94 protein-coding genes and 1 riboswitch are annotated in these 96,510 nt (G+C 36.3%); of the genes, 66 read left to right on the forward strand and 28 right to left on the reverse strand.

Going from position 1 to position 96,510, the window contains the following annotated elements; genetic code table 11:
• The 8 genes from WQ54_RS11630 to spoVK all read left to right on the forward strand — a co-directional run.
• Positions 1-913 (forward strand): IS1182 family transposase (locus WQ54_RS11630; protein ID WP_046516617.1); only part of this gene is annotated, 913 nt, incomplete at its 5' end.
• Between the two features lie 289 nt (positions 914-1,202).
• Positions 1,203-1,325: a hypothetical protein gene (locus WQ54_RS35250; protein ID WP_269431564.1), complete on the forward strand. Its 123-nt coding sequence runs from the start codon at positions 1,203-1,205 to the stop codon at positions 1,323-1,325.
• A 551-nt stretch (positions 1,326-1,876) separates the two neighbouring features.
• A complete protein-coding gene (locus tag WQ54_RS11640; protein ID WP_046516623.1) occupies positions 1,877-2,779 on the forward strand; it encodes a sulfite exporter TauE/SafE family protein in 903 nt (300 codons plus the stop codon).
• 562 nt (positions 2,780-3,341) lie between these two features.
• Complete coding sequence (locus WQ54_RS11645; RefSeq protein ID WP_046516626.1) at positions 3,342-4,601, forward strand: DUF445 domain-containing protein; 1,260 nt, start codon at positions 3,342-3,344, stop codon at positions 4,599-4,601.
• A gap of 305 nt (positions 4,602-4,906) precedes the next feature.
• A complete protein-coding gene (locus tag WQ54_RS11650; protein WP_046516628.1) occupies positions 4,907-5,452 on the forward strand; it encodes a DUF3231 family protein in 546 nt (181 codons plus the stop codon).
• A 604-nt stretch (positions 5,453-6,056) separates the two neighbouring features.
• Positions 6,057-7,001 (forward strand): tRNA (adenosine(37)-N6)-dimethylallyltransferase MiaA, encoded by a 945-nt coding sequence (miaA, locus tag WQ54_RS11655; protein ID WP_269431565.1) that lies wholly within the window; start codon positions 6,057-6,059, stop codon positions 6,999-7,001.
• A 39-nt stretch (positions 7,002-7,040) separates the two neighbouring features.
• Positions 7,041-7,265 (forward strand): RNA chaperone Hfq, encoded by a 225-nt coding sequence (gene hfq, locus WQ54_RS11660; protein WP_046516630.1) that lies wholly within the window; start codon positions 7,041-7,043, stop codon positions 7,263-7,265.
• Between the two features lie 219 nt (positions 7,266-7,484).
• Positions 7,485-8,465, forward strand: coding sequence for a stage V sporulation protein K (spoVK, locus tag WQ54_RS11665; RefSeq protein ID WP_046516631.1), 981 nt, complete (start codon positions 7,485-7,487; stop codon positions 8,463-8,465).
• Positions 8,466-8,794: 329 nt separating this feature from the next.
• Here spoVK and WQ54_RS34255 read toward each other — a convergent pair whose 3' ends face one another.
• The gene (locus WQ54_RS34255; protein WP_197089583.1) at positions 8,795-9,130 is read right to left on the reverse strand and encodes a hypothetical protein; all 336 of its coding nucleotides are present in this window, start codon (positions 9,128-9,130) and stop codon (positions 8,795-8,797) included.
• A gap of 423 nt (positions 9,131-9,553) precedes the next feature.
• On the opposite strand from WQ54_RS34255, the gene WQ54_RS11675 reads away from it, so the two are divergent.
• Positions 9,554-9,892: a hypothetical protein gene (locus tag WQ54_RS11675; RefSeq protein ID WP_046516632.1), complete on the forward strand. Its 339-nt coding sequence runs from the start codon at positions 9,554-9,556 to the stop codon at positions 9,890-9,892.
• 92 nt (positions 9,893-9,984) lie between these two features.
• Here the strand turns inward: WQ54_RS11675 and WQ54_RS11680 are convergent, their stop codons facing one another.
• Entirely contained in the window at positions 9,985-10,614 is a 630-nt protein-coding gene (locus tag WQ54_RS11680) for a trimeric intracellular cation channel family protein (protein ID WP_046516635.1), read from the reverse strand.
• A 254-nt stretch (positions 10,615-10,868) separates the two neighbouring features.
• Here WQ54_RS11680 and hflX point away from each other — a divergent pair, with 254 nt between their 5' ends.
• The 4 genes from hflX (at position 10,869) to glnA (ending at position 15,314) form a co-directional block, all read left to right on the forward strand.
• Positions 10,869-12,152: a GTPase HflX gene (gene hflX / locus WQ54_RS11685; protein ID WP_269431566.1), complete on the forward strand. Its 1,284-nt coding sequence runs from the start codon at positions 10,869-10,871 to the stop codon at positions 12,150-12,152.
• The gene (locus tag WQ54_RS11690) at positions 12,145-13,419 is read left to right on the forward strand and encodes a methionine gamma-lyase family protein (protein WP_046516645.1); all 1,275 of its coding nucleotides are present in this window, start codon (positions 12,145-12,147) and stop codon (positions 13,417-13,419) included. The genes hflX and WQ54_RS11690 overlap by 8 nt, the downstream gene beginning before the upstream one ends.
• A 101-nt stretch (positions 13,420-13,520) precedes the next feature.
• The gene (locus tag WQ54_RS11695) at positions 13,521-13,925 is read left to right on the forward strand and encodes a MerR family transcriptional regulator (RefSeq protein WP_046516651.1); all 405 of its coding nucleotides are present in this window, start codon (positions 13,521-13,523) and stop codon (positions 13,923-13,925) included.
• A gap of 54 nt (positions 13,926-13,979) precedes the next feature.
• Positions 13,980-15,314 (forward strand): type I glutamate--ammonia ligase, encoded by a 1,335-nt coding sequence (gene glnA, locus WQ54_RS11700; RefSeq protein ID WP_046516654.1) that lies wholly within the window; start codon positions 13,980-13,982, stop codon positions 15,312-15,314.
• Between the two features lie 199 nt (positions 15,315-15,513).
• Here the strand turns inward: glnA and lexA are convergent, their stop codons facing one another.
• Positions 15,514-16,137 carry a transcriptional repressor LexA gene (gene lexA / locus WQ54_RS11705; protein ID WP_046516657.1) on the reverse strand — a complete coding sequence of 208 codons (624 nt, stop codon included), beginning with the start codon at positions 16,135-16,137 and terminating at the stop codon, positions 15,514-15,516.
• Between the two features lie 156 nt (positions 16,138-16,293).
• Between lexA and WQ54_RS11710 the strand changes: the two genes are divergently transcribed.
• From WQ54_RS11710 to WQ54_RS11730, 5 genes are all read left to right on the forward strand, one after another.
• Entirely contained in the window at positions 16,294-16,605 is a 312-nt protein-coding gene (locus WQ54_RS11710) for a LysM peptidoglycan-binding domain-containing protein (RefSeq protein ID WP_046516660.1), read from the forward strand.
• Between the two features lie 61 nt (positions 16,606-16,666).
• Positions 16,667-17,323 (forward strand): recombinase family protein, encoded by a 657-nt coding sequence (locus WQ54_RS11715; RefSeq protein WP_046516662.1) that lies wholly within the window; start codon positions 16,667-16,669, stop codon positions 17,321-17,323.
• 199 nt (positions 17,324-17,522) lie between these two features.
• A complete protein-coding gene (locus tag WQ54_RS11720) occupies positions 17,523-17,756 on the forward strand; it encodes a DUF896 domain-containing protein (protein WP_046516665.1) in 234 nt (77 codons plus the stop codon).
• Positions 17,757-18,005: 249 nt separating this feature from the next.
• Positions 18,006-18,452 carry a sporulation inhibitor of replication protein SirA gene (gene sirA / locus WQ54_RS11725; RefSeq protein ID WP_046516667.1) on the forward strand — a complete coding sequence of 149 codons (447 nt, stop codon included), beginning with the start codon at positions 18,006-18,008 and terminating at the stop codon, positions 18,450-18,452.
• A gap of 85 nt (positions 18,453-18,537) precedes the next feature.
• Positions 18,538-18,756: a YneF family protein gene (locus tag WQ54_RS11730; protein WP_046516671.1), complete on the forward strand. Its 219-nt coding sequence runs from the start codon at positions 18,538-18,540 to the stop codon at positions 18,754-18,756.
• A 1,151-nt stretch (positions 18,757-19,907) separates the two neighbouring features.
• On the opposite strand, the gene WQ54_RS11740 is transcribed toward WQ54_RS11730, so the two are convergent.
• Positions 19,908-20,087 (reverse strand): aspartyl-phosphate phosphatase Spo0E family protein, encoded by a 180-nt coding sequence (locus WQ54_RS11740; RefSeq protein WP_046516677.1) that lies wholly within the window; start codon positions 20,085-20,087, stop codon positions 19,908-19,910.
• 237 nt (positions 20,088-20,324) lie between these two features.
• Between WQ54_RS11740 and WQ54_RS11745 the strand changes: the two genes are divergently transcribed.
• The 3 genes from WQ54_RS11745 to WQ54_RS11755 all read left to right on the forward strand — a co-directional run bounded on the left by WQ54_RS11745 (position 20,325) and on the right by WQ54_RS11755 (position 22,301).
• The gene (locus WQ54_RS11745) at positions 20,325-21,032 is read left to right on the forward strand and encodes a cytochrome c biogenesis protein CcdA (RefSeq protein ID WP_046516680.1); all 708 of its coding nucleotides are present in this window, start codon (positions 20,325-20,327) and stop codon (positions 21,030-21,032) included.
• A 204-nt stretch (positions 21,033-21,236) separates the two neighbouring features.
• Positions 21,237-21,596 carry a response regulator gene (locus WQ54_RS11750; protein ID WP_046516681.1) on the forward strand — a complete coding sequence of 120 codons (360 nt, stop codon included), beginning with the start codon at positions 21,237-21,239 and terminating at the stop codon, positions 21,594-21,596.
• Positions 21,597-21,815: 219 nt separating this feature from the next.
• Entirely contained in the window at positions 21,816-22,301 is a 486-nt protein-coding gene (locus WQ54_RS11755; protein ID WP_046516684.1) for a CcdC family protein, read from the forward strand.
• Positions 22,302-22,491: 190 nt separating this feature from the next.
• Here WQ54_RS11755 and WQ54_RS11760 read toward each other — a convergent pair whose 3' ends face one another.
• From WQ54_RS11760 to WQ54_RS11765, 3 genes are all read right to left on the reverse strand, one after another.
• Complete coding sequence (locus WQ54_RS11760) at positions 22,492-22,917, reverse strand: DUF2621 domain-containing protein (RefSeq protein ID WP_046516688.1); 426 nt, start codon at positions 22,915-22,917, stop codon at positions 22,492-22,494.
• 107 nt (positions 22,918-23,024) lie between these two features.
• Positions 23,025-23,195, reverse strand: coding sequence for a hypothetical protein (locus WQ54_RS33555; protein WP_156177895.1), 171 nt, complete (start codon positions 23,193-23,195; stop codon positions 23,025-23,027).
• 66 nt (positions 23,196-23,261) lie between these two features.
• On the reverse strand, positions 23,262-23,468 hold the full coding sequence (locus WQ54_RS11765) for a hypothetical protein (RefSeq protein ID WP_046516691.1): 207 nt from the start codon (positions 23,466-23,468) through the stop codon (positions 23,262-23,264).
• A 614-nt stretch (positions 23,469-24,082) separates the two neighbouring features.
• Between WQ54_RS11765 and WQ54_RS11770 the strand changes: the two genes are divergently transcribed.
• Both WQ54_RS11770 and WQ54_RS11775 read left to right on the forward strand, forming a co-directional pair.
• Entirely contained in the window at positions 24,083-24,850 is a 768-nt protein-coding gene (locus tag WQ54_RS11770; protein WP_046516694.1) for a DUF3891 family protein, read from the forward strand.
• Between the two features lie 98 nt (positions 24,851-24,948).
• Positions 24,949-25,701, forward strand: coding sequence for a sugar phosphate isomerase/epimerase (locus WQ54_RS11775; RefSeq protein ID WP_046516696.1), 753 nt, complete (start codon positions 24,949-24,951; stop codon positions 25,699-25,701).
• A gap of 50 nt (positions 25,702-25,751) precedes the next feature.
• On the opposite strand, the gene WQ54_RS11780 is transcribed toward WQ54_RS11775, so the two are convergent.
• Entirely contained in the window at positions 25,752-26,621 is an 870-nt protein-coding gene (locus tag WQ54_RS11780; protein ID WP_046516699.1) for an AraC family transcriptional regulator, read from the reverse strand.
• Positions 26,622-26,938: 317 nt separating this feature from the next.
• Between WQ54_RS11780 and WQ54_RS11785 the strand changes: the two genes are divergently transcribed.
• From WQ54_RS11785 to WQ54_RS11795, 3 genes are all read left to right on the forward strand, one after another.
• On the forward strand, positions 26,939-28,015 hold the full coding sequence (locus tag WQ54_RS11785; protein ID WP_156177903.1) for a Gfo/Idh/MocA family protein: 1,077 nt from the start codon (positions 26,939-26,941) through the stop codon (positions 28,013-28,015).
• Positions 28,016-28,223: 208 nt separating this feature from the next.
• Positions 28,224-29,054 (forward strand): sugar phosphate isomerase/epimerase, encoded by an 831-nt coding sequence (locus WQ54_RS11790; RefSeq protein ID WP_046516705.1) that lies wholly within the window; start codon positions 28,224-28,226, stop codon positions 29,052-29,054.
• A 168-nt stretch (positions 29,055-29,222) separates the two neighbouring features.
• Positions 29,223-30,002, forward strand: coding sequence for an alpha/beta fold hydrolase (locus WQ54_RS11795; protein ID WP_046516708.1), 780 nt, complete (start codon positions 29,223-29,225; stop codon positions 30,000-30,002).
• 296 nt (positions 30,003-30,298) lie between these two features.
• Here the strand turns inward: WQ54_RS11795 and WQ54_RS11800 are convergent, their stop codons facing one another.
• Entirely contained in the window at positions 30,299-30,913 is a 615-nt protein-coding gene (locus tag WQ54_RS11800; RefSeq protein WP_046516710.1) for a DUF3298 and DUF4163 domain-containing protein, read from the reverse strand.
• Positions 30,914-31,252: 339 nt separating this feature from the next.
• Here WQ54_RS11800 and WQ54_RS11805 point away from each other — a divergent pair, with 339 nt between their 5' ends.
• On the forward strand, positions 31,253-32,296 hold the full coding sequence (locus WQ54_RS11805) for an NAD(P)-dependent alcohol dehydrogenase (RefSeq protein ID WP_084822006.1): 1,044 nt from the start codon (positions 31,253-31,255) through the stop codon (positions 32,294-32,296).
• A 271-nt stretch (positions 32,297-32,567) separates the two neighbouring features.
• Here the strand turns inward: WQ54_RS11805 and WQ54_RS34260 are convergent, their stop codons facing one another.
• Positions 32,568-32,708 carry a hypothetical protein gene (locus tag WQ54_RS34260; protein WP_197089584.1) on the reverse strand — a complete coding sequence of 47 codons (141 nt, stop codon included), beginning with the start codon at positions 32,706-32,708 and terminating at the stop codon, positions 32,568-32,570.
• Positions 32,709-32,895: 187 nt separating this feature from the next.
• On the opposite strand from WQ54_RS34260, the gene WQ54_RS11810 reads away from it, so the two are divergent.
• The 3 genes from WQ54_RS11810 (at position 32,896) to WQ54_RS11815 (ending at position 35,629) form a co-directional block, all read left to right on the forward strand.
• A complete protein-coding gene (locus WQ54_RS11810; RefSeq protein WP_046516713.1) occupies positions 32,896-34,101 on the forward strand; it encodes a glycoside hydrolase family 18 protein in 1,206 nt (401 codons plus the stop codon).
• A gap of 148 nt (positions 34,102-34,249) precedes the next feature.
• A complete protein-coding gene (locus WQ54_RS33560; RefSeq protein WP_156177897.1) occupies positions 34,250-34,420 on the forward strand; it encodes a hypothetical protein in 171 nt (56 codons plus the stop codon).
• A 177-nt stretch (positions 34,421-34,597) separates the two neighbouring features.
• Positions 34,598-35,629 (forward strand): phosphotransferase, encoded by a 1,032-nt coding sequence (locus WQ54_RS11815; protein ID WP_046516716.1) that lies wholly within the window; start codon positions 34,598-34,600, stop codon positions 35,627-35,629.
• Between the two features lie 40 nt (positions 35,630-35,669).
• Here WQ54_RS11815 and WQ54_RS35255 read toward each other — a convergent pair whose 3' ends face one another.
• Entirely contained in the window at positions 35,670-35,804 is a 135-nt protein-coding gene (locus WQ54_RS35255) for a hypothetical protein (protein ID WP_269431567.1), read from the reverse strand.
• A 179-nt stretch (positions 35,805-35,983) separates the two neighbouring features.
• A complete protein-coding gene (locus tag WQ54_RS33565) occupies positions 35,984-36,157 on the reverse strand; it encodes a hypothetical protein (protein WP_156177899.1) in 174 nt (57 codons plus the stop codon).
• 144 nt (positions 36,158-36,301) lie between these two features.
• Here WQ54_RS33565 and WQ54_RS11820 point away from each other — a divergent pair, with 144 nt between their 5' ends.
• From WQ54_RS11820 to WQ54_RS11830, 3 genes are all read left to right on the forward strand, one after another.
• A complete protein-coding gene (locus WQ54_RS11820) occupies positions 36,302-37,180 on the forward strand; it encodes an AraC family transcriptional regulator (protein ID WP_046516719.1) in 879 nt (292 codons plus the stop codon).
• Positions 37,181-37,328: 148 nt separating this feature from the next.
• Positions 37,329-38,606 (forward strand): glycoside hydrolase family 27 protein, encoded by a 1,278-nt coding sequence (locus WQ54_RS11825; RefSeq protein ID WP_046516722.1) that lies wholly within the window; start codon positions 37,329-37,331, stop codon positions 38,604-38,606.
• Between the two features lie 157 nt (positions 38,607-38,763).
• A complete protein-coding gene (locus WQ54_RS11830; protein WP_046516726.1) occupies positions 38,764-39,927 on the forward strand; it encodes a serine hydrolase in 1,164 nt (387 codons plus the stop codon).
• A gap of 79 nt (positions 39,928-40,006) precedes the next feature.
• On the opposite strand, the gene WQ54_RS11835 is transcribed toward WQ54_RS11830, so the two are convergent.
• Positions 40,007-40,783 (reverse strand): trans-aconitate 2-methyltransferase, encoded by a 777-nt coding sequence (locus tag WQ54_RS11835; RefSeq protein ID WP_046516730.1) that lies wholly within the window; start codon positions 40,781-40,783, stop codon positions 40,007-40,009.
• A 148-nt stretch (positions 40,784-40,931) separates the two neighbouring features.
• Between WQ54_RS11835 and WQ54_RS11840 the strand changes: the two genes are divergently transcribed.
• Positions 40,932-41,804, forward strand: coding sequence for a LysR family transcriptional regulator (locus WQ54_RS11840; RefSeq protein ID WP_046516733.1), 873 nt, complete (start codon positions 40,932-40,934; stop codon positions 41,802-41,804).
• A 67-nt stretch (positions 41,805-41,871) separates the two neighbouring features.
• On the opposite strand, the gene WQ54_RS32575 is transcribed toward WQ54_RS11840, so the two are convergent.
• On the reverse strand, positions 41,872-42,033 hold the full coding sequence (locus tag WQ54_RS32575) for an aspartyl-phosphate phosphatase Spo0E family protein (protein ID WP_084822004.1): 162 nt from the start codon (positions 42,031-42,033) through the stop codon (positions 41,872-41,874).
• Between the two features lie 325 nt (positions 42,034-42,358).
• Between WQ54_RS32575 and WQ54_RS11845 the strand changes: the two genes are divergently transcribed.
• The 10 genes from WQ54_RS11845 (at position 42,359) to WQ54_RS11885 (ending at position 54,997) form a co-directional block, all read left to right on the forward strand.
• Positions 42,359-43,354 carry a thiamine pyrophosphate-dependent dehydrogenase E1 component subunit alpha gene (locus tag WQ54_RS11845; protein ID WP_046516737.1) on the forward strand — a complete coding sequence of 332 codons (996 nt, stop codon included), beginning with the start codon at positions 42,359-42,361 and terminating at the stop codon, positions 43,352-43,354.
• Between the two features lie 129 nt (positions 43,355-43,483).
• Positions 43,484-44,518: an alpha-ketoacid dehydrogenase subunit beta gene (locus WQ54_RS11850; protein ID WP_046516740.1), complete on the forward strand. Its 1,035-nt coding sequence runs from the start codon at positions 43,484-43,486 to the stop codon at positions 44,516-44,518.
• A 21-nt stretch (positions 44,519-44,539) separates the two neighbouring features.
• Positions 44,540-45,769 (forward strand): dihydrolipoamide acetyltransferase family protein, encoded by a 1,230-nt coding sequence (locus tag WQ54_RS11855; RefSeq protein WP_046516742.1) that lies wholly within the window; start codon positions 44,540-44,542, stop codon positions 45,767-45,769.
• A gap of 15 nt (positions 45,770-45,784) precedes the next feature.
• Complete coding sequence (gene lpdA / locus WQ54_RS11860; RefSeq protein ID WP_046516745.1) at positions 45,785-47,164, forward strand: dihydrolipoyl dehydrogenase; 1,380 nt, start codon at positions 45,785-45,787, stop codon at positions 47,162-47,164.
• A gap of 182 nt (positions 47,165-47,346) precedes the next feature.
• Positions 47,347-48,396 (forward strand): 2,3-butanediol dehydrogenase, encoded by a 1,050-nt coding sequence (locus WQ54_RS11865; protein WP_046516748.1) that lies wholly within the window; start codon positions 47,347-47,349, stop codon positions 48,394-48,396.
• 308 nt (positions 48,397-48,704) lie between these two features.
• Positions 48,705-50,597, forward strand: a complete 1,893-nt coding sequence (locus WQ54_RS11870; RefSeq protein ID WP_046516749.1) for a sigma-54-dependent Fis family transcriptional regulator — start codon at positions 48,705-48,707, stop codon at positions 50,595-50,597.
• A 302-nt stretch (positions 50,598-50,899) separates the two neighbouring features.
• Positions 50,900-52,003, forward strand: a complete 1,104-nt coding sequence (locus tag WQ54_RS11875) for a glycoside hydrolase family 105 protein (protein ID WP_046516752.1) — start codon at positions 50,900-50,902, stop codon at positions 52,001-52,003.
• A gap of 213 nt (positions 52,004-52,216) precedes the next feature.
• Positions 52,217-52,363 carry a hypothetical protein gene (locus WQ54_RS33570; RefSeq protein ID WP_156177901.1) on the forward strand — a complete coding sequence of 49 codons (147 nt, stop codon included), beginning with the start codon at positions 52,217-52,219 and terminating at the stop codon, positions 52,361-52,363.
• A gap of 180 nt (positions 52,364-52,543) precedes the next feature.
• On the forward strand, positions 52,544-54,196 hold the full coding sequence (locus WQ54_RS11880) for a PTS transporter subunit IIBC (RefSeq protein WP_046516756.1): 1,653 nt from the start codon (positions 52,544-52,546) through the stop codon (positions 54,194-54,196).
• 3 nt (positions 54,197-54,199) lie between these two features.
• Complete coding sequence (locus WQ54_RS11885; RefSeq protein ID WP_046516758.1) at positions 54,200-54,997, forward strand: endonuclease/exonuclease/phosphatase family protein; 798 nt, start codon at positions 54,200-54,202, stop codon at positions 54,995-54,997.
• Positions 54,998-55,219: 222 nt separating this feature from the next.
• On the opposite strand, the gene WQ54_RS11890 is transcribed toward WQ54_RS11885, so the two are convergent.
• Both WQ54_RS11890 and WQ54_RS11895 read right to left on the reverse strand, forming a co-directional pair.
• On the reverse strand, positions 55,220-55,663 hold the full coding sequence (locus WQ54_RS11890; protein ID WP_046516760.1) for a hypothetical protein: 444 nt from the start codon (positions 55,661-55,663) through the stop codon (positions 55,220-55,222).
• A 12-nt stretch (positions 55,664-55,675) separates the two neighbouring features.
• Positions 55,676-56,026 (reverse strand): ASCH domain-containing protein, encoded by a 351-nt coding sequence (locus tag WQ54_RS11895; protein WP_046516762.1) that lies wholly within the window; start codon positions 56,024-56,026, stop codon positions 55,676-55,678.
• Positions 56,027-56,188: 162 nt separating this feature from the next.
• On the opposite strand from WQ54_RS11895, the gene WQ54_RS11900 reads away from it, so the two are divergent.
• Positions 56,189-56,563, forward strand: a complete 375-nt coding sequence (locus WQ54_RS11900) for a DUF454 family protein (RefSeq protein WP_046516763.1) — start codon at positions 56,189-56,191, stop codon at positions 56,561-56,563.
• A gap of 20 nt (positions 56,564-56,583) precedes the next feature.
• Here WQ54_RS11900 and WQ54_RS11905 read toward each other — a convergent pair whose 3' ends face one another.
• Positions 56,584-57,456, reverse strand: a complete 873-nt coding sequence (locus WQ54_RS11905; protein WP_046516765.1) for an AraC family transcriptional regulator — start codon at positions 57,454-57,456, stop codon at positions 56,584-56,586.
• A 309-nt stretch (positions 57,457-57,765) separates the two neighbouring features.
• Here WQ54_RS11905 and WQ54_RS11910 point away from each other — a divergent pair, with 309 nt between their 5' ends.
• The gene (locus tag WQ54_RS11910; protein ID WP_231597514.1) at positions 57,766-60,054 is read left to right on the forward strand and encodes a glycoside hydrolase family 127 protein; all 2,289 of its coding nucleotides are present in this window, start codon (positions 57,766-57,768) and stop codon (positions 60,052-60,054) included.
• A gap of 138 nt (positions 60,055-60,192) precedes the next feature.
• Here WQ54_RS11910 and ilvD read toward each other — a convergent pair whose 3' ends face one another.
• Positions 60,193-61,872 carry a dihydroxy-acid dehydratase gene (ilvD, locus tag WQ54_RS11915; protein ID WP_197089585.1) on the reverse strand — a complete coding sequence of 560 codons (1,680 nt, stop codon included), beginning with the start codon at positions 61,870-61,872 and terminating at the stop codon, positions 60,193-60,195.
• Between the two features lie 239 nt (positions 61,873-62,111).
• On the opposite strand from ilvD, the gene WQ54_RS34265 reads away from it, so the two are divergent.
• Positions 62,112-62,282 carry a hypothetical protein gene (locus tag WQ54_RS34265; protein WP_197089586.1) on the forward strand — a complete coding sequence of 57 codons (171 nt, stop codon included), beginning with the start codon at positions 62,112-62,114 and terminating at the stop codon, positions 62,280-62,282.
• Positions 62,283-62,331: 49 nt separating this feature from the next.
• Here the strand turns inward: WQ54_RS34265 and WQ54_RS11920 are convergent, their stop codons facing one another.
• The gene (locus WQ54_RS11920) at positions 62,332-62,736 is read right to left on the reverse strand and encodes a (deoxy)nucleoside triphosphate pyrophosphohydrolase (RefSeq protein ID WP_197089587.1); all 405 of its coding nucleotides are present in this window, start codon (positions 62,734-62,736) and stop codon (positions 62,332-62,334) included.
• A 321-nt stretch (positions 62,737-63,057) separates the two neighbouring features.
• Here WQ54_RS11920 and WQ54_RS11925 point away from each other — a divergent pair, with 321 nt between their 5' ends.
• Entirely contained in the window at positions 63,058-63,966 is a 909-nt protein-coding gene (locus WQ54_RS11925; RefSeq protein WP_052737762.1) for an endonuclease/exonuclease/phosphatase family protein, read from the forward strand.
• A 76-nt stretch (positions 63,967-64,042) separates the two neighbouring features.
• Here WQ54_RS11925 and WQ54_RS11930 read toward each other — a convergent pair whose 3' ends face one another.
• From WQ54_RS11930 to WQ54_RS11940, 3 genes are read right to left on the reverse strand one after another with little or no spacing between them, the layout of a single operon-like run.
• Positions 64,043-64,906 (reverse strand): transglutaminase family protein, encoded by an 864-nt coding sequence (locus WQ54_RS11930; protein WP_046516773.1) that lies wholly within the window; start codon positions 64,904-64,906, stop codon positions 64,043-64,045.
• On the reverse strand, positions 64,903-65,865 hold the full coding sequence (locus tag WQ54_RS11935) for an alpha-E domain-containing protein (RefSeq protein WP_046516776.1): 963 nt from the start codon (positions 65,863-65,865) through the stop codon (positions 64,903-64,905). The genes WQ54_RS11930 and WQ54_RS11935 overlap by 4 nt, the downstream gene beginning before the upstream one ends.
• A 39-nt stretch (positions 65,866-65,904) precedes the next feature.
• Positions 65,905-67,356: a circularly permuted type 2 ATP-grasp protein gene (locus tag WQ54_RS11940; RefSeq protein WP_046516838.1), complete on the reverse strand. Its 1,452-nt coding sequence runs from the start codon at positions 67,354-67,356 to the stop codon at positions 65,905-65,907.
• Between the two features lie 354 nt (positions 67,357-67,710).
• Between WQ54_RS11940 and WQ54_RS11945 the strand changes: the two genes are divergently transcribed.
• The 6 genes from WQ54_RS11945 to WQ54_RS11965 all read left to right on the forward strand — a co-directional run bounded on the left by WQ54_RS11945 (position 67,711) and on the right by WQ54_RS11965 (position 76,055).
• Positions 67,711-70,380 carry an ATP-binding protein gene (locus WQ54_RS11945; RefSeq protein ID WP_046516779.1) on the forward strand — a complete coding sequence of 890 codons (2,670 nt, stop codon included), beginning with the start codon at positions 67,711-67,713 and terminating at the stop codon, positions 70,378-70,380.
• Positions 70,381-70,405: 25 nt separating this feature from the next.
• On the forward strand, positions 70,406-71,245 hold the full coding sequence (locus WQ54_RS11950) for a protein-glutamate O-methyltransferase CheR (RefSeq protein ID WP_046516841.1): 840 nt from the start codon (positions 70,406-70,408) through the stop codon (positions 71,243-71,245).
• Positions 71,217-73,031 (forward strand): response regulator, encoded by a 1,815-nt coding sequence (locus WQ54_RS11955; RefSeq protein ID WP_046516781.1) that lies wholly within the window; start codon positions 71,217-71,219, stop codon positions 73,029-73,031. Before WQ54_RS11950 ends, WQ54_RS11955 begins: the two co-directional genes overlap by 29 nt.
• Positions 73,032-73,493: 462 nt before the next feature.
• Complete coding sequence (locus WQ54_RS35260) at positions 73,494-73,628, forward strand: hypothetical protein (protein ID WP_269431568.1); 135 nt, start codon at positions 73,494-73,496, stop codon at positions 73,626-73,628.
• 99 nt (positions 73,629-73,727) lie between these two features.
• Positions 73,728-74,264 carry a nitroreductase family protein gene (locus tag WQ54_RS11960; RefSeq protein ID WP_046516784.1) on the forward strand — a complete coding sequence of 179 codons (537 nt, stop codon included), beginning with the start codon at positions 73,728-73,730 and terminating at the stop codon, positions 74,262-74,264.
• A 231-nt stretch (positions 74,265-74,495) separates the two neighbouring features.
• A complete protein-coding gene (locus WQ54_RS11965; RefSeq protein ID WP_046516786.1) occupies positions 74,496-76,055 on the forward strand; it encodes a fatty acid--CoA ligase in 1,560 nt (519 codons plus the stop codon).
• 424 nt (positions 76,056-76,479) lie between these two features.
• Here the strand turns inward: WQ54_RS11965 and WQ54_RS11970 are convergent, their stop codons facing one another.
• Positions 76,480-77,406: an aldo/keto reductase family oxidoreductase gene (locus WQ54_RS11970; RefSeq protein ID WP_046516788.1), complete on the reverse strand. Its 927-nt coding sequence runs from the start codon at positions 77,404-77,406 to the stop codon at positions 76,480-76,482.
• A 298-nt stretch (positions 77,407-77,704) separates the two neighbouring features.
• On the opposite strand from WQ54_RS11970, the gene WQ54_RS11975 reads away from it, so the two are divergent.
• Entirely contained in the window at positions 77,705-78,448 is a 744-nt protein-coding gene (locus tag WQ54_RS11975) for an SDR family NAD(P)-dependent oxidoreductase (RefSeq protein WP_046516791.1), read from the forward strand.
• A 358-nt stretch (positions 78,449-78,806) separates the two neighbouring features.
• On the opposite strand, the gene WQ54_RS11980 is transcribed toward WQ54_RS11975, so the two are convergent.
• Positions 78,807-79,385 carry a DUF502 domain-containing protein gene (locus WQ54_RS11980; protein WP_046516792.1) on the reverse strand — a complete coding sequence of 193 codons (579 nt, stop codon included), beginning with the start codon at positions 79,383-79,385 and terminating at the stop codon, positions 78,807-78,809.
• A gap of 247 nt (positions 79,386-79,632) precedes the next feature.
• Between WQ54_RS11980 and WQ54_RS11985 the strand changes: the two genes are divergently transcribed.
• Positions 79,633-80,508, forward strand: a complete 876-nt coding sequence (locus WQ54_RS11985; RefSeq protein ID WP_231597517.1) for an aldo/keto reductase — start codon at positions 79,633-79,635, stop codon at positions 80,506-80,508.
• 269 nt (positions 80,509-80,777) lie between these two features.
• Positions 80,778-81,506: a TIGR02206 family membrane protein gene (locus WQ54_RS11990; RefSeq protein ID WP_046516796.1), complete on the forward strand. Its 729-nt coding sequence runs from the start codon at positions 80,778-80,780 to the stop codon at positions 81,504-81,506.
• A 62-nt stretch (positions 81,507-81,568) separates the two neighbouring features.
• Here WQ54_RS11990 and WQ54_RS11995 read toward each other — a convergent pair whose 3' ends face one another.
• The gene (locus WQ54_RS11995; RefSeq protein ID WP_046516799.1) at positions 81,569-82,429 is read right to left on the reverse strand and encodes a metallophosphoesterase; all 861 of its coding nucleotides are present in this window, start codon (positions 82,427-82,429) and stop codon (positions 81,569-81,571) included.
• A 182-nt stretch (positions 82,430-82,611) separates the two neighbouring features.
• Positions 82,612-83,097, reverse strand: coding sequence for a class I SAM-dependent methyltransferase (locus tag WQ54_RS12000; RefSeq protein ID WP_197089588.1), 486 nt, complete (start codon positions 83,095-83,097; stop codon positions 82,612-82,614).
• A 302-nt stretch (positions 83,098-83,399) separates the two neighbouring features.
• Here WQ54_RS12000 and WQ54_RS12005 point away from each other — a divergent pair, with 302 nt between their 5' ends.
• From WQ54_RS12005 to WQ54_RS12030, 6 genes are all read left to right on the forward strand, one after another.
• On the forward strand, positions 83,400-84,086 hold the full coding sequence (locus tag WQ54_RS12005; protein WP_046516804.1) for a hypothetical protein: 687 nt from the start codon (positions 83,400-83,402) through the stop codon (positions 84,084-84,086).
• Positions 84,087-84,344: 258 nt separating this feature from the next.
• Complete coding sequence (locus tag WQ54_RS12010; protein WP_046516806.1) at positions 84,345-84,773, forward strand: VOC family protein; 429 nt, start codon at positions 84,345-84,347, stop codon at positions 84,771-84,773.
• 298 nt (positions 84,774-85,071) lie between these two features.
• Positions 85,072-86,049 carry an ATP-binding cassette domain-containing protein gene (locus WQ54_RS12015; protein ID WP_046516809.1) on the forward strand — a complete coding sequence of 326 codons (978 nt, stop codon included), beginning with the start codon at positions 85,072-85,074 and terminating at the stop codon, positions 86,047-86,049.
• The gene (locus WQ54_RS12020) at positions 86,046-86,849 is read left to right on the forward strand and encodes an ABC transporter permease (protein ID WP_046516810.1); all 804 of its coding nucleotides are present in this window, start codon (positions 86,046-86,048) and stop codon (positions 86,847-86,849) included. The genes WQ54_RS12015 and WQ54_RS12020 overlap by 4 nt, the downstream gene beginning before the upstream one ends.
• Before the next feature lie 6 nt (positions 86,850-86,855).
• A complete protein-coding gene (locus WQ54_RS12025; protein ID WP_197089589.1) occupies positions 86,856-87,638 on the forward strand; it encodes an ABC transporter permease in 783 nt (260 codons plus the stop codon).
• A gap of 370 nt (positions 87,639-88,008) precedes the next feature.
• Positions 88,009-89,313 (forward strand): DEAD/DEAH box helicase, encoded by a 1,305-nt coding sequence (locus tag WQ54_RS12030; protein ID WP_046516813.1) that lies wholly within the window; start codon positions 88,009-88,011, stop codon positions 89,311-89,313.
• A 32-nt stretch (positions 89,314-89,345) separates the two neighbouring features.
• Here WQ54_RS12030 and WQ54_RS35265 read toward each other — a convergent pair whose 3' ends face one another.
• Both WQ54_RS35265 and WQ54_RS12035 read right to left on the reverse strand, forming a co-directional pair.
• Positions 89,346-89,471: a hypothetical protein gene (locus WQ54_RS35265; protein ID WP_269431569.1), complete on the reverse strand. Its 126-nt coding sequence runs from the start codon at positions 89,469-89,471 to the stop codon at positions 89,346-89,348.
• Between the two features lie 170 nt (positions 89,472-89,641).
• A complete protein-coding gene (locus WQ54_RS12035; RefSeq protein ID WP_046516816.1) occupies positions 89,642-90,028 on the reverse strand; it encodes a hypothetical protein in 387 nt (128 codons plus the stop codon).
• 293 nt (positions 90,029-90,321) lie between these two features.
• Positions 90,322-90,510, forward strand: a riboswitch (cobalamin riboswitch).
• A gap of 157 nt (positions 90,511-90,667) precedes the next feature.
• Here WQ54_RS12035 and metE point away from each other — a divergent pair.
• From metE to katA, 3 genes are all read left to right on the forward strand, one after another.
• Entirely contained in the window at positions 90,668-92,956 is a 2,289-nt protein-coding gene (metE, locus tag WQ54_RS12040) for a 5-methyltetrahydropteroyltriglutamate--homocysteine S-methyltransferase (protein WP_046516819.1), read from the forward strand.
• A 229-nt stretch (positions 92,957-93,185) separates the two neighbouring features.
• Complete coding sequence (locus WQ54_RS12045; RefSeq protein WP_046516822.1) at positions 93,186-94,604, forward strand: NAD-dependent succinate-semialdehyde dehydrogenase; 1,419 nt, start codon at positions 93,186-93,188, stop codon at positions 94,602-94,604.
• A gap of 237 nt (positions 94,605-94,841) precedes the next feature.
• The gene (katA, locus tag WQ54_RS12050) at positions 94,842-96,296 is read left to right on the forward strand and encodes a catalase KatA (RefSeq protein WP_046516825.1); all 1,455 of its coding nucleotides are present in this window, start codon (positions 94,842-94,844) and stop codon (positions 96,294-96,296) included.
• The last annotated feature ends 214 nt before the right edge of the window (positions 96,297-96,510 follow it).

The raw sequence follows: 96,510 nt of genomic DNA on the forward strand, positions 1-96,510 counted from the left end.
TACACATGTTAAAGCAAATGCAAACAAGAGGAAGTTTATAAAAGAAGCTGTCAAAGCAGAAACAAAAAGCTATCAAACTCAACTAGAAGAAGAGATAAACGAAGATCGAATTGCACATGGAAAAAAGCCTTTACCCCCTCAAACAAAGGCGGAGACGAAAGAAATTAAAGTAAGCACAACTGATCCTGAAAGTGGCTATTATGTTAAAAATGAACGAGAGAAACAATTTGCCTACTCCTTTCACACAGTTTGTGACAATAAGGGATTTATACTTGCCAATCAAGTGACAGGTGGAAATGTACACGATAGTCAGGTAATAAATCCTCTTGTAGATGAATTGATTGAAAAAGTAGGCAAGCCTAATGCTCTTGCTGGAGACGCAGGATATAAAACTCCACCCGTTGCGAAATATTTAATGGACAAAGAAATTAGACCTGTTATGCCTTACACAAGACCCCACACTAAAGATGAATTCATGAAAAAATATGAATATGTCTACGATGAATATTATGATTGCTATATTTGTCCGAAGGATCAAATACTTCCTTACCGCACAACGACCAGAGATGGTTACAGACAATACGCATCAAATCCAGCCATTTGTAAGGATTGCCCACTCCTTGATTCATGTACACACAGTAAGGATAAGAGGAAAATGATTCACCGACATATTTGGGAAGATAAAATTGATGAGGTTAATCATTTACGGCATACAGAAATGAATAAAAACATATACGCTAAGCGAAAAGAGACAATAGAACGTGTCTTTGCAGATGCTAAAGAAAAGCATGGCATGCGATGGACCACTTTAAGAGGAATTAAAAAAGTGGCCATGCAGGCGATGCTAACTTTTGCTGCCATGAATCTCAAGAAAATGGCAAACTGGGCATGGAAGTATCCATGCCCAGCCTAAGAAAATAAAGAGAAAATGCAAACCCCATTTCAAATCAAGGATTTGAAATGGGGTTTGTCTACGGTCTGACACCTTTTTGCTAAAAAGGTGTTTTTTTGTTGAATACCACTATGTTTATAGTCCAAAGTTGCTGTTAAACTATGATTTATCAATAAACTTAAAATGGCCTTATGGTATTATTTGGTAAAAGAGTCATAATAAACATAGTATTTTGAACCTTTTGGAAAAAAATAAAAACGATTATATTTAATAGGGGTTGAATTATAAGCAGAGGAGAGGAGACGGTTTTATGATTGTTTTGAAGAAACGTTTTCCTTACACAAAAAGCGGTTTAAATGTTGATTTTATCATTATTATCTCCAGCAACAACAAGCTTTGCACAAGGGGATATTGCACGACCGACATTACATAGTTTTACAGTATCAGCTAACTAAAGAGGCTACAGTTGGTGATAAAGTAAAGATTTCGGCAGATGTGAAAAATAATGTAAAAGGGATTAGAAATGTAAGTGTTTATTATAAAAATATAAACGAATCTCATGGTAAAGAAATTGCTCTCAACTATAACTCTATAACCAAAATATGAGGGTACCTTCAACGTAACTGATAAGCCATTTTGCATTACTTTTACATTTTTCAATATTTCATAAATGGGTGCTATCTGAAACAAGGATAAGCGCCCATTTTCTATTTTGTAAATTAAGAATTTCAAACAAATTTTAACATAACTATAGACATTTAAAAATTACTCATATATATTAAACTTATTAATCCTATTTAAATACTGTGAATTAAATTATTCAATTTAACACGGTAACCACTTGTATATTAGAAATTAAAAAGATCGGTTTACAAAGCATATAAATAGAAATAAAAATTAATCAGAAAAAGGGACTATTTCAAAATAAAATCATATTATAAAGATATGTTTTTTACGTTTGGATAGTACATGAAGGAGATAAATATGAGGAAGTTAATCATCTTTGCTATTGTTGGCTTTTTTGCTCAATTAATTGATGGGTCTCTGGGAATGGGTTATGGACTTACTTCAACATCACTATTAATGGCGTTTGGTGTAGCGCCAGCAGTGGCTTCTGCTTCTGTTCACATGTCCGAAATAGTTACAACTGCTGCATCAGGAGCTTCACATTATCGTTTTGGAAATGTAGATAAAAAAATGCTTATTAAGTTAATGATTCCAGGAGCATTAGGTGCATTTTTTGGCGCAGCGATCTTGAGTAGTATACCGGGCGATTTGATTAAACCGTATCTTTCTTTTTTCTTAATGTTAATGGGTATTTATGTGCTAACACGATTTTCGTTTAAACGGAAAAATTCAAATGAAATGGAAAAAGAATCAGAAGGTTCATCAACTTGGTATTTAGTCCCTTTAGGAGCAGTTGCGGGATTTTTCGATGCAGTTGGCGGCGGAGGTTGGGGACCAATAAATACGCCAACGCTTTTATCTATAAAAGGTGCAGTACCTAGAAAAGTAATTGGAACAGTGGGTGCAAGTGAATTTGCAGTTACAGCATCGGCTACTTTAGGCTTTTTACTATTTTTAGGTTGGGAACAATTAAATTGGATTTGGGTTTTAGCATTTATTATTGGCGGCGTCATTGCCGCTCCAATTGCTGCATTTCTAGTCCGTATCATCCCTTCTTATTTACTAGGTGTTGTAGTTGGCGGATTTATTATTCTTACGAATTTAAACACAGTTTTAAATGCTTTGGGTACTAGTTCTAAATTAACGCCTGTTATATATGGTATTTTGGCGTTTTGTTGGCTTTTTGCTATTGTATGGACAGTGCGAAATAATATCCAATTAGATAGAAGTAGTAAAACAAGTTTAGAAGGTGAGATTTAAAAAGTCGATTAAAGTGAATATTAGCAGCAGCCCAAACAGGATATGTTCCATAGATTTCTGTTGGGCTTTTTCTTGTCTACACTTTGAAAGGACTTAATTATGACTCTTTGTATATTTTGAGTGTTATTGAAAGCATCTCAGTGAAGTTCATAACTGAAAATTCCTTGTTGTACTGACACACTCTTTTCTAAACAACCTTTTTTATGAAGCATACTAACAACCACCCTTGCCTAAATCTATTCAGGAGAACCCGAATTTACTTAATAAAAAAGCATTAATACTAATGGGGCCTAAGTCGTTAGTAATTCCAACTAAATAAAAATCATTATTTGAAATTCTTCCTCAACTAACAAATTCTTTTCTTTTTTGTTTAACGAAGGAGGTTAATTGAAGAGTGTATGTTCAGGAAAACTGCTCAGATTGTTTAATAAAATAACTGTTTAAGATTAAGGGGGTAAAACCGATTTAAAAATAAATTAGCTTTTTATAAAGCTCTGGGATGAAATTTGCTAATAATTTGGTTATAGTAAATGTTGAAATCATTTAAGGATGAGGTAATAGGATGTCAACAAAAACAAAATCGTCAAAAAAAATTGCTAGATATTCACTAATTATTATGGGGTTAGGTTATATTGCAACCACACCTGTAGATGATTCACTATGGGGAGGTTTATTACATGGGGGTTTTGAAGCTGGGCTGGTTGGTGGTTTAGCGGATTGGTTTGCAGTTACTGCATTATTTCGCCATCCACTTGGGTTACCAATACCCCATACAGCTTTATTGCCCAATAATCGTAAAAGAATGTCAAATGCACTTGTTTCTGTATTAAAAAATGACTGGCTTTCTAAGGAGAGCATTCAAGAAAAAGTAAAACACATTCCCTTTACACAAAAGCTAATTGCTGCTATTGAAAATCAGATGCAAAATGATTCTTCCAGAAAAGGTCTTATTAATCTGATTAAGAAAACGATTGGTTACATAGAAGTTGAAAAGATTACACCATTCGTTAAAAAGCAATTAATATCTACACTTTCTAAAGTTGAAATGAGAATGTTTTTTCAATTAATAAGCTCAAAGCTGCTAAATGAAAATATGGATAAGAAAGTTTTAGATCATTTATTGAAAAAAGCAGATAATTGGTTAAAACAAGAACAAACCAGTCAGCGACTTGGGGCAATTTCAATGAATGTTATTAACAAGATCGAAGCAGAAGGAATGCTGCAATTTGCTCTAAATTCCATAAAAAGTTTACTTAGTGAGGAAAAACTGGGTAATATCGTGCAAAACCTATTACTAAGTGTTGTAAAAAGTCTGCAACATGAGGGAGAACCAAATCGTGAAGCTTTAGTATTATATATTCGGAAAGAGATTCAAGCTATAAATGATAATAAGCAGTTATTGGAGGGAGTTGACAAATGGAAAAATCAACTTCTTACGAAATGGGAGCCTGATCAAACAATAACGGATAGTCTGCAACAAATTAAACAAAATATATTGAATATCGTAGATGACGAAGATTTTTTTGAGACTTATCTTATTCCATTAAAGGATCGTTTACTAAACATTTTACAAGAAAATAACGATAACATTGATAAGTGGATACAGAAACAAATTTCAGTTTTCATTGAAAATAATCATTCGCAAATCGGCAAACTTGTACAAGAGAATTTAGATAAATTAGACACTGAAACACTGATTGATATGGTGGAAAATAATATCGGAAAAGATCTGCAATGGATCCGTGTTAATGGAGCGGTTTGTGGTTTTATTATCGGGATTTTCCTAACTGGTGTACAAGCTCTTTTTAACCTGGCATCATAGTATCCTTTAATACCAATTAGGGGTGCGTTCAATAATAAACTTGAGATGTTTTTCTCTTTTTAAGTTAAGATAATAATTTAAGCCTGTATAGAGTTCATTATTCTATACAGGTTTTTTATGGCTCGGTTATTTTCACGAGAAACTCAGCGGTGATCATAAAACAACTTAGACTAATTCCTTCTTACATTATGAAGCATATCGATATAAAACGTTGCCTAAGTGTCTCTTACTATCAAATTAAGAATAAAAAATCATATGCCACAAACAATATAAATAATTAAGGCTACAAAAACAGGAGGGATCACATGGTAAATGTATGGGAAACAGTTATGGATGCTATGAAATCCATGACAAATCAAGATAAAGATCAGCCTCTTCATGTCGGTGAAGTGATGTCATGCTGGATTTATTTAGCAGGCCTTGAATTAGCTAAAGTTTCTGTACAATCAGGGATTAATACCACGACGGATAAAGAACTAAAGGCAATACTTGAAGAAGATTTGAAACTAGGAACAAGCCAAAGGCAACGACTCCATGATTTTATGATAAAGGAAGGAATTCCATTACCTTCTGCTCCTGAAGATATGCCTATATCAGACTCTAACAGTATTCCTCTTGGTGTTAAATTAACGGATGATGTACTTGCAAACGAATTATCTTTAAAAATTGTCAGCTTAATCATGCGTGCAGCTGGTGCTGCTTCAGAATCAATCCGTACAGATGTAGGTTTATTGTTTATTCAGTTTCAAGCAGAAAAATTAGCTTTCGCAACTAGATTAAAACATTTAATGCGCAAACGAGGGTGGATTAAAATGCCTCCATTTTACGTCCAGCCTTCTAATAACCATTAAGCTAACAATGAAGCAAAAACAATCAAGGGCAAATTTTAGATTTTCACTTAAAAATCATAAACGCCAAACCCATAGGATTCAAGGGATTGGCGTTTTATTTTTTGTGATTTAAGCGGTATTTTCCTTATGATTGCTAACTAAAATCATTCATTTGAACCAATTTTGAAATGTTGAATACAATGGAAAAAACGAAAGGGAATCATTATGCTTATACTACTGATTTATATGATCATCGGTGTTTTTTATTCTGTTTATAAAATCAATGAGTTAAAGCGTTATGAGATCGTCCTGACAAGTTTGTTATGGCCATTGGATGTATTATTAAATTATATTAAGCTTGTAGATAAGATAAAAAGAAATAATAACAGAATATAAGCCCTCAAGGTGAGGGCTTATTAATTTAATGGAATATGTAAAAACGATAAAAGTATACCATAAATATATTATGTAAACAAAGAGAAATACATAAATAATCGTTAAATTTATTCTATTCATACATGCAAAATGTTTACATTTAGATTAAAAAGGGAAGAATATTCTGGTGTTCGTGATGTTCGCATGATAAGATGATGAACGTAGAATCTAGTCAGGTGTGAAAGAGTGATTGTTATTGGAAAAAAGGAAGCTCGTCGTCATCATTGGTCCAACAGCAGTTGGAAAAACAAAATTAAGCATTGATTTAGCTCATCGACTAAATGCAGAAATTATCAGCGGAGATTCAATGCAAATTTACAAGGGGATGGATATCGGTACAGCAAAAATAACAAAAGAAGAAATGAGTGGCATACGTCATCATTTACTTGATATTAAACATCCTGATGAAGATTATTCAGCAGCTGAATTTCAAGCAACTGTTCGACCTTTAATTGAAGAAATAGCAAATCAGGGGAAAACACCGATGATTGTGGGTGGAACAGGCTTATACATACAATCAGTTTTATTTGATTATCAATTTACAGAAACACCGTCAGATCCTGTTTTTAGGACAAAGCTTGAATTAGATCTTTTAGAAAAAGGAGAACATGCCATACATCAAATGCTTGAAAAAGTCGATCCTGAAGCAGCTAGTAAAATTCATCCAAACAATAGCAGAAGGGTAATAAGGGCTCTGGAAATTTACCATTGTACAAATAAAAAAATGTCTGATTTTATAGGGGGACAAAAACAGGAGCTCCTCTATAATACAGCTTTAATTGGGTTGACAATGGATCGTGAGGTATTGTATAACCGTATCAATCAAAGAGTTGAGCTTATGGTGAAACAAGGATTAGTTGAAGAGGTTAAGCGCCTTTATGAAAATGGAATCCGTGAAACCCAAGCGATTCAAGCAATCGGTTATAAAGAACTTTATGACTATTTTGATGGGAAAATATCGTATGATCAAGCAATTGATACGTTAAAGCAAAATTCAAGAAGATATGCAAAACGACAGTTGACATGGTTTCGAAATAAGATGGATGTCGAGTGGTTTGATATGACTCCACCTATTAATCATGATGAAATGGTAGATGAAATTTTTACATATATAGCAGGAAAGCATCAACTTTAATCGAATTAAAAAGGTATAGAGAAAAGAGGAGGACGAAACATGAAACAAACAATAAACATTCAAGACCAATTTCTTAACCAATTGCGCAAGGACAGTACATTTGTGACTGTGTTTTTACTTAATGGATTCCAATTAAGAGGCCTTGTTAAAGGCTTTGACAATTTTACGGTTCTTTTAGAAACAGAGGGGAAGCAACAGCTTATTTACAAGCATGCTATTTCAACTTTTTCTCCGCAAAAAAATATTCAGTTAGAACTTGAATAAAAACAAATAAAGAGAGCTGATCGATAAAGATCAGCTCTCTTTTATTTGTTTCAAGAAACACCTCCAACAAAATATATTCTTTAAAAAACTATACTCAACTGTGGTAAATCTCAACTAATTGAAATATAAATAAAGGAATGAATATTTCTTGGGAAAGCGCAGGAATCAACATTTTCTTCTGTTTTTCGTCAAATGTTATCGATTGTGAGGTGAACATCTTTGGAACAAGATCGAGCAGTCACTTATAAAACGAATGGACAGATTAATATCATCCTAAATAATCAAACAAATGAAAAAGCCGTTGACAAAGTCAGCTCATCTTCCTATGATTTGAAGATTCCAAAAGTTGAAAGTAAACATACGATTCTTAAAGAAATAGAGGACGAAATGGGTACTCTTGTTGGAATGAATGAAATGAAACGAATGATTAAGGAAATATATGCTTGGATTTTTATCAATAAAAAGCGCGAAGAACAAGGATTAAAAGCGGGAAAACAAGCTCTCCACATGATGTTTAAAGGAAATCCCGGCACAGGAAAAACAACTGTAGCTCGATTAATAGGAAAATTATTCTTTCAAATGAACGTTTTGTCGAAGGGGCACCTGATTGAGGCAGAAAGAGCAGATTTAGTAGGGGAATACATTGGTCATACTGCTCAAAAAACCCGTGATCTTATTAAAAAATCACTTGGAGGAATTCTGTTTATCGATGAAGCATACTCACTTGCCAGAGGCGGCGAGAAGGATTTTGGAAAAGAAGCAATTGATACGCTTGTTAAACATATGGAGGATAAACAGCATGATTTTGTCTTAATTCTAGCCGGCTATCCTAGGGAAATGGAAAATTTTTTATCTCTTAACCCTGGCTTGCTATCAAGATTTCCGATAGTTGTTGATTTTCCTGATTATTCTGTTGATGATTTAATGGAGATATCCTCAAGAATGCTAGCAGAAAAAGAATATCGATTTAATGAGGATGCAACAGTCAAATTAAAAGAGCATCTCATGAGTGTGAAAGCAATCACACATCCTGCAAAATTTAGTAATGGTCGGTATGTTCGAAATATTATTGAGAAGTCAATTCGTTCGCAAGCAATGCGTTTATTGCTTACAGACAAATATAAACGTGATGATCTGTTAACCATTAAAGGTCAGGATTTAGTCATAACAGATGAAAAGACAAACCTTTCCCAATCTTAAAAGGATGTAAAACCCTACTTCAAGATTTGGTAGGGAATTATGAAAAGAAGAGGGGAAAAACGACAATAAATATCCGCTGGATTGTTGTCTTCCACTGGTATTGCCGCACAATGTGCTGGTTTAAGCGGGATAATCGTCCCGTCCTGTGGCAAAGTCAGTACTTGTAATCCTGTACTTCGAAAAAACCCTATTTATAAAAGTCTCATTTCGTAAAAAAATGTGAAGAGGCTGTCTTAAGAAAGTGGGATATACCCAATTTATAAGACAGCCTCGTTCCGTTTTTGCCATTAAGTTGATGATAAAAGGCTTCTGCCTGCATTTCATCTTAATTATTTTTCATCAGGTGGAAATCTCCGGTATGGTTCTGTATCCACAAATGATTGATCAGATTGATCAGCTACTTGATTTTTCTTCTCTTGTTCTTGACAGCCGATTTCGTTTTCTGAAGGAGTTTTTGCAGAACTTGAAGATGGTGGTGTTTTTGCATTAAAGAAGCCTTTACCATTTTCTGGGTTTGAAATAATCCCCAATGCAGCTAATATTCCCAAAATCCCTGTTACATATGTTTCCCAGCGAGTTAAATCAATTTGATAGCCAAGATCCTTTAAGACCATATATAAAACAGATGCTATTGACACCCATAATCCGTAATTTTTCCATTTCATTGATCTTTCACACCTTTCAAAAAGGAATGATCATTTTTATCCCTTCTTTCCGGTACGATAACACCCACCTTTAAAAATCCAGAGAAGATAAGTGAAGGTAAACTGCCCGAAAAGATGCAATAAGATGCTAAGCAACAGGGGAGAAATCTCAAAAATTGAAGACTCACTTTATATTATTCTGTTAAATTAAAACCGTGAACATATTTCAACTGAAAAACCTTAAAATTGCTTGATTTTTAGATTCTGTAGTTAAAGATACAGCCTGGAATTATAGATCATATTGCATTAAGATGTTGAGTGATATACAAATAGCATGAAATCTGCTAACTTCGTTCGAAAAAAGCTATAGAAATTCGCGTTGGAAACGCTTTCAAAAATGCTGTGACGATGTTAAAATACGAGGTATAAGAAGGAGTGATCAGGATGAGTGATAACAAATTATTTTTAGAAGAGCTTAAATATCTTGTTGAAAATGAAGTGTCACTTAATGAATATGTAATTGATCAACTAGAAGAAAGATTTGAAAAAAATCCGTATTTAATCACACAGCTTTATCAAATTCTAGCAGATAACAAAAAAATCTTACCATTTTTTAATGATATAGAAGCAACAATTTATGATTATATTGTTAGTGAGGAAATGGCAAATGAAAAAACGTACTATGGAGCGACCAAGTACGTTGCAGATATGTTTGATACAACTCAAACGTATATTAAATGCAAGGTAAATCAATCCAGATACGCATTGCAAAAAATCAGTTAATGGCTAGGAAAGAAACACGGTGGAGAACATGCGTGTTTCTTTTTTATCCTATCTTAGACTGCTGTAAAACCTCCTCTGATGGGAGTATTGTTTTAGGCTTTAAAAGATTTGTCTTTAGCTGGAGGTTTCAAGCTCCGATTAGGCAAATGCCAATTAAACGTATAAGATAAAACTCTAAGTATAACGATAGCAACGAATAAGATATATAATTCAGCAGGATGTTCAATAATATCAAAACCTATGAGAATGCCAGCAATGATTGCCCAAAACGCATAAATTTCCGAGCGGAGTACCAGTGGTTTTCGCCCTGCCAGCAAGTCTCTGACAATTCCGCCGCCACTTCCCGTTAACACTGCCGCCACCACTACTGCACTTGTAGGATGACCCATGTTGTCAGCATAGAGTGCACCTTGGATAGCAAAGGCAGATAGCCCGATCGCATCTGTTAGGTTCCCCCAAATGTGCCAATGTTTTAATAAACGATGTGGGAAGAGAAAGACAATAGTCATGGCAAAAAGTGCGATTTGAAAAAGCGTACCTTGCTCCCATAATGCGGTCACTGGAACCCCGATTAATAAATTCCGAATTGCTCCGCCTCCAAATGCTGTAACGATCCCCAATATATAAATGCCTAAAATATCATATTCTTCTTCCATCGCAATAATAGCTCCACTAATTGCAAATGCAATTGTTCCAATTATACTTAAAACTTCCCAAGTCATTGCTTTATATCCCCCAAATCAAGCAAAATGCCATTCTTAACAGACAGAAAAATCCCCCTGACAGGTTTCTCACTTTATAGTCGAACTTGATTTTAAAGCTCAGATTTAGAAAGGTCAATGGTTTTCCCTGTAAATTATGGAGGATTAACGATATGGATCTAAGCTTTCTGTTTATAATATAGAAAGGATTAGAGAAATATCCAAATGTTTGATATGATTAGATTGCTAAAATGCAAAAAAAGGAATGGTTATTATTGAATAATACACTTGATCACTTGAAAGAAAAAGTTATTTTAGTTGGTTGTCAGCTTCAAGAAATGCATGATGATCATTTTCAATATTCCATGGAAGAGCTTGCTTCACTTACAAAAACAGCAAACGGTGAGGTACTTACTAGTATCATACAAAAAAGGGAGCGCCCACACCCGGCCACATACATAGGGAAAGGCAAGGTTGATGAGCTTTTAAATCTTGTCAAAGAGCTTGAACCAGATCTGGTTATTTTTAATGATGAGCTCTCGCCAAGTCAGCTTAGAAATTTATCATCTACGCTGGATGTTAGAATCATTGATCGAACACAGTTGATATTAGATATTTTTGCACAACGTGCAAAAACAAAAGAAGGTAAGCTTCAAGTTGAGTTGGCGCAGCTCCAATATTTATTGCCTAGACTTATGGGGCAAGGGATCGCCTTATCACGCCAAGGCGGTGGAATCGGAACAAGAGGACCAGGTGAGACACAGCTTGAAACAGATCGCCGTCATATTCGTAATCGTATTCATGAAATTAAACAGCAGCTTTCTACTGTTGTTCGGCATCGAAACAGATATCGAGAGCGTCGTAAAAAAAATCAAGCATTCCAAATTGCTCTTGTTGGCTATACAAATGCAGGAAAATCAACAATTTTCAATCGATTAACAACAGCTGAAAGTTTTGAAGAAAACTTATTATTCGCAACATTGGATCCCTTGACACGAAAGGTGTTGTTACCATCTAATTATCAAGCTCTGATAACAGATACAGTTGGATTTATTCAGGATCTTCCAACTACGCTGGTTGCTGCTTTTCGTTCCACGCTAGAGGAAGTAAGAGAAGCGAACTTAATTCTGCATGTAGTAGATAGTTCAAATGAAGATTATGCAAATCACGAACAGACGGTTTATAAGCTTTTAGAGCAGTTAGAAGTAACTGATATTCCTGTCTTAACAGTTTATAATAAAAAAGATGTCGCATTGGATTCGTTTGTCCCATCACCGAAAGAGGATTATATTCATATTACTGCATTTTCAGAGGAAGATTTACATAAATTGATGACACATGTCGAGAGATTTATTAAGGATAGCATGAACTTGTATAATGTTAGAATTCCTGCTAGTGAAGGCAGATTAATTTCACAATTAAAAACAGAGTCCTTAGTTAATAAGCTGAACTTTAATGAGCAAGACGAATTATACGAAATAGAAGGATATGTTCTTCCAACACATTCAATTAATGGACAGCTAGAGAAGTACAATGGAGAGGGTAAGAATAATGTTTAATTTTTTAAAACACGGAGCAGTGCTTGCACCGCTTGTAGAAAATGTAGAAAAAAAGATCAAGCATGTGCATGAAGATATTGAAAGAAGGAGTGAAGCAAATCAATTCAGAATCCTTCAAAGCTTTCAAAAGTACCGTGTCAGTGATTCTCATTTTATTCCTACTACCGGTTATGGTTATGATGATAGTGGCAGAGATACATTAGAAGACATTTATGCTGATGTTTTTGGCGGGGAAGCAGCGCTTGTTAGACCACAGATCATTTCCGGTACCCATGCGATTTCCATCGCTTTATTTGGGGTGCTAAGACCAGGGGACGAACTCATTTATATAACTGGTAAGCCATATGATACACTAGAAGAAATCGTCGGGATAAGAGGAAGTGGGGTTGGTTCATTAAAAGAGTTCGGAATTGGTTACCAAACCGTTGATCTGAGCAAGGAAGGCACTGTTGATTTTGAGGCTGTGAAACGTGCAATAACAGATAAAACGAAAATGATTGGTATTCAGCGTTCAAAGGGTTATGCCACTCGTCCATCTTTTACCGTTTCTGAAATAAAAGAAATGATAGATTTTGTTAAATCTTTTAATGAAGATATTGTTATTTTTGTTGATAATTGCTATGGTGAGTTTGTAGAAGAATCAGAGCCATGTCATGTTGGTGCCGATTTAATAGCTGGATCTTTAATAAAAAATCCAGGCGGAGGAATTGCAAAAACAGGTGGTTATATTGTTGGGAAAAAAGCATTAGTTGAAGCATGCTCATACAGGATGACATCTCCGGGAATTGGTGCAGAAGCAGGTGCTTCCTTATATAGTTTACAAGAAATGTACCAAGGTTTCTTTTTAGCACCGCATGTTGTGGGACAAGCCTTGAAAGGGGCAATTTTTACAGCTTCCTTCTTAGAACAACTAGGGATGAAGACGAATCCATCCTGGAATACTCCGCGAACAGATTTAATTCAGTCTGTCCAATTCGGTGATCCAAAGCTGATGGTTGCTTTTTGCCAAGCTATACAATATGCATCACCTATCAATTCACATGTTACCCCATATCCAAGCTATATGCCAGGTTATGAAGATGATGTGATTATGGCTGCCGGGACATTCATCCAAGGTGCAAGTATTGAATTGTCAGCCGATGGACCATTAAGAGAGCCATATGTTGCATATGTTCAAGGCGGGCTTACATATTCCCATGTGAAAATAGCGATTTGCTCGGCAGTTGATTCATTAATCGAACAAGAATTAATCACAGTAACTAAGTGATGATTTTAAAATGGCAGCTAATGTTAGAATTTCTTACAATTGTTTGACATATAATATGACATGGTATATACTTAGAATAGTAAACAAAAGGAGCGAATAACATGAGTGATAATATTCGACGCTCAATGCCCCTATTCCCTATTGGAATTGTTATGCAGCTGACAGATCTCTCTGCAAGACAAATTCGATACTATGAAGAGAATGAACTGATTTTTCCGGCGAGAACGGAAAGCAATCGACGACTCTTTTCGTTTAATGATGTAGATAAATTATTGGAGATACGTAACCTAATTGAACAAGGTGTCAATCTGGCTGGTATTAAACAAATATTTTCACGTAAAGAAAATACACCTGATGAAGTCCAGCAAGAGCAACCTAAAACGGTTGAGAAGCCTGACCTCAGTGACGCGGAATTACGCAAGCTGTTAAAATCAGAACTAATGCAAGCAGGCCGCTTCAATCGACCAACATTAAGACATGGTGACATGTCGAGATTTTTCCATTAATTATAAGTAACTTTTATTTATAATAAATATTGTCTGTAGGAGAGGAGATTTTCAATGTCTAAATATTCAAGAGAAGATATTATTAGTTTAGTAAAAGAAAACAATGTTAAGTACATCCGTTTACAATTCACCGATATTCTTGGAACAATTAAAAACGTTGAAATCCCAGTAAGTCAGCTTGATAAAGCATTAGACAACAAAATGATGTTTGACGGATCTTCAATTGAAGGGTTTGTACGTATTGAAGAATCCGATATGTATTTATATCCTGATCTAGATACCTTCGTCATTTTCCCTTGGACAGCGGAAAAAGGAAAGGTAGCCCGCTTTATTTGTGATATCTATAATCCGGATGGCACTCCATTTGCCGGTGATCCGCGTAATAACTTACGTCGTATCCTTGCTGAAATGGAAGAGCTCGGATTTACTGATTTCAACTTAGGGCCTGAACCAGAATTCTTCTTATTTAAATTAGATGAAAAAGGCGAACCAACTCTAGAATTAAACGATAATGGCGGTTACTTCGATTTAGCTCCAACTGATTTGGGTGAAAACTGCCGTCGTGATATCGTTCTTGAGCTTGAAGAAATGGGCTTTGAAATCGAAGCATCTCACCATGAGGTTGCACCAGGCCAGCATGAAATTGACTTCAAATATGCTGGAGCAATCAAAGCATGTGATGATATCCAAACATTTAAATTAGTTGTTAAAACCATCGCTCGTAAACATGGTTTACATGCTACATTCATGCCAAAACCATTATTTGGTGTTAACGGATCCGGTATGCACTGTAACTTGTCATTATTCCGTAACGGCGAGAATGCGTTTTTAGATACTAGTGCAGATCTTCAATTGAGTGAAACAGCTAGACAATTTATTGCAGGTGTTATTAAACATGCACCAGCGTTTACTGCGGTAACAAATCCAACTGTTAACTCATACAAACGTCTAGTGCCAGGCTATGAAGCACCTTGTTATGTTGCATGGTCTGCACAGAACAGAAGTCCTTTAATCCGTATTCCAGCATCTCGCGGCTTAAGTACTCGTGTTGAAGTACGCAGCGTTGACCCTGCAGCAAATCCTTACTTAGCAATGAGCGTTCTTTTAGCTGCTGGTCTTGACGGAATTAAAAATAAACTTGAAGCACCAAAACCAATTGATCGCAACATTTATGTGATGTCTAAAGAAGAGCGTGTTGAAAATGGAATCGTTGATTTACCAGCAACTCTTGCTCAAGCATTAGATTTATTAAAAGCAGACAGCACAATGAAGCATGCATTAGGTGAGCACTTATTTGAACATTTCATCGAAGCAAAAGAAATCGAGTGGGATATGTTCCGCACACAAGTTCACCCATGGGAAAGAGAACAATACATGTCAATGTATTAAAATGATAAAAAAACCCTTGACACTTTACGTTCAAGGGTTTTTTTTGTGATCATGCTAAGTTGTCGTTAAAAAGCTTCTCAAGGACAGTTTTTGAACAATAAATACGAAAATAGCTATAAAAAAGAATAAAAAAGACGTGCGACTAAATCACACGCCTTTTTATTCTTTTTCAGATGCAATAGACCTTGTTGTAAGCTTTTTAATGAATGGTACGGTAAACACCAATTACTTTACCTAGGATGGAAACATTTCGTAAAATGATCGGCTCCATAGTAGAGTTTTCGGGTTGTAAGCGAATGTAATCCCTCTCTTTAAAGAACCGTTTACAGGTTGCTTCATCTTCCTCGGTCATGGCGACAACGATATCGCCATTGTTGGCAGTCTGCTGCTGTCTAACGATTACCATATCACCATCAAGTATACCAGCCTCTATCATACTCTCTCCCATAATTTCAAGCATGAATACATGATCATCATCATTTATATACCGATCAGGGAGCGGGAAGTATTCTTCTACATTTTCAATAGCTGTTATCGGCAAACCTGCCGTTACCTTACCGATGACCGGAACATTTACAACCTTACTTTTAGGAATATGAAGTGTTTCTTCCTCTTCCAATATTTCAATAGCCCTAGGCTTTGTCGGATCACGGCGAATTAGGCCCTTTGATTCCAATCTAGCTAAGTGACCATGAACAGTAGAGCTTGAAGCAAGTCCGACTGCTTCACCTATTTCACGAACTGAAGGAGGGTAGCCCTTCTTTTGAACCTCATCTTTAATAAAACTTAATATATCCTGTTGTCTTTTTGATAGTTTCGTCATCCTTTGTGACACCTCGGATTCCTGTAATATATGTTTATTATAGCATCATTTACCTTTTTATACAAACATAAGTTCGAAAAAAATAGTTGACCGGAACAATTGTTCGTACTATACTGAAATTATTAATACGAACAAATATTCTTATGAGGTGAAAAAATGAAAAAAGAAACAATCTTTTATATCCTAGCTTTCTTCGTTGTATTCATAGCTGTTACCGGAGCAATATCATTTTCAGGTAGTAATAATCGACTTGAAAACTTTCATCAAGTTAAAATAGAAGAGGGAGACAGTTTATGGAGTTTAGCTGAACAATTCCACGAGAATGCCAATATTACAAAACAAGAATTTGTTGAATGGGTCCAGGATAAAAATAACATTCATTCTAGCACTATTAAGCCAGGAGATTTAGTGGTTGTACCATTGGATAAAGAAGAATTTTATCAAATGGAGCAGATCGCTAGCGAGTAGATAGTAGATTTGGCGATTTTAACTAGAGCGTAAATTAGATAGAACAGTAGGGTGATAGGTATTGAAAGCAATTATATACTGCAGAGTAAGCACTGATAAAGAAACTCAAGATACTTCTATCGAAAGACAGAAAGAAGAATTAGAACAACTTGCAGCATTACATAAAATTTCAGTAGTAAAAGTTATTGAGGAACGGCAGAGTGGTTATGACGTGGATCGGGACGGAATCATTGAAGCACTTGCATTAATTAAGGATAATCAGGCAAGTGTTCTCCTAGTTCAAGATGATACCCGTTTAGGCCGGGGGCATGCTAAAATAGCTCTATTACACGAATTAAGAAAATTAGGGGCAAAAGTATTTACTCTAAATGAGCAGGGTGAACCTGAATTATCCGAAACAGATTTAATGGTTTTAAATATCCTTTCAGCGGTAGAAGAATTTCAAAGAAAGCTCGTTAATTATAAAATTAAAAGAGGAATGAATCGGGCGATTGAAAACGGATATAGACCTCAGGATAACTTATCAAATTTAGATCAGGGCGGGGGAAGAGAAAAAATAGATGTTCCCATTGAAGAAATTATAAAACTGCGAAGTAAAAACCTTACTTTTCATGAAATCGCAGCAACTCTTAGAGGTATTGGTTTTCATGTAAGCAAAGCTACGGTTCATAGAAGATATAAAGAATATCTCGATGGTGTAAACAGCGATAAGGAATAAAAATTTAAAATGCATTTCCATTCAATTTGAGATGCCAAATGGTTGTCATTTTGGTCTCCTTTTAGTATGATGACATGTATATTAACATATGGACTTTTTTTATGAAGAAATAGCCAACTAAGCTAAAGCCATTTTTTAGTTATATTATATTTATAAGTTGGTTATTGATGATAAACAGACTAAAGGAGAAATGAATAATATGCTGCCAAAAGAAAAAATTGATCGTATAAATGAGTTATCAAAGAAGTCTAAATCAGAGGGATTAACGGAAAAAGAACAAAAGGAACAACAATCATTACGTCAAGAATACTTAACAGCTTTTCGTTCTTCAATGAAAAATACGTTAAAAGGTGTAACTGTTGTGGATCCTAATGGAAATGATGTAACTCCGCAAAAATTAAAAGATGAAAAGAAAAAGTTTAATTTACATTAAAAGGAATGGATCTGAAGATTTATTCCTTTTTTATATTTAAAGGAGTATAGTTACACGTTTAGTGCATGACATGAGTCTTGGAAAGATTAAAATAAATGACATAACGCGATAGAAGTAGATGATATGATTGGCTTTGATTTTATGATTCTTCGACAAAAATAGTGCCTTCTTTCTCCGTCTTAAGACAATTCTTGCTTGCAGGTTCTTTTATAATAATAGAAATGGGGATGCAAGAGGAGGAGTGAAAAGGTGAGACACTATTATATTTATTTAATAGAAGAGGAATTTGCAAGTCATTACTTTGGTCGTGAGTCAAAAATATATCACCTGTTTCAAGACTTTCACTGGACAACTGTCCGTTCAAATCATGTAGCAACACTGGAAAAACAGATTAATTATATTACAAAGCCTATTCCAACCTTATTTATACATCAGCTTCTAGGTACACATCTGGGTAATCGTGCGGATTATCAAAATGTTCGTCATATACATAAGATTGAACTTAAGGCCAATCGAGGGAACGCCACCTTAATCGTAAAAGACCGTTACCTAGAGCTTTCTTCTGACGGAAGTTATGAGGCTGAAACGATATTTTTCGAGGTGCTAAGAAAGTTTGACCCATGTTTTTTAGCGATGGATTTACAAGGTGAACGATATGGCTGGTTAAATCCGATAAAAGAAAGAAATTTTGGCTAAAAATGAAGAAATTATATTTCAAATGTTGTATAATATCGTAGGGTTTAGTACACTGTAAGATAGACAACATGAAGGAGGAAATATAATGGACTTATGGGTTGTTATTCTAGTAGGCATTCTAGCACTACTTGCTGGAGTTGCACTAGGATTTTTCATTGCGCGTAAATACATGATGACTTACCTAAAGAAAAATCCACCAATTAATGAACAAATGTTAAAAATGATGATGATGCAAATGGGTATGAAACCATCGCAAAAGAAAATCAATCAAATGATGAAAGCAATGCAAGGTCAAATGAAATAATAAATCCCATAAATAAAGGTTTATGAAAGTATATAGTAAAATAAAATGGATTAAAAGGGATGATACGGTGAATCTTTCCCGGTAATTTTCATTTTATTTTGTCTTATCTTTCTTAAACCTAACCTAAGACTACTTTTCCTGTAGAAAAATTCAGCAGGGAAGGTGGTCTTTTCTTGTTGTTAGAAGATGTGTTGCCATCACTGTGAAACTGTGAAACAAAGGTTTACCCCACAGAGTTTGAAAATAAGCGTCAAAAATGAAAACACTTCAAACATTATTTAGTTGAAAAAAGAGGAGTTACTGACCTTGAAAGTGTATCAGATCATGATTTAAAACCTTTTATTGGAATCAATCAACGATCAGGATTACAACCAAAAGGGCAGTGCGTATTGTCATACGGCATGGGGTTACTTAAAGTTTTATAAAGCAGCCCCGCACGATTATTATGCAAATGTTTGGATTGATAGCTATAATGGTACTGCTAAAAGAGGATATGCAAGTTGTGCCAATTCTGGTGGTAACGGATGGATTATGAAAGGTCAGACTACCTGTTATACTGCTCAAATGTGGAATAAAGATCCTTATAACGCTTTGGCAAAAGCAGGTATTTATAATTCAAGGTGGGGATCTTGTTCAATCTGCGAACACTGGTCGTTACTAAAATGTTATAAAAATAGTAAATAATATTCATTAACCACTGACTATTACCAGTGGTCTTTTTCTGTATCTTAAATTTGAATCAATCAAATGAAATATAAAAGATTGTTAAATAAGAATTAGATAGATTATACAATGAAAACTCCTTCCCATTAAGAGGTTTTTGATTTCTTCATTGTTTTTTGTAACTTGATTAAGCCTAACCACTTTTTCTGCTGAAAAAGTGGTTTTTTGTTCAATAAAAATTGCCGAACTTACAAATGAATTTGTTTAAGTGCCTGGACAAGAAAAACGGAGATATATGAAAGGAAATGTCACTCATACTATTAATTATTATTTAAGTGCTATTAAATGACAAAGAGGGTTATCAAACTAAAGTTGAGGAATGGCATTAAAGATAAAATCAATTTAGATAAAAACGGTGCACGCTACACCAGCGTGCTTTTATCTTAGTTGAAAGGTTTTATTTAGTATTTATAGTTTACAGTTGATACTCATGAATAATAAACTCTGTTTTTTTGTGCTTGGTCGTCTTTTATATACTGAGTCAACAATATATCAAGCTCTTGACTATATTGAATAGAAATCGTTGAGTTTATCCCGTTTTTTAGGACAATATCAATTAGTTCGGCTCGTTTCTTTTCAATTAACTTTAGCATTTCTTGTTTAGACACGAGAACTGTCCTTTCTAATCATGTTTGTTATTAACAAATTTTACCCTGTTTTTGAAATAAATTCAAAGGAAGATACTAGAAACAGCATTGAATCTATTATAAAGGCATCCTGTGTTGAAAGAAAAGAAGAAAATGTAATTTGTTATTGAAATGACATAAAACTGTCACATGATTATAGATATAAAGAAAGGGCATCTTTGCTAGAATAAAGTAGACATTCTCTTTAGGAGGAGTAAGATGACGGATGTAAACATTTTTTTGGCATTTGGCGCAGGTTTCTTATCTTTTATCTCGCCATGCTGTTTGCCGCTTTATCCTGCATTTTTATCTTATATTACAGGGGTTTCTGTTGGTGAATTAAAAACGGAAAATGCTTTATTACAAAAACGAAGTTTGTTTCATACGATTTGCTTTCTAATCGGATTTTCATCCATTTTTATTGCCTTAGGTTTTGGTACTTCTTTTATTGGTGAGTTTTTTCAAAATTACCAAGATCTTATTCGTCAAATAGGAGCAATCTTAATTGTGGGCTTCGGACTGATGATTTTAGGGGTTTTTACACCCGAGTTTTTGATGAAAGAACATAGATTCGAATTTAAGAATCGTCCTGCTGGTTATTTTGGTTCGGTCCTTATTGGGTTAGCATTTGCAGCAGGGTGGACACCTTGTACAGGACCGATCTTGTCAGCTGTTATTTGGATGGCTGCTACAAATCCTGGTTCAGCCATGCTCTATATGATTTCCTATATTTTAGGATTTGCAGTTCCATTTATTGTCTTATCGTTCTTCATAGGAAAACTTGGTTGGATCAAAAAGCATAATGTAAAAATTATGAAAATAGGCGGCTTTCTTATGATAGTAATGGGGATATTACTCTTCTTTGATTTAATGACTTCTATTATTATTTTCTTAACTGGGATTTTTGGCGGCTTTACAGGATTTTAATTTTTTCAGTCTTTTAAGAACAATCATTTTGAGTCAATTTTACTATGCTTAAAGGAACTTTTTGATATAATGATAATAAGAGTGATTACAATTGCTTATGATGAGAAAGAAACGCACTTTTACCACTTCTAAATGCAATCGCCTTCACTTTAGAAGTTTGACTATTATCAGGCTTCCTTTATCATTTATGGGGAGGAACTAGGCATGGCTAGAATTTTAATTGTTGATGATGCCAAGTTTATGAGAATAACGTTAACAAATATCTTAATAAAGGCAAACCATACAATTGTCGCTGAAGCAGAAAATGGAATAGAAGCGATTGAACTTTTTGTTAAAGAAAAGCCAGATTTAGTAACGATGGATATCACAATGCCAGAAAAAAATGGACTTGACGCGCTAAAAGAGATAAAGCAAGACTATCCCGATGCAAAAATTATTATGTGCTCGGCAATGGGCCAGCAAAAAATGATAGTAGATGCAATTGAGGCGGGGGCAAAGGATTTTATTGTAAAGCCCTTTGAAGAAAGCCGTGTAATTGAAGCAGTTAATCGTGTTTTAAGTTAAGTGGACATTTGGGGGCTGTCTCAACAGGGTCTGATCCTACTAATGAACAAAAATATATAGAACTGAGGTGGTTCAATATATTTTGTTTTACGGATCTGGCCATTTGGTCTGAGACAGTCCTTTTCACTATCTAAGAGTAAATAGAAAGATTATGTAGGTAATTATGGAAATATCGTTTATACTAAGACTAGTTAGTTGTTGAGTAAAGGATTGATTTGTTTGATTACAATTATTTCTTCCTTTGTTGCAATTGGGATGGCTTTGTTGGTTTTATTTGTTCGAATGAAATCTGCTAAGAAGCCTGCAACCGCAAAGAAGATTATTTTGCCGCCAATATTTATGAGTACGGGAGCACTCATGTTTATCCATCCGATGTTTCGAGTAACTGTTGCTGAAATTTTTGAAGCTCTATTAGTAGGAATGGTTTTTTCAATCCTATTGATCAAGACTTCAAATTTTGAAATAAGGGAAAATAATATCTACCTAAAACGCTCTAAGGCGTTCGCATTTATTCTAATCGGATTGTTACTTATTCGTATAATCATGAAATCATATTTAAGTAGTACGATTGACTTAGGAGAGTTAAGCGGAATGTTTTGGATTCTTGCATTTGGAATGATTGTTCCATGGAGAATCGCAATGTATATTTCTTATAAACGAGTTAAGGAACAGCTTGATTCATCGACAAATATACCGACAACTTAATTTTTTGTCTTGCGGTTTCCCAGCTTCTTTGTTACGTAGGAGGCTCGTGCCTTTCGCTAAAAAATACTTAATATCAAAGCAAAAACAAAGGATACATAGAAAAGAGGCTGTCTCAATAGATCCCTTTCGAACAAAGGGAACCAATTGAGACAGCCTCTTTTTCATTCAAATAAACAAAACAACTCATATCTTAAAAGAGTGCTTTGTATGCTGTGTAATCGATCTGCTTCTCTTTTAATCGCTTAATGAGAAATTTATGATCGCGTTTTGGAGTTGCCATGATATATCCTCTGATCACTAAATCTAACGTAATTTTTGAGGCATTTTCGTTTAAGGCAAGCTCTCCAATTTTGCCGGCGATTTTTTGACGGGCCACATCTCGAAAGAGCTCTGGAACAGGTTCTACCAGTTCCTCCAGCAATATTTTTTCATTCTGAGTCCATAAATGTTTTGTTTTGGCTAGATAGTAATCCTGCCAATCTAAGTCTGACTTGCCATCTTCTTTTGGCAGTCGTTTGAGAAATTTTCGGAACATAAAAAATCCGCCGATTGCTAACATTGAGACTAAAAAAACGGTCCAAAACAGGATAAACCATAAAAACCAGCCTTCTAGCAATTCTATCACCTCTTATGAAAAAACTTGTCCCATATTAACAGGCAGCTAGCCTAACTCTTTCGAACAATTGGTTCGGAAGAAAGGACTAAACTGCCTTGTTTTTCACTTTATCCCCATTCTAAACTGAGTAAAACCTCAAAAGATCCGACGATTGATGGGATGTTAACCACAGGATGTGGTGCGATAAGTCTCAGCACAGCATCACCATGAGTGAAGGATAGCGGACTAACTTTGCTGCGTCCTGTGGCAAGCGGGCACTTGTACAACCAGTCCTTCAAAGAAACAACTCCACTGATGGAAGTCCTCTTTATTGTTATTATACACATGGATGGTAAAGGTGAAAACTATTCTTGATGACCATAGGCATGATGTTCTTTTGCTAAGAGGAGCAATGCTTTCTTGACTGCTTCAACCTTTTTTCGATCATAGGATGAAGTCATTAATTCATTTAATTCAGCTTGAACATGAAACATTGAATGTTTATAGAAAATATCAAGTCGAATTGTCCCAACATCAGTGGGTAAATAAACAAATTCACAGGTACGTACCATCGTCGGCTCCTCCTAGAAATCCGCAATTATGTATAAATCCATCAAATTTTTGCCAAAAAAGGGTATCTACATCAATAATAGCAGATAGCAAGCATATTTTCACTCTATATAAATAAAAAAGTGCCTGATTTAAAAATCAGACACCAGTTCCTTCCGATCCGTACATGGTTAAGTGTCCCGCAACAAGCGAATGTTTCGGAAGGAACATTATTACTTTATCATGGTGGTTTATGCTAAGTAAAGCTCCAAATATTTGTAAAACAAACATATACCGATTATCGAGCAGCAAAACTCCTTTTCCCTAAAAACAGTGACGGTAAGTGAGGAGGTAAACTGCCAGTAAAGAATCGGCTATGCTAATGATGTCCCAGAGCAATGCTAATCCCTGCCTATACTCTTCCTTCATCAAACCCACACTTTACACCAATAGGGAAATATGTATTTAGCGAATAGTTAGTAAGCGTTCATATAAAGTATGTATTTCTTTACAACTATCATGCAAAAAAACTCAATACTTTCTTAGATTAAGAAAAGGATTTTTATGATAGCAGGGAGAATAAATTATTCAATGGTATTAATGCTAAAAAGCGAAAGTAAATCGTGAGGGGATTTTAATGATTGTTTATGAGGACAAAACTTCCTTTTTCATGACGGAACAACATGAGCATGCATTATTAGCTGAATGTTTTGCTCAAAACTGGAAAGATGAATATTTTTTCGGTGATGAAAATAAAGAGGCGGTTTTATTTGCTATAGCTCAACATGATCGTTCATGGCTTGATGTAGATGTGTCGCCTGTTTGGAACGATAAAGTAAATAAACCCTATACCTTTATTGATTTTCCCCATTCCATCAAGTTATCTTTTTATGAAAAGGGAATCGATGAAATTGAGGAAAAAAACGCTTATTCAGCACTCCTAAGCAGTATTCACTATACACGATTTTTTGATGGAATGAACTTAGATAAACGTATGACTTCCTTTCTCAACAAGGAAGTCGATAGACAAAAGCGCTTATTAGCTGCTTTACACCTTAAAGAAAATGATAAAAACGTTTCGTTTCATTATCATTTGCTAAAATTTTGTGATCACCTCTCGTTATTTGTCTGTATGCAGGAAGCGGGAACAGTTGAGGAAAAGGTTCATAGTTGGTTTAAAAAAGGTATTGTTCAGCCATTTTCATTTTTTAAAGAAGATATGTTTAATGTAAAATGGAAAAACGAGGTTGAAATCAGTCTTCAGCCATTTCCTTTTAGAAGGGAATTTGAGGTTTCGATTCCAATGCGGGAGGTCTCGAAAGTGCTTTTGAAAAAAAACGGGATTCTCGAAGCGTTTCATCAAACGCCTGCACATGAAAGAAGGGTAACAATTACTTCAAAGTAGAAATGAAATTCAAAAAATAAAACGTTTTCAATTGATTATCATGATTTTTTTGGTATGATAATATCGAATACTATCTTATGGGGAAAGGAAGTACATAGATGAATAATAGAATAGCAGTTCAATTGTATACCTTGCATGGAGAATGTGAGAAAGATTTTTACGGTACATTAGAAAAAGTAGCTGAATTAGGTTTTAACGGAGTAGAATTGGCAGGTTATTGGGGGAAGGAAGCAAAAGATTTAAAGGCTACTCTTGATCGCCTTGGACTTAAAGCAGTTAGCAGCCATGTATCTTTAGAAAGAATGGAAGAAAATCTCGAAGCAGAAATTGAATATTTAAAAGTTCTTGACTGCTCTAATATTGTATGCCCTTACTTAGTGGAAGATAGACGCAATGATTATGCAGGGTTGGTTAAGCGGTTAAATGAAATTGGAGAAAGAAGTCAAAAAGAGGGAATTTCTTTAAGTTATCATAATCATGACTTTGAGCTTGAAAAAGATAATGGGAAATCACATCTTGAGCGCCTTTTTGAAGAAACGAATCCTGAGTATGTGAAGGCAGAATTGGATGTTTATTGGTTAACGTTAGCAGGTGAAAATCCGCTTGAATGGATGGAAAAATATTCTGATCGCATGCCGTTAATTCATTTGAAAGACATGACGACAGATAGCGAGAGAACCTTTGCTGAATTAGGAACCGGCGGGGTGGATATTGAAGGTGTTTTAAGAAAAAGCAAGGAAACGCAAATTCAATGGTTTGTCGTGGAACAAGATCGTTCTAAACGAACTCCATTAGAAAGCATTGAGATAAGTTTACAATATTTAAAAGAAACGTTACCTAAAATCGGTTAAGTAAAAAACGCAAAGGGTCAGCACGAACATGCAGTCTGACCCTGCTTTATTTATAGTTTGGATTGACCATTATTGAGTTTTCGGAAGATTGAAGGGGAGATCTTTTTTTGTTCTTTAAATACACGTGAAAACGTTTGGAACGATTGATATCCTACCTCCAAGGCAATTTCTGTTACCGGAATCGTGGTCGAAGTTAATAAGCTGCATGCATGGCGAATCCGAATTTCATGTAAAAAATGAACGAAATTAAGACCTACATGTTCCTTAAATAGTTCACTTAAGTAAGGGACGCTAACATGGAAATGTTTTGCCAATTTTGATAACGTAATATCTTCTTGATAATGAATGTGGATATATTGAATGATGTCCCAAATGATGCCTTTTTTTGCTGATGAGGAACTCGGAACGGACTGGAATTGCTTCCCTTTTCTGTTCCTTTCAAATAAAACAAGTACTTCTGCCAATTTTGCTTTAATGACTATTTCTTTATATGGTTTCGTACCGTTATATTCTGCCAACATCTCTTCTAAAATCTGCTTTATTTTATAAAAATACTCATCTTCAAGATTAAGATAAGGGTTGGATTCACATTCTCCTGTTTCAGATAATAATCCTTGCAGACCAATATCATGGATAAGTCCTAAATCAAATATACAATTAAATAATAATAAGGGCTTGTCTTTTTCGGCCACGATTTCATGAATTTGATAAGGCAGTATAAACGTAAATGTCCCTGCTTCCATTTCATGCTTCTTTCCATTTATCACCTCATGGCCTAGACCCTCAATCACTAACGAAAATTCAAGGTAATCATGGCGGTGGGAGGGGAAGGCTGATTTTATCTCATTAATGGATAGGTGAAACGGAAATGTTGAGTCCATATTGGGATATGTAGATAAATACATAGGGAAAATTGTCATAAAAGCCATTTCCTCCTTTAACAGAAAACTATGCTAAAGCTAATGTTAATAATTTTAATTTTCATTCCATGTGATAGGAGCGCAAGATGTGAGGCTCCTGCGTGAACAACCTGACAAGAGACTCTTAGACCATCCGCAATAGATGAGCCTGCAGCGGAAGTCATCTGGCAAGTTTATCAGATCATACAGAAAAAATGAGATAAATAGATGAAAAATTGATCAGTTTTTTTACAGATTTTATTTTATCATATTTGTAAGCGTTATTATCAACACTTTGCTGATCGTATCTAATGATAAAACAATTAGTAAATGGAGGTATACATATGAAAAATAAAATAAGATTAGGAATGATAGGGGCCGGAGCAATTGGCAGTGTTCATTTAGGGGCATTTAATAGATTATCAGACGAAGTCGTCCTTCAAGGAATTACTGACGTATACCAGCCTTTAGCTGAAAAACGTGCAGAGGAATTTGGAATCTCTCAAGTTTTTACAAGTGCGGAGGAATTGATTCACGATTCGCAAATCGATGCTGTTATTATCGGTGTACCGAATAAATGGCATGCACCGCTAGCGATTCAAGCATTAAAAGCAGGGAAGCACGTTCTTGTTGAAAAACCAATGGGGATAGATAGTGAAGCGGCAAAGGAAATTGTGAGGGCACAGCGTGAGTCGGGCAAAGTGGTAATGGTTGGACATCAAATGAGATGGCAATGGCAAATTCAACAAGTGAAGGAACAAGTTGATAAAGGCGCATTAGGGAAAATCTATAATGCAAAAACTGGCTGGTTCCGCAGAAAAGGGATACCAGGGTGGGGAAGCTGGTTTACGCAAAAGTCTGAAGCAGGCGGAGGTCCATTAATTGATATCGGTGTCCATATGCTGGATCTAGCACTTTATTTAATGGGAAATCCAAAGCCAGTGTCTGTATTCGGCTCAACCTATGCAGAATTTGGACCAAAGAAAAAAGGAATAGGGACATGGGGAACACCGAACTGGAATGGTCATTACGATGTGGAAGATTTGGCGACAGCCTTAATTAAAATGGAGGATGGTTCTACGCTTTCCTTAGAGGTAAGCTGGGCTGTTCATATGGATACAAGCAATAAACCATTTATCCATTTAATGGGCTCAGAGGGTGGTGCATCACTTAGCGGCAGCAGTGCAAAAATCCTAACAGAACAATTTGACCGTGCCCTTGATATTGACCTTTCTGCTCCAGAAAATCAAGAAGATGACCGCATCCGTTTAAGCAAGCATTTTATCGAATGTATCCATGAAGGAAAGCAGCCAATAACGTCTGCAATGTCTGGCTTAACAAATAATCTTATTCTTGATGCAATCTATGAATCTTCCAAAACAGGCCGAGAAGTGATTTTAGATTGGAATATTTAATTAAAATTAAGCTGTTGGTTTCGAATTTCGGTACCGTTTCTTAATGAATTGGCAGCTTTGGTTAAGTTCATTGATAACTTGGCAAGCTGTTAATTTAAAACAGATCTTTACTTGCCTCCTGATCTCTCGATAAAAACGTGAGTATCTGTGGAGGAGATCAACCGTTTCATAAAGCTAAGACTATTAAAATAAAAAGGGTGTGAACGATATGTTAAAAGGTATTACAAAAGCGGGATTAGGTGAGATCTCGGATGATAAAAAGTTCATTGAATTAGCTGCAGAATTCGGTTTCCAATCCGTAGATATAGATGCAAAAAGCTTCATTGATGCATACGGCTTGGAAAACGCGAAGGAAATTTTACACAAAAATAATATCGTCATCGGGGCGATTGGACTGCCTGTTGAATGGCGTCAATCAACTGATCAATTTAATGCTGATCTTCCTAATTTAGCAGCAGCAGCAAAAGCTGCAGCAGAATTAGGGTGTACACGCTGCTGTACCTATATATTACCATCAACAGATCTTAAAGCAGCTAGTCTGATGAGTCTGGCAGTAAAACGGTTAAAAATCTGTTCTGAAGTTTTAGGTGCTTACGGGATAAGATTAGGTTTAGAATATGTCGGGCCACATCATTTACGAACAGCTTGGCAAAATCCATTTATTTGGACTCAACAAGAAACCCTAGACTTAATTGATGCCATTGGCTTACCTAATGTCGGCTTATTGTTAGATTCCTATCATTGGTATACTACAGGCTTAACAGGTGAGGATTTAGTAAAATTAAGCGAAAATCAAATTGTTCATGTTCATATAAATGATGCTTCTGAACTTCCTATTGAAGAATTAAAGGATAATGATCGTTTATATACTGGTGAGGGAGTAATCGACTTGCCATTGTTTTTACGCAGTATAAAACAAACTGGATATAAAGGATCTGTCTCACAAGAGGTGTTAACACCAAATGCACCGAATCAATCGGCTGAAGAGCTTTTAAGAAGATCAAAACTTGGATTTGATAAGGTGTTTGGTGAATTGTAATGGATTTATACATTTAATAACATTGGTTCTATATTGAGGTGTATTCCAAAAATATACTTTCCATTAAAAAGGATTAATAAGATTGCATTGAGAACTCGTCTATGATTAGACGGGTTCTTTGCTATAATATGAACAAGGAGTTAAGAAGTGTAATAGGAGGTGAAATATTTGGTTTTACACTATCAAGAGTATGGGGATAAAAATGCAACACTAATTGTCTTTATTCACGGTGCTGGAGTGAGCAGTTGGATGTGGGATTCTCAAATTCGCCACTTTACTGATTATCATTGCGTAACAGTTGATTTGCCAGAACAAGGGCTAAGCTGCAATAGCGAAAATTTTTCAATTAGATCTAGTGCAGAAAGAATCATTGAGTTGATAACCAAAATAGCAAACGGGAAAAAAGTAATGGTTATTGGGTTCTCATTGGGGGCTCAAGTAACTATTCAGATGTTAAGCTTGAAACCAAATTTGATAAATTATGCCATCATAAATAGTGCGTTAGTTAGACCAATTCCATATGCGAAAATATTAATAAGACCCTCCATTAAATTAACCTTTCCAATGATTAGATATAAATTATTTTCAAAACTTCAAGCTAAAACCCTCTATTTGGATAAAGAAAACTTTGAAAAATATTATAAGGAAAGCTGTCTAATAAAATCAGATACTCTTATAAGAATATTAGAAGAAAATATGGCATTTGAAATACCTAATAAATTTAAGAAAGCGAATGGAAAGATATTAGTTACTGTTGGGGAAAGGGAAAAATCAGTAATGAAAAAATCAGCCAGTGATATAGTTTCAAATAATCCTAATTCTATAGGAATAATTATACCAGACATTGGCCACGGCGTTTCTTTAGCAAAACCGGATCTCTTTAATCAAATGGTTAAAATGTGGGTAGAAGACACTAGTTTACCAAAGGAAGTAAAGGTAATTGAGTGAACACAAGTACTTATAGTCAATGAGGAAATTTATTAGCGGCACACTATTCGTTATTATATCAATCATTTGCAATGACTTTTAACTAACCATAAAATTGACAACATTTTTTCGTTGTAAAATATTTATTGTAGCAGGTCGACTACGTTAAATATTTAGTTGCCAAAACAACGATGTAACAGGATCAATAGCATACTTTTTTTATATGCCATTTATCCTGTCATTTTCTTGGTTTTAACCATCTTTACGGATGTCTCAATGCCATTTTTCACTCTTTTTTAATGTAAGTGGTTCTCAATCTAAAAATCAGCCAGCATTTTCCCCAGCGGCCCATTTTTATCAATGATATCGATGATGTCATATATAGAAATAGGGAACATTGGATAACCAGCTGGTCTTGGTGTAATTTCATATCGTTGGAAATAAATAACGAGCGATTTGTCGGCAAGATAAAAATCCTGGTTAGGACGAATTGTATCAAATGGCTGAAGGGTGTTCATGTTCCTTTTATTAATTTGATCCTTTACTAAAGCTGAGAGACGTTTCAGATAATCGCTATTTTGGTTAAAGAGATCAGACAAAGTGTAGATTTTACCCGTTCGAATATCGGCATTTATAGAAGAAAGATTGTCAATTGGATGTGCCAGCTTAGGACCTGTAGCAAAATTATTTAGGTTAATGCTAATAATACCGCGTTGATTATTTTTCACTTCATAATCACCGACTAATTCTGTAATGTAGATTTGTTGATAGCTTTTGTTAAATAATTTGTTTACCTTACTAAGAAGCCCTTTATTCAGCTTGTTTTGGATAACAAGGTTTTTTGGCCATTGCAGCTGAGGATAATAAATGATACCTGTCGGTGCTAAAATCATCATTGTTTGGATTGGGACTGGCAAGCGAACTTCTTCCATTAAAACACGACCCTTACCTGAATATATTTGGTATTAAGATATTCATAATTAAATTTTGTGTTCGGTTGAATGCAGGTGAAGTTTGAAAATAGGAAAACATAATAAGGCTGCAATTTTAGAACGAAACTCTGACTCTAGCTTTTCCTTTTCATAGAATGATGGTATCCTTTATCTAAGTACACAATGAAAGGTAACTGTTCCACCTTCTTTAATGGAGTTGACCGTACCTTTATGTGAAAACGTTCTCATTTTTCTATAAAAACTAGTGCATTGGAGGAAGCCATCGTGACAACGAAAGCAAATGTAAGTCTAGTAGAGAGTTTAGAAGTTCCAAAAATGATGAAAGCAGCAGTTATGAATAAGCCTTTTGACATTGAAATTCAGGAAGTAGACGTACCACACATCCAAGGTAATGAAGTATTAGTAAAAGTAATGGCTGTGGGAGTTTGCGGCTCAGATATCCATTATTATGAACACGGCAAAATTGGGCGTTATGTTGTTGAAAAACCAATAATATTGGGGCATGAATGTGCGGGCATCGTTGTGAAAGTTGGAGAGCATGTAACAAAAGTAAAGGTTGGAGATCGTGTAGCAATTGAGCCGGGCATTACTTGCGGATATTGCGATTATTGTAAAGAGGGAAGGTATAATCTTTGTCCAGACGTTCAATTTTTAGCGACACCGCCTGTTGATGGGGCGTTTGTTCAATACATAAAACATCGTGAGGATTTTTTATTCCCTATTCCAGATGATCTCTCATATGAAGAAGCTGCATTGGTAGAACCATTTTCTGTTGGTATCCATGCTGCAAATCGAGCAAATCTGAAACCGGGGTCAACTGTCGCAATAATGGGAATGGGTCCAGTTGGATTAACGGCCATTGCAGCTGTTAAAGCCTTTGGTGCTACAAAAATCATTGTAACTGATTTAGAAGATAATCGTCTGGATGCTGCAAAAAAGCTTGGGGCTACACATGTGATCAATGTCTTGGAGCAAGACCCAAATGAAGCGATAAATAGTATTACCAATGGAAAAGGAGTAGATGTGGCGTTTGAAACAGCTGGAAACCCGAGAGCATTGCAATCAGCACTTAAAGCAGTTAAACGCGGCGGTAAAATGGCCATTGTAGGTCTTCCTCCACAAGATGAGATTGCTTTAAATGTCCCATTAATTGCTGATAATGAGCTGGATATTTTCGGAATCTTTAGATATTCTAATACTTACCCTCAGGGTATAGAGTTTTTACAATCAAAAAATACAGATTTAAAGAGTCTAATAACCGATAAATTTTCATTAGAAGAAACGAAGGAAGCAATGGAACGGGCGCGTCTTAATAAAAAATCAAGTTTGAAGGTTATCGTTTATCCTAATGGTGAATATTAATAACTTTTTCTAAAGCATAGGATGTCTAAGTATATGTAAAATAAAGCATACCAGCATTAAATGCAATAATGCTGGTATGCTTTATTTGCTTAAACAAGGCGTCTCCTCTTTATAAAGGGAAAGAAGGTATAATTTTTTTGTACTGCCTAGTTTTCTGTCTAGCTTCAGCGCCTAGCACCGCAAGGATTGCCACACAGGAACAAAGAATGCCTTCTATTCCAGAGCGTCTAATGCTCGGCGGGTTTGGTCAAGGCGCTTACGTATCTGTTTATTATTGACCATCTGCACCATTTTGTGTCACTCTTCGAACATGATCATCTTCATAGTTATTTTCACGTAATTTTTCGACTTTGTCGTTGATTAATTGCTTTTGATCAACCTCTTGAGATGGTGTTTGTTTTTGCTTCGGCATATTGAAAACCTCCTTTAATCAGCGATAAGTTTAGTTTTCCTAAATCCAATAATAAATATGATAGGTACAATAAATTTTCCATTCAATTTTCCGCTGAAATACCTATAGGGTTATATTACCATGCCTTTCACAGGATCTTTTTTGTTACTATTTGATAGACTAAATGGTAGTGAAAGGGTTGAAGAAGATGAAGAAGCGCTTCCTCCTCCTAACAATTACATTTATTTTTATTTTCATTGGAGGATTTTTTTCAGGAATATTTTATTCTAATTCTAATATAGAGCAGAGAAATATACAGCTGGCACCTAAATCAGGTAAACAACCAAAGCAAAAACCAGCACCTAAAATTGAACAGACACAACCAAACGTATTAATTGGTTATGTTCAGGATTTTCGCGATCCAGCTACAATTGATTATTCGAAATTATCACATATTATTTTTTCATTTGCTCACCCGGCAAAAGATGGCAGTGTTTTAATGAATGGTGAAAGTGCTTTATCAAACTTAAGAGCAATGGTGCAAAAAGCCCATAAACAAGACACGAAGGTCATGCTTGCTGTTGGTGGCTGGTACCATCTTCATGGTGGAGAGTCATACAACTACTTTAAAACAGCGATTGCAAATTCATCGTCACGCACAAAGCTAATTAATGGATTAATGGAAATCGTTGAACGGGAAAACCTTGATGGGATTGACATTGATTTTGAACATCCGCGTACAGAAGAGGACGCTAAACATCTAACTGCATTTACAAGATCATTAAGTTCAATTTTACATTCAAAGAATAAGGAACTCTCAATAGCAGTTTATTCAAAAATTCATAGTGTATCAGGCGAAGTTGTGACATCAGTGATTTATGAACCAACGATGTTTAAACATGTTGATCATGTCAATATCATGGCATATGACGGTCAATGGGATGGTGAATATAACGCAGCCAATTTATCACCATATCCGTTCACTGAAAACATCGTAAATTATTGGGCAACGCTCTTTGAAAAACATGGAATCTCAAAGGAAAAGCTTGTGTTAGGGGTTCCTGTTTACGCTCAGCCCGAAAATTTATCAATTAATCAAGCGTCATACGCGGCGATTATCAACAATGATCCTAAAAATGCCATGCGTGACCGTGTTGAAATGAATGGTACGATTTATCATTACAATGGGGTAGCAACGATTCAGAAGAAAACAAAACTTGCGCTTGATAACGGATTTGGCGGGATGATGATATGGGAATTGGGTCAAGATGCTCATGGTGAGGATAGTTTAACTAGTGTGATGGCCAAAATGATTGAGGAAAAACATTTGGAGGAAAATCAATTTTTCTTAAGTAAACATATAGAAAGACAAAAACTGTTGGGCAACCGACAGTTTTTTGTTTATCTGGTTTAATTGTATATAGATTTTTTACTGAGTGTATTTTTTGATTTTTCATACAATTGCCACAATATAGTAACCTGCTTTCGACAAGCAGTCTTATTACCCTTATTTTATACTAAACTATATGAACGACAAAAATACTAAATGGAGGAGATAAGACATGTTAAAATTTTGTTTAAAGCATTATTTTTTAGAAGAAGGAGATCGACTCATAATAGAAGAAGCTCTTATTCAGCTCTATTCAGAAAAAGAAGAAGATATTTTTCATTTAGATGATCCTGCACTTATTGAATTATACAATAAAAGCTTTAAAGAAAAATCCTTTACATAAATCACATTTTTACTTGTACTTTACTATGACTATGAATGAAAGGAAGTCCATTTGAAAACGATGCTGCTATCTGATAGGACGCCCCTTGAAAAATGGTTATTCCTTATACAATGTAACACACGTTATAATATCGTTAAAAAGAATAAGAATAAGAATTAAGGATAAGGAAGAGTGTTTATGGATTTAACTTCAGGGACATGTAATCAGCTATTAGTTCATTTTTTACCACATCATAATCAATGGGATGTTTCGAGTGGAAAAAGCGGTTATAACAATACTACCCGCTATGTAAAAAGCAATAATGATAAATTCATTCTGCGTATATATGACACACATAAGGATGATGAAAAAGTAAAGCTTGAACACGAAGTACTATTAAAACTTAACGAAATTCAAGAATTACCTTTTAAGGTCCCCCAACCAGTTTTTACGGAAAAAGGGGAAACATTTCTCCGATTACAGGATGGTTCAAATAAAATCGCCTGTCTCTATTCTTACATAGATGGAGAAAACCCGAATTTTGAAAAAGACCAGCTGCTGTATTCCTTTGGACAAAAAACGGGATTCTTATTAGATGCATTAAATAAGATCTCAGTAAATCAGTCTCTTATTTATCGGCCATATTATGAAATAGAACATACACATCCTAGTTGCAGCATTGATTTTGTCACTAAATGGTGTAAAAATCCCCCACAGGTATTTGAAGAATATCAATCAAAATTAACATGGATTGCAGAGCAAATGGCAGCCTTCCAATTATTTTTACCACAGTTAAAGGCCTTGCCGCATCAATTGATACATGGGGATTTAAATGCGTCCAATGTATTATGCAGAAACGGAAAAATCAATGCCATTTTAGATTTTGAATTTGTAACAAATGATCTGCGTGTAATGGAAGCAGCAGTTTGTTTGTCAGAAATAATGATCAAAGAACAAAATGAATCCATGCTCTGGGAGAAATTCCGCTCTTTTATTGAGGGTTTTTCGTCCGTCATGACGTTAACTAAGCCTGAAATAGAGGCACTGCCTGTATTAATTCAATTAAGAAGGTTAGATGTTTTTGTTCATTTTTTGGGTAGGTACATGGATGGAATTGATAAAGAAGAAATCCTTAAGGAGCAAATTGGTAAAACAGCTGCTAATCCTAATTGGTTGAGTGGTGGAGGGGAAAAGCTAACTCGTTTGTGGAAAAGGATAGATAGAGGATGAGGAAACTAAAAATCAGATTTCTTTTTAGTTTCCCCTCTGGTTATTTATCTTGATTATTCAGTTCTTCCCTTATTCGTTCATCTTCCTCCTCGACACAAATACGAGTAATTTGCTCATTAAGCATATGATGTAAATAATCTGTTTCGTCACAAATGATTTTGTCTCGATCTTTCATGGATATAAAATCTCCTCTTGTTTTTACTATTATATTGCTTTAAAAACCTTACATGTATACAACAAGAAGTGATTCGATGAAAGGACTTAACTCGTAAAATGAGGATAAAAGCATATAAGCCGCCATCATGATGAAGTTCATGATAGCGGCTTATTATAGCATTGATTATCTCATTATGTTTATAATGTACATAGGTTTTCAGAGCCTGACTGAGAACAAAGAACATGTTTTAATTCTTTCTCAGTTGCTTCATAAAATTGACGGCCATCAGGCATTTTATATAAATTCTTATGTAGGAGGGCATCGATGATTTCACTCTTGGTGTTATTTTTTTGTTTTGTGATTTCAGACATGAATATCACTCCTTATTGAAAGCGTTTACATGTTACATTTTAAACAAATATGATAGATTTGTCAAATAGGTAAATCACGTTTATTATTTGTGTAACGTGAAGGATTATAAAGTGAAAGTGATCTATGGAGGTATGGTTATCAGGATGAGCACAGATTATAAAACATACGGATTTCGTTTTCTTGATACGGCAAACGGCCCATTTTGTCAGTTATTTGCAGTGGGATACGAATATGTGAACGACTATAGGTACATTTGGGATGGATTAAAAAGAGTTGATGGGCCCTTATTTTTATTCCAATACACGATATCAGGCTATGGTTGTGTTGAAATGAATGGAGAAACCTTTCAAGTTGGTCCAGGCCATGCATTTATGGTGGAAATCCCCAGCAACCATCGTTATTATCTACCTGAAAAAAGTAATAGTTGGGAATTTTATTATATTCTTATTAGGCCCAATGCAATTGTCGAACAGTGGGAAGAGTTAGTCAAACAGCTTGGGAGAGTTCCGAAAATACCTGAGGATAGCTCTGTTATTCTATTTTTGAAAAATGTTTTTTCGGCTGCAGGGAAAAATCATATCTCTGATGGATTTCGGGCATCTTCTATTGTTTATCAATTCATCATGGAGCTTTACCGATTCAGTAATGCATATAAAAAAGAAATAAATACATGGCCAGCCACGATAAAAACAGCTGTCGAATATATGGAAGAAAACTATGCATCTTTACAAAGCTTAGAGGATATAGCGGATGCAGTAGGATTATCCAAATATCACTTTACAAGGACATTTAAAAAAACGACAGGTTATACGCCGATTGAATATGTAACAAAGATCCGCTTGGAAATAGCGGTAAAATTACTTCGCCATACAGAACTAACGATCGATGAAATCGCCCGTGAAATAGGATATTCAACAGGTAGTTATTTTATTAAAGTGTTCCGCCAATGGTTAGGCTTTCCGCCTGGGGAATTTAGGCTAGGAAAAGATCTAGCTTATGTGAATCAGTTTACATTCGACTAGAAAATTAAAGTGAAGTACATAGGATTTTAAGATTAAACAGCAATATATTACATAGCAAAGCAAAACTTTATCATAGATTAAGAGATTTCATTCCTTTTATGATAGTAAATAAGAAGCAATATTAAGATATAGAAAGGGAATGAAATTGATGAAACATTTAGAATTTGCAAAAATACCTCCATTAGGCTGGAACAGCTGGGATTGTTATGGTGCTACAGTAACCGAAGAAGAAGTAAGGGGGAATGCTGATTATATCGCAGCCAATTTAAAGCATTATGGCTGGGAATATGTTGTTGTGGATATTCAATGGTATGAGCCTGGAGCGGTATCTTCTGTTTATCGGCCATTTGTCCCTTTGGAAATGGATGAGTATTCCAGATTAATACCTGCTGTCAACCGCTTTCCTTCCGCGAAAAATGGTAGTGGCTTCAAGGCTCTTGGCGAATACATTCATAGTCTTGGATTAAAGTTTGGCATCCATATTATGCGCGGAATTCCCCGTCAAGCGGTTCATGCAAATACACCAATTCTTGGCACGCATGTAAGAGCAAGAGATATTGCCCATCCAAATTCAATCTGTCCATGGAATACGGATATGTACGGGGTGGATGCTTCTAAGCCAGGAGCACAGGAATACTATGATTCACTTTTCAAATTGTATGCTGAATGGGGAGTTGATTTTATTAAAGTAGATGATATTGCTGCATCTAGACTTTATGATATTCATCTTCCAGAAATTAAGATGATTCGGAATGCAATCGATAAGTGTGGCAGAGAGATTGTCTTAAGTCTATCACCTGGACCTGCGCCAGTAGAACATGCGGAAGAACTTAAGGCAAATGCAAATATGTGGAGAATGACGGATGATTTTTGGGATCATTGGGATCTTCTATATGCTATGTTTGAAAGATGTGAAACTTGGAGTGAACATGTAAGTCCTGGATCTTGGCCTGATTGTGACATGCTTCCGCTGGGTCATATCGGAATCCGTTCAGTAGATGGCGGTGGAAGTGACCGTACGACCCGCTTTACGAAGGATGAGCAATTAACAATGATGACACTGTGGAGTATATTTAAATCTCCATTAATGTTTGGGGGAGAGCTCCGTGATAATGATGAATGGACGTTGTCCTTATTAACAAACGAAGACGTGCTTGCAATGCATCGAAACAGCCATAGCAATAGGCTTGTTTATCGGGAAGATGACAAAATCGTTTGGACAGCAAAGGATGAGCATTATTCGTATGCTGCGCTATTTAATGCTGGAAATGAAACAAGATCTGTCAGTGTAACACTTGAACAATTAGGATTATTCTCTCCTAAAAATGCAATCGATCTATGGAATCGTACAGACGAAGGGAGAATAGACCAAGTTTTTGAATCAATAATTCCAGCTCATGGTGTGAAGCTATTAAAGCTTTCTTAATAAAGAAGAGGTATTTACAAGTATGAACCATTTTGCAGCTCATTAGAAAATTTAGCTATTTAAACTGGTTTGAAAAGAGGAGTTTTTTTAGCTAAGAAAGAAATGTTATAAGGATGATGTTTAAAATGATAACGTTTACGAAGGGGCTGTAAAATCATTGCAAAATAAATTAAATCAGTTGCTAAGAAGTATTGTTGAAAAAGGGCCTGCTGGATGTGCATTGTCCGTTACCCATCAGGACGAAAGAATTGTTGAAGATTACGTCGGGCTTGCCGATATTGAAACACAAAAACACATCTCTTCAGATACGATTTATCGCATTTATTCAATGACAAAGGTAGTAACTTGTACTGCAGCACTTATGCTTTATGAAAAAGGGCTTTTTTTACTGAACGATCCTCTAGAAGAATATTTGCCGGAGTTTAAGAACCCTCAGGTATATCGGGAGAATGAAAATGGAGAAATTGTTACTGTACCTGCAACAAGATCAATAACAGTTAAAGATCTCTTTACCATGACATCTGGTATTACCTATCCAGGAGAATCTAATCAAACTGAACGCCAGGTTGCCAAAGCCATGCATGCTTTGCAGCAGCAGGAGGATCAAGGCAAGAAAATGACGGCACGCGAAATGTCCAAAGCATTAGCATCCATTCCATTAGCGTTCGATCCTGGAACAAGGTGGCATTACGGGTTAAATCATGACGTATTAGGTGCTTTCATTGAGGTACTTTCAGGAAAATCGTTCGGCCAATTTTTACATGATGAAATTTTTGCACTTCTTTCGATGAAGGACACATTCTTTAGAATTCCAAATGATAAAAAAGATCGGCTTTGCAGTGTATACAACCGCAATGAAGAGGGACTATTAACCAAAAATACTTCCATGGATACACATATTCAACCTGAGGCAGCATTTGAAAGCGGCGGTGGAGGATTGCTTTCAACATTAGGTGATTATAGTACATTTGCGCATATGCTTGCAAATGGCGGTGAGTTAAATGGGGAGCGCATTATTGGAAAGAAAACGATCAAGCTAATGGCGTCGAATCATTTAACAGAAGAAAACGCAAAGAATTATAATTGGAACTATCTGGCTGGATATGGATATGGGTTAGGTGTAAGAGTCATGGTTAATCCGGCATTAGGTGGAAGCAATAGCTCAATCGGTGAATTTGGCTGGTCTGGACTACTTGGAACTTGGGTATTAATTGATCCGAAGGAAAAGCTTTCAGCAGTCTATCTGCAGCAAATGATGCCTAACTTTGAAGCATATCATCAGCCGCGTTTACGATCTGTGATTTATGGCGGCCTGAAATAGATAAGGAACAACATGATAAATGCACACGATTAAGATACCATGATCCTTTCGTGTGCATTTATTGTTTGGGAATTGTCTATTACTCTTTCATTCCAACTACACGAATTCTCCTAAAATCTGCAAGCCAATGATCTTCAAAAAACATTCGGTCTTTTAATTGTTCCTCAATTCGTTTCATCATCTTATCTCTCTGAACCTGTTCCATTCCTTCAAAAAAGTTTGCGCAAAACATGTTGATCCAATTCTTTAATCCATCTTCACCCATTAAAGGGGTAGGTCGATGATAAAGTTGAGCATAAACGACAGTAAATCCGGCTTCTTCCATTAACCTTGTATATTCACTTATACTTGGAAAATACCAAGGGAATTTATCCTGATAATAATCAATACCAGCCTTTTTTAATTGATTGCTGATTTCATCAGTGATCATTTTAACGTTCCCTTTACCGCCAAATTCTGCAACAAATCGTCCATTCTGTTTTAAGCTGTTATAAATACTTATGACAGCTGCCTTTGGCGGTTTTATCCAATGAAGGGCTGCGTTTGAAAAAACTGCATCAAATTGCTGGTTGAAATCTAGATTCGTTGCATCTTTAATTTCAAAGCGAATTTCGGGATACTTGCCTTTAGCTTGTGCAATCATATTTTGGGATTTATCGACCCCGACAACTTCTGAACCGTAACCGACGATTTTCTTTGCTAAATCCCCTGTTCCACATCCTAGGTCAAGAATTTTTTCCCCTGGTTTTGGCGCTAATAAATCAAGAAGACCTTCACCGTATTTTGATACAAAAGAATGTTTAGCATCATATAAATCTGCATTCCATAGGTCCTTCTTGTTAAAGGTTTTTTCCATGTTTCACACACTCCCTCATAACTTGTTTGAAAAGAAAAATTAATAATCTGAATATTTTTGTTAATTAGATTATAATTGAAACGATAAATAATAAATATTAACAATAATATGTAGTATTGATAACGAAGTGTTATAAGTGGGGGTATTAATGGAGATAAAATGGCTAAAAACATTTATTGTCGCAGCAAGCTACGAAAATTTCCGCAGAACATCAGAAGAATTGTTTCTAACTCAGCCTGCGATTACAAAACATATTCATAGACTTGAAGAAAATCTTAATAGTAAGTTGTTTGAAAGAAAAGGAAAATTGATTATTCTCACACCTGCAGGTCATCGATTTTTACCAACTGCAAAGGAGATCGTAAAAAAATATGAAGACGGACTAGAAACGTTCGAATCTTGGAAACAAGGCTATGAACAAAAGATCACCATTACTGCAGCACCGCAAATTGCCTCATCGATCCTGCCATCAATTTTGCGGAAATTTATAGAGAAATATCCTAGAATAGAAGTATTAATAAATATCTTGCCTTCTTATGAAATTGGTGAAGAAATTTACAGTGGGAGAGCGGATATTGGGCTATCCAGAATAAGACCAATCCAATCAAAAGTACACTGCAAGACCGTCCATGAAGATCCAGTCATTTTAGTTGGACCCGCAAAGGAAAATAACATGGATAATAACGAAAAAAACGTATTACAAAAATACAGGCTAATCACTCATAATCATCCAGAATATTGGGATGAACTTTTGAAAACAATTAAAAACATTTATCCGTCTGTACGAACAATGAAGGTTAATCAAATTGAAATTACAAAGCGATTTATCGAACAAGGTTTGGGCATTTCGTATTTACCAGTTTCAATGATCATGGAAGAACTTATGCTAAAGAAATTAGCGGAAATAAAAGCAGATAAAATCAGTCTGCCAACTTCATCAACCTACGTCATTACAAAACTGCAAACAAATGAAGTTCTTATCTTTAGTAAATTTTTAGAAGAAGAGATGGCAGCTTTATAACTCGAACTTCTTTTTCCTGAAAACAAGGGTGCACAATAATGTGTACCCTTTCCTCGTTTACAATCCTTTATTTTGTAATGGAACTATACGTATTCATTAATTGATCTAATCTTTGACTTGCATGTATAAGTCGCGGATGCAAAAGGTTCCCATTGTATTCTAGATAGAGGTTAATTAATAAAGTAGACATTTCTTCTATTTCAATTAGTAAAATTTTGTTTGTTTCCACATGACGACCCTCCCTATCAACATTTTTTATAAAAAATGTTTGCAAATTTTATGCCAAATTAACTTGTCATAAAAATAGCTAATCTGAACTTTATATTTAGAAAAAGACTATTGTTTATAAATCTATTTCGCTGGTTAAAAAGTAGACAAAATGAGACTTGTATCTCGTTTTGTTTAAATGATAAAAAATAAAACTTCTAAAATTCACTTTTGCTAATGCTGCATGACTTGGCACAGTTTTTGCTTGGAATATATGTGTAGAGCATTCTATAAAAATGACTCACACCTAAAATGTAAACGATTTACTAAAAACTGGAGGGAAAAGTATGGAAAAAACAAGTGAAAAAGTAAGCAACATGATCACAAAAGAAAAAGCACAGTGGATCTATCAAAAAATGCTCGAGATTCGCTATTTCGAAGATGAGGTTCACAAAATATTTGCTAAAGGAGTATTACCTGGATTTGTGCATTTGTACGCAGGTGAGGAAGCTATAGCAGTCGGATGTTGTGCACATCTTAATGAAAGTGATTATATAACCAGTACACATCGCGGTCATGGACATTGTATTGCAAAGGGCTGTGATCTAAATGGCATGATGGCTGAGCTCTTTGGTAAGGCAACAGGGCTTTGTAAAGGAAAGGGAGGGTCCATGCATATTGCTGATTTAGATAAAGGAATGCTTGGGGCAAACGGAATTGTTGGCGGAGGCTTTCCGCTGGCAGCAGGTGCAGCCTTAACTGCGAAATACAAGAAAACAAATGCTGTAGCTGTATGCTTCTTTGGTGATGGAGCAAATAACGAGGGAACCTTCCACGAAGGGGTAAATCTAGCTGCAATTTGGAAGCTCCCGGTTGTTTTCGTTGCTGAGAATAATGGCTATGGGGAAGCAACTCCATTCGAATATGCTTCGGCTTGTAAACAAATTTCAGACCGTGCAAGCGCCTATAATATTCCTGGTGTCCGAATAGATGGAAAAGATGTAATGTCTGTTTATAAAGCAGCGGAAGAAGCAATAGACCGTGCCAGACGCGGAGAAGGTCCAACATTAATTGAGTGTATGACATATCGAAATTACGGACACTTTGAAGGAGATGCTCAAAAATATAAGACCGAAGAGGATAAAGTGCAGCATCGTGATGATCGAGATGCCATTAATCTTTTTAAGGAGTATGCTATCAAAAATCATCTTCTTACCATTAGTGAGCTTGAAAACTATGACAATATTGTTAAAGAAGCGGTTCAAAATGCCGTTACATTTGCCGAAGAAAGTGACTACCCTGACCCTTCTGAATTGTTAACAGATGTCTATGTTTCTTATTAATTAGTAGTTTAAAGCTCTTTGTTAATTTTACTCTTATGTTGAATGTAAGAGAGTTTGTACCGGAAATCAACAAATATTTAAACAGAACCTATTCATTAGAAATCTAGTTAATATACAGGAGGAATTAGCATGGGAAGAATAATCAGTGTATCAAATGCAATTAATGAAGCGATGAAGCTTGCAATGCGCAGAGATCAGAATGTCATCTTATTAGGTGAAGATGTAGCAGGAGGTGCTGCAGTAGATCATTTACAAGATGATGAAGCATGGGGCGGTGTACTAGGAGTAACGAAGGGATTAGTTCAAGAATTTGGCCGGGATCGTATTCTTGATACACCTATTGCTGAAGCGGGGTATATGGGGGCTGCAATGGCTGCAGCGGCAACTGGTTTACGTCCAATTGCTGAATTAATGTTTAATGACTTTATTGGAAGCTGTTTGGACCAAGTTCTTAACCAAGGTGCTAAGTTTCGATATATGTTTGGCGGAAAAGCTCAAGTGCCAGTGACCATTCGTACTACTCATGGTGCAGGATTCCGTGCAGCTGCCCAGCATTCACAAAGCTTGTATGCGTTATTTACAAGTATGCCGGGGATTAAAGTGGTTGTTCCATCTACACCCTATGATGCAAAAGGCTTATTGCTTGCTGCTATCGAAGACAATGATCCGGTTATCTATTTTGAGGACAAAACATTATACAATACGACAGGTGAAGTCCCAGAGGGCTATTACACGATACCGTTAGGTAAAGCAGATGTCAAAAGAGAGGGATCAGATGTAACAATCGTGGCTATTGGTAAACAAGTTCATACCGCTCTGACGGCAGCAGAGCAGTTAACGAAAAAAGGAATTGAGTTAGAAGTGGTTGACCCTAGAAGCTTGTCACCGCTAGATTCGGAAACAATTTTAAAATCTGTTGAAAAAACAAGCAGGCTTATTGTCATTGATGAGGCAAATCCGCGATGCAGTATGGCAACAGATATCGCAGCAATGGTAGCAGATGAGGGCTTTGATTTGCTTGATGCACCTATAAAGCGAATTACCGCTCCGCACACGCCAGTTCCGTTTTCGCCTCCATTAGAAGATCTCTACTTGCCAACACCGGAAAAAGTCATTGCTGTGGTCTCAGAACTGCTAGGAGATAAATCGCTGCAAATTGTTTAAGGGAAAAGGGGGAAAACCTTTATGGCAATAGAAGTTGTAATGCCGAAGCTCGGGATGTCTATGAAAGAAGGAACTGTAAGCTTTTGGAATAAACATGTTGGGGAAACTGTTAACAAGGGCGAGTTACTAGCTGGGATTAGTTCTGAAAAAATTGAAACAGATCTTGAGGCGCCAGTAGATGGTACTCTTATAGAAATAGCCGTTCAGGAGGGAAATGGTGTTCCTCCTGGGACTCCGATCTGCTTCATAGGAAACCCTGATGAAAAGATTGCTTCTCCTGTATGTCAACAAACAGAAGCAGTTGAAAAACGAGGAGAAGATGAAGCCGCAGGAACAAATGGTGTGAGGAAGTCGGCTTCTAATCAAGGAATGAGCAATGAAAAGCAATCAATAAAAGTTTCACCTGTTGCAAAAAAAATGGCTGAAAAAGCTGGTCTGAAACTTGAACAATTAAAAGGTTCAGGACCAAATGGAAGAATCACAAAGGAGGACGTCCTCCAGGCAATTGAGGAAGAAAAAAACCAAAAGCTTGAACAGGAATCATCAGCTGTCAATCAAGATCCAGGCAGTGTAAACAAGACGCATGTTTCAGGAATGCGGAAAGTGATTGCAACCCGAATGCAGGAAAGCCTTTTGCATTCAGCACAGCTAACAATCAATATGAAGGCAGATGTAACAGATCTTATCCGCTTGCAAAAGTCGCTTTGTGAGGAACTACAAGACGAAATAAGATTATCATTAAATGATTTTATTGCACGTGCTGTGGTTCTAACGTTAAAGAAGCATAAAAACATGAACAGTGCGCTAATTAATGATGCTATCGAAAGCTATAAACATGTACACCTCGGTATCGCAGTTGCGTTGGAAAAAGGCTTAGTTGTACCAGTTGTTCGTCATGCTGAAGCATGTTCTTTACTTGAGCTTTCAAAGACCATTAAATCCCATGGAAAACAGGCAAGGGCAGGTCAGCTGACCACAGAACAAATGTCAGGGTCGACCTTTACGATAACGAACTTAGCTTTTTATGGGGTTGAACACTTTACACCAATCTTAAACACACCTGAGTCGGGAATTTTAGGGGTAGGTGCTGCAACAGATACTCCAGTATTTGTTGGAGAGGAATTGCAAAGAAGAAGTATTTTGCCTCTAAGCCTAACATTTGACCATCGTGTCCTTGATGGAGCACCAGCTGCAGAGTTTTTAAAGTCAATCAAACAACTTCTTGAAAAACCTTATCTACTTCTTTTATAAGGGTGGTGAAATCGCTTGTCAAAACTTGTCATTATCGGAGGAGGTCCTGCTGGGTATGTAGCGGCAATTGTCGCTGCCCAGCAGGGTGAACAGGTAATCTTAGTAGAACAAAAAAGTTTAGGAGGTACTTGCTTAAATGAAGGATGTATGCCGACCAAATCTTTTCTAGAGAGTGCAGGCATTTACAGCAAAGTGAAAAATGCTGAAAAATTTGGGGTGCAGCTTGATAGCACGAGTGTCTCAATTAATTGGTCACAAGTCCTGTCCTATAAAAATGACATTGTTAAAAAACTCGTAAATGGCATTGGCTATTTAATGAATAAAAATAAAATAAATGTCATTATTGGAGCAGCTTCATTTATTACAAGCCACCGACTATTAGTCGATAAAGGTGATTCAATTGAAGAAATAGATGCAGATAAGGTAATTATTGCCGCTGGTTCGGAACCGATCCAGCTGCCTTTTGCTCGATTTGATGGGGAATGGATCATAGATAGCCGTCAAGCACTTAATTTGTCTTCAATACCAAAATCAATCATTATCATTGGCGGCGGTGTAATAGGATGTGAATTTGCAAGTATTTATAGCCGCATGGGAACAAAAGTTACGATTGTTGAGATGGCAAACCAGCTCTTGCCCGGAGAAGATCCGGATATTGTGTCATTTTTAACGCAAGAGCTTGAAGAAGCAGGTGTCAAAATCTATACAGAAGCGGCTTTAAAGCATGTCAATAGAGGATTAAAAGAAGTGACAATTCAACAAAGAGGAGAAAATATGACCTTTAACGGGGATTATGTGCTTGTTTCGGTAGGTAGGAAGCCGCGTGTTAACGAGCTTGGACTCGAAAAGATTGGCGTTTCTTTTTGTGAAAAAGGAATTCATGTAAATGAAAATATGCAAACCTCTTATTCACATATCTACGCCTGCGGTGATGTGATAGGAGGAATACAGCTTGCACACGTGGCTTTTCATGAGGGGACAGTTGCAGCAAACCATGCTTGTGGACATGAAACTGCGGTGAATTATCAAGCAGTACCGCGCTGTATATATACCGCACCTGAAATAGCAAGTGTTGGTTTAACTGAAAAGGAAGCCAAAAGGGAATATCATGATGTTAAAATCGGAGAATTTCCATTTGCAGCAAATGGAAAAGCACTTATTCTTAACGAACAAAATGGAAAAGTCAAAATCATGATTGAACCAGAATATCAATCGATAATTGGGGTATCCATTATTGGTCCTCGTGCTACAGAGTTAATTGGACAAGCGACACTCATGTTACATACCGAGTTAACGGTTGATGTTCTTGAAAACTTTGTAGCTGCACATCCATCTTTGGGAGAAGCTGTTCAAGAAGCAATTCTTGGTTCTGTTGGACAAACCGTGCATTTCTAGGAAACTTCCATTTTTTTAAAATTCACATAAAAGAAGGAAAATGCCCAAGCATAAAAGCATTTTCAGGGCATTTTACCATGCTTTGTATTTAGAGCTGACAGAATAATCTCTCTAAAAATTTACTGGGATTAATTTAGCGATGTCCCATTTTTCAAATGATAAGATGACAGGGAGTCGATGACATGAAAGCAGCAAAGTGGTATGGAGTTCGAGATATACGGATTGAAGAAGTAACGGAACCGGTTATACAGTCTGGAATGGTTAAAATTCGTGTGAAATGGTGTGGAATATGCGGTACAGATTTACATGAATATCTTGCAGGTCCCATATTTTTACCTACTCAGCCTCATCCTTTAACAAAAGAGAAAGTACCAGTTATTTTAGGTCATGAATTTTCAGGTAAAGTAACAGAAATTGGCGAAGGAGTTACAAGAGTAAAGGTTGGAGACAAGGTAACAGTTGAGCCTATTTTCGCCTGTGGTAAGTGTAAGGCTTGTCAAACAGGAACATATAATGTTTGTGAACAACTAGGATTTTTAGGATTAGCTGGCGGTGGAGGGGGCTTTTCAGAATTTGTCACAGTTAACGAAGAAATGGTTCATATTTTGCCAGATCATATGACATATGAACAAGGTGCATTGGTTGAGCCAGCTGCTGTTGCAGTACATGCTGTTAGGGAAAGTGTGTTAAAAACAGGTGACTCTTGTGTTGTTTTTGGTGCAGGACCGATAGGATTACTTCTTATTCAGGCAGCAGTTTCAGCTGGTGCAAGTAAGATCATTGCTGTCGAAATTTCTGAAGAAAGACAAAAACTTGCCAAAAATGTAGGAGCACACTTTGTTATTAACCCTATTACGGAAAACGTCATAAAAGCTGTTAATGAGTTAACAAATGGCGGCGCAGATGTTTGCTTTGAGGTTACGGGTGTGGATGTTTGTTTAAACGATGCAATTGAATGTGCAAAAACGAGAGGACAGGTTCTGATTGTAAGTATATGGGAGAAAGAGTCGAGTATTTCGCCAAATAGTCTTGTCTTAAAAGAACGCCAGTTAAAAGGAATCTTAGGTTATCGAAATGTATTCCCTATGACGATCCGATTAATTGCTGAAGGAAGATTACCTGTTGATAAGGTCATATCTAAGAAAATAGATTTACAGAATATAGTAGAAGGCGGGTTCGAAGAATTAATTAAAAATAAAAGCAATATTAAGATACTTGTCTCCCCATCATGAGTTTTAGCTATCTAGTTTTAAGGTTATTAGAACAATACCTGCACAATTTTGAAAGGTTAGAATAGTAAAAAGTGATTGTAAGCACTTACATCTATCGTTATAATAAACTTATTAACGATAGATGTATCAAATTGTGCAGGTATTTCAATACAGCAAAGTAATAAAGTATAACCCTCATTGTTTTGGCACTTTTAATGTAAATCCACTTATATTAACTCCCAAAATACACATCCTTGTAAAATATACTTTTGAAACAAATCTAATTTAGGCTTCTCAATATGATGAATATAATAGAGGAGTGATTAAAAATGATGGACACTGTACTCCCATTAAACACGTGGAAACGGTTTGTTAATGAAGGTACACTTGATTCATCACGGATATCAAAGCAAATTAGCGAATCCTGGTACCGTTGTAAGAAGGCTGATATCAATCCATATCAACATGAAGGGACGAATATTCTTTCAAAACAAGAGCTTGAAACGCAAAAGGAAAAAAATAAATCTCTTTTTAATGTAGCACAGCCTAACATTGATCGTTTGTATGATTCTATTACATCTTTAGGAATGATGGCTCTTATTATTGATCCTGATGGTTATGTATTATCGGTTTCCGGTAATAAGGAGATACTCTATAGGGCAAGTGCCATTAATTTTGTTGAAGGAATCCGCTGGACGGAGAGTGAAGTCGGGACAAATGCGATTGGGACAGTTCTGCAAATTGGTGAACCAATTATGATAACTGGGTCAGAGCATTACACAATCGCTTCTCATTATTGGAGCTGTGCTGCTGCTCCCATCCGAAATGATAATGGAAAATTGCTGGGAGTTATTGATATTTCTTGCCCAGTCGAACGCTCCCATCCGTTTATGCTTGGAATGGTAACTTCTGTAGCCTTTGCAATAGAACGTGAATTAAGTGTCAATATACATAAAGATGAAAAAGAATTATTGCAAAAATCAATCAATTACTTGGAATCCAAAGAACTCGTTGCCATTTGTAACAATCATCATGAGATTGTCTTTACAAGTCATTCATTACGGGAACGGTTCATGACTTTCATCGGAACGAAGCTTGAGGATTTACAAGAGTTTGGCCTGACCATTCAATTGGACATCCCGATTTATTCCGATCAAAGGCATGCTCATATGATCGGCCGGGCCATATATTTAAAAGATCAGTTAACGTTGAAAGCGAATTCTTTTTTCATACCAAGTGTTGAAAAAGAACCGTTTCTTTTTAAAGGGGAGACAGGAACAAGTGAAGCTTTCCAAAAAGCGTTGGTTGAAATGAAGCTTGTTGCCAAGACAGATGCAAGTGTCTGTATTTATGGGGAAACGGGGACAGGTAAGGAGCTTTGTGCGCATTCAATTCATGAAAATAGCTCAAGAAAAAATGGGCCTTTTGTTGCTGTGAATTGTGGTGCCATTCATAAAGAACTTATTGCAAGTGAGCTATTTGGTTATGTTGATGGAGCTTTTACAGGCGCCCGTCGGCAGGGGTATAAAGGGAAATTTGAACAAGCTAATAATGGAACGATTTTCTTAGATGAAATAGGTGAAATTTCAGAATCCATGCAAGTGTCTTTATTAAGAGTCCTTCAGGAGCGGACAATCACACCTATTGGCGGTACAAAAGAAATTCCTTTAAATATTAGGGTAATTGCAGCTACTAATCGCAATCTTAGCCAAATGGTCCATGAAGGAACCTTTCGAGAAGACTTGTATTACAGACTCCATGTGTACCCTGTCACTGTACCTTCATTACGAGACAGAAAGAAAGATATTCCACATTTAATACGGTATTTTTGTCAAAAAAATACTTGGGATATCAAGATTCCGGATGAAATTCTGCTAGCAATGTGTAAATACGATTGGCCAGGGAATATACGAGAGTTAGTTAATATGGTGGAGCGGATAAATATTTTAGTTCAAGGTGGAGTAAAGCATCCTGAACAATTACAGCATTTTTTACCATCTTTATTTGGAAGCAAAAGAGAAAAGCTTGCTTTTGAAAAGAGTTCATCAGATTCAAGCACGAACGTTCGCCATACTGAAAAACTAACGCTTCGAGAGAATATTCAAAAGGAACAGATGATTCAGGCATTGCAAAAAACAAATGGAAATGTAACATTAGCTGCGGAATACTTGAACATTCCAAGAAGTACATTTTATAAACGAATACGAAAATTTAATCTCTGAAAAACATAAGTAGAGGAAAAATATCCTCTGCTTTTTTTGTGAAATTTTTCTTTAATTTTCATTGACCAATTCCAATAAGTTCACTATAATCAAAAACAAAAGGAAATAAATAAACAAAAAGGGCAGTAAAAGAACAAAAAGAGAAATATTTAAGCCCAAACGAAATTTGTCATTTGGCAAATGGAAAAAGTAAACATTCTAATGTCTTAAAAGGAATAGGCTTTCCAAAAGGTAATTTGAAACCGTTTAAATGGAAATGTTTTAGTAAGTACACAATTTTTTATTCAGATGGAGGTAATACTATGATTCAAAAAGAAGTCTTTATTCAAAGAAAAGAAGTTATCCATTACATTGATAGACTGATGGATAATCTTTCTCAAATAAAAGATAATACAGGTGAATTTCTATTAAACTTCGACGGTTTGGTTGTTGACGATAAAAGTTGGAACGTTTGGAACTGGCCTCAAGGTGTTGGATTATATGGAATCTTTAAATATTGGAAGTTAACAAATGATCAAAAAGCTCTTAAGATTATCACAGACTGGTTTAAAGCTAGATTTGAAGAAGGGGTTCCCCCTAAAAATGTAAATACAATGGCTCCGTTATTAACATTAGCTTTTTTGTATGAAGAAACGAAGGATCAAACATTTGTCCCTTACTTAGAAGATTGGGCAGAGTGGGTTATGTATGATATGCCGCGTACGAAAGAAGATGGTCTTCAGCATATGACATATGGGCCAGAGAACACTAACCAGCTGTGGGATGACACATTGATGATGACTGTGCTTCCTTTAGCGAAAATTGGAATGCTGTTCAATAAACCGGAATATATAGAGGAAGCAAAGAAACAATTTTTAATTCATATTAAATATTTAAGTGACCGTAAAACAGGGTTATGGTTCCATGGATGGACGTTTGAAGAAAATCACAATTATGCCGAAGCATTATGGGGAAGAGGGAATTGCTGGATAACCATAGCTATTCCTGAAATCATCGAAATTTTGGATTTAAAAGAAGGAGATTTCCTTAGAGAATTTCTGCTTGACACATTAAATAGACAAATTGAAGCGTTAGCGGCGTATCAAGATGAAAGCGGATTATGGCATACCTTAATCAATGATAAATCTTCCTATTTGGAAGCATCAGCAACAGCAGGCTTTGCATACGGAATTTTAAAATCTGTGCACAAACGGTATGTTAATCAAGAATATAAGGAAGTAGCATACAAGGCCATTCAAGGAATTTTGAAAGAAATTAATGAAGAAGGCGCTTTGCAAAAGGTTTCAGTAGGTACTGGTATGGGAGACAGTTTGGATTTCTATAAAGAAATTAAAATTACCACTATGCCGTATGGACAATCACTAGCGGTGCTTTGCTTATCTGAGTTTTTACACTATTATATTTAATTTCAGTTTTACGAATAATGAATGTATGGATGTTCCGTTTCCATGTGATTTTATTTTTACCAAAAATAATTGGAAATGATCAACCCCTCGTGTATAAAGCGAGGGGTTCTTTCATTTATTTACAAATTGCTTAGGTGAAACAATTGGTTATTATAGTTTAAATTTTAAAAAATGAAACAAAATAAAGAAGAAGAGTGAGGAGGCTGATTTGTTTTGAAGAAAGATTCGATTCGGAAGGTTGAAAATCACATAGTAGCAACTATAATTGGTATCGTTATCGTTTATCTCATTTGTTTAGTTGCGTATGGGTATGATTTACCTGGCGGAATATTGTCTCCACTAATTAATCGGATATTTTAGGGATGTTTCATTTTTACAAATAATTTTTAAAAAATCCATGCAAACGATTGCGCTCGATCGATAATTATGATAATTTAATTAAAGAAAAGAAAACCCTTTTAAGCGTTGGAACTTTATTTAATTATTCGTGCAAACGCTTGCCCATCTTTTATACTTATTTATTTTAGGAGGCTCAGCTTAATGAAATTTACATCATTTGATTTTTGGCAAAAATTTGGAAAGGCTTTATTAGTAGTAGTTGCAGTTATGCCTGCAGCTGGAATTATGATATCTCTTGGGAAGTTAGTAGGAATGCTAGGTGTTGATTTGTCTTTTGTGCAAACGATTGCACTTGTAATGGAAGAGATTGGCTGGGCAATTATTGGGAACTTGCATGTTTTATTCGCAGTGGCAATAGGTGGATCATGGGCGAAGGAACGTGCTGGCGGTGCTTTTGCGGCATTAATTGCCTTTGTATTAATTAACCGGATCACTGGGGCTATTTTTGGTGTGAATAGTGACATGTTAAGTGATCAATCAGCAACAGTAACTTCTTTATTCGGCAGTGAATTAGTTGTAAAGGATTATTTTATATCAATCCTTGGTGCTCCAGCATTAAATATGGGTGTGTTTGTGGGAATTATATCGGGATTTTTAGGTGCTAATATCTTTAATAAATATTATAACTACAGTAAACTTCCTCAATCACTTGCTTTCTTTAACGGAAAACGCTTTGTGCCATTTGTTGTGATTATCGGATCGGTTTTTACTGCGATCATTTTGGCGATCATCTGGCCATTTGTTCAAGGACTATTAAATGATTTTGGAAAATGGATTGCATCATCCCGGGATACTGCTCCTGTTATCGCCCCGTTTATCTTTGGTGCGTTAGAGCGGTTATTGCTTCCATTTGGTTTGCATCATATGTTGACGGTTCCAATGAATTATACAGAGCTTGGAGGAACTTATACGATCTTAACAGGTCCAAGTGCAGGACAGACGGTTGCAGGTCAAGATCCTTTATGGCTTGCATGGATCGCAGATTTAAATAATTTCCTGGCAGCTGGTGATATGGAAAGCTATAAAGCTTTACTAAATGATGTAACACCTGCCCGCTTTAAAGTAGGACAAATGATTCTATCCTGTGCCGCTTTAATTGGGATCGCATTAGCGATGTACCGGAATGTTGATAAAGAAAAACGGACAAAATACAAATCGATGTTCTTATCTGCTGGCTTAGCCGTATTTTTAACAGGGGTAACGGAACCAATTGAGTTTATGTTTATGTTTGCAGCACCTGTTCTTTATGTTGCTTATGCGATCATGACGGGTTTAGCCTTTGCTATTGTAGATTTAATTAATATACGTGTTCACTCTTTCGGTATCATTGAATTATTGACAAGAACACCAATGATTATCAAAGCGGGTTTATGGCTTGACCTGGTTAATTTCATTATTGCATGTCTCGTATTTTTCGGTTTAAACTTTACCGTTGCGAATTTTATGATTAAAAAATTCAAAATGCCGACACCGGGACGTTTAGGAAATTATATCGAAGAGGAAAATAGTGCCCAATCTCATGAAAACGAAAACAATGACCAAAACAATACAGATGATTCGCTTGCGACAAAGATTATCGGCTTATTAGGCGGGAAAGATAATATTGAAGATGTTGATGCATGTATGACTCGGCTTCGTGTCACAATTAAAGATGTAGACGCTGTTGCTTCTGAACAAGAATGGAAGAAAAACGGTGCATTGGGTTTAATTATTAAAGATAAGGGTGTACAAGCCATTTATGGTCCAAAGGCGGATGTCCTAAAATCAGACATTCAAGATCGTTTAGGAGCGTAACCAATGAAACTTTTAACACTAAATTGTCATTCATGGCAAGAGGAAAATCAGCTGGACAAAATAAGATGTCTAGCTGAGACAATTAAGAAAAAGTCTTATGATATCATTGCTCTTCAGGAAGTAAGTCAGTTAATTAGTGAAGAAAAATGTGAAGGGAAGGTTAAAAAAGATAACTTTATTGCCGTTCTTTTACATCATCTTAAGGAAATTGGTGTTACAAATTATCAGTATGTTTGGGATTTTTCGCACATCGGATTTGAAAAATATGAAGAAGGCTTATCGATATTAACAAATCATCAAATTGAAGAAGAGGTTTCGTTTTTTGTCAGTCAATCAGAAGATACAAATTATTGGAAAACCAGAAAAATTGTTGGCGCAAAAATTCACTATAACGATGAACTGATTTCTTTTTATTCCTGCCATCTAGGGTGGTGGCAGGATGAAGAAGAACCGTTTCAAAGCCAAGTAGATTTATTGCTTTCTCAAGTTCAAAAAGATCGCAAGTTTTATTTGATGGGTGACTTTAATAATCCTGCCAATGTAAAAAATGAGGGGTATGATTATTTACTAAATAAAGGATTATATGATACTTATCAATTAGCGAACATTAAAGATAGCGGGGTTACTGTTAAAGGGAAAATCGCGGGATGGGATGTAAATAAACAAGATATGCGCATTGATTATATTTTTACGAATATGCCCACTGCTGTGAAGAAATCTACAGTTATTTTTAATGGGGAAAATAAGCCTGTCATTTCCGATCATTTTGGTGTGGAGGTAGTGATTAACGAAGAAGGGTGACATTTGAGTCACCCTTTTTTTAATGGAAAGGATAAAAAATTTTTACTTCGTTTTGGTGTCTAGCTCCAAGTGTCATCGGCGAAGCATCGGATGTGAAAAGTGCAGTCAAGAGATAATGCCGTCGCGTTTTTGGCTGCCTCCAGGGTCTAAACAAATAGGAATTCAAGGTAAGAACACTTTCTATATTCCTGCTTGTTAAATGTTTAGCGCCTTGCGCTTTTCTTACCATACATTCGGTTTTACAACCATAAACCATAGCATGACCATTAATAAGAGAATATAGATCCAAATCGTTCGGCGGAGTTTTGCCGTTAACTTTTCCCTTACCTGGTCCTTTTCATGAAACTTTCTAAGTGTTGGTGAAAAGGCACGTGCAAAAAAGAATAATGAACAGAATAAAATAATAAGTGTCATAACAACCCAGGGAGTACTCCACGTCCAGGGGCCTAAAATAACAAGTAAAGTTCCTGATCCGACCAAGACATGTCCCGAATGTTTTGATAGTCGGACAACATATCGAAATGTTTTCAAGTATGTATCTAACTCAGAATCTCCTGCTTTATTAAGTTTTTTAACCAAAGGCAGAAGGATAAAAAAAGGACCAATTGATGCAATTACACTAACAACATGAATAAAAATGAGAAACCTGTAGAAAAAATAGTCCATTTCTTTTGCCTGCTATTCATTAATCAGACAGAACTCATGGACCCAAACTTTCATATGAGGAAGCCAAGGCATCCCGGGATGATAGGATAAGATCGCTTGCTTATATTCTTCTACAGTCTTATATCCTTCCTGCTTTGCATGGTCATCGGTTAATTCACCTAAGCTTTGGGAATAAACGCGATCTATTCTGAACTTTTTGCCCTCTAATACCATGATTTCGCCTACATCAGCATATCTTCCGTTTCGTCTTGTCGCTGTTTTCCTTCCATTGAGGACTTTTTTAATATCCTCCTTCATGGTTACAAGGCGTTCAACTGAACAGGTTTTTGGCGGCAATGTTTGATGTTCTTCATGATTTGTCATATGAATATACTCCTTTGTTTTTCAATTCTATCTAACTATATCACAACTCGTTCTTCCTTTCGTATCAGGCAGTAAAAGAAAGCTAAATGATACTTGCGAAAATGAATAATATCGTTAAGATTAAAGTAGTGGTACTAAGAGAAAGAAAAGAAGGAATGAAAAATGACGATCAAACTAATAAAATCTCTTTATATTTTCCTGGGTTTTTTCTTTATGGGACTTGGGTTATTAGGAATCATTCTCCCGCTTTTACCAACAACTCCATTTTTATTGCTAGCCTCTGTTTGTTTTGTCAAAGGCTCAAAGAAATTTGAGATCTGGTTTAAAGCAACAAATGTTTATAAAAAACATTTAGAAGGATTTGTCAAAAACAAAGCAATGACAATTAAACAGAAGCTTACCATTCTTTTATTTGCTGATTGTATGATTGCAATCCCTTTTATTTTGCTAGATAGCTTACTGGTTAGAATATTCTTACTCTGCATAGTAGGATATAAATACTATTATTTTATCAGGAAAATAAAAACGATTAAGTAAGTGATCACATTAGCGGTATTTTAGCTTCTATATGTCTGACTCAAATAAGTAGTTGGTGATACCCCGGTTACTTTCTTGAAAACTCTGCTAAAATAGAAGGGGTTTGAGAAACCTAATGCATGACTAACCTCTGATATATTAACAGATTCCTTTTTAAGCATCTTAATCGCTTTTTCAATTAATAGCTCATCTTGGAATTGTGTAATACTTTTCCCTGTTTCTTTTCTGAATAACGTTGATAAGTAGGCATAATTCATTCCAAGCTCATCTGAAATTTCTTTACTTGTTAATTTTGCTGAAGCTGAGCTGCTGAAAAGCTCAATCATTTTGCCGACAATCCTGCTTTGTTTGGTCTTTTTCATCTCTTTTAATCGATTCATATATAAATCAATAAAAAATTGATAGGTCATGAGACTTAAATAGAGTGGGCGGAGCGGGTGCGGGGACATGAAATCTTCATTAAGCTTCTTAAGCTGAAGTTCCGTATACTCGGGATTTAAAATGTTTCCTTGCTTAGGCAGCTTCAAATGTGAATGATAGGTTTCTTCTAAGATCAACGATGACTGCTGGTAATGTGAGAATTCAGGCGACTCCTCCAAGCTCATATCATTCAGTGAGTCATGAAAATGAATATAATACCATTCAGTTCCTGGCGAATATAAGGAGGTACCCCAGTGCGGTACATTTTTTCTAAGGAAAAGATATTCTCCTCCTGTTATCTTATACTCTGTTCCTCCCTCTATCACTTGAATATTTCCCTTTTTTACATAAACAAACACATTTATTGTTTCCATGTGACGATCTGGATGCCCGCTTGTTCCGTCGTCATCCCACATATGACCGATTTCTCTTATTAGAGGAAGACTGTATGACAATAAGCTTACCTCATTCATTTATTAACCACCCTTACTCAAGTTTTCTTAATCCCAATAATTTTAGCGTACAGTTAAACCTCATACCGAAAATCTTGTGAAGCAAAGAAGATAAGTAATAGTTAAGTGCTTGAAAAGCCGACGAAGGACAGGATGTCCAAATCAAGCGAGAACCACAGGATGTTGCGATGGAAGTGTGTTAATTCTCGCTTTATTTTAACACAGAAAAACCAAAAAAAAGATATGTAATTGGTTGTATTGTGAATTCCGTTTTCTGCTTTGCCTTGTAATAATAAGGGTATGACAACAAGTGTTGGTTTCAAGGAGGAAATGAAATTGGAAAACGTTCAAATATTAGATGGCTTATTTAAAGAATCTCAAGAAAAAGGAAAGGATTATCTTCTTTATCTTGATGTAGATCGATTAATGGCTCCTTGCTATGAAGCGGCAGGACAAACTGCAAAAAAACATCGTTACGGCGGTTGGGAGAAAACAGGTATTAGCGGACATTCAATTGGTCATTGGCTATCAGCTGCAGCAACTATGTATTCCATAACAAACGATCAACAATTAAAGGAGAAGCTTGATTATGCAGTAAAAGAGCTTGCACATATACAGTCTTTCGATGGAGAAGGGTATGTAAGCGGGTTTTCAAGAACTTGTTTTGACAAGGTTTTCACAGGTGATTTTGAAGTGGAAAACTTTAGTCTAGGCGGGGGATGGGTCCCATGGTACAGTATTCATAAAATTTATGCAGGTTTAATTGATACGTATCAGCTCATCGGCAATATGCAAGCACTTGATGTTGTCATAAAGCTTGCCAATTGGGCGAAAAAAGGTACTGATCAATTAACCGATGAGCAGTTTCAAAGAATGCTTATATGTGAACACGGCGGTATGAATGAAGCGATGGCAGATCTCTATTTTATTACCGGCAACCGTGACTACTTAGAGCTTGCCACTCGTTTCTGCCATAAAGCTGTACTTGATCCGCTTGCAAAAGGGATAGATGAGCTACAAGGGAAACATGCAAATACACAAATTCCGAAAGTAATCGGTGCTGCAAAACTTTATATGATCACTGGTGACGAAACATATAAACACATGGCAGAGTATTTTTGGAAACAGGTCACAAAGCATCGATCCTATGTAATTGGCGGTAATAGCATAAACGAGCATTTCGGGCCGGAAAATACCGAAGAGCTTGGCATTCAAACAACTGAAACGTGTAACACCTATAATATGCTTAAGTTAACGGAGTTACTATTTCAATGGTCGCAAAAAGCAGAATATACGGATTACTATGAAAAAGCGCTCTATAATCATATTTTAGCTTCACAGGATCCTGATTCGGGAATGAAAACATATTTTGTTTCAACACAACCTGGGCATTTCAAGGTATATTGCACGCCAGATGAGTCTTTCTGGTGCTGTACGGGAACAGGGATGGAAAATCCAGCACGATATAATCGGCATATTTATTATGAAAATCAAGAGGATTTATTTATAAATCTATTTATCTCATCAGACATTCATTTGAAAAATAAAAATTTGAAGCTTAAGCAGGTAACAAACTTTCCAGAATCTAATAAAACAAAACTGTTATTTAATAGCGGTACAAAAGAAAACGTAAGGCTCCATATTAGGGTACCGGGTTGGGTTTCGGGACCAATGACTGTCCTTGTTAATGGTCAAAAGCAATACCAGTCCCAAGAACGTGGATATATAACCATTGAAAGTCAATGGAGCGAAGGTGATATCATCGATATTGAGATTCCGATGAGTTTGCACGTTTCAAGAAGTAAAAATGATCCTAGAAAGGCAGCTATTCTTTTTGGACCGATTGTGTTGGCAGGGGCTTTAGGGAGAGAAAAATTCCCAGAAACAGATATCATTGCTGATCATGTTAAACTGAATAACCATCCCTTAATAAACGTTCCAGACCTTATCACGAATGAAGAGGATGTTTCAAAGTGGATTACACCGATTGAAGGAGAAAAGCTGGCCTTTCGAACAGCTGCAATCGGGCAGCCTGGAAATAGAAGCGTCACTCTCATCCCATTTTATGACCTGCATCATCAGCGCTATACGATTTATTGGAATGTTATGGATGAAACAGCCTATCAGTCTTTTGTTGACAAAGAACAAGAGGAAGCGAAAAAACTAAGAGAAATAACGGTTGATAGTGTTCAACCTCATGAACAGCAGCCAGAGGTGGATCATGCGATTAAATCGAAAAACTCCAGGTCTGGTTACTTAAACCTCTTCAATTCAGGATGGAGAGATTGTAAGAATGAAGGCTATTTCAGCTATGAAATGACTGTAAATCCGGAAAATCAGATGTACCTGCTTGTTAGCTACAGCGGGAATGATACTGTTTTGCATGAAGACGGAAAAGCGTATCAGCGTGAATTTGATATTTTTATAGATGGGTCGAAAATAGCTCATCAAAAACTGAAAAGAAACGATCCTGGAAAGCTTTTTGATGTTTGCTACGATATCCCTCTTTCTTTAACACAAGGAAAAGAAAGAGTGGAAGTGAAATTTGCTTCAGAGGATGGAAAAGTAGCAGGAGGGGTTTATCGAGTTAGAATCTTAAATGACAAGAGTGTTATTTGATAATAATAGATTCCGCTACTAAGAGCCTGACAAAAATATTGTTAGGCTTTTTTACACGAATGCGTTTGACTATAGGTTGTAAAAAACCTGTCAGATCCCAATCTTTGGATAACTGACAGGTTCAAACTCATTCTTTTATTAAATTTTCATTACTCCGCCAGTGTTAGCTGATGTAACGAGCTTAGAGTAACGTGCTAAGTAACCTTTTTTCACTTTCGGTTCAAAGCCTTTCCAGTTCGCTTTACGTTTTGCAAATTCTTCATCTGAAATTTCTAATTGGATTTTACGATTATTTAAATCAAGTTCGATGATATCACCATTTTCTACAAATGCAATCGGTCCGCCTTCTGCAGCTTCCGGTGAAATATGACCGATTGAAATACCTCTTGATGCACCTGAGAAACGCCCGTCAGTAATTAAACCTACTTTTGCTCCAAGACCTCTACCAACAATTTGTGAAGTAGGGGCAAGCATTTCAGGCATTCCTGGTCCGCCTTTAGGACCTTCATAACGGATAACAACAACATCGCCTTCTTTTACTTTACCAGTAATAATTCCTGAAAGTGCCTCTTCTTGTGAGTCAAAGCAAATGGCAGGACCTCTATGGTAGCCGCCAACAGCAGGGTCAACTGCACCAACTTTTATCACCGCACCATCTGGAGCTAAGTTACCAAATAAAACAGCAAGACCGCCTTGCTCAGAATGTGGATTGTCTAATGGACGAATGACATTCTTGTCCAAAATATCTGCTCCAGCAACATTTTCACGTAATGTTTTGCCTGAAACAGTTAAGCAATCGCCATTAATAGCACCAGGCTTTTTAAGGACCTCATTAATGATCGCACTTACTCCGCCTGCGTTATGCACATCTTCAATATGGTAATCTGATGCCGGAGCAATTTTTGCCAAATGAGGCACTCGGCTTGCAATATCATTGATACGTTCTAATGAATAATCAATTTCTGCCTCATGGGCTAATGCAAGTGTATGCAATACAGTATTTGTAGATCCGCCCATAGCCATATCTAATGCGAAAGCATTATCAATTGCATCAATAGTAACAATATCACGCGGTTTAATATCTTTTTTAATAAGTTCCATTAACTGTGTAGCAGAGCGTTTGACAAATTCTCTACGTTCAGGAGAAACAGCTAAAATGGTTCCATTTCCCGGAAGTGCAAGTCCGAGACCTTCAGCTAGACAGTTCATTGAGTTTGCTGTAAACATACCTGAACAAGAACCGCATGTTGGACATGCAAATTGCTCAATTTCTTGAAGTTTTTCTTCTGTTATTTTACCTGATTGGTATGCTCCAACACCTTCAAATACTGAATTTAAGTTAAGCGGGTTACCATCTTTATCTGTACCAGCCTTCATTGGTCCGCCACTTACGAAAATCGTAGGAATATTTACACGAAGAGCTGCCATTAACATTCCTGGTGTAATTTTGTCACAGTTTGGAATACATACCATTCCATCGAACCAGTGAGCTGAAACAACCGTTTCTACCGAATCAGCAATGATTTCGCGGCTTGGAAGTGAATATCTCATCCCAATATGTCCCATCGCAATTCCATCATCAACACCAATTGTGTTCATCTCAAATGGTACTCCGCCAGCTTCACGAATCGCATCTTTTACAATTTTTCCGAACTCTTGTAAATGTACATGACCTGGAACTATATCAATATATGAATTGACAACCGCAATAAACGGTTTGCCGAAATCTTCATCTTTTACACCGGCTGCACGAAGCAAGCTTCTGTGTGGGGCACGGTCAATTCCTTGTTTAATCATATTACTACGTTGTTCAGCCAAGTTAAATCCCTCCAAATAAACAGTCCATTAAAAAATTCTTCAGAAAATTTTAATATTTCATATTGTAACATTATTTTTACTATTATCATAGTTTTAAATCACAATTCTTTTCAGTAAAAATAATAGGGAACCTTTTAGGAGATAAATTATTGTCGAGGAAATGACTATATTTTTTCATGATCGTAAATAAATCAAATGAATATGGAGAAAAATAGAAAAAAACAGGAAGGGGGACTTGTATGGCAAACGATCCATTCGAAGATACATTTAAACCTTTAAAAAGGAAGGAAGAAGTTTTGGAAATCAGTTCAACTGGATATGGATTGGAGTCTGTTTCAGAAGAAAATGCAGAAACGCTAAAACCAAAGCAAGAGAATAAAGGAAGCTCTCCGGAATGCGGCGGTCTTTAGGCAGAATGTCATCAAAGCAAAATCAGTGCCTGAAAGTAGTCTTTTATTGTTAAGGTAAAGGACTACTTTCTTTTATTAAATGTTTTACAGCAGGTAGGTCAGCAGGCGCCCATCTTAATGAGCCTAAATGTTCTCTTTTTAACCATATTAGCTTAGCGTGTTCAATTGGAATTGGAAGTCCCTTTGTCATCTTGCATGTAATACAGAGTAAATGAACCCTGAATGTATCGTATTCATGAATATTTTCATGGAATAGGGACTGTCCGCTAACTTGGCAACCTAATTCTTCCTTTATTTCTCTTTCGATCGCATGAAAGATATCTTCATTTTTCTCAACTTTTCCGCCAGGAAATTCCCACATATTCGGTAATGACATATGAGAAGATCTAAGAGCGCAAAGTATTTCATTCTTATCATTCTCAATGATGGCTGCTACAACCTTTATCGTTTTCATATCGAACTTCTCCATTTAAATGAGTTAGTTTTATCTATTGTCTTTACTATACAGGAAGCAAATGAAGATAAAAACATTAATAAAAAGTAAATATATTTACAAATTGCAAACTTTCCTAGGTAAAACCTCATAAAAATGTTTACCAAAATCGGTCCATTTATAATCCAATAATCATACTTTTTTTATTGGAAGTGTTGATGCTGCAAAGTTTTTCCTTTTTAACATAATCTTTAGGAAGACTAAACCGGTCATTAATAGAGCGTTTACATATTATCGTTATGATGTTTGCTGTAATACATAATTTTTGGGAGGGAATTTGTAATGAAGAGAATGTTATATCCAGTTTTATTAGCAGCAATGGTAACGATGATCATTGGCAGCAGTTTATTAGGTACATCCCAAGCATTCGCTGCAACAGCAGCGGAGGAACCATCTAATGTGGATGTAAAGGTTATGACGTATAACCTAAGATATCAAAATACCTCTGATCCATCTCCACATACTTGGTCAGAACGACTTCCAGCTATTAAGAAGCTTGTTCGGATGGAGCGCCCGGATATTATTGGCACACAAGAGGTACTATTTCAACAGCTTCAAGACCTGGAAGAAAACTTGCCTGATTACGAATGGATTGGCTTAGGCAGAGAGGGAGGAAATAAAGGCGAATATTCAGCGATTTTTTTTAATGAAAACCGCTATCAACCTTTAGAGTATGACCATTTTTGGTTATCAGATACTCCTAATGTAATTGGTTCGAAGACTTGGGGCAATTCCATCCCAAGAATGGTAACATGGGCAAAGTTTCTTGATAAGCAAAGCAATCAGCAGTTTTATGTTGTGAACACACATTTTGATCACCAATCAGTTGAAGCAAGAGAAAAAAGTGCGAAATTAATCTTGGAAAAAACGAAAGCATTCGATCAAAATTTGCCGATCTTATTAACTGGTGACTTTAATACAAGCCCTGATAGTGTCCCGCATCAAACATTGACTGGCGATGGTGCATTTGATGATTTATGGGAAACAGCTGATACAAAGGTTAATGAGGATCTAGGAACATTTAATGGCTTCCGTGATCCAACTGGAGGCGGACCAGATCGCAGAATCGACTGGATTCTCGCAAAGGGAAATGTCCGAGCACATAGCATCGAAATTTTGGACTATTATAAAAATGGACAATTTCCTAGTGATCATTTTCCAGTTATCGCTGATGTAACATTATCATTTTAAAATGGAGATAAGAGAAGAAACTTCTGAAGGTGCTTAGCATCCTTAGGAGTTCTTCTCTTTTAAGTTCAAATTCCGCCTAAATTACTTTTACATCAACAGATACATTCAATTGCTGTTCCCCTAATCCCTGATATATTCCCTTCACAGGAACGATATCTCTGTAGTTTCTGCCATGTCCTATTTTTACGTATCGCCAATTTATTTTTCCGTTATTGGTTGGGTCGAAACCTGTCCAGCCGACTATTGGGATATAGGCCTCAACCCATGCGTGTGAGGCATGCTGGATTTCAACATGCTGATTACTGATATCTCCAATAAATTGATAACCACTTACATATCTTGCAGGTATTTTATATAAATGGCATATGGCAATCATTAAATGTGCATAATCCTGGCATACACCACGTTTTAAACGCAATGTTTCTTCCACAGTCGTATGAACATGGGTGGCTTGTGTATCATATGTTAAGTTTGCATAAAGTAAATTTGATATTTGTTCAAGTAATTGATAGATATTCTCTGATTTTTCAATATGTAGCTTCTCTGAACAAAATGTCTTTAATTCTGGCGTACCGCGAGTATAGTCCGTTTCCATTAAGTATTCTGCATATTGATTTTGAAAGGACTCACTAGCTAGAATTTCACTTTCTGTTTTAAAAGGCAAATAGTAGATTTGATTATGATTCTTCTCCTCTGTTTCTACAATAGAAAGTGATTTTATTTCAAGTTCCTCATGTGGGAAGGGGATGGTAAAATGATGCACCGTATTGCCGAAATAGTCTATGTAAGAAAAGAGCGGCACTTTGGGATCAACAAAGATTGCATGTTCATTGCAAACTTGATGATCGTCGGTTCTGGGAGTTAGACGAATCTCATTATTGCTGTCTACTACTGGCTGCTGATACGTATATTTTGTAAGATGGGTAATTTGTATTTTCACGCTCCAACGAACTCCTCCTGAAAAAATGTCTTTGTGATGGTTTCCCCAAGTTGATGGCAGGATCCCAACATTTGATAGAGTAAATCTAAACCATAAAGTTCTCCTTGACTACCAGCAAGAATATCTTTTATTTTGGCCGCTAATTCTATCGCCTGGTCTGATAAAAGACTAAAATTATAATCCTGTTGTCTAATATTTTGCAAATTTGTTTCTAATGAAGTTAACGAATAATGAACAGAACGCGGAAAAGTAGGGTGAAGCATCATATATTCAACTACGCTTTCAAACGAAACGTTGTTTGCGTGAACCTTGCGAAATCCTTCATAACCCCCGATCGATTTTAAAAGAACAATCATCCGGTTATAATCACTCTTTTTCTGTGATAGCGATCCGTCCTCCAGAAAATTTATATAAATAGTATAGAGTATTCTCAGTATATTTTCTGCACGCTCCAAATGCTTACCTGCATGCAGGAAATCCCATTCCTGTTCACGTGCCATTACAGAAAATGCTGTTCCGTTAAAGCTTGATATCCACTCCCTAATTCGTTGGTAGAAGAAGTAAGGTGATTGTTCCAGGGCAGTCTTTAAATTCTGGTCTTTTAACCAAAGATAAAAAGCATTGGTAATATCCCACAATTCATCAGGAAGCAATTGCCGCAACGCACGCATATTTGTTCTTGTTTGCTGGACGCAAGAATAGATGGAATTTGCGTTTGTTTTATCAAATGTTAGAAACTGTATGGCTGAATGTTCATTGATTTCTTTATATTTCTTATTAAAGTTGTCAACATTTCCGATTGCAGAAACAAGTCGCTCCCACATATAATCTTGTTCATTCTCATTTTTTATTAGTTCATGGCGCATATGAAAGTTAACATCAATTAATCTTGTATGATTTTCTATCCTTTCCGTATAACGTCCGACCCAAAATAATAATTCAGCACATCGATTCATCATGTTTCTTCACCTCATCATTTTTTTGAACAAAAACCTTTCTTAAAGAACCCAAGTATCTTTTGTACCGCCGCCCTGAGAAGAATTTACAACGAGCGATCCTTCTTTTAGTGCAACTCTGGTAAGTCCTCCGGGAGCAATCTGAACAGTATCCCCTGAAAATACAAATGCACGAAAATCAATATGGCGTGGTACAGGTTCACCGTCATTTGATAGAGAAGGCGCACATGAAAGGTTCATTGTTGGTTGTGCAATATACCGTTCTGGATGCTCCTTGATTTTTAGTGCAAAATCATTGATTTCTTCTGCAGTTGCCGTCGGACCAATTAACATACCATATCCGCCTGACAGTGTTCTTTCTTTAACAACCATTTTTGATAGATTAGCAAGGACATGATCTTTTTCTTCCTGTTTAGAAAGAATATAGGTAGGAACGTTTTTTAGAATTGGTTCTTCATTTAAATAATAGCGAATCATGGCTGGTACATATGCATACACAGCTTTATCATCTGCGATTCCTGTTCCAGGGGCATTAGCTAAAGCAACATTTCCGGCACGATATGCATTCATGAGACCAGGTACTCCAAGCAGGGAATCAGCCCGAAAAGCAAGAGGATCAAGAAATTCATCATCAATGCGGCGATAAATGACATCTACTTGACGGAGACCCTGGATGCTTTTTAAATAAACCTTTTGATCAATGACAATCAAATCTCTTCCTTCAACAAGCTCAATGCCCATCTCTTGAGCAAGAAATGTGTGATCATAGTACGCAGCATTATGAACACCGGGTGTCAGTAAAACAACAAGCGGATTCTGTTTTCCATTAGGTGCTAAGCTTCTCAGGCTCCCCAGTAAATGATTTAATCCTTGACTAATTTCACGAACCTGATATTCAAAGAACAACTCTGGAAATAAGTGCATCATTAAGGAGCGATTTTTATAGACATAGGACAATCCAGATGGACTTCGCAAATTATCTTCAAGCACATAGAATTCTCCGGTTTCACTGCGGATAATATCAATACCAGAAAGGGGGATATAATGATCATTTGGAATCTTCATCCCAACCATATCAGGAATAAAATACGGGTTTGTCACAATCATTTTTCTTGGAATAATCTCATCTTTAAAGATGTTCTGATCATGATAAACATCTTTAATGAACATGTTTAAGGCAATAACCCTTTGCTTTAAACCGCATTCCAGAACCTCCCATTCCTTCGAGTTGATAATTCTCGGAATCATATCAAAAGGGATCGTTCTCTCCGAATGGGTATCTTCATTGCTTCCGTCGTAAAGGGTAAAGGTAATCCCTTGTTTCATCATTTGCGATTGCATAGAGGTATTGCGGTTTGTTAACTTATTGGCTCCCATTTTTGAAAACTGATGGTACAGCTTTTCGTATGTACTTCTTACATTTCCATTTTCATCAAACATTTCATCATAAAAAGAATGCTTAGCATAATCGGCAAATACATGATTGTTTTTCATTGTCAACACCGTCACTTTTTTTCTCCTCCAAATGGGTACATTCCAAATTTTCATAACTGTCACCCTGACTATGTTATTTTTGGTAACATCTGTAGCGATATCGAAAGTATATGATAATCAAAATGCTTCTGTATGTCGAAAATGGTCTCGAAAATGTGTCTAATTTATGACATTTGGTTATATTTTTACTAATTTCTAATTTAGGAAATTTAATATACAATAAAATATAACTTGTTATGTAAGAAAACCTAACAAAAAGTATTTAAAATTTTTATCTTTTCGTTTATAATTTCTTGATAGATTCAGAAAATTCTTTAAAATATATTTAAAAAGAGAAATGAGAGGGGAGGTCACATGAGATTTACAATTAGCAAAAAGTTAATAGCGGGATTTCTTACCGTAACGGTATTATTCGGCGCAGCTATTGGAGTGTTTTATTATTACATGAATAAAATCAATAGCTCTTATTCTAATATGATTGATATTCGAGTCAATATTTTAAGCAATGTGAAAGACATTGAGGTATTGTCTACACAACAAACAAACAGTTTGCGGGGGTATCTATTAACAGCAAATCCCGATTTTGAGACTGAGCTTCATAGAGTCAATACGGAATTAAATTTGTTGATAAATGAAACTAGTATCCTAGTGACAAGACCTGAAAGCAAAGAAGCGGTTGAAGAATTAAAGAAGCTTAATATCCAATTCACTGCAAAATATGAGGAGCTTTTAAGGATCTTTAATGAAAATTCAGATCAGCAAGCTGCTTTGGACTACTTTAAAACCGAAGTCATGCCTATTGGAATGAAATTTGCCCCGCTAACGAATTATCTTACTGACCAAAACCAGGAAATAATGACACAAGCGAGAAATGAGAATACTGCTCTTGTGAATGATATGAAGGAAATGTCGATCATCGTAAGTATGACTCTATTAATCATCAGTTTATTCACTGGTCTTCTCATATCAAGAAATATCAAAAGAAATCTCTCAAAAATGACAAAGGCAATAGCATCTTTCGCATCTGGTTCAAGCAATATAACTCAATTTACTCCAATTGAAGTGAAAACGAATGATGAGATTGGCGAAATTGCCAAATCATTTAATGAAATGACAAAAACATTACAGGAAAAAAGCTGGCTGGAAACAAGTTTAACTGAAATGGCGACAATGTACCAAGGAATTCATGATTTAGATAAATTGGCGAAGGAATTTCTATCAAAAATAACACCGATGGTAGGAGCAAGCTTTGGAGTATTTTATGTGAAAGATGGATCAGATAAAAAACTTTTCCGCAGTATTGCATGTTATGCAAAAAATGGTCATTGTAAAGAAACCCCTAACTATCACCTGGGAGAAGGTATTGTAGGCCAAGCTGCTCTCGAAAATAAGGTGATTCATTTAACGGACCTTCCAATTGGTTATATTAAGATAACTTCAGGAGTGGGGGTTGGGGAACCAGCCAGCCTTTTAGTGATACCTGTAGAATTTGCCGGTGAAGTGACAGTTGTCATTGAATTAGCTTCTTTTAAAAGGTTTGAACATATCCAGGAAAAATTGCTTTATCAGATAGCAAATCATATTGGTATCACAGTGAATAGTGTTAGCGGTAGGATGCAGATTGAAAAGCTGTTAAAAGAATCAAAACAGTTAACAGAAGAACTGCAAAGTCAATCAGAAGAATTGCAGCTGCAGCACGAAGAATTAATTAGCATGAATGAAAAGCTTGAAGAACAGTATAAAAGATTAGAGCAAAAAACAAAGGATTTAAATACAACAAAATTGGAGCTTGAGGAAAAAGCAGAACAGCTGGAAATGAATTCTAATTATAAGTCTGAGTTTTTAGCGAATATGTCTCATGAATTGCGGTCACCATTGAACAGCTTGCTAATACTTGCTCATATGTTGTCAGAAAATGAAGAGGGAAATCTTACAAATCAACAAGTTCAATATGCAGAAACCATTTATAAATCAGGAAATGACCTTTTGCATTTAATTAATGAAATTTTAGATTTATCTAAAATAGAGTCAGGTATGATCGATATCATACCAAGTGAAGTCACTCTGAAAGAAATTTGTCTTTTGGCAGAACGTCAATTTTTGCCGCTGGCCAAACAAAAGGGGCTTAGATTTTCAATAAATATGGATGAGGAACTGCCAAGCTCGATTTGGACAGATCAATATCGATTACAGCAAGTCATCAATAATTTATTGTCAAATGCATGTAAATTTACCGAAAATGGTGAAGTGATCATGCATGTACATAAAGCGAAACTGGAAACACATCCAACATTAAGTCATAACGATACTGTTTTGGCCTTTTCGATAAGAGATACAGGCATTGGAATCCCATTTGATAAAAGAAAGCTAATTTTTCAAGCATTCCAGCAAGGGGATGGAACAACAAGCAGGAAATACGGTGGTACGGGATTAGGCCTCTCTATTAGTCAAGAAATTGCACAACTGTTAGGCGGTGGCATCGATGTTGAAAGTGAGCAGGGAAAAGGGAGTACCTTTACATTATATTTACCGGTCTATGAAAAGAATTGTTCAACAGAAGCTGGGCAGTTAATTGATGAAGCAGCAACTACACTTGAAGATCTTAGTGGGAATATACAGCTGGAGGGAACACAGGATAGTGACAGTCTGTTCAAAGGCAAAAAAATACTAATTGTTGATGATGATATGCGTAATATTTTCGCCATTACTACGGCATTAGAAAAGAAGCAAATGGACATTTTCTTTGCAGAAAACGGCAGGAGCGGTATTGCGGCATTACAGGAAAATCCTGATATCGATCTAATCTTAATGGATATTATGATGCCTGGAATGGACGGCTATGAGACGATCCACGCAATAAGAGCGATACCTGAATTCCAAAATATCCCTATCATTGCACTTACAGCAAAGGCAATGAAAATGGATAAGGTGAAATGCATTGAGGCTGGGGCATCAGATTATATTAGCAAGCCTGTATTTTTAGATCAGCTTTTTTCATTAATGAAGGTGTGGTTGTACAGATAGGTGGAAGATACACTCAATGGACAAGATGTTGATAACTGAAGGAGAACTTAAGGAACTTGAAAAAATAGAAATTGATCTCTTGCTTGAGGGGATTTTTCGCTACTATGGATTTGACTTTCGAAACTATGTCTTCTCATCGATTCGCCGCAGAATATGGCATCGTATCTATTTAGAGAGAGCATCATCGGTATCAGGATTGCAGGAATTGGTTCTGCATAACCCTCAAATCATGAAGAGTCTCTTGGAGGATTTTTCGATCACCGTAACTGAAATGTTTCGTGATCCTAGTTTTTTTAACTCTTTTCGTACAAAGATTATTCCAATGTTAAGAGAATACCCTGTGATTCGTATTTGGCATGCAGGCTGTTCTACTGGTGAAGAGGTTTACTCCATGGCTATTCTTTTATATGAAGAAGGCTTATATGAGAAAGCAACACTTTATGCAACAGATATAAACGAAACGGCAATTGAAACGGCTAAATCAGGCCTTTTCCCATTAAAAAAAATGCAACTATACACGAAAAATTATCTGCATTCAGGCGGTAAGAAGGCGTTTAGTGAATATTATTCTGTGAAAGACGGCAAGGCATGTTTTCACTCCTTTCTTCGTGAAAATATCGTATTCGCTCAACATAATTTAGCGGTTGATCATTCCTTTAATGAATTTCATGTCATTCTATGCAGAAATGTCATGATTTATTTTGATACAACCTTACAAAACAGGGTACATGACTTATTCTATAACAGCTTGGTATCATCCGGAATATTAGGGATAGGGAAAAAGGAAGATCTTGCTTTTACAAGCCATAGTGCGTATTATGAGGAGTTGGATTCAGATGAAAAGCTATTTAGAAAAATCAAATAGAAAGAATAAAGTAAAGATTTTATTAGTAGATGACAGACCTGAAAATCTACTGGCACTTAAAAGTGTACTAACATCTCCTGAGTATCATCTGATATGTGCAAGATCTGGTGAAGAAGCATTAAAGCACGTGTTGATCGAAGAGATTGCCGTCATCTTACTGGATGTTCAAATGCCTGGGATTGATGGATTTGAAACCGCCAGGATCATAAAGTCCCGTGAAAAATCTAAGCAAATTCCCATTATATTTATAACAGCCATTAGTCAGGCTATAGACCATGTAAAAGAGGGGTATCGTGCAGGTGCGATTGATTACATTTTTAAACCCTTCCATCCTGAGACATTGAAGATGAAAATTGATGCATTTGTGAAAGTCCACCAATACCAGGAACAAATTAAGTTTCAAAATGAAGTGATGAAGGTAATTGGAGAAACATTAGCTGATACGCTGATTACCTATGGAAACCAAGGGGAGATGATTTCTGTAAATCCTGCCGTTTTCAACATGTTTGGCTACAATGAAGCAGAATTAATAGGGAAGAACATCAGTGAAATTCTCCCTGAAATAAAAAGGATCACCAACGATTCAAAGCAAATAGGAACCATTATTGAGATGAATGCTCTTCGAAAGAATTCAACGGTATTTCCAGCTGATATCCAAATTGGCGAAGCAAAAATCAAGGGTAATCTTGTTTATGTGTGTTCCATAAGGGATGTAACCGAGCGAAAATTAATAGAAGAAGAGCGTTTTCGAAAAATCTTTGAGGCAACACCATGTTTAGTATCTTTGAGATCCCTAGAAGATTGGCGGTTTATAAATGTAAATAAAAGCTGGCTGACGTATTCCGGCTACGAACGCTATGACGATGTACTTAATCAAACGACAGATCTATTAAAATATATTGTGTATCATGAGGATTCAAGTGAAACAGTCATAGAACTAGCTGATCTAGTTCATCCCATTCATAGCAGCAGGATAAAATACTTAAATAAATCCGGAGAGCTTCGTGAAGGGTTGCTATCCACTGAAATTTTAATGGTGCATAATGAGAAATGCCTCCTTTCAGTCATTACCGATGTAACTGAAAGGGTTTTAGTAGAAAAAGAAATGGAGCGGTTAGACAGGTTGAATCTAGTTGGAGAAATGGCATCAGGAATCGTCCATGAAGTGCGAAATCCGATGACTACCATTCGCGGTTTTTTGCAAATGTCGAAGGATTTCCCTTCATCTGAATTTATCGATATCATGATTGAAGAGCTGGACAGAGCTCATAATATCATTACGGAATTTCTCTCAGTATCAAAAACAAATACGTCAAAGCGTACTAGGAAGAATATTAATGAAGTGATAGAAACCCTGTATCCGCTAATTCAGGCAAAAGCCATGTACGTTGGGCAGCACGTACATCTTGATTTAGGGGCATGTCCCGAGATTCGTATTAATGAAAGGGAAATCAGGCAATTAATTCTAAACCTTTCTCTTAATGGGCTTGAAGCGATGTCTGCAGGGGGGACTTTGAATATTCAAACATATTATAAAGATGATGAGGTTGTCCTAGCGATTAAGGATCAAGGCAAAGGAATAAAACAAGAAATCATCGATAAAATTGGCACCCCGTTTTTCAGTACAAAGAAAAATGGAACCGGTCTTGGCTTATCGATCTGTCACAAAGTAGCTTCTGAACATCATGCAACGATTAAAATCGATTCTAACAGCAAAGGGACGACATTTTTTGTCAGCTTTTCAAGTAATGAAAAACTAGTAACAGAAGATGAATTAATCGGATAAAAATAAAAAGAAGTTATTATCCAATCTATTAAGCAGGTAATTACTTCTTTTTTTAATATAGATAAAATGTCTACAAATTGATTTACTTACTATATGAACGTCAGTCTTATTATTGCATTTTTGGAAAAACTACTCTTTCAATTGACCTACAGCCCTCCCTTATCACAAATAACTTCGATCGTACCATAATGTATCTCAGATAAACCGTGATCATGAGTCCCATCCGGTTCCTTTTTCATTGGTCTCATCCTAAGCCTTACTTATGGTGGATTCATTTACTCATTTGCTGATTCTGTCCATGTCGTCTAGCCTAATAGTCAACCTTTAAAGGTATTAAATGATTCCGAATCTCGCGGTACAGAGTTGTATTAATTTAGAGATCATCCATTATTTTTCTATGAATTTGTAAATCTCATGTATACTTTAAGTAAGCAGTTCTACTTTATGTAAGGAGTGAAACATATGCAGGAGAAAGTTGGCAAGTGCTCTGTTTGTCATAAGACAATCTATTGTTTGGATGGATTTTTAAATGGAGTTATAACAGATGATAAAATCCTCTATTGTTTTTCATGTAGTAAAGAAGAACAAGATCAATAATGAATTTTGGTTTTATGCTGAAACTTGTCATCATAAACGTATCATTTTTATTTTATTCCAAACTTAAATCACGAGACCAATTAAGAATGGAGAGATAGAATGGAATTTATTCATGTAGTAAACAATAGGCGGGAGATTAGCAGTTTTACAGAACAATCAATTCCGAAAGAAATCATTGAGGAGATTCTGGAAGTAGCATGGTTATCACCAACCGGCAATAATTTACCTTCCCGTGAATTTATTGTGGTAAAAGATAGAGTGATGCTTGATCACCTTGCGAATACGACTCCATATATGCCATGGTTAAAAGAAGCAAATGCTGGCATCGTTATAACAGGGAGGCTATCGGTTGGTAAATATTGGATACAGGATTCTTCCATTGCAAGCGGTTATATTTGGTTAGCTGCTGTAAATGCGGGGTTAGGTTGTGCATTTGGTGCAGTCTTTAATGCAGTGGATGAGGTGGAATCGGAACAGAGAGAAGCCTATGTAAGAAATGCCTTAAACATACCGAAAGATCGGAGAGTTTTAACGATATTGGGACTAGGATATGCGAAAGAGAAACCGAATAAGAAGGATATGATAAGTAAAAACGAGATTATCTACTTCGATAGTTTCCGAAGCAAGAACGACTAAAGACTGCTATGTTAAACAAAAAATAGTCCTTTAATCAATAGAGACACTTTTGAAAAATATAGCAAAGATGATCTTCAACATGTACACCGTATCGATTTATTTTTCAGCGGTGTTTTTTTATTTTGAAATTGTACAAGGAATTTTCTTACTATCGGAGAAATAACTTTAAAAGGATAGTTAGTGTTTTTTTAAAAAAACGTAAGCGCTTTCTATTGCTGGGAGGAATGGTATATGTATCTAACTATTGGCAAGCTGATTGAGCAAACAGTAACAAAATTTCCAAATAAGGCAGCCTTGATAGATCGAACCAGAGGCATTCGCTGGACATTTCGTGAGTGGAACGAAGAAGTAAATAAACTTGCAAATGCCCTAATTGCTTCTGGTGTCCAAAAGGGTGACCGGGTTTCAACTTTCCTTTTTAATTCATATGAATTAGGAACCGTTTATTTTGCTGCTGCAAAGATCGGAGCGATTATTAACCCAATTAATTTCCGTTTAAAAGCGGAGGAGCTAGCTTTTATTTTACAAGATGCAGAACCAAAAATTGTTTTGTTTGAACAAGTGCTGGAATCTCAAATCGCCAAAATCCATAAACAATTTCCTTCCATTTCATTTTGGTCGATTGACGAAACTGTCCCTTCTTATGCAGTTTCTTACCATGAAAGAGTAACAGCAGCATCTACTGCTAATCCGGATATTCAAGTTTTAGAAACTGATACATATGCAATTATGTATACAAGCGGGACGACAGGGCGGCCCAAAGGAGTCATGCATCGCCATCGGGACATGATTGAGCAAAGCTTAATTTGTATCAGTTCGTTAAATATTACACCAAATGATATAGGGCTTGTTACTGCACCAATGTTTCATTGTGCTGAGCTTCATTGCTGTTTTTTACCTCGAGTTCATGCAGGTGCTGCCAATGTAATCATCCATCATTTTGAAGCAAAAGAAGTTTTATCAACGATTGAGGCTGAAAAAATCACAAAGGTATTTGCAGCTCCAACGATGTGGAATATGCTTCTTCAAGAAAATCACGAACGATATGATTTATCGTCATTAAAGCTGGGGCTCTATGGGGCAGCTCCAATGGCACCTGTATTAGTAAGGGCATGTAAGGAAAGTTTGGGGATTGATCTTGTCCAAGCCTATGGAATGACCGAAATGGGGCCGGCTATAACATTTTTAGGAAAGGATGAACAGCTTACAAAAGCAGGATCTGCTGGGAGAGCCTGTTTAAATCATGAGATAAGAGTCGTCAAACAAAATGAAAATGGTCCATCTGAACCTGAGAAAATTTTGCCCCCAGGAGAAGTGGGGGAGATTATAGTCAAAGGACCATGTATGATGTCTGGATATTTTAATCGAGAAGATGCTAATGAAAAGGCACTTTATAAAGGCTGGTATCATTCAGGTGATTTAGGATATTTAGACTCTGACGGCTATCTGTATGTCGCAGACCGAGTGGATGATATGATTATTAGCGGCGGAGAAAATGTCTACCCTCGTGAGGTAGAGGATGTGCTTTATGAGCACGAAGGAGTATTAGATGTAGCTGTATTAGGTCATCCTGATGAACTATGGGGAGAGAAGGTTATTGCCATTGTTGTGAAAAAGGATCAAAATGTGACAGCTGAGGACCTTGAGGCTTTTTGCAAGTATTCTGAGAAGCTAGCAGCCTATAAACGACCACGAGAGTATTTTTTTGTTGAACAATTGCCCAGAAATGCAAGCGGTAAAATTCAGAAGTTCTTATTACGTGAAGAAATTAGAAATTTTGAGATGAAATAGGGAGTCATGTATGTGAAAAATTATTCAATAGAATAATAGGTAATAATCAAATAAGAATCCATCTTGGAATTAGTGCAAAATACTCGGGTGTTTTTTAAGTTGAAGGATACAATGGAAGCTGCTCTAGGAACCCCTAATTTATTTTTTTATTAAAACAAATACGTTCTGTCGTACTTGCTCTTTAGTCCAATTATTACAACTTAATCTTTAATTAGAAAAACGAATTTGTCGAGCAATTAGAATTTGGTTATCTTATTTATGTGCCTGCAAATGATGATCCCTTGTTCTTGCTTGGCAATGCCTTTATTCTGTAGAACCCTGTCCAAAGCATTAACTCAGGGCATAAAAAAATAGGATAAAAAAAATGCTCAAAGTTAATAACTCTGAGCATTTTCTATGCTGTAATGAAACCATCTCCAGGCAATTATGGTACGATTTTTCCCCCTGCTTTATAAAGCTGATACCACTCTTCCCTTGTTAATGGAATATCAGAGCCTTTGCAAGCATCTTTCAATCGCTGAGCATTGGTTGTCCCTGTAACAACCTGGATATTTGCTGGATGTCTTGTGATCCAAGCAGTTGCGATAGCGGTAGCTGTCACATCATATTTGTTCGCAAGATCATTGATTAATAGATTCAATTCCGCATAGTTCTCCGTGTCTCCAAGAAAAACACCTTCAAAAAAGCCTTTTTGGAAAGGTGACCATGCTTGGACGGTAATATCATTCAAGCGGCAAAAATCCAATATACTTGCATCACGATTGATAGATTGATCAATATTCATATTTAACGCGATGCCAGAATCAATAATTGGTGTATGTACAACACTTAACTGTAATTGATTGACAATTAATTTGTGAGGAAGATATTTTTGCAACAGTTGCATTTGCATTGGGTTATGATTAGAGACACCGAAATATTTTACCTTACCAGACTCATATAGATTTTCGAAGGCCTCTGCAACTTCTTCAGGCTCCATTAACGTATCAGGGCGATGGAGAAGAAGGATGTCCAAATAATCTGTTTTTAATCTTTTTAAAATACCATCTACAGAATGGATAATATGCTGTTTCGAAAAGTCAAAATAATTTTCTTTTGCACGAATGCCGCATTTGCTTTGAATAATCATCTTCTCACGGATATCATCATTCATGTTAATAGCATTAGCAAAGATGGTTTCACATTCTCCAGCACCATAAATATCAGCGTGATCAAAGAAATTAATCCCTTCATCCATTGCGGTCCGAATTAATTGTTCAACCTCAGAAAGCGAAAGCTGGGTGATTCGCATATTACCCATAATAATATTTGATGCTTTTAAATCAGTATTACCCATAGGTATGTATTTCAAGTGAATTGCCTCCTCTTTGATATGAAAGTGTCTTTCTAGCAAGAGTTTTCAATAAGATTATGATTGGTTTTATCCAACTCAGAATATATCATATCTTATTCTTTCGTATTCGTCATCTAAAATGATTCCGTTTACATTTTCCCGTCTTTTATAAAAACATACTTCCTGCCAATAGTGTTATTCATGCTCTAAGAGGATGAAAGTAAATAAAGGGGAGGTTTACTATTATATTTTTAGTGGAAAGAAGCATTATAAAATAATGGAATAGTTAAATGAATGTACATAGGAGGTAAAGAGTATGACGAATTTAAATGGTAAAGTTGCTATTGTAACAGGGGGAGCATCTGGAATTGGTTTAGCAACAGCAGAGGCTTTCGTTGAAAAAGGGGCAAAGGTTGTTATATCCGACTTTAACGAAGAGGGCGGAAAAGCTGTTGAAAAAGAACTAAAAGAAAAAGGAGCAGACGTCTTTTTTATAAAAGTAGATGTCGCAGATGAAAAATCGGTTGAAAACCTTGTAGCTGAAACGGTAAAGACCTACGGGAAGCTGGATGTAATGGTAAATAACGCAGGAGTGGGTATTCTTTCTACTACTCACGAGCTTACTTATGAGGATTATCATCGAGTCATTTCCATCAACCAAGATGGGGTTTTCTTCGGTGCTAAATACGCAATTCGAGAAATGCTTAAAACCGGCGGAGGTTCAATTGTAAATACAGCTTCCATTTTAGGGCATGTAGGAGAAGCTGGTGCTTTTGCTTATAATGCTAGTAAAGGTGCAGTTAATATCTTGACGAAATCCTTGGCTGTAGAATACGCAAGTAAAAATATTAGAGTCAATGCAGTTTGTCCTGGATACGTGGAATCTGGAATGGTGAACAAGGAAGCTCTCGGAGAATTTTATGATGGATTAGTGGCAAGGCATCCGATCGGCAGACTTGGCAAAGCATCTGAAATTGCACACGGAATTGTCTTTTTGGTTGAGAATGATTTTGTCACAGGTGCTTCCTTAATGATAGATGGAGGCTATACTGCTGTTTAAGAATAATAGTACGGATATAAATAGGGCGGAATAACAAATGTTTCCGTCCTTTGTTCTTTCACTTATAACAGATTAAGCATCTGGAGCCTTATTGGAAGGCAAGAGAAAAGTTGATTGCGTGTTGGTATATATACTTGTTATATATAAGCACAGCCGACTGCTCAGGCTACATCATCTACTCTTGAAGAGCTGGAAACTGCTTCTTCGTACGATGGATGGTACTATGTTAAAGAAAAAGATAGTATTTATGTCACAATGACATTGCAAAAGGCTTGAAGTTAGAGGCGAATTAATGTCAACTATTGTAAAGCATGAGCGCCAATCAAAAAGCAGGTGCTCATGCTCAAAGTAAGATTGATTATTTATCTGTTGAAGTCATCCCGCCTGAGAGGATAAATTTCATCGCATCCTCAGGCTTTACATCAATAATTTCTACTTCATCTTTAGGAATTAAAAAAGTGAATCCTGCTATTTGAAACGTTTGTTGAATATAGACAGCAACATGATCCTTCAATGGATCATAAAAGCTTTCTAAATCCTCTGTTGTGATAAACCCTATACTTTTCATATTTGTTCCCGGGATCGTAATGATTGCAACCTTTGAAAATGATTTTTTCTCACCCAGAAAGGAATTAATTGTATCCTTAATAACCGAGTAGATTGTTTTGATAACGGGTATCTTTTCAAGCAATCTATCGACTAATCGAAAAAGGGCGCCGGTGAAAACTTTTGTAGAGAGCCAGCCTAAAATGGTGATCAGAATAAAGGTAAATAATATACCAATTCCCGGAATATAATCATCTTTAAAATAAGGCTTTAACACACTGCCAAGAATCCCGTCCAAAAACATAAACGTTTTATAGACAACATATATAACAAGAATAATCGGGACAATCGTTAGAATTCCGTTAATAAAGCTTCGTAAAATACTTTTCATATTTATCTCCTCTTTTTCTATCTGCTATTATCTTATTTTATGACAATAATCGACATGAAGACAATAAAGATCTGCTACAAATTTTATAGTTGCTTTCGTTTATTACAGTAGATATAAGTCATTTCACTACTTTAAGAGGTCAGATTATTCCTATAGAATAATAATTGGTATTTATCTATTTCACTTGAAAGGGGTAAAAAGGATGAAGTATCGCAGATAAGGGAAAACGGGATTAGATGTATCTGTTATTGGTATTGGAACATGGCAATTCGGCGGAGAATGGGGAAAGAATTTCACGCAGCATGAAGTAGATGCGATATTAGATAAGGCAAAGGAAACGGGGATTAATTTAATTGATACAGCTGAATGTTATGGAGACCATTTATCCGAAAAATTTATCGGTGAATATTTAGTGAAAAATAAGAGAGAAGATTGGGTGGTTGCCACAAAATTCGGCCATCATTTTCATGATGTTTTTGAACGAACAAGACATTGGTCGGCAGATGAAGTACTACAGCAATTAGAGGACTCTTTGCGGGCGCTTCAAACAGACTATATTGACCTTTATCAATTCCATTCCGGTAGTGAGGAAGAGTTTAAAAATGATGAATTGTGGACCATGCTGGACAAGCAAATCAAAGCAGGGAAAATTCGTCACCTGGGACTATCAATTGGTGCGAACAATAATATTTACCAAACAGATTTAGCCTCAGAAGTCAATGCAAGTGTCATTCAAGTCGTTTACAATCGGTTAGATACCGTTCCAGAGCAAGAGGTTTTTCCATCCTGTATACGTCAAAACCTAGGAGTCCTGGCTCGTGTTCCATTAGCGAGCGGGTATTTAAGTGGTAAATATAAGCCAGGAGCTGTGTTTGGCAAAAGCGATGTTCGCCATAATCATGATCAAAGCCAAGTAGAGAGACAACTTCAACTTGTAGAGAGCATTCAGCAAAACGAAGTTCCAGAAGGTGTGAACATGGCACAATGGGCTCTTGCATGGTGTCTTAAACATGAAGCTGTCACAAGTGTCATTCCAGGATGTAAAAATGTAGAGCAAGTTGAATTAAATGCTGCGGCTGCAAATCTAGTTACACTTGACCATCCGCAAGCAATTAACGCATAAGTCAGTAGAATAAGGTGGGCTGTCTTAAGATGTCAGTGCCTCCTTTAACATCATTTATGGTGTTAGAGGAGGACTAATTTTAAGGCAGCCCTCTTTTTCTTTAAATAAAAGAACCTACAGGGAGAGCTGATGTAATCTAAGAAGGATTCGAATAATTGTAATCCTGGGTGAAAATAATAAGGATGATTGGAACTATCTTCAGGTCTTGAAATATCTTTTGTTCAGGTTTAGATAAACGTACTTCTACTCTTAAAAAAATGGAGACTAAAATGCAAAATTTTTTTCAATTTCACACAAAACAAGAACCGTTTCGTCTTTTTTCAAAAGAGCATATCATCACTATTGCGATCATCTTTGTTCTTTGTCTTCTTTTATTTATTTTTAGAAGGCAGCTTGAAAAACAGGGGTTAAGAATGTTCCTTCGTTTTTTTCTATTATTTTTACTGATAGCTTCTGATATAGGTTATCATATATGGCTTGTAAGTGAGAATGCCTGGTCCCCAAAAGATGCTTTACCGCTTCATCTTAGTGATTTGTCCGTTCTTCTTGCTATTGTATTGCTTTTCACGAAAAACTTGAGACTTTTTCAATTTTTATATTTTGCAGGGCTGGGAAGCTCAATACAAGCCATTTTAACACCTGATCTAGGCCGTTTTTCATTTCCTCATTTTCAGTATATCGAGTTTTTTATCTCACATGGTGGAGTTGTGCTTACTTGTTTATTTATGGTGTTAGCCTTTCATTATCGTCCAACACTGCGGTCCTTGTGGATGACTGTCCTGATTGTTAATATTTATGGAGTTTGTGTATTTTTCCTTAATAAGTGGTTAGGGGCTAATTATTTGTACATCATGAACAAACCAAAAAATGCTTCTCTACTGGATTTTCTCGGACCATGGCCATGGTATCTGCTTTCAGTAGAGGTGATCATGATCATAATCTTTTATCTTTTATACAGCCCATTTTGGTTAAAAAGGAAATTTGACGGATCGTCATAACGAAGGATTCTAACAGTTTCTTTTATTGATACTTTTAAAATTAAAAGAAAGAGACTCTGACATTATCCTGCTGCCAGAGCCTCTTTCTTTTCTATTTTGTTTAAAGGAAGTTGATGAAGGGTTATTTCTGGGCGACTGCCAATTCTAATGTTTAGAGATGTTTGTCCCAATCCTTCACTAATATAAAAAGGTTTTTCATGATAATATTGTAAACCTTTTATCATATTCATTTTCATCATTGTACGACCAAGTTTTGCGAGGTGATATGGTTTAGGCCAGTGAATTTGTCCACCGTGAAAATGGCCTGATAGGAGGTATTCATAATGGAAATCCTTCATATTAAGGACAATATTAGGATCATGAGTTAAAACTAGATTATATCCTTCTTTTAGATGCATAAATGACATTTTAAGGTTGCTTCTTTTTGTATGAAAGTCATCAACTCCGATAATATTAACACGTTTTCCTTTAATAATAATGGAGTCATTTTCGTTCTGAAGAGTTTTACAGCCATGTTTTTGCAATAGGTCTTTCAATAACCCAAATTCCTTTTGTTTTAAGATATAGTCGTGATTACCGAAAACCACATAGATCCCATATGCTGCATTTAAACGATTTAACATTTCCAGATAAGGAATAAGTTTAGGGATAGTTTTTTTCCTATCCAGGAAATCTCCTGTTAGAGCAATTAAATCGATTTTTTCATTTGCTAACTTGTTGTATAGTTGATCAGGTGAAATTGAAATATTTTCAAGGTGCATATCTGAGATTTGCAATATATTTAAAAGCGGTTCATGTGAAGAATGAGTGTCTGCTGTAGATAAATTAACTTTATTTAATACCACTTTTTGAGTATTTTTATATGCTTTATAAAAAAGGAGCAATAAAGCGATCAGGAAAAATACGAAAAAAATTAATATCATTTCTATCTCCTCCCCACAACACATTATAGAGGAATTGATAGCCGAATATTAGAGGTAATTACTGGGGTAAAAATCAAAAAAGAAAAAGCTGAACAATTTAAACAGCTTTTTTTAAGGTTATGTTATACAGGTTGTTCATGAATGATGAAAGGAGCCCTTTGTTACTAAGAAAGGTATCAAGATTAAAGAGAAGCAGTAAAATACAATTCATTATAAAAGAAGCACTTTTTAAATTTTTTTAGTACATTGCATTTAAATTCTTCGTTTGTAAAATAACTTAAATAAGCCTCTTCACTTTGAATGTAATCACCTTTATCGTTATACTTCATGAACAAGTTGCTAATTGGTGTTTTTTCTGAAAAGAATGGTTCCATAATGACAATTCTTCCATTTGAATTTAAAATCCTTTTAAATTCCTTTACATAAGCTTTAATTGATTCTGGAGGAATATGGTGCAGCACGGCAATGATCAAAATAAAATCAAAGCTATTGTCATCTGCAGGAAGCTCATTTCCTAAAAAAACTTCAAACTGGTATGGTGCATACTTTTGTTTGGCAAAGTTGATCCTTTTTAGATCAGGATCAATCCCAACGTAATGAGACGGTGTACATAAAGTGCAATTAGCTCCTGTACCCGAACCAAAATCAAGTACTTTTTTATCAGTCAAATCAAAATGACTTTGTATATGATTTTGGATGTATCTTTTTGTTGTCCATTTAGGCCTTATAAACGAGTGATATATTCTGGGAGTAAGTTGCATGTAAGGCACCTGCGCTTATATTAATTTTTGCTAAGATTTTGTTCCTTTGCTTATTCGAGTTTATTATGTTCTCAATTAAATATGGCAATACATGATAAGTAACTGGACAAGTTTGGATAAAAAGTTTATTGTCAGAGAATTAAAAGTTTTATGGTAATGGCATTGCATGAATAGATAGAAAAATAAATGTAACCCGAGGAGAAACGAACATGATAAAAAAATTAGGATGTCTTCACGCCCATTATTCGAATGTAGAGTATATTGAAACCGCACTTTCCCCATATGATATTGATCTAATCCATTTTGTTGAACCTGGATTGATGCATCGAGTTTCATCAGATAAAGGGTTTAAAAAATCAGATGCGCAAATAAAGGTAAAGGAGCAGCTTGAATGGATTGCTCTATGTGGGGTAGATGCGATTCTTATCACATGTACAAACTATATTGCGCTTTTTAACGAAGATCAACTATCTTTAACTATTCCTATTATTAAAATTGACGAGCCCTTTTTTGAAACCATTATCAAGATTCAGGAACCTGTAACCATTCTTTTTACCAATCCTGCAACAGTTAATGGGACAATGGGGAGACTGGAAAATGTCGCCAAGACCAGCCAAACAGCTCAAAAAATAGAAGTAAAAGTCCTTAACCATTCATTTGACCTTCTCATGCAAGGTTTAAACGAAAAGTACAACCAGGAAATTGAAGATTTTTTGACTCAACTGTTGATGGAGCAAAAAGGGGTAATTGCCGTTGCTCAATTATCAATGGCAGAAGCATCTGTAAGGGTCGGAAAAAAGGCAAATAAAATAATAATAAACCCATTGCAGACCTTGGTATCCTATATTGTGACGACAATGAAGCTGCAAAAAAAGCCAAAAGTTACATTGAGGTAGAACAAAAATGGATGTTTAGGTTAAAAGTTGAAAAAAAAGTCAGTTATTAAGTTGTTTTTACAGGAATATGGAAATTGCGAGAGAATACATAATTGTCAATGTAACAAACATTTTGTATATCATTCAATGTACGTTTTAAAATGAAAGATTTCTTGCAACGTATTTTAGGATGTGGTAACATTAAAAAGAACATATGTTCTGTAATCTGACATTGACTTTAAAAACGTAAAAACAAATTTCAAGAAAGAGGTGTTTAGTATGATTTTAGGAGTTAACCCTTATTTAGTGACAAATGGTGATGGAAAAGAGGCAGTTGCTTTTTATCAAAAAGCATTAGGTGCAGAACTTATCAGCATGCAAACATTTGGGGAGATGCCAGAAAATCCAGAATTCCCAATTCCTCCTGAAGCAAAAGATCGAGTTTTACATGCGTATTTAAAAGTTGGCAATACCGATTTAATGCTTTCCGATACATTTCCCGGCCAACCTTATCAAATTGGTTCACAACTAAACATTGCGGTCATTATCAATGATATTGAAGAATCAAAAGAGGTTTTTCAAAAATTGCAAGACGGCGGTAAAGTCGAAATGCCTCTTCAAGAAACATTTTGGAGCCCATCTTATGGTTCTGTAACAGATAAATATGGTGTGACATGGCAAGTTTCAACACAGCTTTCTGAATGTTAATAACCTAAACATAAAACATAAACGTATACATGGAAGATGTATGGTCAATCGATTTAATGGTGCTGTCTTTATAGTGACAGTACCATGTTTTTGTTATTTCAAAAAGCTATTTTATATACTCCTAAAACCGTAATCACATTAAACATATCTCCGCTATGAGATCCACTACCCAATAATATAGCAAGCAGAATCCTGATAGATTTTTATTTACTGAAAAATGAAAAAATGATATTGACAATCTTTTTATATGATGCTATATTTTTCCTTCGACTCAAAAAAGTTAGGAGGAGAAAGCTTCATGATTACAATTGAAGGTTTAAGTAAATCCTTTAAAGTTGCTAAACGTTCTTCAGGTTTGGGGCAAGCGATGAAAGCGCTTTTTTATCGAGAACATACGATTGTTCAAGCGCTAAAAGACATTTCTTTTTCGATTAACCAGGGAGAAATAGTTGGCTATATTGGTCCGAATGGAGCAGGTAAATCGACAACGATAAAGATTATGAGCGGCATTTTGGTGCCTGATGGGGGAACCTGTTCGATCATGGGATATACTCCTTGGAAGGAACGAGTCTCTTATGTAAAGAATATAGGCGTAGTTTTTGGACAGCGTTCTCAGCTTTGGTGGGATGTTCCAGTTTTGGATTCATTCGAACTTCTTAGAGATATTTACAATACCCCAGAGAAAGAATATCAAAAAACACTCAAGCTTCTCACTGAAACATTAGATCTACATACTCTGCTTCATTTACCAGTCCGACAATTAAGCTTAGGGCAAAGAATGCGATGTGAAATCGCAGCATCACTGCTCCACAGCCCGAAAATATTATTTCTAGATGAACCGACTATAGGCCTTGATGCCGTTTCGAAAATCGCAGTCCGTCAATTTATTAAAACGATTAATAAAGAGAAAGGCGTTACGATCATCCTTACAACACATGACATGAATGATATCGAGGCATTGGCCGAACGTGTGATATTAATCGGAAAGGGAAGCCTTTTATTTGATGGGAAATTGCATGACCTTAGAAGTCGATTTGGAGCACATAAAACCATTACAGCAGATTATCGTGAAACGGAACATGTATTTGATATTCATGGTACTTCCATCCTATCATGGACTCCCGAACGTTCCGTCCTTAGTGTAGATACCGATAAGATCTTGATTTCTGAAGCTATCTCACAATTATCGGCAAAGGTAGAACTACTCGATGTTTCGATTGAAGCACAGCCAATCGAAGAAATAATTGTTAAGCTTTATAAGGAGTACCAAATATGAAAGCCTATGTTTCGGTATTAAAGTTGCGCTTGCTTAATGGAATGCAGTATCGGGCAGCTGCTTTGGCAGGGGTAGCAACCCAATTTTTCTGGGGATTTATGTATATCATGATTTTTGAAGCATTTTACTTGAATACCATTGAATCACCTCCAATCGCTTTAAAGGAATTAATCATCTACATTTGGCTGCAGCAGGCCTTTCTTGCCTTCATCGCGTTGTGGTTTCGTGATAATGAATTATTCGACTTAATCACAACTGGAAATATTGCATATGAACTCTGCAGGCCATGCGGAATATACGGTTTTTGGTATGCTAAACTATTAGCGCAACGGCTGTCGAGTGCTTTTTTGAGAAGTTTTCCAATTTTACTCGTCGCTTTCTTTTTACCTCAGCCTTACAACATGACACTTCCACCTAATGTACTAACCTTTGTCTTATTTCTTACATCATTGATTTTTGGTTTGCTCCTACTCGTTTCAATCTCTATGTTTATTTATATTTCTGTCTTTGTGACAATGTCTCCTGTTGGATCTTTGTTATTGTTTGGGGTGATAGGTGAATTTTTTGCCGGTTTAATTATTCCCATCCCGCTCATGCCATCATGGCTGCAAAACATAGCTTATTTGCTGCCATTTCGTCTAACAGCTGATTTTCCTTTTAGGGTTTATTCAGGACATATCCATCAAAATGAAGCAATTGCCGGCATTATTTCTCAGTTTGGATGGCTGGTCATATTAGTGTTACTTGGCAAATTTGCGTTTCATAAGGCACTGCAAAAAGTGGTTGTACAAGGGGGATGATCGATCTTGAAGATTTATTTTAAATATCTACTCATTTTGTTTAAATCACAAATGGAGTATCGGACATCTTTTTGGCTGTTATCAATTGGTCAGTTCTTTATTCCGTTTACTGTCTTTGCTGGTTTATATTTTTTATTTGAACGTTTTGGGCAAATTAAAGGGTGGAGTTTTTATGAAGTAGCACTCTGTTTTGCTGTCATCCATTTGGCATTTTCCATCAGTGAGTGTTTTGCTCGTGGATTTGATTCATTTTCAAGTTTGGTAAGGGATGGGGACTTTGATCGGCTCTTGGTTAGACCGAGAAGTACATTTGTTCAAGTGCTTGGTTCTAAGTTTGAGTTCACAAGGTTCGGCAGAATGATGCAGGGTTTAATCGTTTTATTGATCGCTTTAAGCAATCTTTCTATTGAATGGACTGCGATAAAAGGAATCACATTGCTGCTGATGATTGTCAGCGGGGTGTTTATCTTTACAGGCATCTTTATGCTTGCTGCTACTATGTGCTTTTGGACAATTCAAGGTCTTGAAGTGGCGAACATTTTTACAGACGGCGGGAGAGAGATGGCCCAGTATCCCTTAAATATTTATCAAAATTGGGTGACGAAATTTTTTACTTTTATCATCCCTTTCGGATGTGTCAATTACTTGCCATTATTGTATCTTCTTGATAAACACGAAGGAAATGGTTATTTATACATGATGTCGCCATTAGCAGGGATCTTATTTATTTTGCCTTGTTTGCTTGTGTGGCAGATAGGAGTCAGGCATTATCGTTCTACGGGTTCTTAAACTTCTCAACTTTAAAACACAAGAAAAGAAATTCGCCCCTTACTTAAACTAGATAAGGGGCGTTATCATTTCTATCCCATCTAAACGTGCCGTTGGAGCTGTATAGGAACCATTTTATTTCATCAGGATGCCAAATCTCTTCCCATTCGCATACAACTATTTTGCATGGTTATTACCGTGAGATTAGCATGTTTACGATTTGAGGTTAGGATAGTGTCAGCAAAAAAGATCATAATATGTATGAAATAGGAATGTGCATATTACATATAAAAAATGAAATTTCCCTAGCTTACCCATTATTGTATGCTATAGTAAATAAGCCTTCTAATAAACAAATGGCATTTATTTAAGGAAAAGAGATGTGATTAATTTGCCTAATTTTTTACAACTAGGAATTCGGAAAGAATTAAATGATACATTAAAATCTTTAGGGTTTGTTAAACCTACTCCAATTCAGGAACAGACCATTCCTTCTGTGCTGGAGGGACAGGATCTTATTGCCCAAGCTCAAACTGGAACTGGTAAAACATTGGCCTTTGTTCTGCCGATATTACAAAGGGTTGATGTAAATAAGTCTGATATTCAGGCACTTATTTTGACTCCGACACGAGAATTAGCACAACAGATAACGAAAGAAATAAAGAAAATGAAAGAAAATCTTGAAGGTGTGAATGTGCTTGCTGTTTATGGGGGACAGGATGTTGCGCATCAGTTGAAAAAACTAAAAGGTGCCCAGCATATTGTTGTAGCCACTCCAGGTCGATTATTGGATCATATTCGTAGGCAATCCATTGATCTTTCAACGGTTGATACACTTGTACTAGATGAGGCAGATCAAATGCTGCACATGGGGTTTCTTCCTGAGGTCGATGATATTTTCTATGAAACACTTTCAACTCGTCAAACCTTGCTTTTTTCTGCAACCATGCCAAGTGAAATTCGTACTTTGGCAAAAAAATATATGGTCGATCCAAAGAGCATTCAAATTAAGGCGAAAAAGGTTACTGTTGAGGAGATTAAACAAATTATTATTGAAACCACTGATCGTCGCAAACAGGCGACATTACTGCATTTATTACAGGAAGAGCGTCCTTTTTTAGGAATTATTTTTTGCAGAACAAAGATCCGTGCCAAAAAACTCCATCAAGCCCTTCTCACAAATGGTTTTTTGGTTGAAGAACTTCACGGTGATTTAACACAAGCCAAACGTGAAAAAGCGATGAAGCAGTTTAGGGAAGCAAAAATTCAACTGTTGGTTGCAACTGATGTTGCAGCAAGAGGCCTTGATGTCGAAGGAGTAACACATGTCTTCAATTATGATATTCCACATGATGTTGAGAGCTATATTCATCGAATTGGCCGGACAGGCCGCGCTGGCGGTGATGGAGTGGCCTATACTTTAGTCGCTCCTAAAGATCGCGATTTTCTCCGTATGATCGAAAAAGGGATTAACCAATCACTGGAAATGAGAGTGATTGAAGGAGTAAGTCTTCCTGATCGAGATGAGGATGAGGTGAAAAGAAGCCCACAAACAAAAGAATCACATCGCTCACTGAGAAAAGGACAAAAATCACGAAACGAAGCAAAATCCTCATCCAGAACATTTGAAAATGATTCAAAAAGGAAGGGCAGGACCCGTTCTTCCTCAAAGATAAAAAAACGAAATCAATTTTAAAATAATAAAGAGAGGCAGCCAGCCTCTCTTTATTATTTCTGTAAATCCTTTTTCGTTTTTTCGCTTCTAATATTAATTTCCTTTGAAAATTCTGTATCCTGTATTTTGTTATTCGGATATTTGTTTTGTCGTTCACGATTATCATTACGATTTGTCATACATATGTACCTCCTCTCATCATAATCAACATTATTATCTGCAAGCTATCGATTTTTATCCCAATCTTTACAGGCAGTCATTCCCCTGCAAATGTAGATCTACTGTTGAATAAATGAAATAGAAAAAAGGATGACCATAGCTATTCACTAATGATCATCCATGAATAGAATTAAAACCCGCCTTCTGCAGGACTAAATGGCAGATCTAATCTATTTTCTACTGCGCGGAGCCGCTGGTTAAGCCGATTTAATCTTCGAGTATGTTGTTCAACTGTTTCATTTAGCCGTGTCACAAGCTGGTTTAAACGGTTGAATTCACGATTAATTCGATTGATCTCCCGGTTTAGACGTCTTATTTCTTCATTAAGTCTTGTTATTTCCCGTGCTTGGCGTTCACTTTGGCGTTCTAGAGCAGAGACTCTTCTTTCAAGCGGTTGTTGTCTATTTACGTCATATTGTTCTGGTTGTTGGATAAAAGCATTTTGATCGTATGGAACATAATAATAAGGCTGATTAGGGATGAATTCTTGGTAATAATTGTATCCATATGGATTCATGAAGGCAACTCTCCTTTATTTTTATATTATAAAAATCCATATATGTGTATGTAGGTTATGGCGGAGTGTTACTGTCCGAATCAGTTTTTATGCGATTTTTTTATTCCAACTGCTCCCAGTAAAACGCCTGCAGAGATAGTCTTGATTTATTTGGAATATGCATGATATTGGCCAGCTGTCAGGTGCTAAAGCATTTTTTTACTCTGAACATTTATCGTCTTTAGAAAAATACTTGCTAAATGAGAAAAAATGGTTTAATCTAAGTCACATGTTTCACAATTATTTTAAAATTTAATAATGTTCAGGCAATTGGTGTTAAAAGCTTTGCTTTTAACTTAAAAGGGAAGATCGGTGAAAATCCGACACGGTCGCGCCACTGTAATGGGGAGCTTCAATCGCATCCACTGTTTCAATTTGAAATGGGAAGGGATTTGAAGTGAAGAACCTGAGTCAGGAGACCTGCCTATTGTATGCACTTATTACCTACGCGAAATAGGGAGGAGTGGTGGTCATATGTTGAAACGATTCATTCATTTCGACTCTAGTTAACTATGCCTATCCAACGTCTCTCTATCTGTTCATAGAGAGGCTTTTTTATTGGACAAATATCAGGAAAATAGGTAACGAGGAGAGAAGAAAATGAAGATAAAAAGTTCAAATATTGGTTATCCAAGAATTGGTGAAAATCGAGAGTGGAAAAAAGTTTTAGAATTATTTTGGTCAGACCAACTAAACGAAGAACAGTTTGAGAAAGAAATGGAACATATTCGCTTATCCCATCTGAAAAAACAGCAAGAAAAAGGCATTGATCTCATCCCAATAGGTGATTTTAGTTACTATGATCATGTTCTTGATACGGCAGCTATGTTTGGGTTAATTCCTGAGCGATTTAAAACGGAAAAGAACGAGCTGACTCTTCACACCTATTTCGAGATTGCCAGGGGGAGCAATGGGAAAATAGCTTCAGAAATGACAAAATGGTTTAATACAAACTATCACTATATTGTTCCGGAATTAAAGGATGCACAACCTGTTTTAGGCAAAAATCGATTACTTGACTTGTATCTTGAAGCAAAGCTAAAGCTCGGAATTGAAGGAAAGCCGGTTATTCTTGGCCCAATTACTTTAGTGTCTTTATCTAAAGGATATGATGAGCAAAAAAGAGCAGAGCTATTACACTCACTAATTCCTCTGTATATAAATGTGTTTAAGCAATTAAATGAAGCCGGCGCAAAATGGATTCAGGTCGATGAGCCCATTTTAGTGAAAAATATTGATAAAGATACCATTGAAGAATTTAAAGAAGTTTATACTGCGTTTAATAAAGAGGTTTCTGAAGTTAACATGATCCTTCAAACGTATTTTGAAAGCCTCGAATTTTATCAAGAAATAATTGAGTTGCCAATTCAAGGGTTTGGTCTTGATTTTGTACATGATGCTGGGAAAAATCTAGATAATCTAAAAAAATACGGTTTCCCTAGCGATAAGGTTCTTTTTGCTGGTGTCATTGATGGGCGTAATATTTGGAAATCAGGTTTGATGAAGAAACGAACCTTAGTAAATGAATTGGCTGGGATGATTGATAAAGATCATTTGATTATCCAGCCATCCTGCAGTTTGCTTCATGTTCCGGTAACAGTTAAAAGTGAGCAGAAAATAGATACACAAATAAAAGATGCTTTATCATTTGCAGATGAAAAGCTAGAGGAAGTTGTCTTATTAACAAAAGTGACAAATAATGAAGCAAGTGTTATTGAGCTTGAGAAGCATGATCAAGCAATTGCTGCATTATCATATTCCACATATCGTAATGTGAAAAACGTCCAAGAAGCTATCAACATTCTAAACGATTATTCTTCTGAACGTACTGATGTGACAAAACGAAAAGAAGTGCAAGCAGAGCGTTTTGCTTTACCGCTTTTACCTACGACAACAATTGGCAGTTTTCCGCAAACGAAGGAAGTACGGAAAGAAAGATTGAAATGGAGAAAAGGTGAGCTCACTACTGAGCAATATGAGGAATACATCAAAGCTGAAATCAAGAAGTGGATCGGTATTCAGGAAGAGCTTGGACTAGATGTTCTTGTTCATGGGGAGTTTGAAAGAACAGATATGGTTGAGTTTTTTGGTGAAAAGCTGGAGGGAATCGCCATTACGAAGTTTGGATGGGTTCAGTCATATGGCTCCCGCTGTGTAAAGCCTCCAGTTATTTTTGGGGATGTTTTTTGCAAAGAGACAATGACAGTGAAGGAAACGGTGTATGCACAAACTCTTACAACTAAACCAGTAAAAGGCATGCTGACAGGACCTGTAACAATTATCAATTGGTCATTTGTACGTGATGATATTGATCGTACTGATGTCTTAAATCAAATGGCATTAGCGATCCGTTCAGAGGTTGAAGCTCTTGAAGCTAGTGGAATTAAGATGATTCAAGTGGATGAAGCAGCATTGCGGGAAGGATTGCCTCTTAAAGAGGAAAAAACAGAAGCCTATTTAAATGCTGCAGTCCATGCCTTTAGACTGGCTACATCTTCAGTGGAAGCGGACACGCAAATTCATACCCATATGTGTTATTCGAATTTTGATGATATTATTCAAGCGATTGATGCGCTTGATGCGGATGTGATTTCAATTGAAACATCAAGAAGCCATGGTGAATTGATCGCTTCCTTTGAACAGCATCATTACAATAAAGGCATTGGACTTGGTGTGTATGATATTCATAGTCCTCGTGTCCCATCGTTAGAGGAAATCTCACAAAATATAAATCGTGCCCTTGAGGTTCTGGACTACCGGGCATTTTGGGTGAATCCTGATTGCGGATTGAAAACAAGAGGAGAAGCGGAGACCATCGCGGCATTAAAAATAATGGTAGAAGCGGCTCATCAGTTTCGGGAAAAATTATCGACGATCGAGACCGTTTAACTCTTCCTAATTGTTAGATTATATCGTTTGTTCCCATAAAAGCATTACAGCCTTTAGGGGTTGCAGTGCTTTTTTCTCAAACATCCTGCTAAACTTTTCATATACGTTACCATAATGTTTTAGGCGTTTAACTTGAGTCCATTAAGGAAAATCACTTAAGCTTAACGTAACCAAATCTATTTTGTCTGGTCATAAGAAAGAAGAAAGTATTTCAGAGGAGGCAATATTTATGGAACTATATCAATTGTTTATTAATGGGGAGTGGACAGGATCTGATTTGCCATCATTCAAGGTAACAAATCCTGCAACAAATGAAATGATCGCAACTGTGCCAAAAGGAGGAGCAAAGGAAGCAGAAAAGGCAATCGAAGCTGCAACTGATGCCTTTCAGAAATGGGCTGCATATTCAGCATATGAGCGGGCTGATCTGATTAGAAAATGGCATGACTTGGTTCATCAGCATCAAGAGGAATTAGCTATGTTAATGACGATGGAGCAAGGGAAGCCAATAAAAGAAGCCAGCGGTGAAATAAACTATGCAAATGGATTTTTCTCTTGGTATGCAGAGGAAGCAAAGCGAATCTACGGTGAAACCATTCCTGCTACCCAACGAAATAAACGCTTATTTGTACAAAAACAGCCAGTGGGCGTTGTTGCGGTTATCACTCCTTGGAATTTTCCCGCGGCAATGATTACAAGAAAGGTTGCCCCGGCATTAGCAGCTGGCTGCACTGTTGTGATTAAGCCTGCTGAACAAACACCGCTTACAGCTTTAAAATTAGCAATGCTTGCAGATGAAGCAGGGATTCCAAAGGGTGTTATCAATGTAGTTTGCGGTCATGCGAAGGAAATTGGAGAAGTGCTGCTTCAAGATCAAAGGGTCCGTAAGCTCACATTTACAGGTTCAACAGAGGTTGGTAAGTTATTAATGCAACAATCAGCACAAACTGTAAAAAAGGTTTCCTTAGAGTTGGGCGGACACGCTCCAGTGATTGTTTTAGCTGATGTTGATCTGGATAAAGCAGTTGAAGGGGTTGTATCAGCAAAATTCAGAAATGCCGGTCAAACATGTATTTGTGCCAATCGAATCTATGTCCACGAATCAATCTATCAGTCTTTTATCGAGAAACTTATCCCAAAAGTAAAAGAGTTAGTGCTTGGAAATGGGCTGGAAGAACGTGTTGATATTGGTCCATTAATTGATCAGAAGGCAGTAGAAAAAGTGCTGCAGCATATAGAGGATGCAGTCGAAAAAGGGGCCCGGGTTGAATTAGGCGGAAAAAGAAGAGAGGGTCTATTTATTGAACCGACGATCCTTTCCAACATTGATGATAACATGCTCTGTATGACGGAAGAAACATTTGGGCCAGTTGCACCAGTGACAACCTTTAAAACGGAGGAAGAAGTGATTAAACGAGCAAATAACTCCATTTACGGATTAGCAGCCTATGTATTCACTGAGAATCTTTCGAAAGGTATAAAAGTTACAGAGGCACTTGAATACGGAATCATTGGCTTAAATGATGGTCTGCCATCAACACCTCAGGCGCCATTTGGAGGCTTTAAACAAAGCGGAATCGGCCGTGAAGGGGGTCATCATGGAATCGAAGAATATTTAGAGGTGAAATATATTTCACTTGGATTATAACAGATATGAGACTGTCTCATAAGGGTTTGGCCCTTTGAGTAGATAGTCTCATTTTTTTAGAGTAATAGATTGTCTATCGATATCATAGGATATAAAGGATTGTTTTACCAATGCACTTTAAAGTAAATTAAACATAATTTTTACTATTAAATTATAATAATTATAAAAAGATATTGATTTTTAATTGAGAGATGTTATTATTATATCATACTTAAAAAATATTAGAGGTGATTCTTAATGACGAATAACAGACTTACTACAAGCTGGGGTGCTCCAGTAGGTGACAACCAGAATTCAATTACAGCAGGAGGGCGCGGCCCAACCTTACTACAAGATGTACACCTTTTAGAAAAACTAGCACATTTTAATAGAGAACGTGTTCCTGAGCGTGTTGTACATGCGAAAGGTGCAGGTGCTCATGGTTACTTTGAAGTAACAAATGATGTGACAAACTATACAAAAGCAAATTTCTTATCTGAAGTAGGTAAACGTACACCGCTATTTATTCGTTTTTCAACGGTTGCAGGTGAATTAGGATCAGCTGATACTGTTCGTGATCCACGCGGTTTTGCAGTGAAATTTTATACGGAAGAAGGCAATTATGATATTGTAGGGAACAATACACCTGTATTCTTTATTCGCGATGCCATCAAATTCCCTGATTTTATTCATACTCAAAAAAGAGACCCGCAAACACATTTGAAAAACCCTAATGCAGTGTGGGACTTCTGGTCATTATCACCAGAATCGTTACACCAAGTCACAATCCTTATGTCTGATCGCGGCATTCCAGCAACCTTACGCCATATGCATGGATTTGGAAGTCATACGTTTAAATGGACAAATGCTGAAGGCGATGGAGTTTGGATTAAATATCACTTCAAAACTGAACAAGGTATAAAGAATATTACACCGGAAGTGGCAGCAAAAATTGCAGGTGAAAATCCTGATTATCATACAGAAGATTTGTTCAATGCCATTGAAAATGGCGACTTCCCAGCTTGGAAATTATATGTTCAGATTATGCCATTAGAAGATGCTGATACGTATCGTTTTGATCCATTTGATGTGACTAAGGTTTGGTCTCAAAAAGATTATCCTTTAATTGAAGTAGGTCGAATGGTATTAAACAGAAATCCTGAAAATTACTTTGCTGAGGTTGAACAAGCGACTTTCTCTCCGGGAACAATTGTACCTGGTATTGATTTTTCACCAGATAAAATGCTTCAAGGCCGTTTATTCGCCTACCATGATGCACATCGTTATCGCGTAGGTGCGAACCATCAAGCTTTACCGATTAACCGTGCGAAAAATGAAGTGAAAAATTATCAACGTGACGGCCAAATGAGATTTGATGACAATGGTGGTAAGTCTGTTTACTATGAGCCGAATAGTTATGGCGGCCCTGCAGAAACACCAGAACATAAACAGGCTGCATATCCTGTATCAGGTGTTGCAGATAGTGTTGCTTATGATCATAACGATCATTATACACAAGCAGGTGATCTATACCGCTTAATGACAGAAGAGCAACGCGCACACCTTGTATCCAACATCGTTCATGCAATGAAGCCTGTTGAAAGAGATGACATTAAACTTCGACAAATCGGTCACTTCTATAAAGCTGATCCTGAATATGGCACTCGTATTGCCGAAGGTTTAGGCTTGTCTGTACCAGAAGCAGTAAAATAATATCGGTTTTTTTCTAACCATTCTCAGTAGACAGCGATTTTTCTCTTGATTCTCACATATTCTCAAGAAAAAACACCTAAACAGGGTGTTTCAGACCGTAGACAAACCCCCTTTCAAATCCTTGATTTGAAAGGGGGTTTGCATTTATTCTCTATTTTCTTAGGCTGGGCATGGATACTTCCATGCCCAGTTTGCCATTTTCTTGAGATTCATG

This window comes from Bacillus sp. SA1-12, assembly GCF_000981385.1.
In the GTDB taxonomy this organism is placed as follows: Bacteria; Bacillota; Bacilli; order Bacillales; family Bacillaceae; genus Metabacillus.

Coding starts and splice junctions, on each gene's coding strand:
- WQ54_RS12015 (WP_046516809.1), top strand. CDS start 85,072: ATGATTACAATTGAAGGTTTAAGTAAATCCTTTAAAGTTGCTAAACGT.
- WQ54_RS11825 (WP_046516722.1), top strand. CDS start 37,329: ATGAAACATTTAGAATTTGCAAAAATACCTCCATTAGGCTGGAACAGC.
- WQ54_RS11790 (WP_046516705.1), top strand. CDS start 28,224: ATGTTAAAAGGTATTACAAAAGCGGGATTAGGTGAGATCTCGGATGAT.
- WQ54_RS11910 (WP_231597514.1), top strand. CDS start 57,766: ATGAAATTGGAAAACGTTCAAATATTAGATGGCTTATTTAAAGAATCT.
- WQ54_RS11680 (WP_046516635.1), bottom strand. CDS start 10,614: ATGACTTGGGAAGTTTTAAGTATAATTGGAACAATTGCATTTGCAATT.
- WQ54_RS11640 (WP_046516623.1), top strand. CDS start 1,877: ATGAGGAAGTTAATCATCTTTGCTATTGTTGGCTTTTTTGCTCAATTA.
- WQ54_RS11940 (WP_046516838.1), bottom strand. CDS start 67,356: ATGAAAAACAATCATGTATTTGCCGATTATGCTAAGCATTCTTTTTAT.
- WQ54_RS11870 (WP_046516749.1), top strand. CDS start 48,705: ATGATGGACACTGTACTCCCATTAAACACGTGGAAACGGTTTGTTAAT.
- WQ54_RS11690 (WP_046516645.1), top strand. CDS start 12,145: ATGTTTAATTTTTTAAAACACGGAGCAGTGCTTGCACCGCTTGTAGAA.
- WQ54_RS11880 (WP_046516756.1), top strand. CDS start 52,544: ATGAAATTTACATCATTTGATTTTTGGCAAAAATTTGGAAAGGCTTTA.
- WQ54_RS11925 (WP_052737762.1), top strand. CDS start 63,058: ATGAAGAGAATGTTATATCCAGTTTTATTAGCAGCAATGGTAACGATG.
- WQ54_RS11960 (WP_046516784.1), top strand. CDS start 73,728: ATGGAATTTATTCATGTAGTAAACAATAGGCGGGAGATTAGCAGTTTT.
- WQ54_RS11810 (WP_046516713.1), top strand. CDS start 32,896: ATGAAGAAGCGCTTCCTCCTCCTAACAATTACATTTATTTTTATTTTC.
- WQ54_RS11965 (WP_046516786.1), top strand. CDS start 74,496: ATGTATCTAACTATTGGCAAGCTGATTGAGCAAACAGTAACAAAATTT.
- WQ54_RS11720 (WP_046516665.1), top strand. CDS start 17,523: ATGCTGCCAAAAGAAAAAATTGATCGTATAAATGAGTTATCAAAGAAG.
- WQ54_RS11840 (WP_046516733.1), top strand. CDS start 40,932: ATGGAGATAAAATGGCTAAAAACATTTATTGTCGCAGCAAGCTACGAA.
- WQ54_RS11885 (WP_046516758.1), top strand. CDS start 54,200: ATGAAACTTTTAACACTAAATTGTCATTCATGGCAAGAGGAAAATCAG.
- WQ54_RS11815 (WP_046516716.1), top strand. CDS start 34,598: ATGGATTTAACTTCAGGGACATGTAATCAGCTATTAGTTCATTTTTTA.
- WQ54_RS11775 (WP_046516696.1), top strand. CDS start 24,949: ATGAATAATAGAATAGCAGTTCAATTGTATACCTTGCATGGAGAATGT.
- WQ54_RS12020 (WP_046516810.1), top strand. CDS start 86,046: ATGAAAGCCTATGTTTCGGTATTAAAGTTGCGCTTGCTTAATGGAATG.
- WQ54_RS11800 (WP_046516710.1), bottom strand. CDS start 30,913: ATGGAAGAAGTTCGCTTGCCAGTCCCAATCCAAACAATGATGATTTTA.
- WQ54_RS11865 (WP_046516748.1), top strand. CDS start 47,347: ATGAAAGCAGCAAAGTGGTATGGAGTTCGAGATATACGGATTGAAGAA.
- WQ54_RS11820 (WP_046516719.1), top strand. CDS start 36,302: ATGAGCACAGATTATAAAACATACGGATTTCGTTTTCTTGATACGGCA.
- WQ54_RS11835 (WP_046516730.1), bottom strand. CDS start 40,783: ATGGAAAAAACCTTTAACAAGAAGGACCTATGGAATGCAGATTTATAT.
- WQ54_RS11980 (WP_046516792.1), bottom strand. CDS start 79,385: ATGAAAAGTATTTTACGAAGCTTTATTAACGGAATTCTAACGATTGTC.
- WQ54_RS11975 (WP_046516791.1), top strand. CDS start 77,705: ATGACGAATTTAAATGGTAAAGTTGCTATTGTAACAGGGGGAGCATCT.
- WQ54_RS11645 (WP_046516626.1), top strand. CDS start 3,342: ATGTCAACAAAAACAAAATCGTCAAAAAAAATTGCTAGATATTCACTA.
- WQ54_RS11900 (WP_046516763.1), top strand. CDS start 56,189: ATGACGATCAAACTAATAAAATCTCTTTATATTTTCCTGGGTTTTTTC.
- WQ54_RS12045 (WP_046516822.1), top strand. CDS start 93,186: ATGGAACTATATCAATTGTTTATTAATGGGGAGTGGACAGGATCTGAT.
- WQ54_RS12005 (WP_046516804.1), top strand. CDS start 83,400: ATGATAAAAAAATTAGGATGTCTTCACGCCCATTATTCGAATGTAGAG.
- WQ54_RS11945 (WP_046516779.1), top strand. CDS start 67,711: ATGAGATTTACAATTAGCAAAAAGTTAATAGCGGGATTTCTTACCGTA.
- WQ54_RS11890 (WP_046516760.1), bottom strand. CDS start 55,663: ATGGACTATTTTTTCTACAGGTTTCTCATTTTTATTCATGTTGTTAGT.
- WQ54_RS11990 (WP_046516796.1), top strand. CDS start 80,778: ATGCAAAATTTTTTTCAATTTCACACAAAACAAGAACCGTTTCGTCTT.
- WQ54_RS11805 (WP_084822006.1), top strand. CDS start 31,253: ATGAAAGCAGCAGTTATGAATAAGCCTTTTGACATTGAAATTCAGGAA.
- hfq (WP_046516630.1), top strand. CDS start 7,041: ATGAAACAAACAATAAACATTCAAGACCAATTTCTTAACCAATTGCGC.
- glnA (WP_046516654.1), top strand. CDS start 13,980: ATGTCTAAATATTCAAGAGAAGATATTATTAGTTTAGTAAAAGAAAAC.
- WQ54_RS11850 (WP_046516740.1), top strand. CDS start 43,484: ATGGGAAGAATAATCAGTGTATCAAATGCAATTAATGAAGCGATGAAG.
- WQ54_RS11875 (WP_046516752.1), top strand. CDS start 50,900: ATGATTCAAAAAGAAGTCTTTATTCAAAGAAAAGAAGTTATCCATTAC.
- WQ54_RS11895 (WP_046516762.1), bottom strand. CDS start 56,026: ATGACAAATCATGAAGAACATCAAACATTGCCGCCAAAAACCTGTTCA.
- WQ54_RS11745 (WP_046516680.1), top strand. CDS start 20,325: ATGACGGATGTAAACATTTTTTTGGCATTTGGCGCAGGTTTCTTATCT.
- WQ54_RS11935 (WP_046516776.1), bottom strand. CDS start 65,865: ATGATGAATCGATGTGCTGAATTATTATTTTGGGTCGGACGTTATACG.
- WQ54_RS11750 (WP_046516681.1), top strand. CDS start 21,237: ATGGCTAGAATTTTAATTGTTGATGATGCCAAGTTTATGAGAATAACG.
- WQ54_RS11995 (WP_046516799.1), bottom strand. CDS start 82,429: ATGATATTAATTTTTTTCGTATTTTTCCTGATCGCTTTATTGCTCCTT.
- WQ54_RS11950 (WP_046516841.1), top strand. CDS start 70,406: ATGTTGATAACTGAAGGAGAACTTAAGGAACTTGAAAAAATAGAAATT.
- WQ54_RS11650 (WP_046516628.1), top strand. CDS start 4,907: ATGGTAAATGTATGGGAAACAGTTATGGATGCTATGAAATCCATGACA.
- WQ54_RS34255 (WP_197089583.1), bottom strand. CDS start 9,130: ATGAAATGGAAAAATTACGGATTATGGGTGTCAATAGCATCTGTTTTA.
- WQ54_RS11765 (WP_046516691.1), bottom strand. CDS start 23,468: ATGGTACGTACCTGTGAATTTGTTTATTTACCCACTGATGTTGGGACA.
- WQ54_RS11780 (WP_046516699.1), bottom strand. CDS start 26,621: ATGACAATTTTCCCTATGTATTTATCTACATATCCCAATATGGACTCA.
- WQ54_RS11905 (WP_046516765.1), bottom strand. CDS start 57,456: ATGAATGAGGTAAGCTTATTGTCATACAGTCTTCCTCTAATAAGAGAA.
- WQ54_RS11695 (WP_046516651.1), top strand. CDS start 13,521: ATGAGTGATAATATTCGACGCTCAATGCCCCTATTCCCTATTGGAATT.
- WQ54_RS35255 (WP_269431567.1), bottom strand. CDS start 35,804: ATGAAAGATCGAGACAAAATCATTTGTGACGAAACAGATTATTTACAT.
- WQ54_RS35265 (WP_269431569.1), bottom strand. CDS start 89,471: ATGACAAATCGTAATGATAATCGTGAACGACAAAACAAATATCCGAAT.
- WQ54_RS35250 (WP_269431564.1), top strand. CDS start 1,203: ATGATTGTTTTGAAGAAACGTTTTCCTTACACAAAAAGCGGTTTAAAT.
- WQ54_RS11855 (WP_046516742.1), top strand. CDS start 44,540: ATGGCAATAGAAGTTGTAATGCCGAAGCTCGGGATGTCTATGAAAGAA.
- WQ54_RS12035 (WP_046516816.1), bottom strand. CDS start 90,028: ATGAATCCATATGGATACAATTATTACCAAGAATTCATCCCTAATCAG.
- WQ54_RS12010 (WP_046516806.1), top strand. CDS start 84,345: ATGATTTTAGGAGTTAACCCTTATTTAGTGACAAATGGTGATGGAAAA.
- WQ54_RS11955 (WP_046516781.1), top strand. CDS start 71,217: ATGAAAAGCTATTTAGAAAAATCAAATAGAAAGAATAAAGTAAAGATT.
- metE (WP_046516819.1), top strand. CDS start 90,668: ATGAAGATAAAAAGTTCAAATATTGGTTATCCAAGAATTGGTGAAAAT.
- WQ54_RS34260 (WP_197089584.1), bottom strand. CDS start 32,708: ATGCCGAAGCAAAAACAAACACCATCTCAAGAGGTTGATCAAAAGCAA.
- WQ54_RS11770 (WP_046516694.1), top strand. CDS start 24,083: ATGATTGTTTATGAGGACAAAACTTCCTTTTTCATGACGGAACAACAT.
- WQ54_RS11710 (WP_046516660.1), top strand. CDS start 16,294: ATGAAAAAAGAAACAATCTTTTATATCCTAGCTTTCTTCGTTGTATTC.
- WQ54_RS34265 (WP_197089586.1), top strand. CDS start 62,112: ATGGCAAACGATCCATTCGAAGATACATTTAAACCTTTAAAAAGGAAG.
- lexA (WP_046516657.1), bottom strand. CDS start 16,137: ATGACGAAACTATCAAAAAGACAACAGGATATATTAAGTTTTATTAAA.
- WQ54_RS11675 (WP_046516632.1), top strand. CDS start 9,554: ATGAGTGATAACAAATTATTTTTAGAAGAGCTTAAATATCTTGTTGAA.
- WQ54_RS11730 (WP_046516671.1), top strand. CDS start 18,538: ATGGACTTATGGGTTGTTATTCTAGTAGGCATTCTAGCACTACTTGCT.
- katA (WP_046516825.1), top strand. CDS start 94,842: ATGACGAATAACAGACTTACTACAAGCTGGGGTGCTCCAGTAGGTGAC.
- WQ54_RS11845 (WP_046516737.1), top strand. CDS start 42,359: ATGGAAAAAACAAGTGAAAAAGTAAGCAACATGATCACAAAAGAAAAA.
- WQ54_RS33560 (WP_156177897.1), top strand. CDS start 34,250: ATGTTAAAATTTTGTTTAAAGCATTATTTTTTAGAAGAAGGAGATCGA.
- WQ54_RS35260 (WP_269431568.1), top strand. CDS start 73,494: ATGCAGGAGAAAGTTGGCAAGTGCTCTGTTTGTCATAAGACAATCTAT.
- WQ54_RS33565 (WP_156177899.1), bottom strand. CDS start 36,157: ATGTCTGAAATCACAAAACAAAAAAATAACACCAAGAGTGAAATCATC.
- WQ54_RS11920 (WP_197089587.1), bottom strand. CDS start 62,736: ATGAAAACGATAAAGGTTGTAGCAGCCATCATTGAGAATGATAAGAAT.